The organism is Aliiruegeria haliotis, assembly GCF_003003255.1.
Classification (GTDB): Bacteria; Pseudomonadota; Alphaproteobacteria; order Rhodobacterales; family Rhodobacteraceae; genus Tropicimonas; species Tropicimonas haliotis.
The window spans coordinates 111084-223014 of the sequence record NZ_PVTD01000004.1; the positions used below are offsets into that span (position 1 = coordinate 111084).

At 63.8% G+C, this 111931-nt stretch carries 115 protein-coding genes (2 of these 115 only partly in view); 61 read left to right on the forward strand and 54 right to left on the reverse strand.

Features of this window, described 5'->3' with window-relative positions; all coding sequences use genetic code 11:
- The 7 genes from CLV78_RS11810 to CLV78_RS11840 all read left to right on the forward strand — a co-directional run.
- A protein-coding gene (locus CLV78_RS11810) for a coniferyl aldehyde dehydrogenase (RefSeq protein WP_106205023.1) crosses the window boundary here: on the forward strand, positions 1-688 show its final stretch. Its footprint begins 737 nt before the window's first position; the window shows 688 of its 1425 coding nt (coding positions 738-1425); its start codon lies beyond the left edge, outside the window; its stop codon occupies positions 686-688.
- A 96-nt stretch (positions 689-784) separates the two neighbouring features.
- On the forward strand, positions 785-1654 hold the full coding sequence (locus tag CLV78_RS11815; protein WP_106205024.1) for a TIGR01459 family HAD-type hydrolase: 870 nt from the start codon (positions 785-787) through the stop codon (positions 1652-1654).
- Positions 1655-1895: 241 nt separating this feature from the next.
- Positions 1896-2339, forward strand: coding sequence for a MaoC family dehydratase (locus CLV78_RS11820; RefSeq protein ID WP_170111667.1), 444 nt, complete (start codon positions 1896-1898; stop codon positions 2337-2339).
- A gap of 58 nt (positions 2340-2397) precedes the next feature.
- A complete protein-coding gene (locus tag CLV78_RS11825) occupies positions 2398-3396 on the forward strand; it encodes a bifunctional riboflavin kinase/FAD synthetase (RefSeq protein ID WP_106205026.1) in 999 nt (332 codons plus the stop codon).
- Positions 3386-3880: a YcgN family cysteine cluster protein gene (locus CLV78_RS11830; RefSeq protein ID WP_106205027.1), complete on the forward strand. Its 495-nt coding sequence runs from the start codon at positions 3386-3388 to the stop codon at positions 3878-3880. Before CLV78_RS11825 ends, CLV78_RS11830 begins: the two co-directional genes overlap by 11 nt.
- 168 nt (positions 3881-4048) lie before the next feature.
- Positions 4049-5854 (forward strand): AMP-dependent synthetase/ligase, encoded by a 1806-nt coding sequence (locus CLV78_RS11835; protein WP_106205028.1) that lies wholly within the window; start codon positions 4049-4051, stop codon positions 5852-5854.
- 112 nt (positions 5855-5966) lie between these two features.
- Positions 5967-7010, forward strand: a complete 1044-nt coding sequence (locus CLV78_RS11840) for a threonine aldolase family protein (RefSeq protein ID WP_106205029.1) — start codon at positions 5967-5969, stop codon at positions 7008-7010.
- Between the two features lie 47 nt (positions 7011-7057).
- On the opposite strand, the gene CLV78_RS11845 is transcribed toward CLV78_RS11840, so the two are convergent.
- The 4 genes from CLV78_RS11845 to CLV78_RS11860 all read right to left on the reverse strand — a co-directional run bounded on the left by CLV78_RS11845 (position 7058) and on the right by CLV78_RS11860 (position 12601).
- Entirely contained in the window at positions 7058-7996 is a 939-nt protein-coding gene (locus tag CLV78_RS11845; protein WP_106205030.1) for a dimethyl sulfoxide reductase anchor subunit family protein, read from the reverse strand.
- A 3-nt stretch (positions 7997-7999) separates the two neighbouring features.
- Positions 8000-8752: a 4Fe-4S dicluster domain-containing protein gene (locus CLV78_RS11850; RefSeq protein WP_106205031.1), complete on the reverse strand. Its 753-nt coding sequence runs from the start codon at positions 8750-8752 to the stop codon at positions 8000-8002.
- Positions 8749-11601 (reverse strand): molybdopterin oxidoreductase family protein, encoded by a 2853-nt coding sequence (locus CLV78_RS11855; protein WP_106205032.1) that lies wholly within the window; start codon positions 11599-11601, stop codon positions 8749-8751. The genes CLV78_RS11850 and CLV78_RS11855 overlap by 4 nt, the downstream gene beginning before the upstream one ends.
- A gap of 316 nt (positions 11602-11917) precedes the next feature.
- Positions 11918-12601 carry an HAD hydrolase-like protein gene (locus CLV78_RS11860; protein ID WP_106205033.1) on the reverse strand — a complete coding sequence of 228 codons (684 nt, stop codon included), beginning with the start codon at positions 12599-12601 and terminating at the stop codon, positions 11918-11920.
- Between the two features lie 259 nt (positions 12602-12860).
- Here CLV78_RS11860 and CLV78_RS24280 point away from each other — a divergent pair, with 259 nt between their 5' ends.
- Both CLV78_RS24280 and radC read left to right on the forward strand, forming a co-directional pair.
- Positions 12861-13091, forward strand: a complete 231-nt coding sequence (locus tag CLV78_RS24280; RefSeq protein WP_106205034.1) for a hypothetical protein — start codon at positions 12861-12863, stop codon at positions 13089-13091.
- Positions 13092-13570: 479 nt separating this feature from the next.
- On the forward strand, positions 13571-14395 hold the full coding sequence (radC, locus tag CLV78_RS11870; RefSeq protein ID WP_106205253.1) for a RadC family protein: 825 nt from the start codon (positions 13571-13573) through the stop codon (positions 14393-14395).
- A 41-nt stretch (positions 14396-14436) separates the two neighbouring features.
- Here radC and CLV78_RS11875 read toward each other — a convergent pair whose 3' ends face one another.
- Positions 14437-15174, reverse strand: a complete 738-nt coding sequence (locus CLV78_RS11875) for an alpha/beta fold hydrolase (protein ID WP_106205035.1) — start codon at positions 15172-15174, stop codon at positions 14437-14439.
- Between the two features lie 62 nt (positions 15175-15236).
- Positions 15237-15836: a 2-hydroxychromene-2-carboxylate isomerase gene (locus tag CLV78_RS11880; RefSeq protein ID WP_106205036.1), complete on the reverse strand. Its 600-nt coding sequence runs from the start codon at positions 15834-15836 to the stop codon at positions 15237-15239.
- A gap of 433 nt (positions 15837-16269) precedes the next feature.
- Between CLV78_RS11880 and CLV78_RS11885 the strand changes: the two genes are divergently transcribed.
- Positions 16270-17280, forward strand: coding sequence for a ribose-phosphate pyrophosphokinase (locus CLV78_RS11885; RefSeq protein WP_106205037.1), 1011 nt, complete (start codon positions 16270-16272; stop codon positions 17278-17280).
- Positions 17281-17344: 64 nt separating this feature from the next.
- Here CLV78_RS11885 and CLV78_RS11890 read toward each other — a convergent pair whose 3' ends face one another.
- The 8 genes from CLV78_RS11890 to CLV78_RS11925 all read right to left on the reverse strand — a co-directional run bounded on the left by CLV78_RS11890 (position 17345) and on the right by CLV78_RS11925 (position 25223).
- Positions 17345-17695 carry an H-type lectin domain-containing protein gene (locus tag CLV78_RS11890; protein ID WP_106205038.1) on the reverse strand — a complete coding sequence of 117 codons (351 nt, stop codon included), beginning with the start codon at positions 17693-17695 and terminating at the stop codon, positions 17345-17347.
- Positions 17696-17782: 87 nt separating this feature from the next.
- On the reverse strand, positions 17783-18949 hold the full coding sequence (locus CLV78_RS11895) for an alpha-hydroxy acid oxidase (protein WP_106205039.1): 1167 nt from the start codon (positions 18947-18949) through the stop codon (positions 17783-17785).
- Between the two features lie 243 nt (positions 18950-19192).
- Entirely contained in the window at positions 19193-19588 is a 396-nt protein-coding gene (locus CLV78_RS11900; protein ID WP_106205040.1) for a F0F1 ATP synthase subunit epsilon, read from the reverse strand.
- 9 nt (positions 19589-19597) lie between these two features.
- A complete protein-coding gene (gene atpD / locus CLV78_RS11905) occupies positions 19598-21019 on the reverse strand; it encodes a F0F1 ATP synthase subunit beta (RefSeq protein ID WP_106205041.1) in 1422 nt (473 codons plus the stop codon).
- Positions 21020-21040: 21 nt separating this feature from the next.
- Positions 21041-21919 (reverse strand): F0F1 ATP synthase subunit gamma, encoded by an 879-nt coding sequence (locus CLV78_RS11910; protein WP_106205042.1) that lies wholly within the window; start codon positions 21917-21919, stop codon positions 21041-21043.
- Between the two features lie 14 nt (positions 21920-21933).
- Entirely contained in the window at positions 21934-23472 is a 1539-nt protein-coding gene (atpA, locus tag CLV78_RS11915; RefSeq protein WP_106205043.1) for a F0F1 ATP synthase subunit alpha, read from the reverse strand.
- Complete coding sequence (locus CLV78_RS11920) at positions 23472-24032, reverse strand: F0F1 ATP synthase subunit delta (RefSeq protein WP_106205254.1); 561 nt, start codon at positions 24030-24032, stop codon at positions 23472-23474. Before CLV78_RS11920 ends, atpA begins: the two co-directional genes overlap by 1 nt.
- Positions 24033-24428: 396 nt before the next feature.
- Positions 24429-25223, reverse strand: coding sequence for a class I SAM-dependent methyltransferase (locus CLV78_RS11925; RefSeq protein WP_106205044.1), 795 nt, complete (start codon positions 25221-25223; stop codon positions 24429-24431).
- A 67-nt stretch (positions 25224-25290) separates the two neighbouring features.
- On the opposite strand from CLV78_RS11925, the gene gloB reads away from it, so the two are divergent.
- From gloB to CLV78_RS11940, 3 genes are all read left to right on the forward strand, one after another.
- Positions 25291-26052, forward strand: a complete 762-nt coding sequence (gene gloB, locus CLV78_RS11930; protein ID WP_106205045.1) for a hydroxyacylglutathione hydrolase — start codon at positions 25291-25293, stop codon at positions 26050-26052.
- A 342-nt stretch (positions 26053-26394) separates the two neighbouring features.
- Positions 26395-28731, forward strand: coding sequence for an ATP-dependent Clp protease ATP-binding subunit ClpA (clpA, locus tag CLV78_RS11935; protein WP_106205046.1), 2337 nt, complete (start codon positions 26395-26397; stop codon positions 28729-28731).
- Position 28732: 1 nt separating this feature from the next.
- Positions 28733-29722, forward strand: a complete 990-nt coding sequence (locus CLV78_RS11940) for a M23 family metallopeptidase (RefSeq protein WP_106205047.1) — start codon at positions 28733-28735, stop codon at positions 29720-29722.
- Between the two features lie 34 nt (positions 29723-29756).
- On the opposite strand, the gene CLV78_RS11945 is transcribed toward CLV78_RS11940, so the two are convergent.
- The 3 genes from CLV78_RS11945 to CLV78_RS11955 all read right to left on the reverse strand — a co-directional run bounded on the left by CLV78_RS11945 (position 29757) and on the right by CLV78_RS11955 (position 34025).
- Positions 29757-32123, reverse strand: coding sequence for a peptidoglycan -binding protein (locus CLV78_RS11945; protein ID WP_106205048.1), 2367 nt, complete (start codon positions 32121-32123; stop codon positions 29757-29759).
- 3 nt (positions 32124-32126) lie between these two features.
- Entirely contained in the window at positions 32127-33377 is a 1251-nt protein-coding gene (locus CLV78_RS11950) for a biopolymer transporter ExbB (RefSeq protein ID WP_106205049.1), read from the reverse strand.
- Between the two features lie 81 nt (positions 33378-33458).
- On the reverse strand, positions 33459-34025 hold the full coding sequence (locus CLV78_RS11955; RefSeq protein ID WP_106205050.1) for a gamma-glutamylcyclotransferase: 567 nt from the start codon (positions 34023-34025) through the stop codon (positions 33459-33461).
- Positions 34026-34087: 62 nt separating this feature from the next.
- On the opposite strand from CLV78_RS11955, the gene CLV78_RS11960 reads away from it, so the two are divergent.
- The gene (locus CLV78_RS11960) at positions 34088-35095 is read left to right on the forward strand and encodes a DUF2125 domain-containing protein (protein ID WP_106205051.1); all 1008 of its coding nucleotides are present in this window, start codon (positions 34088-34090) and stop codon (positions 35093-35095) included.
- A gap of 7 nt (positions 35096-35102) precedes the next feature.
- Here the strand turns inward: CLV78_RS11960 and CLV78_RS11965 are convergent, their stop codons facing one another.
- From CLV78_RS11965 to hisC, 3 genes are read right to left on the reverse strand one after another with little or no spacing between them, the layout of a single operon-like run.
- Positions 35103-36149 (reverse strand): extensin-like domain-containing protein, encoded by a 1047-nt coding sequence (locus CLV78_RS11965; RefSeq protein ID WP_245925010.1) that lies wholly within the window; start codon positions 36147-36149, stop codon positions 35103-35105.
- The gene (locus CLV78_RS11970) at positions 36146-37081 is read right to left on the reverse strand and encodes a prephenate/arogenate dehydrogenase family protein (protein ID WP_106205052.1); all 936 of its coding nucleotides are present in this window, start codon (positions 37079-37081) and stop codon (positions 36146-36148) included. The genes CLV78_RS11965 and CLV78_RS11970 overlap by 4 nt, the downstream gene beginning before the upstream one ends.
- The gene (hisC, locus tag CLV78_RS11975; protein ID WP_106205053.1) at positions 37078-38163 is read right to left on the reverse strand and encodes a histidinol-phosphate transaminase; all 1086 of its coding nucleotides are present in this window, start codon (positions 38161-38163) and stop codon (positions 37078-37080) included. The genes CLV78_RS11970 and hisC overlap by 4 nt, the downstream gene beginning before the upstream one ends.
- 183 nt (positions 38164-38346) lie before the next feature.
- Here hisC and CLV78_RS24785 point away from each other — a divergent pair, with 183 nt between their 5' ends.
- Positions 38347-39339 carry a calcium-binding protein gene (locus CLV78_RS24785; RefSeq protein WP_106205054.1) on the forward strand — a complete coding sequence of 331 codons (993 nt, stop codon included), beginning with the start codon at positions 38347-38349 and terminating at the stop codon, positions 39337-39339.
- 133 nt (positions 39340-39472) lie between these two features.
- Here the strand turns inward: CLV78_RS24785 and rpsD are convergent, their stop codons facing one another.
- From rpsD to CLV78_RS12005, 5 genes are all read right to left on the reverse strand, one after another.
- Positions 39473-40093: a 30S ribosomal protein S4 gene (gene rpsD / locus CLV78_RS11985; RefSeq protein WP_106205055.1), complete on the reverse strand. Its 621-nt coding sequence runs from the start codon at positions 40091-40093 to the stop codon at positions 39473-39475.
- Between the two features lie 179 nt (positions 40094-40272).
- Positions 40273-41343 carry a Hint domain-containing protein gene (locus tag CLV78_RS11990; RefSeq protein ID WP_245925016.1) on the reverse strand — a complete coding sequence of 357 codons (1071 nt, stop codon included), beginning with the start codon at positions 41341-41343 and terminating at the stop codon, positions 40273-40275.
- 80 nt (positions 41344-41423) lie between these two features.
- A complete protein-coding gene (locus CLV78_RS11995; RefSeq protein WP_106205056.1) occupies positions 41424-42299 on the reverse strand; it encodes an NAD-dependent epimerase/dehydratase family protein in 876 nt (291 codons plus the stop codon).
- Positions 42296-43153, reverse strand: coding sequence for a glycosyltransferase (locus CLV78_RS12000; protein WP_106205057.1), 858 nt, complete (start codon positions 43151-43153; stop codon positions 42296-42298). Before CLV78_RS12000 ends, CLV78_RS11995 begins: the two co-directional genes overlap by 4 nt.
- Positions 43153-44373 carry an NAD-dependent epimerase/dehydratase family protein gene (locus tag CLV78_RS12005; protein WP_106205058.1) on the reverse strand — a complete coding sequence of 407 codons (1221 nt, stop codon included), beginning with the start codon at positions 44371-44373 and terminating at the stop codon, positions 43153-43155. The genes CLV78_RS12000 and CLV78_RS12005 overlap by 1 nt, the downstream gene beginning before the upstream one ends.
- Positions 44374-44632: 259 nt before the next feature.
- Between CLV78_RS12005 and CLV78_RS12010 the strand changes: the two genes are divergently transcribed.
- Positions 44633-45145 carry a hypothetical protein gene (locus CLV78_RS12010; protein WP_106205059.1) on the forward strand — a complete coding sequence of 171 codons (513 nt, stop codon included), beginning with the start codon at positions 44633-44635 and terminating at the stop codon, positions 45143-45145.
- A gap of 2 nt (positions 45146-45147) precedes the next feature.
- Here CLV78_RS12010 and CLV78_RS12015 read toward each other — a convergent pair whose 3' ends face one another.
- Positions 45148-45522 carry a hypothetical protein gene (locus CLV78_RS12015; protein ID WP_106205060.1) on the reverse strand — a complete coding sequence of 125 codons (375 nt, stop codon included), beginning with the start codon at positions 45520-45522 and terminating at the stop codon, positions 45148-45150.
- Positions 45523-45608: 86 nt separating this feature from the next.
- Here CLV78_RS12015 and CLV78_RS12020 point away from each other — a divergent pair, with 86 nt between their 5' ends.
- Together CLV78_RS12020 and CLV78_RS12025 are read left to right on the forward strand one after the other, a co-directional pair.
- Complete coding sequence (locus tag CLV78_RS12020; protein ID WP_106205061.1) at positions 45609-46373, forward strand: alpha/beta fold hydrolase; 765 nt, start codon at positions 45609-45611, stop codon at positions 46371-46373.
- Positions 46374-46460: 87 nt separating this feature from the next.
- Positions 46461-46736: a hypothetical protein gene (locus CLV78_RS12025; protein ID WP_106205062.1), complete on the forward strand. Its 276-nt coding sequence runs from the start codon at positions 46461-46463 to the stop codon at positions 46734-46736.
- Between the two features lie 44 nt (positions 46737-46780).
- Here CLV78_RS12025 and CLV78_RS12030 read toward each other — a convergent pair whose 3' ends face one another.
- From CLV78_RS12030 to lepA, 4 genes are all read right to left on the reverse strand, one after another.
- On the reverse strand, positions 46781-46963 hold the full coding sequence (locus CLV78_RS12030; RefSeq protein ID WP_106205063.1) for a hypothetical protein: 183 nt from the start codon (positions 46961-46963) through the stop codon (positions 46781-46783).
- A gap of 498 nt (positions 46964-47461) precedes the next feature.
- Entirely contained in the window at positions 47462-48001 is a 540-nt protein-coding gene (locus CLV78_RS12035; RefSeq protein WP_106205064.1) for a tetratricopeptide repeat protein, read from the reverse strand.
- A 133-nt stretch (positions 48002-48134) separates the two neighbouring features.
- On the reverse strand, positions 48135-48599 hold the full coding sequence (locus CLV78_RS12040; protein WP_106205065.1) for a hypothetical protein: 465 nt from the start codon (positions 48597-48599) through the stop codon (positions 48135-48137).
- A 318-nt stretch (positions 48600-48917) separates the two neighbouring features.
- Positions 48918-50717, reverse strand: coding sequence for a translation elongation factor 4 (gene lepA / locus CLV78_RS12045; protein ID WP_425427945.1), 1800 nt, complete (start codon positions 50715-50717; stop codon positions 48918-48920).
- A 207-nt stretch (positions 50718-50924) separates the two neighbouring features.
- On the opposite strand from lepA, the gene CLV78_RS12050 reads away from it, so the two are divergent.
- Both CLV78_RS12050 and CLV78_RS12055 read left to right on the forward strand, forming a co-directional pair.
- The gene (locus CLV78_RS12050) at positions 50925-51959 is read left to right on the forward strand and encodes a calcium-binding protein (RefSeq protein ID WP_106205067.1); all 1035 of its coding nucleotides are present in this window, start codon (positions 50925-50927) and stop codon (positions 51957-51959) included.
- Positions 51960-52085: 126 nt separating this feature from the next.
- The gene (locus CLV78_RS12055; protein WP_106205068.1) at positions 52086-52676 is read left to right on the forward strand and encodes a VOC family protein; all 591 of its coding nucleotides are present in this window, start codon (positions 52086-52088) and stop codon (positions 52674-52676) included.
- 71 nt (positions 52677-52747) lie between these two features.
- Here CLV78_RS12055 and CLV78_RS12060 read toward each other — a convergent pair whose 3' ends face one another.
- Positions 52748-53338 (reverse strand): LysE family translocator, encoded by a 591-nt coding sequence (locus CLV78_RS12060; protein WP_106205257.1) that lies wholly within the window; start codon positions 53336-53338, stop codon positions 52748-52750.
- 73 nt (positions 53339-53411) lie between these two features.
- Between CLV78_RS12060 and CLV78_RS12065 the strand changes: the two genes are divergently transcribed.
- Together CLV78_RS12065 and CLV78_RS12070 are read left to right on the forward strand one after the other, a co-directional pair.
- Positions 53412-53864 carry an Lrp/AsnC family transcriptional regulator gene (locus CLV78_RS12065; protein WP_106205069.1) on the forward strand — a complete coding sequence of 151 codons (453 nt, stop codon included), beginning with the start codon at positions 53412-53414 and terminating at the stop codon, positions 53862-53864.
- Between the two features lie 151 nt (positions 53865-54015).
- Positions 54016-54339, forward strand: a complete 324-nt coding sequence (locus tag CLV78_RS12070; protein ID WP_106205070.1) for a hypothetical protein — start codon at positions 54016-54018, stop codon at positions 54337-54339.
- A 40-nt stretch (positions 54340-54379) separates the two neighbouring features.
- On the opposite strand, the gene CLV78_RS12075 is transcribed toward CLV78_RS12070, so the two are convergent.
- On the reverse strand, positions 54380-55021 hold the full coding sequence (locus CLV78_RS12075) for a low molecular weight protein-tyrosine-phosphatase (RefSeq protein ID WP_342751831.1): 642 nt from the start codon (positions 55019-55021) through the stop codon (positions 54380-54382).
- 63 nt (positions 55022-55084) lie between these two features.
- Between CLV78_RS12075 and meaB the strand changes: the two genes are divergently transcribed.
- Both meaB and CLV78_RS12085 read left to right on the forward strand, forming a co-directional pair.
- On the forward strand, positions 55085-56068 hold the full coding sequence (gene meaB, locus CLV78_RS12080; RefSeq protein ID WP_106205071.1) for a methylmalonyl Co-A mutase-associated GTPase MeaB: 984 nt from the start codon (positions 55085-55087) through the stop codon (positions 56066-56068).
- A 1-nt stretch (position 56069) separates the two neighbouring features.
- Positions 56070-56972, forward strand: a complete 903-nt coding sequence (locus CLV78_RS12085) for a DMT family transporter (protein ID WP_281261144.1) — start codon at positions 56070-56072, stop codon at positions 56970-56972.
- On the opposite strand, the gene CLV78_RS12090 is transcribed toward CLV78_RS12085, so the two are convergent.
- From CLV78_RS12090 to CLV78_RS12100, 3 genes are all read right to left on the reverse strand, one after another.
- Entirely contained in the window at positions 56964-57515 is a 552-nt protein-coding gene (locus tag CLV78_RS12090) for a peptidoglycan-binding domain-containing protein (RefSeq protein WP_106205259.1), read from the reverse strand. The genes CLV78_RS12085 and CLV78_RS12090 overlap by 9 nt on opposite strands.
- Before the next feature lie 390 nt (positions 57516-57905).
- Positions 57906-58664 (reverse strand): FG-GAP repeat domain-containing protein, encoded by a 759-nt coding sequence (locus CLV78_RS12095; RefSeq protein ID WP_106205073.1) that lies wholly within the window; start codon positions 58662-58664, stop codon positions 57906-57908.
- On the reverse strand, positions 58664-58987 hold the full coding sequence (locus CLV78_RS12100) for a 2Fe-2S iron-sulfur cluster-binding protein (protein ID WP_106205074.1): 324 nt from the start codon (positions 58985-58987) through the stop codon (positions 58664-58666). Before CLV78_RS12100 ends, CLV78_RS12095 begins: the two co-directional genes overlap by 1 nt.
- 127 nt (positions 58988-59114) lie before the next feature.
- Here CLV78_RS12100 and CLV78_RS12105 point away from each other — a divergent pair, with 127 nt between their 5' ends.
- The 21 genes from CLV78_RS12105 to CLV78_RS12200 all read left to right on the forward strand — a co-directional run bounded on the left by CLV78_RS12105 (position 59115) and on the right by CLV78_RS12200 (position 73523).
- Positions 59115-59510, forward strand: a complete 396-nt coding sequence (locus tag CLV78_RS12105) for an OB-fold nucleic acid binding domain-containing protein (protein WP_106205075.1) — start codon at positions 59115-59117, stop codon at positions 59508-59510.
- Between the two features lie 133 nt (positions 59511-59643).
- Positions 59644-59889, forward strand: a complete 246-nt coding sequence (locus CLV78_RS12110) for a hypothetical protein (protein ID WP_106205076.1) — start codon at positions 59644-59646, stop codon at positions 59887-59889.
- Between the two features lie 615 nt (positions 59890-60504).
- Entirely contained in the window at positions 60505-60969 is a 465-nt protein-coding gene (locus tag CLV78_RS12115; RefSeq protein ID WP_106205077.1) for a hypothetical protein, read from the forward strand.
- A 472-nt stretch (positions 60970-61441) separates the two neighbouring features.
- Positions 61442-62170: a Crp/Fnr family transcriptional regulator gene (locus CLV78_RS12120; protein WP_106205078.1), complete on the forward strand. Its 729-nt coding sequence runs from the start codon at positions 61442-61444 to the stop codon at positions 62168-62170.
- A gap of 160 nt (positions 62171-62330) precedes the next feature.
- The gene (locus tag CLV78_RS12125; protein WP_146136681.1) at positions 62331-62945 is read left to right on the forward strand and encodes a hypothetical protein; all 615 of its coding nucleotides are present in this window, start codon (positions 62331-62333) and stop codon (positions 62943-62945) included.
- Positions 62946-63349: 404 nt separating this feature from the next.
- Positions 63350-64858: a signal recognition particle protein gene (gene ffh / locus CLV78_RS12130; protein WP_106205080.1), complete on the forward strand. Its 1509-nt coding sequence runs from the start codon at positions 63350-63352 to the stop codon at positions 64856-64858.
- A gap of 4 nt (positions 64859-64862) precedes the next feature.
- Positions 64863-65390: a GNAT family N-acetyltransferase gene (locus CLV78_RS12135; RefSeq protein ID WP_106205081.1), complete on the forward strand. Its 528-nt coding sequence runs from the start codon at positions 64863-64865 to the stop codon at positions 65388-65390.
- A gap of 81 nt (positions 65391-65471) precedes the next feature.
- Positions 65472-66005, forward strand: coding sequence for a GNAT family N-acetyltransferase (locus CLV78_RS12140; protein WP_106205082.1), 534 nt, complete (start codon positions 65472-65474; stop codon positions 66003-66005).
- Complete coding sequence (locus tag CLV78_RS12145; RefSeq protein WP_106205083.1) at positions 66002-66529, forward strand: GNAT family N-acetyltransferase; 528 nt, start codon at positions 66002-66004, stop codon at positions 66527-66529. Before CLV78_RS12140 ends, CLV78_RS12145 begins: the two co-directional genes overlap by 4 nt.
- Positions 66526-67062, forward strand: a complete 537-nt coding sequence (locus tag CLV78_RS12150) for a GNAT family N-acetyltransferase (protein WP_106205084.1) — start codon at positions 66526-66528, stop codon at positions 67060-67062. The genes CLV78_RS12145 and CLV78_RS12150 overlap by 4 nt, the downstream gene beginning before the upstream one ends.
- The gene (locus CLV78_RS12155; protein ID WP_245925019.1) at positions 67059-67577 is read left to right on the forward strand and encodes a GNAT family N-acetyltransferase; all 519 of its coding nucleotides are present in this window, start codon (positions 67059-67061) and stop codon (positions 67575-67577) included. Before CLV78_RS12150 ends, CLV78_RS12155 begins: the two co-directional genes overlap by 4 nt.
- Complete coding sequence (locus CLV78_RS12160) at positions 67577-68182, forward strand: GNAT family N-acetyltransferase (RefSeq protein WP_106205086.1); 606 nt, start codon at positions 67577-67579, stop codon at positions 68180-68182. Before CLV78_RS12155 ends, CLV78_RS12160 begins: the two co-directional genes overlap by 1 nt.
- Positions 68175-68471, forward strand: coding sequence for a chorismate mutase (locus tag CLV78_RS12165; protein WP_106205087.1), 297 nt, complete (start codon positions 68175-68177; stop codon positions 68469-68471). The genes CLV78_RS12160 and CLV78_RS12165 overlap by 8 nt, the downstream gene beginning before the upstream one ends.
- A 47-nt stretch (positions 68472-68518) precedes the next feature.
- On the forward strand, positions 68519-68914 hold the full coding sequence (gene rpsP / locus CLV78_RS12170; protein ID WP_106205088.1) for a 30S ribosomal protein S16: 396 nt from the start codon (positions 68519-68521) through the stop codon (positions 68912-68914).
- 24 nt (positions 68915-68938) lie between these two features.
- Positions 68939-69091 carry a hypothetical protein gene (locus CLV78_RS23880; RefSeq protein ID WP_158263513.1) on the forward strand — a complete coding sequence of 51 codons (153 nt, stop codon included), beginning with the start codon at positions 68939-68941 and terminating at the stop codon, positions 69089-69091.
- Positions 69084-69587, forward strand: a complete 504-nt coding sequence (gene rimM / locus CLV78_RS12175) for a ribosome maturation factor RimM (protein ID WP_106205089.1) — start codon at positions 69084-69086, stop codon at positions 69585-69587. Before CLV78_RS23880 ends, rimM begins: the two co-directional genes overlap by 8 nt.
- Positions 69588-69600: 13 nt before the next feature.
- Positions 69601-70530, forward strand: coding sequence for a hypothetical protein (locus CLV78_RS12180; protein WP_106205090.1), 930 nt, complete (start codon positions 69601-69603; stop codon positions 70528-70530).
- Positions 70523-71326 carry a tRNA (guanosine(37)-N1)-methyltransferase TrmD gene (trmD, locus tag CLV78_RS12185; RefSeq protein WP_106205091.1) on the forward strand — a complete coding sequence of 268 codons (804 nt, stop codon included), beginning with the start codon at positions 70523-70525 and terminating at the stop codon, positions 71324-71326. The genes CLV78_RS12180 and trmD overlap by 8 nt, the downstream gene beginning before the upstream one ends.
- 352 nt (positions 71327-71678) lie before the next feature.
- A complete protein-coding gene (rplS, locus tag CLV78_RS12190) occupies positions 71679-72050 on the forward strand; it encodes a 50S ribosomal protein L19 (RefSeq protein ID WP_106205092.1) in 372 nt (123 codons plus the stop codon).
- An 11-nt stretch (positions 72051-72061) separates the two neighbouring features.
- Positions 72062-72283, forward strand: coding sequence for a 50S ribosomal protein L31 (rpmE, locus tag CLV78_RS12195; RefSeq protein WP_106205093.1), 222 nt, complete (start codon positions 72062-72064; stop codon positions 72281-72283).
- A 199-nt stretch (positions 72284-72482) separates the two neighbouring features.
- Positions 72483-73523 carry a M42 family metallopeptidase gene (locus CLV78_RS12200; protein WP_106205094.1) on the forward strand — a complete coding sequence of 347 codons (1041 nt, stop codon included), beginning with the start codon at positions 72483-72485 and terminating at the stop codon, positions 73521-73523.
- Between the two features lie 394 nt (positions 73524-73917).
- Here the strand turns inward: CLV78_RS12200 and CLV78_RS12205 are convergent, their stop codons facing one another.
- The gene (locus tag CLV78_RS12205) at positions 73918-74868 is read right to left on the reverse strand and encodes a GNAT family N-acetyltransferase (protein ID WP_158263514.1); all 951 of its coding nucleotides are present in this window, start codon (positions 74866-74868) and stop codon (positions 73918-73920) included.
- A 335-nt stretch (positions 74869-75203) separates the two neighbouring features.
- Here CLV78_RS12205 and CLV78_RS12210 point away from each other — a divergent pair, with 335 nt between their 5' ends.
- Positions 75204-76013 (forward strand): division plane positioning ATPase MipZ, encoded by an 810-nt coding sequence (locus CLV78_RS12210; protein WP_106205096.1) that lies wholly within the window; start codon positions 75204-75206, stop codon positions 76011-76013.
- Positions 76014-76029: 16 nt separating this feature from the next.
- Here the strand turns inward: CLV78_RS12210 and CLV78_RS12215 are convergent, their stop codons facing one another.
- Both CLV78_RS12215 and CLV78_RS12220 read right to left on the reverse strand, forming a co-directional pair.
- Positions 76030-76617: a hypothetical protein gene (locus CLV78_RS12215; RefSeq protein ID WP_106205097.1), complete on the reverse strand. Its 588-nt coding sequence runs from the start codon at positions 76615-76617 to the stop codon at positions 76030-76032.
- A gap of 132 nt (positions 76618-76749) precedes the next feature.
- Positions 76750-77766, reverse strand: coding sequence for a LacI family transcriptional regulator (locus CLV78_RS12220; protein ID WP_106205098.1), 1017 nt, complete (start codon positions 77764-77766; stop codon positions 76750-76752).
- A 183-nt stretch (positions 77767-77949) separates the two neighbouring features.
- Here CLV78_RS12220 and CLV78_RS12225 point away from each other — a divergent pair, with 183 nt between their 5' ends.
- The 7 genes from CLV78_RS12225 (at position 77950) to CLV78_RS12255 (ending at position 86500) form a co-directional block, all read left to right on the forward strand.
- Positions 77950-79179: an ABC transporter substrate-binding protein gene (locus CLV78_RS12225; protein WP_425427946.1), complete on the forward strand. Its 1230-nt coding sequence runs from the start codon at positions 77950-77952 to the stop codon at positions 79177-79179.
- A 77-nt stretch (positions 79180-79256) separates the two neighbouring features.
- Complete coding sequence (locus tag CLV78_RS12230) at positions 79257-80183, forward strand: carbohydrate ABC transporter permease (protein WP_106205100.1); 927 nt, start codon at positions 79257-79259, stop codon at positions 80181-80183.
- The gene (locus CLV78_RS12235) at positions 80176-81078 is read left to right on the forward strand and encodes a carbohydrate ABC transporter permease (RefSeq protein WP_106205101.1); all 903 of its coding nucleotides are present in this window, start codon (positions 80176-80178) and stop codon (positions 81076-81078) included. Before CLV78_RS12230 ends, CLV78_RS12235 begins: the two co-directional genes overlap by 8 nt.
- A gap of 4 nt (positions 81079-81082) precedes the next feature.
- The gene (locus CLV78_RS12240) at positions 81083-82153 is read left to right on the forward strand and encodes an ABC transporter ATP-binding protein (protein ID WP_106205102.1); all 1071 of its coding nucleotides are present in this window, start codon (positions 81083-81085) and stop codon (positions 82151-82153) included.
- A complete protein-coding gene (locus tag CLV78_RS12245) occupies positions 82150-84579 on the forward strand; it encodes a beta-mannosidase (protein WP_106205103.1) in 2430 nt (809 codons plus the stop codon). The genes CLV78_RS12240 and CLV78_RS12245 overlap by 4 nt, the downstream gene beginning before the upstream one ends.
- Before the next feature lie 22 nt (positions 84580-84601).
- Entirely contained in the window at positions 84602-85348 is a 747-nt protein-coding gene (locus CLV78_RS12250; protein WP_106205104.1) for a sugar phosphate isomerase/epimerase family protein, read from the forward strand.
- Positions 85349-85360: 12 nt separating this feature from the next.
- A complete protein-coding gene (locus tag CLV78_RS12255; protein ID WP_106205105.1) occupies positions 85361-86500 on the forward strand; it encodes a Gfo/Idh/MocA family protein in 1140 nt (379 codons plus the stop codon).
- A 43-nt stretch (positions 86501-86543) separates the two neighbouring features.
- Here CLV78_RS12255 and CLV78_RS12260 read toward each other — a convergent pair whose 3' ends face one another.
- The 11 genes from CLV78_RS12260 to rpiA all read right to left on the reverse strand — a co-directional run bounded on the left by CLV78_RS12260 (position 86544) and on the right by rpiA (position 97411).
- Positions 86544-87056, reverse strand: coding sequence for a DUF3299 domain-containing protein (locus CLV78_RS12260; protein ID WP_106205106.1), 513 nt, complete (start codon positions 87054-87056; stop codon positions 86544-86546).
- Positions 87057-87083: 27 nt separating this feature from the next.
- Positions 87084-88139 (reverse strand): hypothetical protein, encoded by a 1056-nt coding sequence (locus tag CLV78_RS12265; protein ID WP_146136682.1) that lies wholly within the window; start codon positions 88137-88139, stop codon positions 87084-87086.
- A 36-nt stretch (positions 88140-88175) separates the two neighbouring features.
- Complete coding sequence (locus CLV78_RS12270) at positions 88176-89429, reverse strand: ABC transporter permease (RefSeq protein WP_106205108.1); 1254 nt, start codon at positions 89427-89429, stop codon at positions 88176-88178.
- The gene (locus CLV78_RS12275) at positions 89426-90100 is read right to left on the reverse strand and encodes an ABC transporter ATP-binding protein (RefSeq protein WP_106205109.1); all 675 of its coding nucleotides are present in this window, start codon (positions 90098-90100) and stop codon (positions 89426-89428) included. The genes CLV78_RS12270 and CLV78_RS12275 overlap by 4 nt, the downstream gene beginning before the upstream one ends.
- Before the next feature lie 50 nt (positions 90101-90150).
- Positions 90151-90849, reverse strand: coding sequence for a zinc uptake protein ZrgA (zrgA, locus tag CLV78_RS12280; protein ID WP_106205110.1), 699 nt, complete (start codon positions 90847-90849; stop codon positions 90151-90153).
- A gap of 190 nt (positions 90850-91039) precedes the next feature.
- Entirely contained in the window at positions 91040-92521 is a 1482-nt protein-coding gene (locus CLV78_RS12285) for a Do family serine endopeptidase (protein WP_106205111.1), read from the reverse strand.
- Between the two features lie 219 nt (positions 92522-92740).
- Positions 92741-92935 carry a DUF2065 domain-containing protein gene (locus CLV78_RS12290; protein WP_106205112.1) on the reverse strand — a complete coding sequence of 65 codons (195 nt, stop codon included), beginning with the start codon at positions 92933-92935 and terminating at the stop codon, positions 92741-92743.
- A complete protein-coding gene (hflC, locus tag CLV78_RS12295) occupies positions 92935-93819 on the reverse strand; it encodes a protease modulator HflC (RefSeq protein WP_106205113.1) in 885 nt (294 codons plus the stop codon). The genes CLV78_RS12290 and hflC overlap by 1 nt, the downstream gene beginning before the upstream one ends.
- Before the next feature lies 1 nt (position 93820).
- Positions 93821-94978: an FtsH protease activity modulator HflK gene (gene hflK / locus CLV78_RS12300; RefSeq protein WP_106205114.1), complete on the reverse strand. Its 1158-nt coding sequence runs from the start codon at positions 94976-94978 to the stop codon at positions 93821-93823.
- 85 nt (positions 94979-95063) lie between these two features.
- A complete protein-coding gene (gene gor / locus CLV78_RS12305; protein WP_106205115.1) occupies positions 95064-96422 on the reverse strand; it encodes a glutathione-disulfide reductase in 1359 nt (452 codons plus the stop codon).
- 200 nt (positions 96423-96622) lie between these two features.
- Positions 96623-97411: a ribose-5-phosphate isomerase RpiA gene (gene rpiA, locus CLV78_RS12310; RefSeq protein ID WP_106205116.1), complete on the reverse strand. Its 789-nt coding sequence runs from the start codon at positions 97409-97411 to the stop codon at positions 96623-96625.
- Between the two features lie 233 nt (positions 97412-97644).
- Here rpiA and CLV78_RS12315 point away from each other — a divergent pair, with 233 nt between their 5' ends.
- Positions 97645-99018: an L-serine ammonia-lyase gene (locus CLV78_RS12315; RefSeq protein ID WP_106205117.1), complete on the forward strand. Its 1374-nt coding sequence runs from the start codon at positions 97645-97647 to the stop codon at positions 99016-99018.
- 59 nt (positions 99019-99077) lie between these two features.
- Here CLV78_RS12315 and CLV78_RS23885 read toward each other — a convergent pair whose 3' ends face one another.
- The 3 genes from CLV78_RS23885 to secG form a co-directional block, all read right to left on the reverse strand.
- Entirely contained in the window at positions 99078-99215 is a 138-nt protein-coding gene (locus CLV78_RS23885) for a hypothetical protein (RefSeq protein ID WP_158263515.1), read from the reverse strand.
- Positions 99216-99388: 173 nt separating this feature from the next.
- Complete coding sequence (locus CLV78_RS12325; protein WP_106205119.1) at positions 99389-101032, reverse strand: CTP synthase; 1644 nt, start codon at positions 101030-101032, stop codon at positions 99389-99391.
- Positions 101033-101224: 192 nt separating this feature from the next.
- Positions 101225-101590, reverse strand: a complete 366-nt coding sequence (gene secG, locus CLV78_RS12330) for a preprotein translocase subunit SecG (protein ID WP_106205120.1) — start codon at positions 101588-101590, stop codon at positions 101225-101227.
- 278 nt (positions 101591-101868) lie between these two features.
- Between secG and CLV78_RS12335 the strand changes: the two genes are divergently transcribed.
- Positions 101869-103161, forward strand: a complete 1293-nt coding sequence (locus tag CLV78_RS12335) for an adenylosuccinate synthase (protein ID WP_106205121.1) — start codon at positions 101869-101871, stop codon at positions 103159-103161.
- A gap of 1 nt (position 103162) precedes the next feature.
- Positions 103163-103432 carry a DUF2842 domain-containing protein gene (locus tag CLV78_RS12340; protein ID WP_106205122.1) on the forward strand — a complete coding sequence of 90 codons (270 nt, stop codon included), beginning with the start codon at positions 103163-103165 and terminating at the stop codon, positions 103430-103432.
- Between the two features lie 515 nt (positions 103433-103947).
- Here CLV78_RS12340 and CLV78_RS12345 read toward each other — a convergent pair.
- Positions 103948-107919, reverse strand: a complete 3972-nt coding sequence (locus CLV78_RS12345) for a hypothetical protein (protein ID WP_106205123.1) — start codon at positions 107917-107919, stop codon at positions 103948-103950.
- A gap of 139 nt (positions 107920-108058) precedes the next feature.
- Here CLV78_RS12345 and CLV78_RS12350 point away from each other — a divergent pair, with 139 nt between their 5' ends.
- Positions 108059-108751 carry a thiamine diphosphokinase gene (locus CLV78_RS12350; protein ID WP_106205124.1) on the forward strand — a complete coding sequence of 231 codons (693 nt, stop codon included), beginning with the start codon at positions 108059-108061 and terminating at the stop codon, positions 108749-108751.
- On the opposite strand, the gene CLV78_RS12355 is transcribed toward CLV78_RS12350, so the two are convergent.
- Positions 108678-109613 (reverse strand): DMT family transporter, encoded by a 936-nt coding sequence (locus tag CLV78_RS12355; protein WP_106205125.1) that lies wholly within the window; start codon positions 109611-109613, stop codon positions 108678-108680. The genes CLV78_RS12350 and CLV78_RS12355 overlap by 74 nt on opposite strands.
- A 319-nt stretch (positions 109614-109932) precedes the next feature.
- On the opposite strand from CLV78_RS12355, the gene CLV78_RS12360 reads away from it, so the two are divergent.
- From CLV78_RS12360 to CLV78_RS12375, 4 genes are all read left to right on the forward strand, one after another.
- Positions 109933-110856, forward strand: a complete 924-nt coding sequence (locus tag CLV78_RS12360) for a PhzF family phenazine biosynthesis protein (protein WP_106205126.1) — start codon at positions 109933-109935, stop codon at positions 110854-110856.
- Positions 110857-110944: 88 nt separating this feature from the next.
- Positions 110945-111238 (forward strand): DUF1330 domain-containing protein, encoded by a 294-nt coding sequence (locus tag CLV78_RS12365; protein WP_106205127.1) that lies wholly within the window; start codon positions 110945-110947, stop codon positions 111236-111238.
- A 39-nt stretch (positions 111239-111277) separates the two neighbouring features.
- Positions 111278-111775, forward strand: a complete 498-nt coding sequence (locus CLV78_RS12370; RefSeq protein ID WP_245925021.1) for a tellurite resistance TerB family protein — start codon at positions 111278-111280, stop codon at positions 111773-111775.
- A gap of 28 nt (positions 111776-111803) precedes the next feature.
- Positions 111804-111931: the beginning of a tellurite resistance TerB family protein gene (locus CLV78_RS12375; RefSeq protein ID WP_106205128.1), read on the forward strand. It continues 313 nt past the right edge of the window; 128 of the gene's 441 nt are visible here — the first part of the coding sequence; the start codon lies at positions 111804-111806; its stop codon lies off the right edge, out of view.

Consider the following 111931-nt stretch of genomic DNA (forward strand, 5'->3'; position numbering starts at 1 on the left):
CAAGACCGCCAACGCAGGGCAGACCTGCATCGCGCCGGACTACCTTCTGCTGCCAGAAAACCGCGTACCGGCCTTCATCGAGGCTTTCACCGCCGCCATCGAACGCAGTTTTCCCGGGGGGCTTGCAGACCCCGCGCTGACAACCATCGCCTCGGCCCGCCATCATGCGCGGCTGAACGCGTTGCTGGCGGATGCAGCCGCAAAGGGGGCCGAGATCCACCCCGTCCTCTCTGCCCACGAGGGCGCCCATCCTCGCGCGATGGCGCCGACGCTGGTTCTGAATGCCACGGACGACATGCTCATCATGCAGGAGGAGATCTTCGGCCCGCTGCTGCCCGTCCTTTCCATCGGCTCTATCGAGGCTGCCATCGAACGCGTGAACCGCGGGTCGCGGCCCCTCGCCCTCTATGTCTATGGCAAGGACAGGACTGCCATCGACCGCGTGCTTGCCGGGACCACCAGCGGCAATGTCACCGTCAACGGTACGCTCCTTCACTATGCCGTCGACACGTTGCCGTTCGGCGGTGTCGGCGACAGTGGGATCGGCGCCTATCACGGCGTGGAAGGATTCCGCCGCTTGAGCCACGCCAAGGGCGTCTTTCACCCCGGCAGGCGCCACGGCGCCCGGCTGTTGCGCCCGCCCTACGGATCGCTGGCCAAACTGGTGCGTCGACTGATGCTGCGCTGAGGCGCCACGCACGCACCCCCTACCGACGCGTGCCGGGCTGGGCTATAGCCCCGACAAGGGGTGCGGTTTGCGCCCGACACAGGCTCCGGAGACCCCATGACCCGCATCATCGAGACCTTCGCCGATATCTCCTCCATGTATGACGCTGCCTTCGTGGACCTCTGGGGCTGCATGCACAACGGCATCACGGCTTACGAGGAGGCCGTTGCCGCCTGCCGCGCCTTTCGCGCCGAGGGTGGCAAGGTGGTCCTGCTGACCAATGCGCCGCGCCCGCGCGCCTCCGTGGCCGAACAGCTAAAGCACTTCAACGTGCCCGAAGACGCCTATGACACGATCGCCACGTCCGGCGATTCCGCCCGCCTGGCACTGTTCTCCGGTGCGATAGGGAACAAGGTATACCACATTGGCGAGCAACGGGACCTGGCGTTCTACGAGCCTCTGCACATGATCGACAATCCTGTCGAGATCACCCGCGTACCCCTGCAGGAGGCCGAGGGGATCGTCTGCACCGGCCCCTTCGACGCCAAGGCGGACCCGGACGTGAACCGGCCGGACTTCCTCTATGCCAAGACCAGGGGATTGAAGCTGCTCTGCGCCAACCCCGATATTGTTGTCGACCGTGGCGACAGCCGGGAGTGGTGCGCCGGCGCCCTGGCGCGGCTCTATACCGAAATGGGTGGCGAGAGCCTCTATTTCGGCAAACCGCATCCCGCGATCTACGACCTCGCCCGCAGGCGCCTCGCCGAGGTTGCGGAGGTCCCCGATGATCGAATCGTTTGCATCGGCGACGGCATCGTCACCGACGTGAGAGGCGCCGTCGGCGAGGGACTTGACGTCCTTTTCATCACCGGCGGCCTTGCGGCAAAAGAGACGCGGACGAAACGTCAACCTGAGCCGAGGGCGCTGTCGGACTACCTGCGCGAGCATCAGGTTTCGGTCACCTACGCGATGGGATTCCTGCGCTGAACGGCCGGCCGGCTCTCAACAGTTCTGCATTGAAATCTGCCTGTTAGCGCCGCAATGCAGCGATGTTTGCGCTGCCACGCAGCGATTTGCAGATTCGCAGGTTCCACCCCGACTCATTCGCAAATCTGCGAAATTTTGTTGCGCGTTTCATGATTGCATATTGCCGATCGTTACTTTCTGCATTGCAGCAGAAATCGATTTCGGGTAGGAAATCCGTAGCATAGTGCAAAGGACCGACATGATGCTCGACAATGATATCCGCCACACGATCTTCCTTGAGGATCTGGAAATCGGGATGAAACGTGATCTGACCAAACTGATCACGGACGAGGACATCGAGAAGTTCGCCGAGGTCTCCACCGACCGCAATCCTGTCCATCTTGACGAGGAATACGCCAAGGAGACCATGTTCCAGGGCCGGATCGCCCACGGCATGCTGACTGCCGGTTTGATCTCCGCCGTCATCGGGGAGCAGCTTCCCGGGCATGGAACGGTCTACCTCGGGCAGACGCTGAAGTTCATGGCCCCCGTGCGTCCGGGCGATATTGTCCTCGTGGAAGTCGAGGTCGCAGAAATCGATCACAAGAAGCGTCGGGTGAAACTGTTCACAGAAGCGAAGATCGGTGATCAGGTCGTTCTGCGCGGAGAGGCCAACGTGCTCGCGCCCTCCCGCAAGCTCGACTGACACCAGCCCCGCGATCCGCCGCTTGCGCTCCACAGCCTGCGCGGCTAGGGGAAGCGCCATGAGGCGGATCACATCCCTTTCCCAGGTCACCGACGCGGACCGAGGCGCCTTTGCCGCGATCGGGAACTTCGACGGTGTGCACAAGGGCCACCAGGCGGTTCTGGCGCTCACGCGGCAAGCCGCGCAGGTCAAGGGCGCGCCACTGGCGGTGCTTACCTTCGAGCCGCATCCGAGGGAAGTGTTCCAGCCCGATGCGCCGCCATTTCGGCTGATGAACGCGGAGGCCAAGGCCCACCGGCTGGAGAAGCTGGGCGTCGACATCCTGTATCAGCTTCCATTCGACACGCCGCTGTATGCCCTGTCGGATACCGCCTTCTGCGAAACGGTCCTCACACGCGGGTTGGGCGTCGCGGGCGTGACCGTCGGCGCGGACTTCTGCTACGGCAAGGGTCGCACGGGCAATGTCGACACACTTCGGACAGCCGGGCAACTTAACGGATTCGACGTTCAGGTTGCCGCGTTGCTGGGGTTGGAGAACGGCGGTGAAAGGGTGTCGTCGACCGCGATCCGCGTGGCCTTGCGGGATGGGTTCCCGGACAAGGCCGCGGCGATGCTGGGGCACTGGCACCGCATCGATGGGCCGGTCATCCACGGAGAAAAGCGCGGGCGAACCCTTGGCTACCCGACGGCCAACATGGACATTTCCGGCCTGCACCAGCCGCGGCACGGCGTCTATGCGGTGTTGATCGAGGTTGTGACAGGCCCTCATGCTGGCAACTACCATGGTGTCGCCTCTCTCGGCACCCGGCCCATGTTTGGCGAGAACACACCGAATATCGAAACGTTCCTGTTCGATTTCGACGGGGACCTCTACGGCGACCACCTGTCGGTCGGTCTCGTGGAGTACCTACGACCGGAGCAACGGTTCGATGGCGTCGATGGGCTGGTTGCGCAGATGGGCGCGGACGAGTGCAGAGCGCGCGAAATCCTGTCTGCCCTGCCCGAAGGTGGCTTTCGGGGTTGGGCCTTTGGACGAAACGCGCACGATGTCACGTAGCAAGGCACGGCCACCCCAACGCAAGACCGCGCGCGCCAAGCTGCGGACCCGTTTCTGGGAGCGTGTACCGTTGTCAGAGATGACAAGCGCGGAATGGGAGGCGCTGTGTGACGGCTGCGGCAAGTGCTGCCTGAACAAACTTGAGGACGAAGACACGCAGGAGATTGCCTTCACCCGCGTCGCCTGCCGGCTGCTCGATGACGCGACCTGCCGGTGCTCGCACTATGAAATTCGCCACCAGTTCGTGCCTGATTGCGTGACGCTGTCGCCCGGAACAATCAACGAGGCCGCCTACTGGATGCCGAAGTCCTGCGCCTACCGGCTCCTGGCGGAGGGCAAGCCACTCTACAACTGGCACCCGTTGATCACGGGTGATCCGAACTCCGTGCACGAAGCCGGGGTATCGGTACAGGGGATGACCGTCTCGGAGTGGGACGTCTCGGATGAGGACTGGGAGGATTACCTCATCGAGGGCGACCTCTGACGGTCGTGCTGCCCCGCTGGGCACCGCCCTTTCCAACCGCGTTGATCCCGGTCATTGCCCGGCCAGACCACCTGTGATTGGATCGAAATCCAGACGCCGCGAACAGGTAGGTCACAGGCAGCTCGGCGGAGTTTCCTCCGACGTACTGGCAGATCCGGGAAGGGGAGCATGAAGCAGGACATCATATCGGCCGCCGAGGCGGTCACGCTCTACGGTCTGCTGAAGGAGCGTGCGCGCCGCTCTCCCAAAGCCACCGGATACCGTCAATTCAACAAGGCGTCGGGCTCATGGGAGGCCTACACCTGGCCACAGGCATTGGAACGGGCCGACGGTTTCGCCGCCGCCTTCGCGGCCGAGGGCATTTCGCCCGGCGACCGCGTCGCCCTGCTGCTGCCCAACTGCCTCGACTGGATCTGTTTCGACATGGGCGCGGCCAAGCTGGGCCTGCCGGTCGTGCCCCTCTATACCAACGACGCCGTCACCAACACCGCTTTCCTGATCGCCGACGCACGGCCCCGGATCGTTTTTGTTGACACGGTGGCGCGTTGGAAGGCGATCTCGGAGGCGTTGAGCGACACCTCCTTCATCGACAGGGTCTGGATCCAGGAGAGTGATGCCGACGCCGGCCGGAGCGGTCACGTCGAACGGCTCGACACCGTGCTGGCGCGCGCGGGACAGGCGCAGACCGGTGCCCATGATGACCCGAACGTACCTGCGACGTTGATCTACACGTCCGGCACGACCGGAAATCCAAAGGGCGCGATGCTGAACCACGCCGCGATCCTGAGCAATGCCGAAGGCGTCTACAAGGGTTTCCCCTCGCTGCCGTCGGACACCTTCCTGTCGATCCTGCCGCTCGCGCATGCCTTCGAGCGGACGATGGGCTACATCCTCGCGATGATGGGCGGATCCTGCACCGCCTATTGCCAGTCGGTCCTGCGACTTCGGCAGGATCTCACCACCATCCGGCCCACGGTCCTCATGGGCGTGCCGCGGCTCTACGAGTCGATCTACTCCGCCGCCCGGACCTCGGCCGCGGCCAGTCCGGTCCGATTGAAGATGTTCGACATGACGGCGCGCATCGGCTGGCAACGATTTGCGAAGAACCTGGGGATCCATCCCGGTCCAAGCTTCACCGACCGGCTGATCTGGCCTGTGCTGGAACGGCTTGTCGGCCGAAAGGTCCGCAATGCCTTCGGCGGCCGCCTCCGTGTGGCGGTGTCCGGTGGTGCGAACTTTCCCGCGGAAATCGGGCAGGCGCTGGTCGGCCTCGGGATCCCCATGGTCGAGGGCTACGGTCTGACCGAGGCGGGCCCGGTGGCGACCTATTCCACCTGTCCGCAATACATGCCGGGCTCGGTCGGGTTTCCTGTCGACGGGGTGGAGATCCGCAAAGGTGACAAAGGCGAGTTGCAGCTGCGCTCGCGGGGCCAGATGAGTGGCTACTGGCACCGGGAGGACGCGACGGCGGCGGTGCTGGACGCCGAGGGCTGGCTCTCCACGGGCGATCTTGTCGAGATTCGCGACGACGGGCGCATCGTCATCGCCGGGCGGCTGAAACATATCCTCGTGATGTCGAACGGGGAGAACGTGAACCCCGTCCCGATAGAGGATGTGCTGGAGGCAGATACGCTGTTCGATCAGGTCTGTACGGTCGGCGACGGACGTCCCTTCCTGTCGCTGCTGGTGGTGCTGAACAAGGATGCATGGGCCGCGCTGGCCGAAAAGGAGGGGCTCGATCCGGAGCGTCCCAACATTCCGGCGGCGGAGAAAGTGATCATGCCGCGCATCAAGGCACACATGAAACCCTTCGCCCCACACCAGCAGATCAAGGCCTATCACGCGGCACTGGAGGAATGGAGCATCGAACGTGGGCTTCTGACGCCCACGCTGAAGCTCAAGCGAGAGAAGGTTGTGGCCGAATACGAGGCTGAGATCCGGGAGATCTATGCCCGCGGCTCGCGCGGGGAGTGATGCATCTCCTTGCCGGTGTCGCGGACCTTCCCGCAAGACCGGCAAACACGGAATGGCTGACCTGCGGGTCGCGGGCCTTCACAAACGGCGCGTTCCGGGGCACATAGCGGCCATGTACTTCGCATCCGACAACACCGGCCCCGTTCACCCGAAAATCCTCGATGCGCTGACCCGCGCCAACGAGGGATATGCCCACGCCTATGGCGACGACGCGTTGACCGCCGCGGTCACCCGCCGCGTGCGCGAGGTTTTCGAGGCGCCCGAGGCGCAGGTTCACCTGGTGGCGACCGGCACCGCCGCCAATTCCCTGCTTCTGGCCACACATACCACGCCCTGGCAGACGATCTTCTGTTCCGACATCGCCCATATCCACATGGACGAGTTGAACGCGCCCGAGTTCTTTTCCGGCGGCGCGAAACTGTCTCTGGTGCCCTCCGAAGACGGGGTAATGCCGCCGGAGGCCCTGCGCGCCCGGATCGAGCAGGAGGAGACCCGCGACCTGCACGGCCCGTCACGAGGCCCCGTTTCGCTGACCCAGGTGACGGAGGTCGGCACGGTCTACCAGATGCCGGCGCTGCACGATGTCGTGGGCGTCGCGAAGGATTTCGGCCTGCCGGTACACATGGATGGCGCGCGGTTTGCCAATGCACTGGTGAAGCTCGGCTGCACCCCGGCGGAAATGACCTGGAAAGCCGGAGTGGACATGGTGAGCTTCGGCGGCACCAAGAACGGGCTGATGGGTGTTGAGGCAGCGATCATCTTTGAGCCGTCCAAGGGGCGGGAGTTCGAATACCGCCGCAAGCGGGGCGCGCATCTCTTTTCCAAGCATCGCTACCTCGCCGCGCAGATGCTTGCCTATCTCGAAGACGACCTCTGGTTGCAGATGGCGCGCGCGGCCAATGCCGCATGCCACCGGCTGGCCGAGGGCCTGCGGGCGGCACCCGGTGTAAACCTGATGTACCGGCCCCACGCGAATATCATCTTTGCCCGCCTGCCCCGCGGCACCCACCGCCGCCTGTTCGAGGCAGGTGCGGAGTACCACTTGTGGGACGGTGCGTTGGATGGCGGCCCGGAAGAAGAGCCGATCGCCGCCCGGTTTGTCTGCGACTGGTCGGCCACGGATGAAAACACCGACAGGTTTCTCGCCCTGCTTTGAGCGCCGAACGGTCTCGGATCAGAGCCCGTGCCTTGCGTTCCCCACTGTCAGGCGCGGGACCGGCCATAGTAGAGCTGAGAGACATGTTCAGCCTCGGCGAAGAAGAGCCAGCGCTCCAGAACGACGCCCGTCGCGGCAGAGATCGCGGCCAGCAGGTAGACCGGGACAGCCAGACCGGTCAGCACACCCAACAACAGCAATAGAGCGGGCGCGGCGAAGAGCGCGATCCAGGTCAAGCGCCGGAGCTTCTCTGCATGCTTCCGGGCGACGGTGAAGCCCATCTCCCGCATCACGAAATTCGGCATCGTGTGGGGCGCATCAAGCGGGCGCAATGTGTCGAGCCCCGGGATGCCGATTGCCATCTTTGCCGTGTAGGCCCCGGGATCGGCGTCAATCGCCGTCCAGTAGCGGTGCTTCAATCCCGCCGCCACGAGCAGACAGGCGAGGGTCAGCATCGGGATCGGGCGGCCAGCCACGCCCGCGAGCCCCCCCAGCAGCCCAAAGAGAATCCCTCCCGTCGCGGCCGCGAGCGCAAGGTAGATCCACGGCACATCCCGGCGGTTCCATTGGCGGATCGTCCGGAGCGACGCATAGATCATCCCGGTGCAATAGACCGTCGCGACTGCTCCGGCCGCCGTCAGCAGGGCCAGAGGCACGATCAGCCCCTCCGCCAACCCCAGCAGCCACAGCAGCCCCATCAACCCCGCCGGCACATAGGTCGCGACGGCCGCCACGCCTTCCCGGGAGAGCCAGGAACTGCGCCATTGGGAGAGCGCCCCGGGGGCACGTTCGGGATGCCCGAGGTGAAAGGTCGAGGCCAGAAGCCCCGCCGTGACAAAGACGAGCGCCACCGCGAGCATGGCTAGGGACGGCCAGCGTCCGAGCGCATCGGGGGCGATGGCCGTTGCCAGCGACAACCAGAACAGCAGGCCATAGCCCGCGCCGGAAGCGGTCGTGAAGAAGATGACGGAATAGGCCGGGTGCATGGGTCAGCTCCGCGCGGTGAGGGTACGGTCGACCCAGGCAAAGAGGGCCTCGAGTGCCGAGCCATCCGGTTCCGGTGTTGGCGTCGCCTCGGGGCTGGGCGCGGGCGGGTCGGGCTGCCGGTCGCGCGGCGGCAGGTAGCGGTTCACCGGCTTGTAGCCGAACTCTTCCAGAAGCCCGAAGCCACCGCGTGCGGCCACGCTGCGGGAGACTTCGCTGTCCGGATCACCAAGATCGCCGAACGCGCGCGCCCCGGTCGGACAGGCGCGCACGCAGGCGGGGCTGCGGTCTTCGGGCGCCAGCGTCTCGTTGTAGATCCGATCGACACAGAGCGTGCATTTCTTCATCACACCATCATCGTGATCGTATTCCCGCGCCCCATACGGGCAGGCCCAGGAACAGAGCTTGCAGCCGATGCAGGTATCGGGGTTCACCAGCACGATCCCGTCTTCCTCGCGCTTGTAGGACGCGCCGGTCGGGCAGACGGTCACGCAATCCGGCTCCTCGCAATGCAGGCAGGATCTGGGAAAGTGCAACGTACCGGAGGTGCCATCACGGGTGTACTCGTAGGAGTGGATCCGGTTGAGCCAGGCCCCCGACGGGTCAGCCCCATACGGGTCGTGGTCCGACAGCGGCGCGGAATAGCCGCCGGTGTTCCACTCCTTGCAGGAAGTCGCGCAGGCCTGGCACCCCACGCAGATATCGAGATCGATGACGAGACCGAGCTTCGTCCCGGTGTTTTCCGGCAGGGAGGTCATTCGCGTGCCTCCCGAAACTCGGCTCCAAAGGCCAGCTTGTCGGGCGATGGCGGTTGACCCGCCGTGCCAAGCGGTTCGAAGAAAGGCTCGGTCGTGCCGCTGTCCTCCGCCTTCTCCATCACGACACGCAGGTCGAACCACGCGGCCTGCCCGGTGATCGGGTCGGAGTTGGAATATCGATAGCCCCCCTCTGCCTCCGGCAACAACTCGGAGATCAGATGGTTCAGCAGGAAACCCCTGTTGCTCTCCGGCGCGTCCTCAGACAACCCCCAGGCGCCGCGCCGCTTGCCGATGGCGTTCCATGTCCAGACCGTGTCGGGGTTCACACCATCCATCAGCCGGACCTGACATTTGACCCGGCCAAGATGCGAGCGGAGCCAGACCCAGTCGTCATCCTGCACGCCGATCCGCTCCCCCACACTGGTATGGATGTAGAGCCTGTTCGCCGCCGTGATCTGCCGGAGCCAGGCGTTCTGGCTGCCCCAGGAATGGTACATGTGCATGGGTCGCTGGGTGATCGCATGGAGCGGGAATTCTTCCGCATCGACCTGTGTGCCTTCGAAGGGCGGATACCAGAATGGCAACGGATCGAAGTAGCGCTCCAGCCGGGCGCGCGCCCGCTCTGGCGGCTGCCGCTCGCCATGTCCGCGCGCGGCAAGGCGGAACTTCTGCAAGGGCTCGGAATAGAGTTGAAAGATCGTGGGTTCAGGCGAGAGACGGATTCCTTTCTCGATCCCCCAGTCAAGGTACCCGCGATTGGCATGTTTGAAATAGGCATGCGACGGGTCGAGCCGGTGCTCGAAGAAAGCACCGTTCTCGATATAGCGATCCAGCTGTTCGGGGTTTGGCGGGGCGGTGCCGAACTGTGTTCCGTCGCCACGGAAGCCAGAAAGTGGACCGATCCCCGGTTTGCGTTCGTGGTTGACGATGTAGTCGGCATAGCCGCCGGGATAGCGGGGGCTGCCGTCGTCCCTGACGAAAGCCGGCAATCCCAGCCGGGCGCCGAGATCGATCACCACCTCCTGGAAGCCGCGCACGTCGCGATCGGGTTTGACCACGGGATGGCGGATGGAATCGGCGAGGTAGTCAGGTTCCGAGATCGGCCTGTCGAGCAGTGAGATGCAATCGTAGCGCTCAAGATAGGTCGTGTCCGGAAGGATCAGGTCGGCAAAAGGCACCGTTTCGGAATAGTAGGCGTCCGAATAGATGATCTTCGGAATGACGTAGTTGCCCTCGTCGTCTGTCGCGGTCAGCGCATCGAGCGTGCCCGGCACGTTCATCGAAGAATTCCACGCCATGTTGGCCATATAGAGAAACAGCACATCGATCCCGTAGGGATCGCGCTTTGCCGCGTTATTGATGACCATATGCATCAGCCCGTGGGCCGACATGGGCGCATCCCACGAAAAGGCCTTGTCGAGCCGGCTTGGCCCGCCCTCCTCATCCAGCAGCAAATGCTCCGGCCCGTGCGGGAACCCCAGGTGTGGCCCTCCGAGCGGCATTTCCGGTTTGATGTCGCCCGCCGCGCCATGCGGCAGCAGGTTCGGCGGCGTCTGCTTGGGATAGGGCGGCTTGTAGCGGAACCCGCCGGGGCAATCGATCGTGCCCAGCAGGATCTGCAGGATATGGATCATACGGCAGGTCTGGAACCCGTTGGAATGAGCCGAAATCCCGCGCATGGCGTGCATGGAGACAGGCCGGCCGATCATCGTTTCATGTTTGCGACCGGCCCAGTCGGTCCATGGCCGGTCAAGCACGATCTCCTCTTCGAAGGCCACGTGCGCAAGTTCGGCGGCGATGCGCCTTGTCTCGCTGGCCGGCACGCCGGTCTCTGCCGCGACGGCCTCGGGGCTGTACGCCTCCGAAAGGAAGCGCTCGGCGAGCAGTTCGAAAACGGGTCGTCCCTGGCGCCCGTCCGGCAGGGTCCAGGCCCCGGACATCGCGGCCTGTGCATTCGGGTTCATTGCGCTGCAAAGAGCTTCGGTGACGGTGTCGTAGACCAGCGCCTTCCCATCTTCGCCGCGCGCGAACAGTCCGTCGTCGGCGGCCCCCGGATCCTGGATCACCAGCCAGCCGGCGTTGGTATATCGGCCAAGATAGTCGAGATCGACCGTGCGGTTCCGGAACATTTCGTGGATCAGCGCACCGACAAAGAGCCCGTCAGTGCCCGGCTTGATCCCGACCCACTCGTCGGAAACCGCGGCATAGCCGGTGCGCACGGGGTTGACCGAAACGACCTTGGCCCCACGCCCCTTCAGCTTGCCGATCCCGGCCTTGATCGGGTTCGAGGCATGGTCCTCGGCCACTCCGAACAGCATGAAATACTTCGTATGCTCCCAATCCGGGTCGCCGAACTCCCAGAAGGCGCCGCCAAAGGTGTAGAGCCCGCCGGCCGCCATGTTGACAGAGCAGAACCCGCCGTGAGCGGCAAAGTTGGGTGTGCCGTATTGCATCGCCCAGAGCCCGGTGAGTGACTGGCTCTGGTCGCGCCCGGTAAAGAACGCCAGCTTCCGGGGATCGCGCCTGCGCACCTCTCCGAGCCACTCGGTCGCAATATCGAGCGCCTCATCCCAGGTGATTTCCTCGAACCGGCCCGAGCCGCGCGGCCCGACACGTTTCATCGGCGCGCGGAGGCGTGCCGGTGAATAGTGTTGCATGATCCCGGCCGACCCCTTGCCACAGAGCACACCCTTGTTGACCGGATGGTCGCGATTTCCCTCGATATAGCGGACCTTGTCGCCACGCAGATGCACGTTGATGCCACAGCGACAGGCACACATGTAGCAGGTGGTTTGCTCCATGCGATCCCCAACCGGCGCGTTGAGGTCGATCTGCGGCTTGGTGCTCATGCTGGATATGTCCTTGCGAGAGTGCCGAAACGACGACCGCCAAAGTGGGCCGCCCGCTGACCATGCGACGGCGGATCCCAATTCGGCAATCCGGAAATCTCGCTGCAATGCAACATAAGCGCGGCACGCGGCGCACGCGGTCGAGCACCACTAGTGCAGCAATCGCACTCGGTTGCATCAGGTCCTGCGAGTGAATGGCACTTCAGAGGACCGTCTTGACGGTGCAGACGGAATTCGAGTTGGGCAATGTCGGCCTTGCTTCGCAATCAGGTGAAGCAAGACCGGGAGAAGAATGGGCGCCTGACGGTCCGGAGGATCAATCTCCCGATATCTGACCCAGCGCCCTATGGACGCAATCCGGCAGGTCACCGACCCGCTCGCAGAGAACGGTGGCGCCATTTTCCTGCAACTCACTGCGGCCGCCGTATCCCCAAGTGACACCGATGGAGGCCATACCGTTTTGACGCGCGGCGAGGACATCGAACGCCCTGTCGCCGACCATGCATCCGTCTTCCCGCCTCAGGTTCCGGGTAGAGAGGATGTGGGAGACGAGCGTGCCCTTGTCGTCAAACCTTGCGTCGAGTTCGGCACCGAACAGGTCCTCGAAGCACCCAGAAAAGCCGAAATGGTGGATAACCTGTCGCGCGAACAGCAGCGGTTTCGAGGTGCACAAGAACAACCTGTATCCGCAGCGCCGAAGGCTTGCCAGGGCATCGCGGATACCGTCGTAGGGCGCCGCATCGAACAGGCCACTGGCGGAGTAGGCCTCGCGATAGAGATCGACCGCTCGCTCCACAAACGTGTCACTTCCAAGCAGTTTCTCGAAACTGTGGCGTAGCGGTGGTCCGATAACCCAATGAAGGTCCTGATACGCAGGAGCTTCCTGTTCAAGCTTTGCCAAAGCATGCTGAACTGACGCGACGATTCCGGGTGCGGGGTCGACCAGGGTCCCATCCAGATCGAACAGAATGAAAGGCCTTGACGCTGAACTGTTGGTCATGCGTCGTCAGCTACTTGGCCCGCTCATCCCTGTCCAGTGGGGCAGCAAACCGGCATGCCTGGGCGAACCCTTCCTGCCTTGCAATACTGTCCTTCAATCGCTGGCGAATTCCCCGCGACAGACCGCATGCGGGGCGTGCAACCCCTTGGGCGATGGTGGCAATGCGGAATGGCGGGGATCAGTCACGCAGCCACGTGACTTTGTGGAACCCACGGTGATTCCCATCTGCAGGAAAAGCACCAAACCCGAAGAGGTCCCCATGAGCAGTCACCACCCCAGATCCCGCGTCGTTCCCGCTGCAACGTCCCGGCGCCAACCCACAAAGGCCGTGGTGCAAAGCCCAACCCCGGGTGCCTTGGCGGCATTTGCCGATGCTGCGGCGCAAAACCAGTTTGACTGGCGCCGTCCGGGACTGGCCGCCGATCCGGTGCGTTTTGCCCGCGATCGCTTTGCCGCCGCTTTCGGCATCGGCCACCGCAGCGTGGCCTGAGGCGGGCAGTTCCGGCGATTCCCGCTCCCCGGCCCCTAACGGATCAACCATTCGTTAACCATTCTGGGGCTTCCTTCACCCCACGCGGGCTATCGGACCGATGTGGGTGGTCGCGAGGCGCTGGAGCGTTGCGACGGATGAAGAACTTCTGGACGAGGGTGACCGGCCGCGCCGAACGGAATGCGGTGTCCGCGCCCAAATTCCCTCCGGCCCCGGCAGACGCGGGGACTGCGATCTTTCCTCCGATCCCGGCTGACGCTTCGACGACACAGCCCGCCGGATTCGCCGAGACAGGCATCGCGCCGCTGGCGCGCCCTGATGGGCCTGACACGCGGCACCGCGCGATTTCGCCCCCCGAACCGGCCGCCGGAGGACCGCTCATCCCCCCTCATCCGCAAGGCTTCGCGGAAGAAGCCACGGCACGGCAAACCGTGCTCGACCTCGGACAGGTCCGCCCGGCAACCCTTTCACCGGACGCCATGTCCGGCCTCGCGGATCTTGACGCCCGGTTGCCTCCCATCGGAACCGAGACGCGCCCGGCCACGGAGCCCCGCTACCAGCACAACGATCGCCTGAACCGGGATGTCGCCGCCGGTGGCGGGCTGGTTGCCGGGGACGATGGCGCGCTGCGGCCACACTACTGGGGCCACCGGGAACGCCTGCGGCAACGTTTTCTGAGCGGCGGGCACGAGGCAATGCCCGAATACGAACTGCTGGAAATGCTGCTGTTCGACGCGATCCCGCGCATCGACGTGAAGCCGCTGGCCAAGCGGCTGCTGGCAACCTTCGGAGACCTGAACGGCGTGATCGCGGCTCCCGAAGCCCGGCTGATGCGGGTGGAGGGCGTCGTGCCCAAGGTCTTCTACCAGTTGCGGCTGGCACAGGCCTTCGCCCACCGGATGGCGCGTGCGAAGGTGCTGCAACGGCCGGTGCTGTCGTCATGGGACACGTTGATGGAGTATTGCAAGACTGTGATGGCGCACCGCGAAACGGAGCAGTTCCGCGTGCTCTACCTCGATCGAAAGAACACGCTTGTCGCGGATGAGGCGCAGGCGGAGGGCACGGTGGACCACGTCCCGGTCTATCCGCGAGAAATCGTGAAACGCGCCCTTGAACTGAATGCAAGCGCGGTGATCCTTGTGCACAATCACCCCTCCGGCGACCCGACACCGTCAAACGAGGACATCGTGATGACCGACCGGATCAGCGATTCGTGCCGGGCTGTGGGGATCACGATCCACGACCACGTGGTGATCGGAAAGGAGGAAGACGCCTCCTTCCGGCAGATGGGATACCTGGCCTAGGCGGAGAGGCGATTCCGCCAACCGAACCGCTGGGCCGTCACCTAGGCGCCACTTTCCAGGCGTGGCGCGGACGCCAAGTGGGGTCGCATCAGCGAAGCAGTTTCGGAGGCATGGGTGATGGGCACCATGTGACCCGCGGTGGGGACCATCTCACATCTGGACCTTGGAAGGCGCCTGGCGAGCGTCGACAGGATCACGGAAATGGCGCCAGGACTTCTGCCGCCGCCGATCAGCAGGACCGGCAGTTCGAGGGCCTCCAGACGTCCCGGCGCGAGCAGGCCTGCGCAATCACCGTAAAGACCCGGCCATTGGTCCGGAACGGCGTGAATTCGATCAAGGATATAGGCTCGCTGATCCTCCCGGAAGCTGTCCCAAGGCGCGCCTGTCCCCCAGGTCTCGGTGAAGTACCGTGCAGCGGCGACGCGATTGCCCGCCCGCAACCAGAAATCGAGGCGGTCAACTTCCGCCCTCTGATCCGCCGCCTGCGGGTGCTCTCCGAGGGCAGCAAAAAGAACCGGCTCGATCAGCGTCAGGCTACGCACAAGCTCGGGTCGCTCCATCGCGAGGCGCAGGGCGACGACAGCGCCGAAGGAGTGACCAAGCAGGTGCTGACGTGCGTCAAGGCACGGGCGGCAAGCCCGGCTTGCGGCCTCGAAGAGGTTGCCGCCGCCGGGCCAGGGATCGGCCGCCCCATGACCGGGCATATCGGGGGCATACATGGTGATGCTGTCGCCAAGGTGCTCCGCGAGCGGCTGCCAGGCGCGGGAATTTCCCAGCATGCAGTGCAGGGCGAGGGCCGGTTCCGGCCCCTGCCCCAGCGATCGAAAAGGGAGCTTCCCGCTCAGAGCTTGCCCCCCAGATGTGCGTCAAGATCCGCAAGGCGGTCGTGACCCCAGAACCGCTCATCGGTGTCGGTGATGTAGAAGGGCGCACCGAACACTCCCCGGTTTACTGCTTCTTCCAGGTTCGCCGCATAGGTCTCGGCGCCCGAGAGCAGTCCGCTGTCAGCCAGTGTCGGGTCGAATCCCGCGCTCTCGAGACAGGCGCGCACGACGCTATCCTCGGCGATGTCCTTTTCCTCGGCCCAGCAGGCACGCAGGAAAGCCCGCACCAACGCTCCGAGATCTCCGCCTCCGGCCGCCTGTGCGGCGATGATCGCGTAGGACGACGGCGCGGCATTGGTCGGCCAATGGGCCGGCTTGAAGTTGATCTCCAATCCCGTCTTCACCTTTGCGCGCTTTAGTTCCTGCATCCGGTACTCCAGCCGCGACGGATGGCGATCCTTTGGCGATACGCCGCCGGTGCGCGGGAACAAGGCGATAATGTCCAGTGGCTTGTAGGTGATCGTGGCACCGTGACGGGCGGCAATCTTCTCCAGGCCATCGTCGGCAAGGTAGGTGAAGGGCGACAAGGTAGAGAAGTAGTAGTCGATATGCGGCATTGCATGCTCCCTGTTTTGCCACGGACCCTAGCGATGACCACCGGCTTTGCAACGGGTTGCAGAACATGCGGATCCCGAAAATGGGGCGCCCTTCGGTTCGGGGCATGGCAGATCCCGTGATGCCCGCAGCCCGAGCCTTATCCTGCCTCCCGAACCATTTGCAGTACCGGCTGCGGAGCGCAGCCCCCCCGCTGCGGCCACGAACAGTAAACCACCCGCTCCAGTCGCCACCACCCACGGCCCAATTGCCGCGAACCGGACGCAATTCTGTGCGTTTCGCGCCTGCATCACAGGGCCAGGGCGGAAATCGGCGCAACACAAGGGCGCACACCGGCAAACACTTGCAGGAGAAGGTTCCCAAGGCTGTCCCCATGCGCTAGGGCGAAAGCGTCACCTTTTCGTTACGATTCCGCCACTCGGAGCCGCTGCCCCAATGCAACACCAGAGCCAGCCGAAGCTGATCGCCGGCAACGCAAACCTTCCCCTCGCACAGGGGATATCCCGCCGGGTCTCGATGAGCCGAGGCATGACCGTCGGCCTTGTCGATGCCCGCGTCGAGCGATTCAACGACCAGGAGATCTTTGTCGAGGTCTTCGAAAATGTCCGCGGCGAGGACATGTACGTGATCCAGCCGACCTCCAACCCGGCCAATGACAACCTGATGGAACTGCTGATCATGGCCGACGCGCTGCGCCGCTCCTCGGCCCAGCGGATCACCGCCGTGATCCCCTACTTCGGTTACGCCAGACAGGATCGCCGCGCCAAGGCCCGCACGCCGATCTCGGCCAAGCTTGTGGCCAACATGATCGCAGCCTCCGGCGTTGACCGGGTGCTGACAATGGATCTTCATGCCACCCAGATCCAGGGTTTCTTCGACATCCCGGTGGACAACCTCTATGCGTCGCCGATCTTCTCGCTCGATATCAAGCACAAGTTCAAGAAGAGGATGGACAAGGTCACCGTGATCTCGCCGGACGTCGGCGGCGTGGGCCGGGCCCGCGAGCTGGCACAGCGGATCGGCTGTGCGCTGGCCATCGTCGACAAGCGTCGCGAGAAGGCCGGCGAAGTGGCGGAAATGACCGTCATCGGCGATGTGAAAGGACAGACCTGTGTGATCGTGGACGACATCTGCGACACGGCCGGCACGCTCTGCAAAGCCGCCGATGTGCTGATCGAGGCCGGCGCCAAGGAGGTGCACTCCTATATCACCCACGGCGTCCTGAGCGGCCCGGCGGTGGAACGGATCACAAACTCCTCGATGAAAAGCCTGGTGATCACCGATTCCATCGAACCGACAGAGTCGGTGAAGCAGGCAGAGAACATCCGCATCGTGCCGACAGCGCCGATGTTTGCGCAGGCGATCATGAACATCTGGAACGGTACGTCGGTGTCGTCGCTGTTCGACCACGAGTCGCTGGCGGCGATCTACGAGGGGACCTACTGACACCACGTCCAGTCGGGACACGCGCGGGCGCCCAATGCGGCGCCCGTTAGCGTTTCTCCGGGCGTCAATCGAGTTGCCAGTCGTCGTCGTGTGCGACCTCGCCGATTGCCAGCCAGTTGGCGCGGACGCGGCCTACCTTGGTATCGCCCCAGGTCCGAAACACCAGTTCGAACCCTTCGGCCGTGACTTGTGCCGTGGAGATATCGGCCCGCTGGTTGGTCTGGCCCTGGATGTCCCACATCGCCAGGCCGACCTGCACGGCGGGCGTGCTGCGAAATGGCCGTTCGAATGTCACGCGTCGACGCGCGGTGCGCGTGCCCTCCCCGGTCCACATGGGCCCATCGTGTTCGAAGTCTGAAAAGACCAGGGTTTCGCCCTGCTCTACCCCGACCATGTGGTTGCGCAATCTGATCATCGTACCCCCGTCGTGCCACACTTTGGCGAATTCCGGGAGCGGAGCAAGGGGGGGTCTGCACCCCGGGTGGGACCGATTTGGCGGCGCCTAGTCTTCGGGGATGAGAGGTTGAGCCTTCGGGTGCCACGACGGACGTAGCTGGTCGATCGTCGTGGCACCGAGTTGCACCATGTTGATGGTGATGTCCTCGCGCAGGATGCTGTAGAGGTGCTCCGGCCCGCCTTCGCCAAGTGCGGCCGTCGCATAGAGAAAGCCGCGCCCCAGCAAGCAGAAATCCGCCCCACGCGAAAAAGCCCGGAGCATGTCGAGCCCCCCTTCGATGCCACTGTCAAAGAGAACCGCAGCACGTCCGTTCACTTCTCGGGCGACACCTTCGAGTGCATCGATCGAGGCGGGGGCCGCATCGAACTGACGACCGCCATGGTTGGAGACAAGGATACCATCCGCGCCGATCTCGATCGCGCGGCGCGCATCTTCGGGATCCAGGATCCCCTTCAGGACGAAGGCACCGGGCCAGATGTCCCGCATCTGCCGCAGCATGTCCCAGTCCGGGCGCCCGTCGATCACCCGACCGACATGGCGCGCCGCACCTGCGAAGGTCTTGGTCGGGAAATAGGTTTCAAGTGTCTTGAACCGGGGCAGCCCACGGGCAAGGGTCGCCAGCGACCAATGGGGGCGGATCGCCGCACGGTATATCGATTGCGGTGTGAACTGCGGGGGCACGGAAACGCCCGCCGCAAGTTGCCGTTCGCGACGGCTGTTCACTGGAACGTCAAGGGTGATCATCACCGTCCCGAAACCGCTCTCCCACGCCCGGCGCAGCACATCTGCTCGGATTTCCTCATCGATCGGGGTGTAAAGTTGAAACCAGCCGTTTCCGTCGCAAAGGGGGCCGATGGTTTCCGGCGCCTCGTTGGCAACCGTGGAGAGCGTGTACGGCATGCCCGTCCGGGCCGCAGCGCGGGCGAGGAAAGGTTCCGCATCCGGCCACATGAGACCGGACAGGCCAACCGGTGCCGCACCGAAGGGAACCGACCACGACCGGTCGAACAACTCCGTCTGCAGTTCGGGTGTGAAGCGGCCGCGCGCCATGCGCGGCATCAGTTCAACCGCGTCCAATGCCTGCCGGTTGCGGTCGAGCAGGCGCTCCGCCCCGGTGCCGCTCTCAAGGTATTCCCAGGCGAAGAACGGCATTCGCTTTCTGGCCTTGGCCTTCAGATAGGCCAGCGACGGGTAACGGGTTTCGATAGACATGGGCGTGCTCGATATGTGAGTTCGCCCCCTGCTACTGTCGTGCCGCGGGAATTCCAATGCGACATCGGAACGGACGGCGCGCCCGGTCCGACGATCCGGCGGGTTGGAATCGACGAGGGCAGACGCCAACCGGCGAGGCACGATTCCATCGCCACAACGCAAGCGCGCCTCGTCGCCCGCACGGCAAAAAAAAGAACCCCGGGCGAAAGCCCGGGGTTCTCCAAACTCCTAATGACGCGGAGACTAATCCATCGCGTCCAGAAGGCTCACCAGATCGGCAACGAGCTTCTCCGCCACGTCCTTGGCATCGCCGCTGGCCTCTGCCGCGCGGGCACGGGCATCCGCAAGGAACCCCTCCAGCGCTTCCTTGCCCTCGGCGCCCTGTGAGGCGTGTTCGGCCAGGACCGACATCGCATCGGCGTTGATCTCGGCGAATCCGCCGGTCACCGCGAAGGATGTCTCGGTGCCGTCGGCGCCGGTGACGGTGACGAGACCCGGGCGCAGGGTCGTAATGACCGGTGCGTGGTCGGGCATCGCCGTCATGTCGCCTTCGGCGGCCGGGATCTGAACCTGGGTGGCCTCAAGCGACGCGAGCCGCTTTTCCGGGCTGACCAGATCGAACTGCATCGTGTTGGCCATGGGCCCTCCTTATGCGGCGTCCGCCGCCATCTTCTCGGCCTTGGCAACCGCTTCCTCGATGTCGCCAACCATGTAGAAGGCGCCTTCGGGCAGGTGGTCGTACTCGCCGGCAACAACCGCCTTGAAGGAGGCGATCGTCTTCTCCAGCGGCACCTGCACGCCGGGGAAGCCGGTGAACACCTGGGCCACGTCGAACGGCTGGCTGAGGAAGCGCTGGATCTTCCGGGCACGGGCCACGACCAGCTTGTCCTCTTCCGACAGTTCGTCCATGCCGAGAATGGCGATGATGTCCTGCAGCGACTTGTAGCGCTGAAGGATTTCCTGGACGTCGGAAGCGACCTTGTAGTGCTCCTCACCCACAACCGCCGGGTCCATCAGACGCGACGTGGAGTCGAGCGGGTCCACCGCCGGGTAGATGCCCAGCTCCGAGATGGCACGCGACAGAACGGTCGTGGCGTCGAGGTGGGCGAAGGACGTGGCCGGCGCGGGGTCGGTCAGGTCGTCCGCAGGCACGTAGATCGCCTGCACCGAGGTGATCGAGCCGGCCTTGGTCGAGGTGATCCGCTCCTGCAGGGCGCCCATGTCGGTTGCCAGCGTCGGCTGGTAGCCCACCGCCGAAGGAATACGGCCAAGAAGGGCCGACACCTCGGAGCCCGCCTGGGTGAAGCGGAAGATGTTGTCGACGAAGAACAGAACGTCGGTCCCGGACTGGTCGCGGAACTGCTCGGCCAGCGTCAGGCCGGAGAGCGCAACCCGCATACGGGCTCCCGGAGGCTCGTTCATCTGGCCGTAGACCAGGGCCACCTGAGATTCTTCCAGGTTGTCCGGGTTGATGACGTTGGATTCGATCATCTCGTGGTAGAGGTCGTTGCCCTCGCGGGTCCGCTCGCCAACACCGGCGAACACGGAGTAGCCCGAGTGCACCTTTGCGATGTTGTTGATCAGTTCCATGATGAGAACGGTCTTGCCGACGCCGGCACCACCGAAGAGGCCGATCTTGCCGCCCTTGGCGTAGGGGGCCAGCAGGTCAACGACCTTGATGCCGGTGACGAGGACCTCGGACTCCGTCGACTGCTCGGCAAACTCGGGGGCGGGCTGGTGGATGCCGCGGAACTCGGTGGCCTCGACCGGGCCGCCTTCGTCAACGGGCTCGCCCACGACGTTGAGGATACGACCGAGGGTCGCGTTGCCCACCGGAACCGTGATCGGGCCTTCAAGGTCCTTCACTTCGGCACCGCGGACGAGACCTTCGGTCGCGTCCATGGCGATGGTGCGGACGGTGTGCTCGCCCAGATGCTGCGCAACCTCGAGGACGAGGCGCTTGCCATTGTTGTCTGTTTCCAGGGCGTTCAGGATCTCGGGCAGCTCGCCGTCGAAGTGGACGTCGACGACGGCGCCGATGACCTGGGTCACTTTGCCAATGTTAGCCATGTGCTATGTGTCTCCAGTTTCTCAGAGCGCCTCGGCGCCCGAAATGATTTCGATAAGCTCGTTGGTGATCACGGCCTGACGGGAGCGGTTGAACTCGATCGTCAGCTTGTCGATCATCTCGCCGGCGTTGCGGGTGGCGTTGTCCATCGCGGACATGCGTGCACCTTCCTCCGACGCGCCGTTTTCCAGCAGGGCGGTGAAGATCTGAGTCGACACGCCGCGGGGCAGCAGGTCGGCAAGGACACCTTCTTCGCTCGGCTCGTAGTCGTACAGCGCACCGGCTTCGTCGCCCTCTTCGGGGGCGTCGAACGTTGCCGGAATGATCTGCTTGACCGTCGGCTCCTGCGAGATCACCGAGATGAACTTGTTGTAGAAGATCGTGCAGACGTCGAACTCGCCGGCGTCGTAGCGGGCCATGAGGTCCTGGGCGATGCCCGAGGCGTTTTCATAGCCGACCTTCTTCACTTCGCTCATGTCGACGTGATCGACAAAGAGATCCGAGTAGTCGCGCTTGAGCTGCTCGCGGCCCTTCTTGCCGACAGTGATGATCTTCACCGTCTTCCCGGCAGCCCGAAGCTCTTCGATCTTCAGGCGCGCGGCCTTCACGATCGAGGAGTTGAAGCCACCGCAGAGCCCGCGCTCCGAGGTCATCACGACCAGCATCTGAACCTGGTCGCTGCCCGTCCCGGCAATGAGCCGGGGCGCGCTGTCACTGCCGCCAACGGAGGCGGCGAGGCCGCTCATCACGACCTCCATGCGCTCGGCATAGGGCCGCGCGCTCTCGGCCGCATCCTGGGCCCGCCGCAGTTTCGCGGCGGCCACCATCTGCATGGCCTTCGTGATCTTTCGCGTCGACTTGACGCTATCGATCCGGTTTTTGAGATCCTTTAGGCTGGGCATCTACCGCTCCTCGCTTACGCGAAGCCCTTGGCGTACTCTTCCACCACGGCCTTGATGCGGTCCGACGCTTCGCCCTTCACCTTCGGATCCTCGTTGGTGATCCACTCCAGAAGGTCGGCGTGCTTTCCACGGACGAAGTTCAGCAGACCTTCCTCGAAACGACCGACGTCTTTGACGTTGATCTTGTCGAGGTAGCCGTTCACGCCGGCATAGATGACGACGACGATCTCGGCATTGGTCAGCGGCGAGTACTGCTGCTGCTTCATCAGTTCGGTCAGGCGCGCACCGCGGTTCAGCAGCTGCTGGGTGGCGGCGTCGAGGTCCGAGCCGAACTGTGCGAAGGCCGCCATCTCGCGGTACTGGGCAAGTTCCAGCTTGACCGGACCGGCGACGGATTTCATCGCGTTGGTCTGGGCCGAGGAGCCAACCCGCGACACCGACAGACCGGTGTTCACGGCCGGGCGGATGCCCTGGTAGAACAGTTCGGTCTCAAGGAAGATCTGACCGTCGGTGATCGAGATCACGTTGGTCGGAATAAAGGCCGACACGTCGCCGCCCTGGGTTTCGATGATCGGCAGCGCGGTCAGCGAGCCGGCACCGTTTTCCTCGTTCAGCTTCGCGGAACGCTCCAGAAGCCGGGAGTGCAGGTAGAAAACGTCGCCCGGGTAGGCTTCACGTCCCGGCGGACGGCGCAGAAGCAGCGACATCTGACGGTAGGACACGGCCTGCTTGGACAGGTCATCATAGATGATGAGCGCGTGGCGGCCATTGTCACGGTAGTACTCGGCCATGGCGGTGGCGGAATACGGAGCCAGGAACTGCATCGGCGCCGGGTCCGAAGCGGTGGCGGCAACGACGGTGGTGTATTCGATGGCGCCGGTTTCTTCGAGCTTCTTCACCAGCTGCGCAACGGTGGAGCGCTTCTGGCCGACGGCCACGTAGATGCAGTAGAGCTTCTTGCTCTCGTCATCGCCAGCGGCGTCATTGTAGGATTTCTGGTTCAGGATCGTGTCGAGCGCCACGGCGGTCTTGCCGGTCTGACGGTCGCCAATGATCAGTTCCCGCTGGCCACGGCCAATCGGGATCATGGCGTCAACGGACTTCAGGCCGGTGGCCATCGGCTCGTGCACGGATTTACGCGGGATGATGCCGGGGGCCTTCTGGTCGGCGATGCGGCGCTCGGCAGCTTCGATCGGACCTTTGCCGTCCAGCGGATTGCCCAGGCCATCGACAACGCGGCCCAGCATGTTGTCACCAACCGGCACGTCCACGATGGCATTGGTCCGCTTGACCGTGTCGCCTTCCTTAATGTCGCGGTCGGAGCCGAAGATCACGACACCGACGTTGTCGATCTCGAGGTTCAGCGCCATGCCCCGGATGCCACCGGGGAATTCGACCATCTCACCGGCCTGGATGTTGTCCAGGCCGTGCACGCGGGCAATACCGTCACCGACGGAGAGCACCTGGCCCACCTCGGCAACTTCGGCTTCCTGGCCGAAATTCTTGATCTGGTCCTTGAGGATTGCGGAGATTTCCGCAGCTTGCAATGCCATTACCCGACCTCTTTCATAGCGTTCTGGAGATTGGCGAGCTTCGCACGGACGGACGTATCGACCATCTTGGAGCCCACCTTGACGATGAGACCGCCGATGAGGCTTTCGTCGACGGTCGTGTTCAGTTTGATGTCCTTGCCGAAGCGGGATTTCAGCATCTCGGCAATCGAGCCCGCCTGAGCATCGCTCAGTGCCGTGGCGGAGGTGACATCCGCGGTCACTTCGCCCTTTTCTTCGGCGATCTTCTCGGCCAGCGCTTTGAGCACATAGGACAGCGTGAAGAGGCGGCGGTTCGAGGCCATGAGCCCCAGGCCGTTCTTCATGACCTCGCCGAGGTTCATCTTGTCGGCCAGAGCCATGATGGCACTGGTCTGATCGGCACGGCTGTACACCGGCGAGTTGATCATGTTCTGAAGGTCAGCCGAGGCATCAAGCGCAGCCGACAGGGCGTCGGTATCAGCTTCGAGGGCATCAAGCTTGCCCTCGTCCTTGGCCAGTTCGAACAATGCCTGCGCGTAGCGCCCGGCAATGCTGGAGGAAATCGAAGCCGTTTCGGACACGTCCACCCCTTTGCGTTGCGTGCGTCCAAAGCCCGGCAGCCTGGATGCACCTTGTTCCGGGCGGTAACCGCAGTTCCCCCCTCAAATCGAAGAGCGATGTAACAGACCCGTTTGCACCCCGCAACACTCTTGGGAGGCGCAAATTCGTTTCAAAATACCCCTGCAAAAATGTGCTTTTCGATCGAATCCAAGGCGCGGAGGGATTTGAAGCTGTCGTTAGCGCCCAAACCCGCTGCTTTCAGTGTGCAATGGCATACAATACATGCCGCATCGCAGCATGACCCCTAGCGGCCTTCCGTTGCGGCAGATTGTCCCGAGAATCGCGCTGCAACCCACGGGCGCAGGCTTTTCGAAAGGATTGGAACCGTTGCGAAACCTCCCGCGCAGACGCGGGAATCACCGGGAGCGGATTCGGAGCAGGCTCGGTGCCGGCGATCGGACCGGTTTTGCGCCAGCGGGTGCATTCACTGCATCGAGTACGCGAAGCGGATCGCGAACCATGTCTTTCACGGCCGATCCCCCGGGGGTTTGCAGCATCTTTGATGCCTCCGCCAGGAAGACGCCACCGGCAAGCGACGTGAACACCTGGCGTCCGAACTTCTCCCACATTCCGGAAGACCGCAGCCAGAACCGTTTCTCCGACGGCGGACCGAAGAGCGCGGCAACGTGGCGCTCGGGCGTAAATCCGTGCCGCAGCAGTTGCGCTTCGAGCTGTCCCGAGGAATAGGGCCGACCATAGCCGAAAGGTGTCACGTCGCGCCGCGCCCACAGGCCGGAGCGGTTCGGCACCACGAAGGTGACCTTGCCGCCCGGGCCGAGCACACGGTGGCATTCCTCCAGCACTTCGGCGGGATGATCGGACGTGTCCAGCCCATGCAGCAACACGAGGCGGTCGACGCTTCCCGTCTCCAGCGGCCAAAGCGTTTCCTCGCAGAGAACAGACAGGTTGGGCAAGCCCTGCGGCCAAGGCATCACGCCCTGCTGCCCCGGCATCAGCGCGATCACCCGGCGTGCCTGTCCGAGATAGGGCCGCAACAATGGCACTGCAAAGCCGAACCCGGCCACGGTCTGGCCACGGGACTCTTCGGCCGGCCAGAAATCAACCAGCTGATCCCGGATCGCGCGTTGCGCCACCCGCCCCAGCTTGGTCCTGTAGTAGAAGTTTCTCAGGTCCAGCACATCAAGATGCATTGCGCCCGGCCTGCTCCTTGCCCATCTTGGTCATGACTTTAACCGCTCCTCCGAAAAAGGAAACGCCATGGCACCGGAAATCGTCACCATCCCATGTCGCAGCGACAATTATGCCTTCCTCCTTCACGACAAGGCGAGCGGCGCCACGGCGGTGATCGACGTACCGGAGGCCGCTCCGATCCGCGCGGCCCTGGCTGACCGTGGCTGGACCCTAACGGACATCCTGATCACGCATCACCATGACGATCATATCGACGGTGTCGAGACGCTGAAGGCCGAAACCGGCGCCCGCGTGGTCGGCGCATCCGCCGATTCCCACCGGCTGCCGCCACTCGACCTTGCCGTGGCAGAGGGCGACACCATCGCCGTCGGCGGGCTCAACGGAGATATCCTGGACGTCTCGGGACACACCATCGGCCACATCGCCTTCCATTTCCCCGGTGTCGTCTTCACCGCCGACAGCTTGATGGCGCTTGGCTGCGGCCGACTCTTCGAGGGGGATGCGCCCATGATGTGGGCCTCGCTCTCCAAGCTTGCGGCGCTGCCCGAAGACACAATCGTGTGCTCGGGCCACGAATACACCTCCGCCAATGCCGCCTTTGCGGCCACGATCGACCCCGACAACGCCGCGCTCAAGGCGCGGACGGAGGACATCGCCCGCAAACGCGCCTCAGGTGCCCCCACGGTGCCGTCGATCCTGTCGGAAGAACTCGCGACCAACCCTTTCTACAGGGCGAAAGCCCCGGAGGTGAAAGCGCGCCTGGGAATGGCGGGCGCGCCGGACGTAGATGTCTTTGCAGAGATTCGCCGCCGGAAGGACGCGTTCTGAAGCACCGTCACGGCCCCGATGCGCCGCCGCCGCACCGGCGGAGCGATTCTGCCCGGTCTGGTCCTGTTCCATCGGGCGCATCGGCGGCCACGCCGTCAGATCACAGGCGGGGCCCGGGAAAATCGGCCTTCCGGGCGCAATACCGCAAGAAAACATGGCGTATCGCTTCCGCTGGCGACCTTTCACCCGCGATCACTTTTTGTGCAATTGCCGGCTTGAAGGGCCGTCAGCATGAAAAAAGACTTGAAGCCGCTGCTCCGCCCACCAAACTTTAAAACAATGGGACCAGTGTAAAGGCGGGCGACCGCCGCGGGTCCAGCCGCAATAAAAGGAGCACGAGACGTGCCGTCATTTTCGAACACACTCGAGCAGGCCATCCACGCTGCCCTGGGCTTTGCCAATGCCCGGCGTCACGAGCTGGCCACCCTTGAGCATCTGCTCCTGGCCCTGATCGACGAGCCGGACGCAGCGAAGGTCATGCAGGCCTGCGACGTCGATCTGGAAGAACTGCGCCGTACCCTTGTCGAGTTCATCGAGGAGGATCTCGCCACCCTGGTGACGGAGGTCGAGGGGTCGGAAGCGGTGCCGACCGCCGCCTTCCAGCGCGTCATCCAGCGGGCCGCAATCCATGTGCAATCCTCGGGCCGCACCGAAGTGACCGGCGCGAACGTGTTGGTCGCGATCTTCGCCGAGCGGGAATCCAATGCCGCCTTCTTCCTGCAGGAGCAGGAGATGACACGGTATGACGCCGTGAATTTCATTGCGCATGGAGTGGCGAAGAACCCCAGCTTCGGGGAAGCGCGCCCGATCACCGGGGCGGACATGGAAGAGGAAGCCTCCCAACCCGGCGTCGAGGGGGAGGCGCAACCCGGCGAACAGAAGGAATCGGCACTCGCAAAATACTGCGTCGATCTGAACGCCAAGGCGCGGCAGGGCGACGTCGATCCGTTGATCGGCCGAAGCGCGGAGGTGGAGCGTTGCGTGCAGGTTCTCTGCCGTCGCCGCAAGAACAACCCGCTGCTGGTCGGTGATCCGGGCGTTGGCAAGACCGCTATCGCCGAAGGTCTGGCGCGCAAGATCACTGCCGGAGAAACGCCGGAAGTGCTGTCCGGTGCCACGATCTTCTCGCTCGACATGGGCGCGTTGCTGGCCGGAACGCGATATCGCGGCGATTTCGAGGAACGACTGAAAGCGGTCGTGACCGAATTGGAGGACCATCCGGACGCGGTGCTCTTCATTGACGAAATCCACACCGTGATCGGCGCTGGCGCGACGAGTGGCGGGGCGATGGATGCCTCCAACCTTCTCAAGCCCGCGCTGCAGGGCGGCAAGCTGCGCTGCATGGGTTCGACAACCTACAAGGAGTTCCGCCAGCACTTCGAGAAGGACAGGGCGTTGTCGCGCCGGTTCCAGAAGATCGACGTGAACGAGCCTTCGGTTGAGGACAGCGTCAAGATCCTGAAAGGCCTGAAGCCCTATTTCGAGGAGCATCACGACATCAAGTACACCGCCGATGCGATCAAGACCGCGGTGGAGCTCTCTGCGCGCTACATGAACGACCGGAAGCTGCCGGACAAGGCGATCGACGTGATCGATGAAGCCGGCGCGGCGCAGCACCTTGTTCCCGAAAGCCGACGGCGCAAGACCATCGGCACCAAGGAGATCGAGGCGGTGATCGCCAAGATTGCCCGAATCCCGCCGAAGAACGTCTCCAAGGACGACGCGGAGGTGCTTCGCGATCTGGATGCAAGCCTCAAGCGTGTGGTGTTCGGGCAGGATCGCGCTATCGAGGCACTTTCCTCCGCGATCAAGCTCGCCCGCGCCGGATTGCGCGAACCGGAAAAGCCCATCGGCAACTACCTCTTCGCGGGCCCCACGGGCGTCGGCAAGACCGAGGTCGCCAAGCAACTCGCGGACACGCTGGGTGTCGAGATGCTGCGCTTCGACATGTCGGAATACATGGAGAAACACGCGGTCTCTCGCCTGATTGGTGCACCTCCGGGCTATGTGGGCTTCGATCAGGGCGGGCTTCTGACCGATGGCGTGGACCAGCACCCGCATTGCGTGCTGCTCCTCGACGAAATCGAGAAAGCCCATCCAGACGTGTTCAACATTCTGTTGCAGGTCATGGATCACGGCACGCTCACCGACCACAATGGCCGGTCCGTGGACTTCCGAAACGTGATCCTGATCATGACCTCCAACGCCGGCGCGTCGGACATGGCCAAGGCCGCGATCGGCTTCGGCCGCGACAAGCGGGAAGGCGAGGATACCGCCGCCATCGAGCGGACGTTCACGCCGGAGTTCCGCAACCGCCTCGATGCGGTGGTCAGCTTCGCACCGCTTGGCAAGGAGGTCATCCTCCAGGTTGTCGAGAAGTTCGTTCTGCAGCTTGAGGCTCAGTTGATGGACCGTAACGTCACCATCGAGCTGACCAAGCCCGCGGCGGAATGGCTGGCCGAGAAGGGCTATGACGACAAGATGGGCGCACGCCCGCTTGGTCGGGTGATCCAGGAACACATCAAGAAGCCGCTGGCGGAGGAGCTGCTCTTTGGCAAGCTCACAAAGGGCGGCATCGTGAAGGTCGGCCTGAAGGACGGCGAGTTGGAACTGCGGATAGAAGAGCCGGGCAAACCGCAGCTCTCCTCCCGCAAGCCACCGCTGCTGACGGCTGACTGAGATGACCGGGTATCAAGAGTTGGGGCGCCACACGGCGCCCCTTCTTGTGTTTGGCATCCTCTCGCTTCCGGTTGCGGCAGAGGCGCCGACTTTGGGCTTGCCGCTTGAATGCACGCTCGGTGTCGATTGCCACATTCAGCAATATGTCGACCGCGACCCCGGCCCGGGCGTTCAGGATTTCGCCTGTGGCAACCTGGCCAATGACGGGCACAAGGGCACGGATTTCGCCATTTCGACCCTGGCGGATATGGGGCGAGGTGTCCCCGTCGTCGCAGCCGCCCCGGGGATCGTGCGCGGCGTGCGGGACGGCATGCCCGACATCGACGCGACCGATCCGGGCGCGCCTGACCTGACCAACCGGGAATGCGGCAACGGCGTCGCGATCAGCCACGGGGATGATTGGGAAACCCAGTATTGCCACCTCCGCAATGCCTCGGTCCGGGTGCAACAGGGCCAGAAGGTGGAGGCGGGCGAGCCACTTGGGCTGGTGGGGATGAGCGGGCTGGCGACCTTCCCACACGTCCATTTCTCCGTACGCAAGGGACGCGCGGTGATCGATCCGTTCCAGCCTGACATGTCCGCAACTTGCGGGCTGGAAACGATCCCCGACCTCTGGCAGGAGGCCGCAACCTATCGCCCCGGCGGCCTGCTCCAGATCGGTGTTCTCGACCGGGTCCCGGACTATAGCGAGGTCAAGGACGGGCTACCGGGCGTCGACCTTCCCAATACGGCGCCCTCCGCACTGGTCGTCTGGGGATTCGTCTTTGGCGGCGACGTCGACGACGAGATCGAGCTGTCCCTGGCAGGCCCCGGTGGTGCGCTTGGCAGCAATGTGGACACGCTGGAAAAACGGCAACCATTTCTCTACCGCGCCTGGGGCAAGAAGGCGCCGAAAGCCGGATTCCCACCGGGCGCCTACCGCGCGGAGGTCGTTCACCGGCGTGGCGGAGAGGTCCTCGACCACCGTATGGTCGAGTTCGAGCTGAATTGATTTCGGCAACGGCGCATTTAGCCCGCTGAGGCCATCAGCGCTCGGTCAGTTTCAACTCGATCCTGCGGTTCTGCGCACGGCCCTCTGGCGTATCCTCCAGCGAAATCGGTTGGAACTCGCCAAATCCATTGGCAGCAAGCCGATCGGGCGGGAAGCCGAGCTCCTCCGTCATGAAGCGGACCACGGACAGGGCACGCGCCTGGCTGAGCTCCCAGTTGTCGGCATAGAGGCCGAATCCGGAAAGCGGCTGGTTGTCCGTATGACCATCGACCCGGATCACCCAATCGATTTCGGTGGGGATTTCGTCGGAAATGTCGGACAGGATATCAACGACCTGCGTGATCTGCTCCTGGCCTTCCGGCGCAAGCTGGGCGGAGGCGGGTTCGAACAGGACTTCCGAGGAGAAGACGAAACGGTCCCCCGCGATGCGCACACCTTCGCGGCCGCCAAGGATGGACCGCAGCTTGCCGAAGAATTCCGAACGGTAGTTCGCGAGATCTCTTGCCTCCGCTTCCAGCCGCCGTTTCTCCTCTTCCAGACGCAGGCGCTCAGCCTCTTCCAGCCGCGCGCGTGCGCGCTCCTCTGCGGCAACCTGGGCCAGCGCGGTGTTGAGCCGGGACCCCAGAGATTCAATCTGAACCTGGGCCTCTGCATCCCGCGCTTCGGCTGCATCCAGCAGGCCTTGCAACGAACCGAGCTGGCTTCGCAGCGCCGCGATCTGCTCGTTCATCACTGCCATGCGGCGCTGGCTTTCAGCCGAACGAGCCTCCTCCTGCTCCAGTTGCTTGTTGGCGGCGGCAAGCAAGGCATTGCGCTGCTCCGCTTCCGACATCTGGATGCGTCCTGCCTCCTCCAGCGCCAGCTTTGCCGCAAGCGCCGCCGCAAGTTGCCGACGGATATCGTCCCGGTCGCCCGTTGCCGCACGCAGGCTTTCGTTTTCCGCCGTCAGCCGCGCAGCCTCACTGCGAAGCTCCGCAAGATCGCGGGAGAGCGTTTCGACTGTCCGTTCCGCAGCTGCAAGGGCCGCTGCGGAGCCTGAGCCCGCCTCGACCGCTTCGGCCAGTTCGCTGCTCAGCCGCGCGGTGGCGGCGCGCTCGCTGTCCAGTGTATCGGACAGTTCCGCCACCCGCGCCTCGGCATCGGCGAGCGCCCGTGCGCTCTCGGCGTCGGTGGCCTGTGCTGCGGAAAGCTGCGCGGTCAGCGCGGCCGTGCGCGAGCGCATGGTTCCCATTTCGATCTGCAACTCGGCCAGATCATCCTGCGCCGCCGACAAGGCGGCAGCAGAGCTGTCCTGTCCGCTGCGCGCATCTTCCAGCGCAGCGGTCAGCCGGGCACGTTCGGCCTCTGCCGTTGCAAGGGCCTGAGTCAATCGTTCGGCCTCCGCCCGGGCATCGGCGAGGGCAGCGGACGTGCTCTCCCCGCGCGCCGTCTGGCTGGCAAGCTGCTCTTCAAGGCTGAGGCGGGTCAGCAATGCAGCGGCGAGTTTCTCGTCCAACTGGGCTTCGGCGGATTCTGCCGCCGCAAGCATGGTCAGGGTTTCCTCTGCTTTCTGGCGCTGTTCCTCAAGCGCCAGCGTCATCGCCGTCAACTCGTCTTCGGCTCCTTTCAAACGTTCGCGAAGCGCCTGCGCTGCGGCCGCTTCGGCAAGCCGCGCGGCTTCTTCTTCGCTCAGCCGGGCTTGGAGATCCTCCGCCTCGGCCGACCAGCTCGCCAGAGCCTCATCCGCCTGCGCATTCTTCCGTTCCAGATCGGCAACCAGAGCGTCCAGCGCCTCCCGCCGAGCAGCGGCCAGCCGGGCTGCCTCGACCTGGGCGTCAATCTCTCCGCGCGCCGTGGCAAGCGCGGTTTCCAGCGCGTCGCGTTCGCCATCCAGCTGATCGCGCTCTGCCGTCAACGCATCGCGTTCCGCCTCCAGCGCGGCGTTGTCCTGCGCCAGTTGATCTCCGGTGGTACGGGCCTGATCCCGCTGAACGAGGAGCATCGCGACCTGCGCTTCGAAATCGGATATCTGCGAGGCCTGCTGGTTGAGCTGCGCGTCAGCCTCGGCGAGTGCATCCTGCTGTTCCGCCATCTGCGAGCTCAGTGCAGCGATCAGGGCGGATTTCTCGTCGCGGTCGGCGATCGTCGCCGACAGCCGGGTATCCAATGTACCGACCTGTGCCTCCAGATCGGAGCTCTTCTGCCGCTCCAGCCCAAGGGCATCGGCCAATTGGGAGATCTCGGCGGAAAGCAGGTCAAGCTCGCTTTCCTGGCCGGTGATCGTCTCCCGCAGCATGAACTGTACGATCATGAAGATCGAAAGGACGAACATCAGCACCAGCAACAGCGCCGTCATCGCGTCCACGAAACCGGGCCAGATCGAGCCCGAGAATCGGTCACTGCGCCGCCGGGAGAGCGCCATGGGTTACTCCCCCGAGCCCGGATCGATGATGGTATTCCGCCCGGCCTGCCGTTGTGCAGCATTGCGGGTCTTGCGGATCTCCCGTGCAAGGGTTGCGAGATCGGCACGCAACTCCGCCACGGTTTCCTGCCGGCCGGCTGCGAGTTCTTCCAGGATGCGCAGGAGTTGCACGTCGATGGAACGCAGCCGCATACGGCTTTCGGCGTCGCCCGATCCACTGTCGATCAGGTCGCCCTCCTGATGGGAGCGCCCGGTCGCGACGTGCTGGATCATGCGCGTCTGACCCTCCGCCATACGCTCCTGCCCCTCGGCAATCCGCTCCAGGATGTCGGTGCTGCGGTCACCGTGCTGCATGGTGCGCGTCAGTGCCGTGACCGCGACCGCAACCTCGGACAGCTTGTCATCCACCATGGCGCGCGAAATGTCGGATTGGTTGAACATCTCCCGCATCGCTTCCATCTGCTCGGCCATGTGGTCAAGCACGCCGACCAGGGCGCCGGCCTCGCCAGTGATCTCTCCCTCGCCGCCGGCGAAACCCAGGCGCGTGATGGAGGAAAGCCATTCTTCCAGTTCACGGTAGAAACGGTTCTGTCCGCGCGAGGCAAAGAGCTCCAGCAGCCCCACGACCAGCGACCCCGCAAGGCCCAGAAGCGATGAGCCAAACGCCGTCCCCATGCCACTGAGCTGTGCCTCCAACCCGCCCATGAGCTTTTCGAAAACCTGAATACCGGTTTCGCCTTCCTTGGGTGCGAGCGACCGGATGGTTTCCACCACGGCGGGAACCGTTGTGGCCAGCCCGTAGAACGTCCCCAAAAGTCCGAGGAAGATCAGAAGGTTGACGAGATATCGGGTAATGTCCCGGCCTTCCTCTATGCGGGTGGCCACCGAGTCGAGGATCGAACTGGCCGAGGTCGAGGAGATCTGCCGGTTCACGCCACGCGATCGCAGCAGCGCGGCCAATGGCGCCAACAGGCGCGGCGCGGGGCCATCGGCGGCGGCGCGATGATCGCGCACGAATGCCTCGATCCAGCGCACGGAGGACGACAGCTGCGCAACTTGCAGGAAACAGGCCAGCACGCCGACGATGAACACGAAGGCGATGAAACCGTTCAGGTAGGGGTTCGCCCAGAAAACCGGCTTGACCGCCGGGAAAATGGCCCACCCTCCGGCGCCGACGAGGCCGCATACGGCCAGCATCTGGACGATCTGGCGCACCGGTTGCGAGAACTGGGTCGTAGTAGGGCGGTCGCTCATGATACCGGCACGTCTCGACGCTTGTTTTCCTTGGTGGCCACGTTAGTTGCCGCTCTGCAGAATGCCAATGTGCAACATGCCTCAGCGCCCATCCGATGCCGTGAGAGCACGCACACGCGCAGCCAGCCAGTCCAGATCCTCGTCCGCAAGGCCAAGTTCGGTCAGGTGATCGGCGGTATTGAACAGGTATTCGGTGTTCGGACCCCGTCCCCCCACCGCATGGGCGATGATTTGCGCCTGCTCCTCCAGTGGAAGGCCGCCGCAATACTGCACATGGTCGGGATCAATGACATAGGCCAGCGCCTGGATCGCCCGCCCATCGCGACACCTCAATGTGACGATCTCTTCGAGGTAGGCGGAGGACACCAGTTCGCGTTCACGCAGAGCCGCGAGCGTCTCCGGTTCATGGCCCGGCATCACGCGAAAGGCGAGCCCGTCGCAATGGGCAACTTCCGACTGGTCCAGTGCAAGGACGAGACCCGGATTGGCCTCCGTGCCCCGGTGATGGATCGAACTCATGCAAAAGGCGCGGTGGTATCCCGTCAGGCGCGCGACCGCCTGCTCCTCCACCGGGAAGCCCGGGTGCCAGATAAGGCTTCCGTAGCCGAAGACCCACAAGGGTTGGGTGGTGTCGATATCCTGCAGCATCTCTGGCCTCCAACGTGCTCAGAGGTGTAAACCGCAATTCGGAGCATCGCGAAAGGGGCGACATGAAACCGATCCGTCTGTTGTGGCTGGCCATTGTTCTTGCGCTGGCATGGAGCGCTTGGTGGGGCTGGGGCGCCTGGCATGCCAGGGCCGGGCTGACCGGCTGGATGGAAGAACGCCGCGCCGCCGGCTGGCAGGCGGAGTGGTCGGATATCTCGGTGCAGGGTTTTCCCACCCGCATCGATCGCACCATCACGGACCTGACGCTGGCCAACACGGAATACGGCTGGGTGTGGTCAGCGCCCTTCTTCCAGATCCTCGGGCTGAACTACGAGAAGGATCACGTGATCCTTGTCTGGCCGGATACAATGACGGTCCAGACCACGGACGAGAAAATCGCGATCTCCGGCGATGACTTGCAGGGCTCGGTAACATTCGTCCCGGGATCGGATCGGCAACTGGAGACGGCAACGTTGGTTTTCGAGGGGTTGAAGCTCCGCTCGGACGCCGGGTGGACGAGTTCGCTTGAGCAGGCCCGCATCGCGACCCGTCCGGACGATGGGAGAGAAGGCGCCCGGGATATCGGCGTGGAGATTACCGGGCTCAAGCCGCGCGCGCCGATGCTGGAAAAGCTGGCGCAGGCGGGGTTGGTCCCGGCGGAGGTCGAGCGCCTGACGGCCGATCTGTCGGTGCAATTCGACCGCCCCTGGGACAAGGCCGCGCTGGAAGGCGTGCGACCACAGCCGCAGCAGGTCGATATTCGCAACCTCGGGGCGACCTGGGGTGCGCTGGAAGTGCGGATCGCCGGCGACGTGTCGGTCTCGCCTTCAGGCCAGGTCAGCGGCGAGGTGATGGTGAAGGCAACGAACTGGCGCGATATCCTTGAGGTCGCGCGCCAGAGTGGCGCCCTGCCCGACAGCATCGCCGATCCGATCGAATCCGCGTTGCTGCTGCTCAGCGGCCTTGCCGGCCGGTCCGAGACGCTGGACATTCCGCTGACCTTCTCGAACGGGCGCACGAAGCTCGGGCCGGTGCCGATCGGGCCGGCGCCGACGATCCGCATTCCCTGAGGTCCAGTTACTTGCAGTAGGCGCCGCTGCGATAGCGGGCGGTATCGAAATGGAAATGGTCCTGGTGGTAGCGGTCGGCATTGGGTCCGAGCACCGTGCCATAAGGACCGCAAGCCGCCTTGTGCATCCGCTTCAGGATCTTGCCATCTTTCCGTGTGCGCCATCCCTTGAGCACGCTGATCTGGCTGCCGTCTTTCAGCACGAAACCAGAGATATCGATGGCATGCCCCTTGGCATGCTCTGACAGTTTGCCGCCCGGGCGGTTGTTGCGTGTGCGGCATGCGTAATGCGCAGCGACCTTGATCTGCGCCACGCCCCCGCCACGCTTGCCCACGGCCGGCTTCATTCCCTTTTCGATCCAGCTGTAGGTCGCCTTGGCGGTCGTGCAGTCCATCGTGGACGGCATCGACAGGCGCACACCGGCGATTTCCGTCACACGCACGGGGCTGGCGATACCACACCCACTCCCCGGCCGACCGACGGGCTTGATCGCCGTTCCCTTGATTGCGTTCACACCGCAAACCGATCCGGCAGAGCCATAGCTGTTGCGGCTTCGGCGTTTGAAGAGTTTCTCGAACCCCGCGGGACGCACCTTGGGATGTGGAGAGTCAGGAGTGGCCGCACGCGAACTGGCAGCGGCGAGCAGCACCATTTCCTTGGCCAGCGGGTGCGGTGGTCGCGCCGACGGCCGAAACTCCGGGTTGAACCCAACGCGCACCACCTGTCGGGTGACTTCGACCATGCCGTATCCCGCATCGTCCGCGCCGATTTCCTTTTGCAGAAAGACGCCGGAACGTGGTCTGGGCCGAATCCCGGCGTCGAACCGCACCGGCGGCAGTGCGGTGTCGTCCTGACCTTCGGCGCCAGGTGCCGTTGGCGTCAGCGTCGCCATCGTGGCTGCGGCCAGAACTGCAACCTCCGCCGGTGCAGCAGCCGGCACCGCGGGCTCGGGCGCCGAGCGAGCCACCGGACGAAGGCTTGTGTTCGGGGCTTCTGCGGCTGCCACGCCGGCCGTAAACCCGGCAGCGACAAGCATCGACAGGGTGCGGATCATCCCGATGGTCCCTCCGTCTGTCCGCCACCGCGTCCGAAATCCGGGGCGGCGGTGTCCTGACCTGCCTCGATGATGCCGCGACGGATCGCCCGCGTTCGAGTGAAATAGCTGTGCAATTGATCGCCATCGCCGGTTCGGATCGCCCGCTGAAGCGACATCAACTCTTCGATGAACCGACCGAGGATTTCCATCGTCGCGTCCTTGTTGTTGAGAAACACGTCGCGCCACATGGTCGGATCGGAGGCTGCAATCCGGGTAAAGTCGCGGAAGCCGGCGGCGGAGTACTTGATCACCTCGCTATCGGTCACCCGACCAAGATCATCGGCCACGCCCACCATCGTGTAGGCGATCAGGTGCGGCGCATGAGAGGTCACCATGAGCACCAGATCGTGGTGATCGGGATCCATGAACTCGACATTTGCCCCCATCCCTTTCCAGAAGGCCTCCAGCCGGGCGACGGCCTCCTTGTCCGTCGCCGCGTCGGGTACGACCAGAGTGTAGCGATTGTCGAAGAGCTCGGCAAAGCCCGAGCGTGGCCCGGAATGCTCGGTGCCGGCCAGCGGGTGTGCTGGAACGAAATGGACCCCCTCGGGCAGGTGAGGCTGCACCGCCGCGATCACCGCGCGCTTCACCGACCCGACATCGGTCACGGTGCAGCCCGGTTTCAGGCAAGGTCCTATTTCGGCGGCAACTTTTTCCATTGCTCCGACCGGGACGCAGAGCACCACGAGGTCGGCATCCTTCACCGCTTCGGCGGCGGTGTCCGTGACGATGTCGCACAACCCATCCTCCCGCGCGATGGCGCGGGTTTCCGCCGATCGGGCGGTGCCCACGATCTCGCGCTGAAGCCCGGCGCGCCGCCCGGCGTGAATCATCGAACTCGCAATCAGGCCGAGGCCGATATAGGCGACGCGATCGTAGATCTGGCTCATGCGTTCTCTTCCCGGAATGTGCGAATACCCTCGACGACCCGCCGACAGCCGACCGTGTCGCCCACGGTGATCCGCAAGCAGTTTGGCAAGCCATAACCGCCGACCCGCCTCACGATCACGCCGAGGGTTTTCAGGTGCAGGTCTGCAGCCTCTGCCTCGGCAGGGTCTGCAAACCGTGCGAGTATGAAATTCGTCAGGCTCACGTCCGACGGCACCCCGAGCGCGGCCAGTTCCTCTCCCAGCCAGACCCGCAACCGCGCGTTCTCCGCCTTGCACCGCGTGGCCCAGTCCTGGTCCCGAACGGCGGCGATGGCAGCGGCCATCTGAAACTCGGACAGATTGAAGGGCCCCCTGATGCGGTTCAGCACGTCGATGATCGGTTTCGGGCCATAGCCCCAACCGATCCGAAGCCCTCCAAGGCCATAGAGCTTGGAAAACGTGCGGGTCATGACGACATTGTCCCGCTGGTCGACCAGCGACACCCCGCCATCGAACCCATCCACGAACTCCGCATAGGCCCCGTCAAGTACCAGCAGAGCGCCGTCGGGCAGGCCGTCGGCAAGCCGCGCAACCTCGTTGCCGCCGATCATAGTGCCGGTGGGGTTGTTCGGATTGGCGATGAAGACGAGCTTCGTCCGCTCCGTGCAGGCCGACAGCAGCGCGTCCACATCGGTGACCCGCTCCCGTTCCGCAGCCACGACCGGCGTAGCCCCTGCCGCCAGCGCCGAGATCCGGTACATGGCAAAACCATGCTCGGTGTGCAGGACCTCGTCTCCCGGCCCGGCATAGGCCTGACAGAGGAAATTGATGATCTCGTCCGAGCCCACTCCGCAAATGATCCGCTCCGGGTCAAGGCCGTGAACCTCACCGATGGCTTCCCGCAGCGGGGCGTGGTCCGTGTTCGGGTAGCGATGCAACCGTGTCAGGCACCCGGACAGCGCCTCCGACACTTTCGGGCTGAACCCGAAGGGGTTTTCATTGGACGACAGCTTGAGGACATCCGCCACACCCTCGACATGGCTCTGCCCACCCTCGTAGAGGGCGATGTCCATGATACCGGGCTGCGGGATGATGGTGCTCATGTCAGTCTCCTTGCAAGCTCCTCTTAGCGACAGCACCCGACCGGTTCCAGTAGCGGCTTTGCCTATTGGCAAAACAGGGTTTCCGCAAAAGCGATCAATGAACTACCGCATCCGCGCCCAATTTCAACCAGCATTGGCGCAGACAGGTTTCCTGGACGTCATTTGCATGTGGGAAAAGGCGCGATGGCAAGACTCGAAACCGTTCACCAATTCAATGTGAAAAACCTGGATCTTCATCGGATCACCAAAGGGTTCATGGAAGAACTCTTCATCGAGGATGACGGGCGCGAGTTTGCGGGCATTGATGTGGGCAATGCACATGCTGTCATGTGGAACGTGGGAAACGGCAACAACATCACCGTTTTTGCCGGTCAAAAGCTCTACTATCATGAGCGGACGGGGTCGTATTCCGGAAATGTAGAGGTTCTTCTGGAGTACTATGATGTGAGATACGGCTCAGACCTTGACCATCCTTCCTGGGGAATCATGGGCGCCGAGGTCGAAGCATCGAAGGTTTTCGCAGCATCACAGACGATCTCCACGCGAGATGACCAAGCTGTTCTGAAACAGGCGCTTTCAGGAAACGACCATATGAAGTTCAGTGCCGCAGCAGACGTCGGATTTGGCTACAAGGGCGACGACAGGATGTATGGCCGAGGGGGCAATGACCAGCTTGATGGCGGAGCCGGAAACGATCTGTTGCGAGGTCAAGGCGGCAACGACTCGCTGAAAGGTCTAGCCGGACGCGACAAGCTCTTTGGCGGTACCGGCAATGATGTCCTGTTGGGCGGGAAGAACAACGACAAGCTGTTTGGTGAAGCGGACGATGATAGCTTGTTCGGACACGCGGGGTCTGATGACCTGCGAGGCGGTCGCGGAGCCGATCGGCTCCATGGCGGCAACGGCGACGACCTGCTTTCCGGGGGACAAGGCCAGGACAGGTTCATTTTCAGAAAAGGAAACGGGCAGGATGTGGTGAAGGACTTTCGTGACGATGTCGACACATTGGTACTGGACAAAGACCTGTGGGGTGGCGGGATGAGTAGGCATCAGATCCTGAACATTTTCGCTTCTTCAAACGATGGGAACACGGTTCTCGAGTTCAGCAACGGGACCATCACCTTGCTAAATATCGACAACACGAACGCGCTGATCGACGATTTGATCTTGGTGTAGGTCTCTTCACAGGTTGCTCTCCCTGACTTTTCGACCATGCTTTCTCGCGTAAGTCCATGAGGGAACCCGAAGTACAAAAAAAGGGCCGCCCCGGTTTCCCGGCGCGGCCTCTGATGTGGAATGCTCGAAGAACCTAGTTCTGAGCGTAGTATTCGATGACGAGGTTCGGTTCCATCTGCACCGCGTAGGGCACATCGCCGAGACCCGGGGTCCGGACAAAGGTCGCGGCCATCTTGGAGTGGTCGGCGTCGATGTAATCCGGCACGTCACGCTCGGGCAGCTGGGCAGCCTCCAGGACGATGGCGAGCTGCTTGGAGCGATCACGGACCTCGATCACATCGCCTTCCTTGACGCGATAGGAGGGGATGTTCACGCGCTTTCCGTTCACCTTGACGTGGCCGTGGTTCACGAACTGGCGGGCCGCGAAAATGGTCGGCACGAACTTGGCACGATAGACGACAGCGTCCAGACGACGCTCGAGCAGGCCGATCAGGTTCTCACCGGTGTCACCGCGCACACGCTCGGCTTCGGAGAAGATGCGGCGGAACTGCTTTTCGGTCAGGTCACCGTAGTAGCCCTTCAGCTTCTGCTTGGCGCGCAGCTGGAGGCCGAAGTCGGACATCTTGCCCTTGCGGCGCTGTCCGTGCTGGCCCGGGCCGTACTCACGGCGGTTGACGGGGGATTTGGGGCGGCCCCAAATGTTCTCGCCCATGCGGCGATCGATCTTGTACTTGGCAGACGTGCGTTTGGTCACGGCTGATCTCCTTCGTTAGCGCGGCGCCCGAAGGCGCCTGTGAAGGGCGTTGTCCTTTCCCTTGCGGGAGACAGGCATCCCCTTGCGGGGGCCACCAACACCAATGAATACCCCGAGCCTCGCGGCCGGGATGGCGCTTCCTAATGTCAGGCCATGGGGGAGTCAACCGCCCTTCACGCTCAGGCGGCAAGGCTCCGCGACACGAGGATTGCGGCATCCGCGGACGTGAGGCGGCGGCGCGCGGGTGCTCCGTACATCCAAGGATCCGTCGCCAGCGACGGGTCGAGGTCGAGCAGGTCTTCCCGGTCCAGCGGGTCGAGTTCATCGAGATCCGCTTCGTCCGGGTGAAAGCTCTCGCTCGGCACGCCATTCACGGTCAGAATCTGGTGATGTTCCAGCATCAGGTGGACATAGGTTACGGAGGCGACGGAAACGTCGCGCACGATCCCCGGACGGTCGCACAGGTCCTCCGCCCGCACCAGCACCTCCGGTTCCCCGAAAAGGTCGAACGCCGCGCGATCCTGCAACAGAATACGGTGGCCCGGCGATACCAACAGGTCGCTGTCGGGGCGGTTGGAAGCGAGCGCCGAGGCACGCAAGCGGATCGGCCGCAGCTGGGGCGAGGTGTGCAGCCGCGCGCCCGACATCCGGCGTCGTCCGGTCCAGAGCACGGGTTGCGGACCGTCGTCGCGTGTCAGCACCAGATCGCCCTCCAACAGGTTTTCCACCGGACGCGGGCCCTTCGGCGTCGCGATCGCAGCCCCTGCCGCAAAACAGATGACGCTGCGCTGCCCAGCCTGACGGGCCCGTTTCTCGGCACGCGTCGACGTGATCTTGCGCACGACCCAGAGCTCTACGCCCTGCGGCGGCAACTCGCCGAGGAACATTGCGAGCTCCTGCGGGCCGGCTTCGATCCGGCTGGCAACATAGGCGCGGCGCCCATCGGTCAGGACGAAACACCGGTCCAGCAACTGGTCGTCCGCGATTTCGAGCGGCGCCGGCGCCGGGGCACCGATCTGTCCCACGATCTGTCGCGCCTTTCGGGCCGCGCGCGCGTGAAGATCCGCCGATCCGATGGCGCCCCCAAGAAGGCCAATCTCGCCCGGGCCGTCCACCCGGGTCGCCTGTCCCGTCCAAACCCATGTCACGCCCGCGCGCATCTCCGACGCAGGGGCTGCGGGGATGCCATCGGTGATTGTCTGTGACCAGGGAATGACGAACGTGCCTTCGAAGCCCGTTCCCATTTCCATTTGGCTGCTCTTTTTTTCTTGTCTGAGCGAAAGGTTACCACGAAAGTCGGCATCGGGAAAGAGCCCCGCGGGCAAGGCCGTCAGCTCGCCTGGTCGAGCAGGCCGGGCAAGCTGCGCCGCAACAGGTCGACCCCGCCCGGCCGCCAACCGAGACCTGCCAGCGCGTCGACCGGCATGACGCTCACCTGCCCGGCATCCGCCCGTTGCGGCAACGGCGTCGTGCAGCCGGTCAATCGCGCCACTTCGCGCAACAGGTAGCGCCGATCCAGCAGCAGGTCGGAGACATTGAGCACCGGTGGCACCTTCCCTGTCAGGGCAAGCCGAACAGCCGCCGCGAGGTCACGTCCATGGACCTCCGTGGCGACGCGTGGGGCAATGTCTTCGCCGGCGCGGAAATCCCGAAACAGATTGGTCCACTTGTGCGGCATCCCCGAGACGGCGCAGCCATAGACTCCCGTGGCGCGCAGGCTCACCGTGCGCAGCCCCGGCCGTATCATCGCGGCCAGCGCCTGCTCGACCTCGAACTTCGCCCGGCCATAGAGCGTGTCGGGGCGCGGCGGCAGTGTCTCGGGCAGAGGCGTGCCCGGTGAATAGTCGCCATAGACGGCGCGCGACGACAGAAAGACGATGCGCCGGATCCCGGCCGATCGTGCCGCCTCGAAGACCCGCAAGCTGCCGTCGACATTGGCGCGCAGGAAACCCTTCGGATCTTCTCCCTCCCCACCTCGATACCGACCGGGAACATGGGAAAACGCCGCGTGGACCAAGGCATCGCACCCATCGAGCGCAGGTGCGGGGCCACTCAGGTCGTGGGTCTGGAATGCCACCGGCCGGGAAAACCCCTTCAGCCCTGGCTCTGTCCGACCCAGCACCTGGACCGCATCGCCCTGCCGCAGGGCCTCCTCCACGATGAACCGACCAACGGCACCCGTCCCGCCGGTCACAGCGAGTTTCACACCGCCACCCTCGCCTGATCCGGTCCGGGAAGGGTGGCAACGACCGGCACGGGTCCATCACCAGCAAATGCCTTCCAGAGTTCTATGAGCGGCGCCAGCTTCGCCGCCTTCGGATGCGGGTCCTGCCAGGGCTTCTCGTACTGGAAATGCAGCACGTGGATGGAGGACCAGTTCCACAACTCCGGCATGTTGAACCAGACGTATTGCAGCATGTTGTCAAAAATCGGCAACCCGTGCCAGTCAGGGAAGAAATGCTGCAGGAACGTCTGGTCCGTCCGCCGCCAGAACGCACCCGGCGTGTCGAGTTCCGCCAGCATTGCCTCGAAGGTCATCGCGCTTGGCCGGGCCGTGAAGACGCCAGAGTTCAGCCTGTGAAAATCCGCGAGGCTCTCGTAGACATTGGGCGCGGCCGAAAACTCCGGATAGTCGAACAGCCGATCACAATTCTTCAGCACCAGCGCATCTGCGTCGATGAAGACCACGGCCTGGTACTCCTCCATCTGCCACAGGCGCAGCTTCGCGAAATTGTCGAGCGGCGTGTGGAACGGTGGCTTCTGACCCTTGGTGAAAGGCGCAACCCCATGCAGGCGCTCGCGCGCATGGGAGTCGTTGAAGGCATCCGACGTGGGCAACAGCTCGGTCTTCACCAGCCGCGCCCCGAGGTCGCTCAGCGGCGCGAGCTGGCTGCGGGACACCGCGCCAGTGTGAAGAACGACGCAATCCGCCTCCGTCCGGGTCAGCCTGATCGAGCGCACAAGCGCCCGCGCGCCCCGCACGTAGTCGGCATTCGTGACCAGGGTGACATAGGCGAGGTGCGATTCCGGCGGGCGGTTCGCAAGGAGGCCTTCGGCCATCAGGACACGGACTTCAGATGCACCGCTTCGGGATCATGCACGACGCGCTTGGCAATATCCTTGGTCCACGCCGAGACGCAGGGGACGTGCTTGCGGTCGATCCGATGCGCATATTTCTCCGCCACGTGGACGATCTCATCGAGCAACCCTGTCTCCAGCTTGATCGGATCGAGGCCGAGCGCCATGAACCCGTCATTTTTGACGATCAACTCGTTTTCGGCGGCTTCCTTGCGCGGGTTGGGCAGGAAGGCAATTTCGCAACCGGCCATCCTTGCGATCATCTCCGCCAGGTCGCGCACGCGGTGCGTCTCGGTCATCTGGTTGAAGATCTTCACCCGGTCGCCCGCCTCCGGCGCATCCCCGAGAGCCAGTTCGATGCAGCGCACCGTGTCCTGAATATGGATGAAGGCACGGGTCTGCCCGCCGGTGCCATGAACGGTCAGCGGATACTTGATCGCGGCCTGGATCAGGAAGCGGTTCAGGACCGTGCCGTAGTCGCCATCGTAGTCGAACCGGTTGATCAACTGCTCATGCCGGGCAGTCTGATCGGTGTTGGTTCCCCAGACGATCCCCTGATGCAGGTCGGTGACCCGCAACCCGTCATTCTGCGCGTAGAACTGGAACAGAATCTGATCGAGCGACTTGGTCATGTGATAGACCGAGCCGGGTTTTGTCGGGTAGAGGATGTCGAGCCCCTTCTTCTCCCCTTCCAGGTTGGTGATCTCGACGTCGAGATATCCCTCCGGGATGGCCGCTCCGACCGACGAATACCCGTAGACACCCATCGTACCGAGGTGGACCAGATGGGCATCGATCTCCGTTTCGACCAGTGCCGTCAGCAGGTTGTGCGTGGCGTTGACGTTGTTGTCGACGGTGTAGACCTTGTGGCGGTCTGATTTCATGGAATAGGGCGCTGCCCGCTGTTCGGCAAAGTGAATGATCGCGTCAGGGCGCATCTCCGCAAGCCACTGCTTCAGCCGCTGGTATTCCTTTGCCAGGTCCAGCAAGTGAAACTCGATCTCGTTGCCCGAAACCTGCCGCCAGATCCGGCAGCGCTCCTGGATGGAATCCATGGGCGTCAGGGACTGAACGCCAAGTTCGGTATCGATCCAGCGTCGCGACAGGTTGTCGACGATGTGCACGTCATGTCCGAGATTGGACAGATGCAGTGACGTCGGCCACCCGCAGAAACCATCCCCGCCAAGAACTGCAATACGCATGAAATCCACCCTCCTGGCTGCTCGCCGCTGTCTGCCTTGCCAATTGATCTGTGGCCTTACCCAAGCGCCGTCCGGTTGTCGAATGAAACAAATACGACAACCGACTCTCCGCAGACGCACATTTAAGCCGCCATTGCGCCATGGGACTAGCTATGCGCACAGAAACCCGGCAAGTCCACTGCAACCACTTCGGAAGATTGCAACTTGCGGCAACGAGCCGCGCGACTAGGGTAACGGCGCAAGTCAAAGAGGCCAGACCATGTCCGAAACCTCCTCCCGCCTGGTGCGCGTGCTGCGCGACCTTCTGCTGGCGATGCTGAATGCCACCCTGATCCTGATCGCAATCTGCCTGTTTCTCGGCCTGCGGCTCGCCCACACGGTCGACGGCCTGACGGAGACCTTCGCGGACAACCTGATTTCTGCGGAACCGCTGCGGGACGATGTGCAAGGGATGACCGGCGAAATCGCTGCGCTGCGGGCCGATCTCGACGCAATCCGGGCGCAATCCGGTCAGTTGACCAGCGAGACCGCGCAGCGTCTGGAGGACCGCCTGCAGGCCTTCGACGCCCGCATCGCGGAGATCGGCACACGCGCGGCGGATGTTCACGCCCGGATCGACGCGGTGGCGATGGATCCCTCGGCGCTCGTGGAACAGGCAGCGGATCACCTTGTGGCGAGTGTCGCGGCCAGGTTCGGCACCCTCGGCACATGTGAGCCGCCCGGCCCCACGACGCCCTCCCGAGAGGCCGTGCCCTCCCCCGCTGGCGAGTGAGGTCAGACCCGTCCGGTCCAGACCAGCCAGCAGACGAAGGCCGCGAAGATCAGCAGGATGTTGAGCATCAACGGCGCCAGGATACCGATGAAGCGCCCCATGAGGCGATCCTTCGGGTCGATCTTTTCCAGGAAGGCCCGGAGATTCGCCTGCGCGCGCTCGACCCGTGTGTAGTCGATCTGGCGTCGCAGCTTCGGATGATCCCAGAGTTTTTGCATCTGGATCAGGTACCGGACGTCACGCTTTACCGACCTCGGCAGCAGCCCGGGCACCCTGCGCAGCTTGCTCTCGAGCGTATCCGCCCCACCCGCGCCGAGTTTCGCGCGCATGAGCTCCGCAAGTGCGGCATTCGACTCCGGAAGCGTCTGTTCAGTCATGGGCGCCGCTATAGCGCGACCATTGGGCAAGGAAAACGACAAATCGGATGCTGGCCGCGCCGGGTTCGATTGGGTAACAGACCCACATGCTGACCTTCCATCGTCTCGGCCCCGACACGGGCACGCCTCTCCTGATCGTCCACGGCCTCTTTGGCTCCGCCCGCAACTGGGGCGTGATCGCGAAGCGGATCAGCGCCACACGCCCCGTCGTGACCGTCGATATGCGCAACCATGGCGAAAGTCCGCGCTTCGACACCAACTCCTACCCTGAAATGGCCGCCGATCTCGCTGAAGTCATCATGGCGCAGGGGGGGAAGGCAGACGTGGTCGGCCATTCCATGGGTGGAAAGGCAGCGATGGTCCTGGCGCTGGAACACGCCGAGATGATCAACCGATTGGTCGTCGCCGACATTGCGCCGACGGCCTACGGACATACGCAGATGCCCCTGATCCATGCGATGCAGAGGCTCGACTTGTCCGACGTGAAAAAGCGCAGCGACGCCGATGCGCTTCTCGCGGCGGAGGTCGGGGATGCAGGGATTCGTGCCTTCCTCCTTCAATCCCTAGATCTTAAAACCGATCCACCAGGCTGGCGGCTCAACCTTGACGTGCTGGGCAAGGAAATGGACCTTATTCTCGGTTGGCCACGCTCCGCTACGGGCCAGTTTGACGGCCCCACATTGTTCCTGTCAGGCGGCGCTTCGGACTATGTCCTTCCGGAGCATCGCGCTGATATAAAGTCTCTTTTCCCCTCTGCGCGGTTCGCCAAAATTCCCGGCGCCGGCCATTGGCTTCACGCCGAAAAACCCAGAGAGTTCGAAGCCGCGGTCCTGGCCTTCCTGAACGCCTGAACTTTTTTTGTTGATCCCGGTCAATGACTCGGCCTGCGGGGCCATGCTAACGTAACGTCAGCCGATCAGCCGAAACGGGAGGATAGGATGATCACGCTGGACGATATCGAGGACATGAACTGCCTCGACCGGGATCAGATCGCAGCTATTGCCGAACATGAGCACATCGGAGAGATGCAGGCCGCGCTGCTGGCCGAATACCTGATGCATATGCCGAAGGGACCTCAGAAGGTGCAGCAGATGATCTGCGATGATATGCGGGTGGCAATGCACCGCGACGATGTCATGCATGCGAAGGACCTGTTCCGCACGTTGCAGCATTTCATGAAAGAACACCCCGAAGCCGCACGCGGAAGCATGTAATGCACGGAATCAAGTTGTTTTCGAACGACTTTCCGGGCGCTAGTTCAGCGCTCGTAGAGTTCCTTCGCAATCAGCCAGGCCACCGGGATGCCAAGAACAAGCCCGGCAACGATGGCACCGATGATTGCGGCCGCGGAAACCCAGCCCGCCACGAGCACCACGACGATGCCGATGCCCATGATCACGGTCGAGGCCAGCGCATGGACTATCAGGGCTAATCTGGTCATGACACGCTTCCGTATTTTCCGGTTCCCCGGGCGGTTGGACTGATTCCTGGCACGTCAGGAGCGCACACCGGGTTACCCTTGCGTTGCCCTAGAGGACGACCGGAGTGGCCGCTTTGCTGGCCTCTTTCCCTTCGGCGCCACTCTGGACCTCTATCGCCAGAAAACCCAAACGCCGACACGGTGCGTGCCTCCGAACTCCGCACCAATATCGCCCGGCTCTCGGGCAAGGTCGAGTGCAAACGCCGTCGCTCCTCCGCTGCACGGCACACCCTTCGGACCCGACAACCGCTGCGCGATGGAACAAGCCACTCAACGGCTGCGGGCATGTCGACGACTGATATTTGCGCGTGTCACATCAATACCGGTTCCGTCTTCCCTGATAGCACCGTGGTGGGTCACTTCGAGCCTGCCTGCGGCGGAAGCACCAACGAGAAAGGGCGGCCTGTAGCCGCCCTCCCAGATCAATCACGGTATCGGCGGGGAAAACCGCCGCAATGATCAGTAGCTGTAACCACGCCCACTCTCGATGGCGTTGCGCAGAGCGTATTCCGGCCATGTGCTGCGACCACCACGGGCCCGGATCTCCGTGAGTTGCACCCGGGCCGCCTCGACTTCCCCCTGCTCGACAAGGGCCTGCCCCATGTAGGAGCGCACTAGCAGATTGTCGGGGTTCAACTCGATAGCCTCACGATAGAAGGCCATTCCGGCGTCAATATCACCGAGCTTCCGGGTCGCAAAACCGCGGTAGGTCAGGACGCGATCACTCTGCTGCTCCGACATCGCGTCCAGCGTGTCGAGTGCGTGACGGTACTGGCCGGCATACGCGAACTCGCGAACCGCACCATACAACGTGTCATCGTCGAGACTGCCGCTCTGCGGGGCAGCGCATTTTTTCGTGTTCGGGTTCCAGACCAGCCCGTTCTTGCATTGGCTTGTGGTCTCGGTCGGCGTCGGCGGGGAGTCGCTCCCGGAACCGGCGGCATGGAGGGCCATTGGAAGGGCCAGAGAGAGGGTGGCAGCGGCGATAGTGCGGATCATGGGGTGAGTCTCCTGTGGCGAGATTGTGCAATGGTAGCGCAGGAGGCCGCGAAGTCCGTGTCAGAGTTGTTCACGGGCACGTGATCCCCGACCACTCGGGTGGGCGGGCGCAGATTTCGCCGGGCCCAAACCGCTATTCGATGGTGATCGCCCCCTCGATCGTGTTGACAAACTTGCCGGTACTCGCGTCGGTGAGCGAGGAAAAGGTCCCGCCACCGGACGCCCCCGTCCATTTGCCAGTGCCACCGGAAACGGTCCACTCACCGGTCAGCGCACCGTCTTCGCCCATTCCGCCGGCATGCCATTGCATGACCGCCTTGTCTCCGGTCGCCGTGTCGAAAACGCAGACGCCTCCGCCGGACACATCGGCCCCCATGACTTCGACCGAGCCGAAGCAGGGACCGCTTGCCCCTTTCAGGGGGTGCCCGTCGGACACTTCGAACATTTCGTAGCTGCCAGCCGTCTTCAGCACCACATGGCTGTCCGAAATTGGCATGGCTTCGTTAGCGCTGGTGCCAAGCCCCTTGGCAGTTTCCTCGAAGGTTTCAGAGATCGCGGGGGTCGCCGCCAGAGCGACGGCAAGGATCAGATTGCGCATGGTGATATCCTCCCAGGTTCATGTGTCCGGGCCGAAAGCCGCGGAAATGAAAGTGGGATAGTACCATACACGGTTCGATTTACGTAGGGGGATGCGGGTACGGGGTGCCTCTGGCCCAGTCCCGGCGGACCGTATCGATGGATGCAACGGTGCAGGGTGACATCCTCCCAACACAGACCCAATCCGGTTCCGAGCCGACAAAAACGAGAGGTTAGATAGCATACCAGTGTGGTCGCCCGCGCCTTTGACAGCGCGTGGCGCTGGTGTCCGCCATTCAAATGAATGGCACTCGACCCCGACCGGGTCAGAGGCTGCGGGTCATTCCATCTTCAGGGCGTTGATGAACGCCTCTTGCGGGATCTCGACCCTGCCGAACTGGCGCATCTTCTTCTTGCCCGCCTTCTGCTTTTCCAGAAGCTTCTTCTTCCGGGTGGCGTCGCCGCCATAGCACTTGGCGGTCACGTCCTTGCGCATGGCCGAGAGGGTTTCCCGTGCGATCACCCGGCCGCCAATGGCCGCCTGAATCGGGATCTTGAACATATGCCGCGGAATCAGCTCCTTGAGCTTTTCGCACATCGCCCGGCCCCGCATTTCTGCCCGGTCGCGGTGGACCATCATGGAGAGCGCGTCGACCGGTTCCTCGTTCACCAGCACCGACATCTTGACCAGATTGTCGGTTCGATAGCCGGAAAGCTGGTAGTCGAAGGAGGCGTAGCCCTTGGTCACCGATTTCAGCCGGTCGTAGAAATCGAACACGACCTCGTTCAGCGGCAGGTCATAGACCGCCATCGCGCGGGAGCCGGCATAGGTCAGGTCTTCCTGAATGCCGCGACGGTCCTGGCACAGCTTGAGCACGTCACCGAGGTACTCGTCCGGCACCATGATCGTGGCCTTGATGCGCGGCTCGTCGATATGGTCGATATCGGCTGGGTCCGGCATGTCGGCGGGATTGTGCAGCTCGATCTCTGTGCCGTCACGCATATGGATCTGGTAGATCACCGAGGGCGCAGTCGTGATCAACTCGATATCGTACTCCCGCTCGATCCGGTCGCGGATCACTTCGAGATGCAACAAGCCAAGGAAACCGCAACGGAAACCAAAGCCAAGCGCGGCGGAGGTCTCCATCTCGTAGGTGAAAGAGGCGTCGTTCAGCGCCAGCTTCTCGATGGCGGTGCGAAGATCCTCGAACTCCGCATTGTCGACCGGGAAGAGACCGCAGAAGACCACCGGTTGCGACGGCTTGAAGCCCGGCAAGGGCGTGTCGCAGGGCTTCTTCTGGTGCGTGATGGTGTCGCCGACACGGGTATCCCGCACCTGCTTGATCGAGGCGGTCAGGATGCCGATCTCGCCGGGGCCAAGCTCCGCGATATCCTGCATCTTGGGGCGCAGCACGGCGAGCTTGTCGACGCCGTATTTCGCGCCTGTCTGCATCATCAGGATCTGGTCACCCTTGCGGATAACACCATCCATGACACGGATCATGACGACAACGCCAAGGTAGGGGTCGTACCACGAATCCACCAGCATCGCCTTGAGCGGCGCATCGCGGTCACCGGTGGGCGCTGGCAGGCGTGTGACGATGGCCTCCAGCACGTCGGGAATGCCGACGCCGGTCTTGGCCGAAATCAGGCAGGCATCGGTGGCATCAATGCCGATCACGTCTTCGATCTGCTCGGCGATCCGCTCCGGCTCCGAGGCAGGCAGGTCGATCTTGTTCAGCACCGGTACGATCTCGTGATCCGCCTCGATCGCGGTATAGACGTTCGCCAGCGTCTGCGCCTCCACCCCCTGGGTTGCATCGACGACAAGAAGCGAGCCTTCAACCGCACGCATCGAACGGGAGACTTCGTAGGCGAAGTCCACGTGGCCGGGCGTGTCGATCAGGTTCAGGATATAGGTCTCGCCATCCTTCGCCGGGTATTCGATACGGACCGAGTTGGCCTTGATCGTGATGCCGCGTTCCCGCTCGATATCCATCGAGTCGAGAAGCTGCTCCTGCATGTCGCGCTCTGCAACAGTCCCGGTCATCTGGATGAGCCGGTCGGCAAGCGTCGACTTGCCGTGGTCGATATGGGCGACGATGGAGAAGTTGCGAATATGGCTGAGATCGGTGGTCATGGGCGGCATATGAGGGGAAGTGGCGGGTTGGTCAAGGACAAGCGCGTGCATTCAAGCTGTGCAAGCGCCATCAAGACCGCGGAACCGCCCGCAAAACCGTCGACGCGTGACACACCCCAGCGTCGAACCTGCGATAACTGATCCATGTCATTTTTCCCCCATGGGATTGCCGATAACTGCCTATAGAATCAAAAAAAGGAGTTTCTCATGGCCCTTGTCCGAGCAGCCGGTGCATTTCGCCAGGATCAATTCGACCTTGGCGCAACATACAACGTCCGCGACCATATATTCCGGTACGACGACGATCCCTGGACAACATGGGGACGGACCTACAACGACGATTGGGGCATCGCATTCTCGGCCCCGGATGGCGCCTACGTGCTCTCCTTCGTCGGGCAGAACCTCCAAATGACCGACACGGCGCTGAAGGGCGGAGAGGTCACCGGCGTCATCTACCAATACAACGGCGGTTCGGGATGGGGGGACATGTGGGCCATCCAGAACATTTCGAGCCCGGGGAACAAGATTTTCGCCGCCATGCGGACTCAGAAGCTCGGCGATGACATCGCATTGGCGAAGGATATGTTCTCCGGAAACGATCGTTTCGAGCTGGGACGGCACGACGATTTTGCGCTCGGCTACGACGGCGCCGACAGGATAAAGGGCAATCGGGGCGACGACGAGTTGAGCGGTGGCAATGGCGCTGACAGGCTTCAGGGGGATCATGGCAACGACATCTTGCGTGGAGGGAAAGGGACCGACACGCTCCTCGGTGGCAGTGGGAAGGACAAAGCCCGCGGCGGGGCTGGCAATGACCAGCTCGAAGGTGGCAGAGGGGGTGATGCGCTCTTTGGCGAGGCTGGCAGCGACAAGCTATTGGGCCAGAACGGAAATGACCTGCTTGAGGGTGGCGGCGGCGCCGACATCCTGAAGGGCGGTGGGGGCCGTGACCTCCTGCACGGCGGGCGAGGCATGGACGTGTTGACCGGCGGCAGCCATGCCGACAGCTTTCTGTTTGGAAAGAGCTCCGGGCGCGACCGGATCACTGACTTCCGCGACAACGTCGACACGATCCGTCTGGCCGCCGATCTGTGGCAAGGCAATCTGACCGTGCGCGAGGTTGTGGACACGTTCGGAGCCGTAAAGGGCGATGCGGTTGTGCTGGACTTTGGCAAGCAGGAACTCACCATCGACGGCTACGACGAGTTGGCATTCCTCATGAACGATATCCAGATCGCCTGACGCTCCGGGCGCCGGGTTCGGCCCTTTGCCCGCCCCTGCACACATTGTCTGCGCGCCCAGCCACAGCCCCCGGCGTGGCCGCGCGGGCCGCCTGCGGCTAGTGTGGCGGTCAAGGAGGAGCGCAACATGCAGAAGATACAGGTACAGGGCGTCCATCACATCACGCTGACCGGAGCCGACCGCCAGACATCGATAGATTTCTGGGAGGGGCTGCTGGGAATGCCGTTCGTTTTCGACCAGCCAAACCTCGATGATCCCGACGAAGGTCATCTCTATTTCGATCCCGGCGATGGCCGGCTGATCACGATCTTCACGGACGAGGGAAGGTCCCCCGACCCTCGGCCAGCGCCGCAGGAACCGGGCATGGTGCATCACCTGGCCTTCAACCTCAGCCGGGCGGTGTTCTCGCAGGTCGTGAAACGACTGGACGCACGGGGCATTTCCCACTCGGGCGTGAAGGACCGTGGCTTCATGGATTCCATCTACTTCCGGGACCCGATGGGATTGCTGGTCGAGCTGGCGTGCTACAGGTTCGAGCCGCCAGTTGGCTGCACCCACGCCGATGTCATGATCGAGGCACACCGGATGCGCGTCGCGCGCGGCGACTACAACATCCAGGAAATCCACCTGGCCGATGCCATCGAAACACTGGTCGGTCGTCGCCAGCAGAGCCTGTCGAAGGACCGCAGCCCGGGGGATCCCTACCGCACGCGCTAGACCGCCAAGCGGGGGGCACGGCCGGAGTACGAGGGAGCATTTCTCGATGCCGACCGGCGGTGGTGTTCTGATCAGGCGAGGACCGGCCAGAGACTCGCCACCAGGAGCGAGGCCATCAGCCCGTTGAAGACCCTCAGTCGGGCGTGGCTGGTGAGCAAACGGGCCACCTGCTGGCCCAGTACGATCCAGCCAGAACAACTGGGCAGGTTGATGGCACCGAAGATGGCCGCGGTCAGCAGCACCGCGGCAAAGGAATGGCCCGGCGTGTAGACGGTCACCGCCGTCAGTGCCATGGTCCATGCCTTCGGGTTGACCCATTGGAACACGGCCGCCTGAAGGAATGTGAGCGGGCGCCCTTCGTGTGCCCCCTGCCCGGGCGGCATTGCCGTCGCGATCTCCCACGCAAGCCAGAGCAGGTAGATCACGGAGACACCGCGCAACACATCCCGGGCGGCAGGGATCAGGTCAAAGACCCGCGCCAGACCTGTTCCGACCAGAACCACCATCACGGTGAAGCCGATCGAGATCCCCAGAAGATGGGGCAACGTGCGACGCAGGCCGAAGTTTGCGCCCGAGGTCATCAGCATTAGGTTGTTCGGCCCCGGGGTGATCGAGGAGACGAAGCAGAAGGCGGCCAGGGCTGTGAGCAAATCAGGTGTCATTGCACAATGATGCACCGATACCAGCGACATATGATTGCTTTCTCGATCGAGTACTGCCAAAAAACTGCAACAAATGACGAAGATAGATTCGATAAATGAGCGAATCTTGCAGATCCTGCAAAGGGACGGGCGGATCAGCAATGCCGAGCTGGCCGATCGGGTGGGCCTGTCCGCCTCTGCGTGCCTTCGGCGGGTGCAGGAACTGGAACGATCCGGCGTGATAGCCGGCTACCGCGCGGTGCTGAACCCGGCGCGGTTGGGTCAGGGTTTCATGGCCTATGTCGCTGTCGGGCTCTCGCAACACACCAAGTCAGCTCAGCAGGCATTCGAGCGTGCGATGGGGATCGCCCCGGAGGTTCGTGAATGCCACAACGTGACCGGCGGGGTGGAGTACCTGCTTCGCGTCGAGGTGGCGGATCTGGAGAGCTACAAGGCCTTTCACACCGACCGTCTTGGCGCCGTGCCCGAAGTGGCCACGATCACCACCTACGTTGTCATGGCCTCCCCCAAGGACGACCGGGCCTGAGCCTCAGATGACTGGCGCGACCAATCCCGTAACAGGTTGCGAAATGCCGTGCCCGGATTGTTGAAAGAATCACTGTTTTCTGTCAGGCTGGCGCAACATCGGGGAAGATCCGCGCAAAGACGGCATTCCCCAGCAACCGAGGCAGAGCATCATGAAACTCATTCCGACCACGTTGTTGATTCTTGCGCTCGCGGCACCGCTGAGCGTTGTGACCGCGCCCTCTGCGGAGGCCGGCTCCACCATCGAACGTGCCTGCATCAAGTCGAACCGCCGTGCCGCCTCGCGGCCGCTGTGCGACTGTATCCAGCGCGTTGCCGACCAGATGTTGACCCGCAAGGAGCAGCGAATGGCGGCGAAGTTCTTCAAGGACCCGCACATGGCGCAGGAGATACGGCAATCTGATCGCGCCAACCACGAAACGTTCTGGAAACGCTACAAGGCTTTCGGAACGACCGCAGGCAACGTCTGCAACTGACGGCGCCGCGCAACGGGCAAGCTGCGCAGAGCCTCACCACTCACGATGGGTCCAGGTGCTGGCCGCGTTCAAGCGCGGTCAGCAATCTTTCCGACGTCTCCTCGATGAGCGCGAGCACGTCGTCGAAATTGTCCTCGTAGTAGGGGTCTGGCACATCGGACATCGCACCTGTACCATAGTCGAGGAAAAGGCGCGCCGGGGTCTCGTTTCCAACGGGACGTTGGCGTTCCATATCGCGAAGGTTCTGTGCATCCATGGCAAGAAGCAGGTCAAACCGGTCGAAATCGGCCGGCTGGAACTGGCGTGCCCGCAGGTCGGAGAGGTCGTAGCCAGCAGCGCGGGCGCTGGCCTGCATGCGGCGATCGGGCGGGTTTCCCACGTGCCACGCACCGGTTCCCGCACTGTCCACCTGAACCTGCACCCCTCTCTGACGGGCCATTGCTCGGAACACGCCATCAGCGGTCGGCGAACGACAGATATTGCCAAGACAGACGAACAGGATGCGTTGGGCGGAGGTCGGGTTGGTCATGAAACCTGCCTGCGCCCGCGCGCGCGGCAGGTCAACCCCGTTGGCCGGCAGGGCGTTACATTCCGGGCCGTTCCCATCTGCCGTGCCGCGCGGGTCCTGCAGCCCGGCTCTGAGTGCATGGCCGCCTGCCGTGGCACTCCAACCGCTGGACATTCCCGCGTTCCGGAGGGAAAGACGGACGGTGGAACATTCGAGCGACAACGAGGAAGCCGAGCCGTGGATATCGAGGATCTTGCACGCCGGGTGATTGCCGGCGAAAGGCGCGCCCTGGCCCGCGCCATCACCCTTGTCGAAAGCCAGCGGGACGATCACCGCGACATGGCGATTGCCTTGGGCAAGGCCGTCGCGGGCACCGGACGCCAGGCACTTCGACTGGGCCTGTCGGGCACGCCCGGCGTGGGCAAATCCACCTTCATCGAGAGTTTCGGCAAGATGCTGACCGCACAGGGCCTGCGTGTGGCGGTCCTGGCGGTCGATCCGTCCTCGTCGCGCTCCGGGGGATCGATCCTGGGCGACAAGACCCGGATGGAGGAACTGTCGCGCGACCCCAGGGCCTTCATCCGCCCCTCGCCCAGCCAGTCGCAGCTGGGCGGCGTGGCGCGGCGCACGCGCGAGGTCGTGGCACTCTGCGAGGCGGCGGGCTTCGACGTGGTGCTGATCGAAACGGTGGGCGTCGGCCAGTCGGAGACGATGGTGGCGGAGATGTCGGACCTGTTCCTTCTGCTGCTGGCGCCGGCCGGAGGCGACGAGTTGCAGGGTGTGAAACGCGGGATCATGGAGATCGCCGACATGATCCTGATCAACAAGGCCGACGGCGAGTTGAAGCCGGTCGCCAACCGCACCTGCGCCGATTATGCGGGAGCGTTGCGGCTTCTGCGAAAGCGGCCCGAGGACCCGAAGGATTTCCCGAAAGCGATGACCGTTTCCGCCGTCGCGGGCGACGGGCTGGAGACAGCCTGGGAGGAGATGACAACGCTCGCCGACTGGCGGCGTGAGCACGGCCACTGGGACCTGCGCCGGGCGGAGCAATCCCGCCACTGGTTCGAGGAAGAAGTCAGGTTGGGCCTGCTTGCTCGACTGAGCAACTCAGCGGAGATGCGTGAGCGGATGCAGGCCCTCGGCAATTCGGTTGCCGGCGGGCAACTTGCCCCTGCGGCCGCTGCCGAAGAGATGTTGACCATTCTCGACGCGCGCGGCTGACGTGGGCAGCGCCTCGGAGAACCTGCGCGGGGCGTTATTCATGGTCGCCGCGATGGCGGCCTTCGCGCTGGAGGACATGTTCCTGAAATCCGCCGCGTGGGAAGTGCCCGTGGGGCAGATCCTGATGCTGTTCGGCACGGGCGGGACGTTGGGGTTCCTGATACTGGCGCGGATCAGAGGAGAGCGGGTCTTTACCCGCGCCCTCTTGAGTCGTGGCATCGCACTTCGTGCCGCGCTCGAGTCGACGGCCCGGCTGTGCTACACGCTGGCAATAGCGCTGACGCCACTGTCGAGCGCCTCCGCGATCCTGCAGGCCACACCTCTTGTTGTCGTTGCCGGTGCGGCGCTGCTGCTGGGCGAACGCGTCGCGTGGTCCCGGTGGCTGGCCATCCTCGCGGGTTTCGGAGGGGTTCTGATGATCCTTCGACCCGGGCCGGGAAGCTTCGAGGCGGCCTCTCTCTTCGCCGTATTCGGAATGCTCGGTTTTGCCGGGCGCGACCTGACCACCCGCGTCATGCCTCGTGGCCTGAGCAATGCGACGCTAGGGTTCTGCGGCTTCGTGGTCCTGATCCCGACCGGCGCGCTTTTCCTGGCCGCGACCGGTGGCGCGGTCTGGCCCAGCGCAAGCAGTTGGGCCGCGCTGGCCGCAGGCACACTCTTCGGTATCGTCGCCTATGCCGCGCTGACGGCCGCGATGCGCACAGGTGAGGTCTCCGTGGTGACGCCGTTCCGCTACAGCCGGCTACTGTTCGGCGTGACGCTGGGAGTGCTGGTCTTTGGTGAAAGGCCTGACACGGCCACCCTTCTGGGCAGCGCGGTGATCCTCGGTTCAGGTTTGTTCATCATGCTCGGCAGGCGGAAAACCGCCCCCGTCCAGCGCGCAAGTGGTGGCCGCTCAGCCTGACGCGGTGTCGTCCGGGCGCGACAGATCGATGGCAACCAGGCCCAACTGGCGGGCCGCCTTCAGGGAGAGAATGGCCGAGTTCAGCCCCTGCGGCTGCTGGAAGCGCCGGATCGCGCTGCGGGTCTCTGCGGTCAACTCCCCGGTGACCTCGCCACCATAGTATCCACGCACGCGGAGCGCCCGTTGCAACGATGCGATCACATCCGGCGTCAGGCGGTCGGGACAGGGCGTCTCGAACCAGACCTCGGAGCGTTCCTCCACGATGCGCTGCCGGGTCTCCTCGCTGTAGACTGCTTCGGCCTCGACCGTGCCATCGGCCGCACGTCTTTCGGGAGATACGAGAACACGTTCGGTCACGGTTTCAAGGGTTGCCGGGGTCTCGTCCCGGCCCCAGCACGTGCCGGGGGCGGCATCGGGCGGTCCCGACGCATCCCGCGCAGCGATCGGTTCCGCCTCAAGAATACGGGCCACCGCCGGTGCATTGTCGGAGGTACCGCAGGCTGCCAACGCCAGGCAGACGGCAAGGAAGGCAATCCGTTTCACGCGGTCGGGTCCCGTATTGATCGTCAAATCGCTCCGCGCGACGCTAGCGTGGTGACCAGACAACGGGAAGGTGTACGTGGCCTGCTGCCAGGCGGTGTGGCGTGCGGGTCTCAGAGAACGCGGGCGGCGATCCGGTCAAGCGACCTGTCGGATGCCTGCGCATTGCCCGCAGGATGGACGTGCCATGGCGTGTTCGAATGTCCCGGGCGACGTGGGCTTCCATTTGCGTACCACGCCGGACGATGGTGGCGAAAGCCCACCCCTGCGGCAGCGTTTGTGGGTGCGAGCCGGATACGGCACCAGACCCCGGAGACGTTTGCGGAGTTTGCGACTGAATGGCGCCCCCGGTCGGAAGGCTGCCGGTTTCACCTTGCGATCGTCCAGCTCGCCTCAGCGACAGGCCATCGCTGCCCTGAACGCGCGCTCGCCGGTGTTCGGCCCGATGTCGCGCGCGCGCAGACGGCCCGCCTCCAGTCTCGTCGAGACAAGCCGGGTCCAGTCACCTGAAGCGGTCACCATCTCCGTGCCCGAGCCGCAATCCCGAAGCCCCCCGGAAATCTCGCGGTCGCCAATGCGGTGGTTGCTCAGCCCGCCGAGGCTTGCGACCTGGCTCAGCGCACCGGCGTCGTAGCGCCAGACACGCAGGGTCTTTGCCAGGTGGGGCCGGTCGACATAGGCGAGCTCCACCTTGCCGTCGCCATCGAGATCGCCCACCCCGACGGGGGCCAGCCAGCGAAACCGGGTACCGATATGCGGGGTTGCAACCAGACGTGTGAAAGTGCCCGCATCAATACCCCAGATCGCCAGTCGAGCGCCGAGGTTCTGGTGGCTTTCAACCACCACGATCTCCGGCGCACCGTCGCCGGTGACGTCGACCAGCCGCGGCGCCACGTCCTCGAACACCAAGGCCTCCGGCAGTTTCACTTGCAAGCGCGCACCGCCCGGACAAGTGCCCGCGCCGGAAAGCCGGACCTCAAGCCCGCCCCATTCCGAGTCATCGCCAAGGGCGCCGTGCGGGTAGCGGATTGTCGGCTCGACATAGCGTGCACTGGAGATCTGCTCGCAGGAGATGGGCACATCCTGCGCCGCACCGGGCCCCGGAACGGCGATGGCAAGGGCCACCAGCATGCAGGCGGCCCGAAACATCATCAGATCTGCTTCTCCGGCAGCTTGACGACCAACCCGTCCATGTCGTCGGTCACCTTGATCTGGCAGGTGAGCCGCGACAGGCCCGGCTGGGTCTCGTAGGCGAAATCGAGCATGTCCTCTTCCATGTCCTCGATTGCCGGAAGCTTCTCGACCCAGTCCGGGTCGACATAGGCGTGGCAGGTCGAGCATGCGCAGGCGCCGCCGCAATCGGCCTCGATGCCTGGCACGCCATTGTCGCGCGCCCCTTCCATGACCGTCAGCCCGCTGGCGACGTCGACCACGTGCTCCTTACCGGAAAATTCGACATAGGTGATCTTTGGCACGGGTGAATTCCTTTTCGCTACTGCCCGAGTCTTCGCTGTTCCATCCGCTGACATAGGGCAATTGCCCCGGCAATGCCAGACGCGACGCCCCTTGGCTTCAAACCACGCACGTTCTATATTTGTTCTCATGGAGATCAAGGATCACATGGTTCCCAGCCCGCCGCCGGACAGTTGGCCCCGCCCGCCCAGCTGCATTCCGGCGGAATTGCTGTTCCTGCCGCCGCAGGGCGCGCGGATCTGCGTGGCCGGGCTGGTGCTGGTACGCCAGCGTCCAGGCACAGCCAAGGGAGTGATCTTCCTGACACTGGAGGACGAGACCGGGACCTGCAACGTGGTGGTCTGGGCCAAAACCTACGAGCGCTTTCGCCGGGCGGTGATCTCGGGGCGGCTGCTGCGGGTAACGGGACGGATGCAACGGGAGCAGAACGTGGTGCACGTGATCGCCGAGCAGATCGAGGACATCTCGCCCATGCTGGACGCGCTGCTGGATCCGGCGTTCGATCCGAACGCGACTCACGGCTGAGACCCGACCGCAGGTGGTCGGCCATGCCCGGACACCTGCACGGCGCTCGCTGCAACCATTCTCTGTGATTTCGGCCCCGGGTGTGTTACGCAGGGTCAACCAGAGTCGCCACATTTGATACTGGAAAACTGCCATGCTCCTCACACTCGTCGACAAAGACTCCTTCGACTATTCAGAAGCGAACCATGACGTGATCCTGGAAAAGCAAAGCTCCTGTGTTCCGCTCATCGGCGATCTGATCAAGGATGGCCACGGCCTGAGTGCGTTCAATGTCTATCGCGTCGAGGGCCGAGTGTTCCGGTCCAAGCCGGTCCGGAATGGTGAAGACACGGATTTCTCTAGCGTCTACCTGTTGGTTTCGACCGTGTCCCAGAACTGACACAACCGCCCCCTCGGACCTTCGAGAGCAATCACCGCTTCTTGGTGGAGTTCGGACTGACACTGGCGCAGAGCGAACGGCAACAGCGCCGCCGGGTACGCCGCCCGACTCGCTGGTACGCCAAAGACCCACGCCTCACGAATGCCCGTTGGTGCGTCCTTCGATGCTGAGCCCACCCGATCCTGACGGAGGCCTCTGCGGTGGCTTTACTCCCTTGCCATTGACGGACACCCTGCATCACGACCGCCTTCCCGCATCAAGCGCGACGGATCTGCTCGGCCTTTCGGGCCCGCGTCGCACCAACGATCCGAGAGAAAAGCAGAAATTCAGCGTCGCGTTTGCGTGAGCTCCTGTGCGCGACGCCCCGGAAGCCTGCCCGACTTTCGTTACATCCCTCACGGTGGCGGGAGAATGTGCTCGCGTTTCGCGAGTTCAACCCGTCCGTAGAAACCAAGCCACCGTTTCAAGCCCCCCTCGCCGCTGCGTGATGTGCCCGGCTGCACACAGACCCCTGTTCTGGCGCGGGTTCTGTTCGCCGGGCCAATCCCCATCTTGGCTTCATCGACGGCACCCAAGCCGCAGTGAAACAGATCAGTTGAACCGAAAGGACAGACCATGAAAACCATCGCACTTGCAACCGCCCTGACCGTCGCCGTCTCTGCCCCGGCTTTCGCGAACGAGCAACTTGCCAATGGCCTCGGCATCGATGCCAGCCAGTACACGACCGCGCAGATCGCAGCGCTGCGTGCCGCCACTGCCGATGACGAGCGGGCCGCCGCCAACTACATCCGAAAGAACGGTGGCGCGTCCGGTGCGACGGTCTCCACCAAGAGCTTCGGCAGCAATGACCGCGCGACCGAAATCGCCATCCAAAGCGCACTGGCCTCCGACGAGCGCGCTTCGGCCCGGTCGCTTCAAAAATCGGCTTCTGGCGTGACGGTTTCCACCAAGAGTGTCGGAACCTCCGCCGGACAGCGCCAGCTCGCCGCCTCGCTTGGTGTCGACCCGGCCGACTACACTCTGGCTGAGCTGGTCCATCTGAAGGGCGTCCAGTCGAGCGACAATGGCCGCGGCGAATAACGTAAACGGCCCCTCTGTTTCTTTGCGGCCTCACGCTCCGGCGTGGGGCCGCACATCGTTTCAAGACAGGCGAACTCGGGTACCTCCGCCCCAAAGTCACGCCATCCGCCCGGGTCTCGGGCTCTGCGGCACGCGACGCCGATCGACGGTGCACAAACAGTCCCGGAACGCGCAAGTCGCGCACTGGTCTTCAGAATCATCCTTCAGCACCGCTCGACTTGTCTGCGCCGCGCTGACGACGCGCGATTGGCTGCGCTTCGGTCCTGGACGCACCCCACGCACCCAAATGCGACGCGTGATTGCGGCGTCATGAACCACCCTGACTTTCAGCGAACGAGCGCCGGGTGCCGCGAGATTAGGCGGATGTACTGACTTGCCGGACAAATCCGCCCATTTGCTTCGAGAATTGCCTTGAGGACCTTCACGGATGGGACGACAAACGTGATTGCATGATCATATTCATATAACCGTCATGAACAGCACCGACACGATGCCCGTCGGGCGGACCGCCCGCAACCGCGCCTCCAGGTTCCTGAGCCGAACCGGATGGTTGTCGACCCTCACCAACCGGTGCCGGACACTTGTCCTTTCCAGATGTCGACCGGTTTGCTTTGCAGCTGGCCAGACGATCTACACCCAAGGCGACACTCCGGACGGCCTCTTCGGTTTCGTCGACGGTGGCATCAAGGTGTTGCGGGCTGGAGAGGACGGCGCGTTGGTGCAACTGCACCTGACCGAAGCCGGTTTCTGGACCGGGGAAACCGCGCTCTTCCATGGACAGACCCGTTTTTTCACTCTGGTTGCGACGCAACCGACGCTCGGGCTGCACCTGTCGCAGGACGATTTGACGGACTTGCTGCACTGCAACCCGGACCGAGTGCCGGAGATCTACTCGTTGTCGCACCGGAACCAGGCGACGACCCTGCGGCTCATGGCGCATCTCATGACGCCGAACTACGAACGCCGGATTGCCCTGCGGCTACTGCATTACGACGACATGTCCCAGGATCCGGATCGCTGGATCAAGCTGGGTCAGGAAGACCTCGCCCGCCTCCTCTCAGTTTCCATGCCGACGTTGCACAGGACCCTGCGCAGTTTCAAACGGACGGGATTGGTCGAACTTGGCTACGGGCGGCTGCGCGTTCGTGATCGGAGTGCACTCCTTGCAACCTGCGCGAAGGATCGTGATCCCGCCGCGTAGCGATGCCAGGCACCGCGCCGTGCTATCCAAAACACCCTCACCGGTGGTTTTTTTGATCTCACTTGCGTGACCCGTCGTGCGCCCGGCCCCTTCGGCAGGCACGTCGACAGGATACGACCGCAGCCGCACGGAGTACCGCCTCTCCCTGACCCTTTCAAAGATGCACTACGAGGAATTCAACCCCGCTCCGCCGCGCGTGATGTGCATTATCGCACAACTGCCCCGAAATTCTTCAGACTTCTGCAAAAAGATGTCGGTGCCTATCTCCCTTTCATCGAAGGCGCCCACAGCGGTGCCGCCCGAAACCGGAAAAGACACACACACGACACAAAGGACTTTATCGATGCTTCGCTTTGCTTTGACCACCGCACTGACGCTTTCCCTCGCAGCGCCCGCCTTTGCCAGCAGCCAACTTGCAAATGGTCTGGGTATCGACGCCAGCGACTACACCACCGCCGAGATCGCGGCTCTGCGCTCCGCCGTTGCCGATGATGAAACCGCGGCGGCCAACTTCTATCGCAAAAACAACGGCGCATCTTCGGCCGACACCACCGAGCAGGCAATTGCATCGGCGCTGGCCGATGACGACCGCGCCTCGGCCCGCTCGATCAAGGCGTCCGCTTCCGGCGAGACCCTCTCCACCAAGAGCGTGGGCATTTCCGCCGGTCACCAGCAACTGGCCGACAACCTCGGTGTTGACGCCAACGAATACTCGCTGGCCGAACTCGTGCACCTGAAAGGTGTACGGTCGAGCGACAACGGCCGGGGCGAGTAAAACTCCGTTGCTGTCCCGGTCCCCTCCCAGCCGGGTCGGCATGCCGACGTGATCGCAGCCCCCTTGGCTGCGATCACCCGCATCAGAACGACCATCGAAATCCCGACACCCCGCCGGACCGCCACCGGCGGGGTTTTCCGTTCCAGGGGCATCGCACGGCATGCCCGGATTCTCCCTGCCTCCTCCCCCCCACGCTCTGACAATGCGCATCGCCCGTGGCCTTGACTCGCCCGCAGGAGCCGCGTAGACCGCGCGCAACACCCGGAAGTGTAGGCTTCCGGTCCTTCCCTCGTGGAGGATCGCCACCAGTCAGCGCGTTGCGCCCACTGGTGCGTTTGTGGTTTGCGAACCGGCTTCCTACATGGAAGCCACGTGCAGTCAAAGGGCCGAAGGAGGGCCGGGGCATGTTTGAAAATCTGTCAGAACGCCTCGGTGGAGTCTTCGACCGGCTGACCAAGCAGGGCGCTTTGTCCGAAGACGACGTGAAGACCGCCCTGCGGGAGGTTCGCGTCGCGCTTCTGGAGGCCGACGTCTCCCTGCCCGTCGCCCGTGAGTTCATCAAGGCGGTGCAGGGCAAGGCCACCGGTGCCGCGGTCACCAAGTCGGTCACGCCCGGCCAGCAGGTGGTCAAGATCGTCCATGACGAACTGGTGCATTTCCTCGCCGGGAGCAACGAGACACCCGGCGAACTGAAAGTCGACAGCCCCCCCGCGCCGATCCTCATGGTCGGCCTGCAGGGCTCGGGCAAGACGACCACCACCGCCAAGCTTGCCAGGCGCCTGACGGAGAGGAACGGCAAGCGGGTGCTGATGGCATCGCTCGACGTCAACCGCCCCGCCGCCATGGAGCAACTGGCGATCCTCGGCACCCAGGTCGGTGTCGATACCCTGCCGATCATCAAGGGCCAGACGCCGGTGGACATCGCCAGGAGGGCCAAGCAGCAGGCGACGCTGGGTGGTTACGATGTCTACATGCTCGACACCGCCGGCCGGTTGTCGATCGACGACCAGTTGATGGCGGAGGTCGAGGCTGTTCGCGATGTCACCACCCCGCGAGAGACGTTGCTGGTGGTCGATGGCCTGACAGGCCAGGACGCCGTCCACACCGCGGAGAATTTTGACGCGCGCATCGGCATTTCCGGCGTGGTGCTGACCCGGATGGACGGCGACGGCCGTGGCGGTGCGGCGCTCTCGATGCGCTATGTCACCGGCCAGCCGATCAAGTTCGTCGGCCTGGGCGAAAAGATGGACGCGCTGGAGGAGTTCCACCCTGAGCGGATCGCCGGACGCATCCTTGGCATGGGCGACATCGTCTCCCTCGTCGAAAAGGCGCAGGAAACGCTGGAGATCGAGCAGGCCGAGCGCATGATGAAGCGCTTCCAGAAGGGTCAGTTCAACATGAACGATCTGCGCTCGCAGCTTGAGCAGATGCTCAAGATGGGCGGCATGGAGGGCGTCATGGGCATGATGCCCGGCATGGGCAAGATGAAGAACCAGGTCGCCGACGCCGGGTTCGACGACAGCGTCCTGCGCCGCCAGATCGCGCTCATCAACTCGATGACCAAGAAGGAGCGCGCCGCACCGCAGATCCTTCAGGCCAGCCGCAAGAAGCGGATCGCCAAGGGTGCGGGGTTGGAAGTCAGCGAGTTGAACAAGCTGCTGAAGATGCACCGCCAGATGTCGGACATGATGAAGAAGATGGGCAAGAAAGGTCTGCTGAAGCAGGCCATGGCCGGGATGTTCGGCAAGGGTGGCGACATGCCCAAGGAACTCGCCGGTGCCAATCCCGCGGATCTTGAGAAGGCCGCGAAGGCGCTCGGCAAGATGCCCGGTGGTGTCCCTGGTGGCCTGCCCGGTCTTGGCGGCGGCATGGGTCTGCCGCCGGGTCTCTCCGGCTTTGGAAAGAAGAAATAGATCCATGCGCACCCCGGTCCTTGAAACCTCACGCCTGTTCCTGCGTCGCCCCAACCGTGCCGATGTCGGCTCCGTCCTTGCGCGCCTGAAACGCGGCGAGACGCATATCGCCAGCGCCCCGTTGTCCGGCGAGGCCGCGCTGGGCCAGGTCGTTCCGATCGTCTGCCATTGGGATCTTTGCGGTCTGGGCCTGTTTGCGGTGGTGCCGAAAGGCTGCGACGACCCGATCGGGTTGGCCGGCCCCTGGCACGCCACCGGTTGGCCGGAGCCGGAACTCGGCTTCCTGTTCTTCGATACTGCCGATGCCGACACGCTTGGCCCCGAAGCCCTGCGCGCAGCGCGCGATTTTGCGGAACGCGGCGTCGGCTGGAAGGATATCATCTCATACATCGATGCGGAGGATCGCCGCGGCGCCGCCCTGCTCCGCACGACGCAGGCAATCGCCGATCCGTTCTGCGATACGCCCGAGGCCGCACTGACCTTCCGCCACCCCGTCCGCCGCAAGACAAACGGCTGGAAGCGCGCGGCGTGATCCGGACCAGCGGACATATCGCTCCCTCGCTTTCGAGGGCGAAGCGGACGGGCGTGCCCCGGGCCGCATCGGAGGTGTGTCATGACTGACGCTCCGACATTGAATACCGCACGCCTGATCCTCCGCGCCCAGCGTGTCGATGACTTCGAGCCCTTCGCGGCGATGCTTGCCACCGACCGATCCAGGTGGATGGGCGGTCCCTGCACCCGCCGGGACAGTTGGTTGTGGTTCGCGTCCGACTCCGGCGCGTGGAGCCTGATGGGCACCGGCGGCTGGACCATCGAGCGACGCGAGGACGGCGCGGTCCTGGGCCAGATCGGCTGCAACAAGCCGGACTTCTTCCCGGAAACCGAGCTGGGCTGGATGCTCTACGAGGGGTTCGAGGGGCGTGGCTATGCCTTCGAGGCCGCCGCCGCCGCCCGCGACTGGGCCTTCGGCACGCGTGGGTTGCCTACTCTGGTCAGCTACATCAGCCCGGACAACCTCGGCTCGATCAGGCTGGCCGAACGGTTGGGCGCAATCCGCGACGATGCAGCCGACCGCCCGGAGCCGGACGACCTCGTCTACCGCCACCCTCACCCTTCGGGCGACGGCGGGATGGAGGCCTACGCATGACAACGTTCAACATCCCAACGCTCCAGACCGATCGTTTCACGCTGCGCGCCCCGTGCCTGTCGGATTTCGAGGCCTATGCCGCTTTCGGCTCATCGGAGCGCAGTGCGCCCGTTGGCGGCCCCTTTGACCGTACCACCGCATTCCGGAATCTGTGCGCCCTTGGCGGGCAATGGCAGTTGCGCGGCTATGGTCGCTGGATCGTCGCGGGCAAGGAGACAGACGCCCCGCTCGGCATCGTCGGCATCTACCACCCCGACGACTGGCCGGAACCAGAGATTGGCTGGACCCTGTTCGAAGAGGCCGAAGGCCGTAGCGTTGCCTTTGAGGCCGCACAGGCGACCCGCGCCTTTGCCTATGAGACCCTGGGGTGGACGACGCTCGTCAGCCACGTCGCCCCGGACAACACGCGTTCCGCCGCGCTCGCTCGCCGCATGGGCGCCGAGAAGGAGGGCGTGTTCCAGCACCCAAGTTATGGCCAGTTCGACATCTGGCGGCACCTCTCTCCTGACGAGGTGGCGGCATGACGACGATCACGATCCCCACGCTCGAGACCGAGCGCCTGATCCTTCGCGCCCCGCGCATCGAGGATTTCGACACCTGCCGCACCTTCATCACCTCCGAACGTTCGCATTTTGTGGGCGGTCCGGTGGACGATGACAGGCAAGCCTGGCGCGCCTTCGCCCATATCTCCTCGATGTGGCTCCTGCGTGGCGCCGGGATCTTCGTGCTGGAACGTCGCGACACCGGCACCATCGTCGGCGGCGCCGGTCCCTGGGAGCCGGTGAGCTGGCCCGAGCCCGAACTCAGCTGGGCCGTCTGGAACCCGTCGGAAGAGGGCAAGGGCTTCATCACCGAAGCGATGAAGCGCATCCTGCCGTGGGTCTGGGACGACCTCGGATGGGAGACCTGCGTTTCCTATGTTGACCCCGATAACCACCGCTCCGCCGCCGTCGCACGACGGCTGGGCGCGGTGATCGATCCCGATGCCGCCGTACCCGCGGGCGAAGAAGACGAGCCACTGCACGTCTGGCGTCACCGAAAGGGGACCCGGGCATGAGTATGAATGTGGTCATCCCGACTGTGGAGACAGAACGCCTGACGCTGCGCGCCTTTCGCATCGAGGATTTCGAGACCTATGCCGCCTTCTTTGCCTCGGATCGGGCCTGCCACGTCGGTGGGCCGAAGGACCGGCGCGGCGCGTGGGGCGACTTCACCAGCGACACGGCCGCTTGGCAGCTTCGCGGAGCCGGAATGTGGGCGGTGGACCACAAGGAGACCGGTGCGCTTGCCGGTTGGGTGGGGATTGTCGAGACCGTTTTCTACGAGGAGCCGGAACTGGGCTGGATGCTGACCGAAGCCTTCGAGGGCCAGGGACTCGCCCGGGAAGCGGCGCTGGCTGCTCGCGACTACGCTCGCGAAAAGCTGGGCCTCGACGGTCTTGTGAGCTTCATCGAGGCCGGCAACACCCGGTCGATCCGACTGGCGGAACGCCTTGGCGCGACGCGCGAGGAGACCCGCGACAACGGTCGTGGCCCGTTCCACGTCTATCGTCATCCGAAAGGAGCCGCCTGATGGGACACCGCGATATCCCCGTGCTGGAAAGCGAGCGCCTGATCCTCCGTGGGCCCGAGCCCGACGACTACCCGAACTTCCGTTCGACCTTCTCTTCCTACCGCTCGCGTTTCATGGGCGGGCCGCTCAACGCCTACGAGATCTGGATGCTCTATGCCGCCGAGATCGGCCATTGGGAGATCCGCGGTTTCGGCATGTGGATGATCCATCTGCGGGATACCGACGAGACACTCGGCATGGCTGGCGGCTGGTTCCCCCCCAAGTGGCCGGAACGGGAGATCGCCTGGTTCATCTGGCCAGAGGTCGGCGGGCATGGCTACGCGCTGGAGGCCACGCACCTGGCACGCAAGTACTTCTACGAGCAGGACGGCTGGGACACCGCCGTTTCCTACCTCGACCCCAAGGACCTTGACTCCATCCGGCTCGCCGAACGCCTTGGCGCGACGAAGGACAAGGAGGCGACGTCGGTCGACGGCAACGACGTGATCTACCGCCACCCGACACCGGAGCAATTGCGTGACGGCCAGTTGCGCGACGGGATCGAACTGGAGATCCGCTCCTACTACGACCCGCTCTTCAAGCCGAAAGGATACGCAATTGACTGACGCCGTCCACAAGGCCGCCGAGGTGCTCAAGGGGCACCGGGAGAGCATAGACAGGCTTGATGCGATCCTCGTCTACACGCTGGGCGAGCGGTTCAAGCACACCCAGGCCGTGGGGAAACTCAAGGCCGAACACGACCTTCCCCCGTCCGATCCCACGCGCGAAGCCGCGCAGATCGAACGGCTCGAAGACCTGGCGAGACGGGCCGACCTGGACCCCGATTTCGCCAAGGCTTTCCTGAACTTCATCATCCAGGAAGTCATCCGACACCACAAGAAACACCAGGAATGACGGTCGCCTAGCCGACCCCATCAACGCCATTCAAAGGAGAAACACCAATGGCCATGAAAATCCGTCTCGCCCGTGGCGGCTCCAAGAAGCGCCCCTTCTACTCCATCGTTGCAGCCGACAGCCGCATGCCGCGCGATGGCCGCTTCATCGAGAAGCTGGGGACCTACAACCCGCTGCTTCCCAAGGATTCCGAAGACCGCGTGAAAATGGACCTGGAGCGCGTGCAGTACTGGCTCGACCAAGGTGCCCAGCCGACCGACCGGATCGTCCGCATGCTGGAAGCTGCCGGCGTCCGCGAGAAAGCAGAGCGCAACAACCCCGAGAAGGCCCAGCCCGGCAAGAAAGCCGTCGAGCGCGCCGAGGAAAAGGCAGCAAAGGCCGCCGAAGCTGCAGAGGCCGCCGAAGCCCCCGCCGAGGAAGCCGAAGAGGCCGCAGCCGAGTAATCGGCACGGGTCGGTCGCGGGGATATGCTGCGTCTTGTCATCTGGGGTGGGCTCTTTGCAGCCGGCCTCTGGACCGGCGTCGAGGCACATCGGATCGTCCTTGACGACCGTTGCCTCGACGCTGGCGGACGGATTGGCATGCGTGGCGTCTGCGAAGGAGTGACGAGCGATGGTTGATCGCGTGGTCGTCGGCGCAATCGCCGGCAGTTTCGGCGTCAAGGGAGAGGTGCGGCTCAAGAGCTTCTGCGCCATGCCGGAGGATATCGCGTCCTACGGCACCCTGTATTCCGAAGACGGCGCACGCAGCTTCACCGTCACACTGACCCGCCCCGTGAAGAACGGCTTTGCGGCGCGTCTGACCGACGTGGCGACGAAAGAGCAGGCGGACGCCCTGAAGGGTGTCCGCCTGATGGCTGACCGGCATCGCATGCCAGATCTGCCTGACGACGAGTTTTACCACGCCGATCTGATTGGCCTGGAGGTCCGCGACACCGGCGGCACCCTGCTGGGCACCGTGCGAGCGGTGCAGGAATATGGGGCCGGCGACATGCTGGAGATCCACGGCCCCGGTCTCAAGACCACCGTCCTTCTCCCCTTCACGCGGGAGGCTGTGCCGACGGTGGATCTCGCGGCTGGCCGGATCGTTGCCGACCCGCCCGAGGGGCTGTTCTGATGGGACAGGTCTGATGCGCTACTGGGCCCTCGGCCTGGCCGGCGGCCTGTTCTATGCCGCGCCGATCGGGGCGGGGCTCACCGGCGCTAGCTACTTCGCCATCGTGCCCTTCACTGGGCTCTTTTTCCTCTGGCTTCTGGTGATGCGGCACACACCGTTCGAGGGCGGTGCCGCGGCGATACTTCCGACGCTCATGCTGCACGGTGCACTGGCTTCCATGTGCCTTGGAGCCGGACACATGCTGCGCGCCGTTCTGGGCGTGGAGGCAAAGGCGCCGCTGCTGGCATGGCTTGTGATGGGGCTTGGCGGGATCGCCCTTGGCCGCATCATCTGGCGCCCCCGGAAGGAGGCGGAGGTGGAAGCCCTCCTCGAAAAGGCCTTGAGATCACTCGATACCTTCGCTGGCGAAGCGGAGCAGATCCTGGATGAGGAGCCGGACCTGCCACTCCGTCACCCAACCGGCGCCGAGGCTGCTGCGCTAGCTGTTGCCTATGGTGCGCTCGACGCCTTGCCCGCCGATGGCGCCCGTGAGGATACCTTGCACGATATCGTCACGCCGCTCGAACAGGAGGTGCGCAGCCATGTCCTGCTGGAAGCTCTCGCCAACCGTGCAGAGCGCACCGGCACCCGCCGCGATCGCCACGCGGCCCTGCTGCTGGCCGCCGACGGCAGCCTTGCCTGGCGCGAGTTGGGCGAAGGGCGGATGGCAACGGTCTTCGAACAGATCGTGGACTCCGCCGACACCGTCACACTTGCCCATTTCCTGCGCCACGCCAATGCACTTCTGGAGGGGTTCCCGACAACGGCCCGCGACCTGCCAGGCCCTGCGCGCCTGCGCGAAATCGCCGGCCAGATCGTCAGCCCACATCCGGAACTGGCCACGGGACTGACGCAACTCGCCCACCGGCTCGAAGACCTCCAACCGGAGATGCCCGATGACTGACACTCCCAAATCCCACGGACGGCTGTCCATCAGCGCCAGCCTGAAACCACGCGACCTGATGGGCGGAAACCCAAGACTGAAGGGCGCCTGGACCGCGAAGATTGTCACCCTCTTCCCGGAGGCTTTCCCCGGTGTGCTGGAGCATTCGCTGACCGGCAAGGCCTTGCAGGACGGGCTTTGGGCGTTGGAGACGATCGACCTGCGTCGCTTCGGCGAAGGGCGGCACCGCAACGTCGATGATACGCCGGCCGGCGGGGGCGCGGGCATGGTGCTGCGGGCCGATGTCGTGGGCCGGGCGCTCGATGAGGCGGCGGAAGGGACACGAGGTGTCTGGCCGGTGATCTACCTGTCGCCGCGCGGCAGGCCCTTCGACCAGTCCATGGCCCGGCAGTTGAGTGCAACCGACGGGGTGACGCTGCTGTGCGGGCGGTTCGAAGGGGTCGACGAACGGGTCATCGAACACTTCGGCATCCAGGAAGTGTCGCTTGGCGATTTCGTGATGACAGGCGGGGAGATTGCCGCGCAGGCCATGATCGATGCCACGGTGCGGCTCTTGCCCGGTGTGCTTGGAAACCAGGCATCAACCGAGGAAGAGAGTTTTTCCAATGGCTTGCTGGAGCACCCGCAATACACGCGTCCGGCCATCTGGAAAGGGCGCGCCATCCCCGAGGTTCTGATGTCCGGTCACCACGGTCGCATCGCCGAATGGAGACGGGAGATGTCCGAGGCACTCACGCGCGAACGTCGTCCCGACCTTTGGAAATGCCACTCGGAAGACGGATCCGACGAGCGATAGCATGCAGAACCGCCGCGGCTCGTCCCGGCGGTGCAGTGGCCCGCGCAAAGCGCTCGCGGACCGTCGCGACACGAGCCGTTGCGGCCATGATGCCGGGCTTGCGCTGTGCCGTTTCATGCAGTAGGAACCGCCCATCCCGAGCGGGCAACCGACTCGGGTGGTTTCGTTATTCGACCGGATCTTCAGGCAGGCCTTCTTCGGCCTCTTCCTGCCGGTACGGAGGACGCAACCAACCAAGGAAAGATGACCTGACCTCCGGCGGGCGCGATCGCGGACCCGATAGAAGACCAGGAGCTCCGGGGCGCGAGAGAAACTTTGCGGGCAAACCGCAAGCAGATAGAGGAGCGTTCAGATGAACCTGATCGCAGAACTGGAGGCCGAACAGGTTGCCTCCCTCGGGAAGGAAATTCCCGATTTCAAGGCCGGCGACACCGTTCGCGTCGGCTACAAGGTTACCGAAGGCTCGCGGAGCCGGGTGCAGAACTACGAAGGTGTCTGCATCGCGCGCAAGAACGGCGAAGGCATCGCCGGTTCCTTCACCGTCCGCAAGATCTCGTTTGGTGAGGGCGTGGAGCGTGTCTTCCCGCTGCACTCGACCAACATCGAAAGCATCACCGTGGTTCGCCGCGGCAGGGTTCGCCGCGCGAAGCTCTACTACCTGCGCTCGCGCCGCGGCAAGTCGGCACGTATCGCCGAAGACAACACCTACAAGCCCAAGTCGTAAGGAGAGGCGAGATGAAAAAGGATATCCATCCCGACTACCACCTGATCGACGTCAAGATGACCGACGGCACCGTGGTTCAGATGAAATCGACCTGGGGCAAGGAAGGCGACCAGTTGGCGCTGGACATCGATCCCTCCGTGCACCCTGCCTGGACCGGCGGCTCGACCAAGCTCATGGACGCCGGCGGCCGCGTGTCGAAGTTCAAGAAGAAATACGAAGGCCTCGGCTTCTGAGCCAGAGCGCTATTGGACAGTGCGAACGCCGCTCCTTCGGGGGCGGCGTTTTTCGTTGCACAGAGCGCTCGGCACCATCCGCGAGGGCCCCCTCTCCCACCGGTGCAAATCACGGGCAGAATCCGCGTGTTCGGGACTTCATCCCCCGCCTGTGCGGCGATAGGAGTGGGTCGAACCCGGAAAACCACTGGAGCACCCCATGAACATCGATCTTCTCAAACGTCTTTGCGAAACCCCCGGTGTGCCGGGCCACGAAGACCGGGTACGGGAGCTGATCCTGTCCGAGGTCGAAGGCCTGTTCGACGCCATCGAGGTCGACGCAATGGGCTCGCTGCTGTGCCGTCGCGATGCCCGGGGCGGCGCGAAAACGCCGAGCAAGGTCATGTTGCTCTGCCACATGGACGAGATCGGCTTTCTCGTCAGCCACGTCTCCAAGGAAGGGTTCGTGTACTTGCAGCCGGTTGGCGGGTTCGACCCGCGCAACCTGTTCTCCCGTCGGGTGATGATCTGCACCGAGGGCGGTGACCTGAAAGGGGTCATGAATCCCGGCGGACGCCCCGTGCACATCGCCTCGGCCGAGGACCGCAAGAAGATCCCCGAAGTGCACGAATTCTTCGTCGACACTGGGCTGGGCGAGGCAACGAAGGACCATGTGAAGGTTGGCGACATGGTCGTCATGGATGAACCCTTCCTGGAGATGGGCGACAAGCTTGTTTCGAAGGCGCTCGACAACCGGGTCGCCTGCTGGCTGGGGATCGAGGCGATCCGGAGCCTGGGAGATGCCGCACATTCGGCCGAGATCCACGTGGCGTTCACCACCCAGGAAGAAGTCGGTCTGCGAGGCGCCCGCACGGCGGCCTACCGCGTACAGCCGGATATCGGGCTGGGCATCGACACGACCCTGGCCTGCGACACGCCCGGAGTGCCCGAGCAGGATCGCACGACAGAACAGGGCAAGGGGTTCGGCCTGCATGTGCGTGACAGCTCCTTCATCGCCGACAAGGCGCTGGTTGCGGAGTTTGACGCGCTGGCGACCGAAGCGGACATCCCATTCCAGCGCACGATGCTGCGTGCTGGCGGGCAGGATGGTGCTGCGGCACAGCAAGCCGCCGCCGGGGCTCGGGCGGTCGGGATCGTGGTGGGAACCCGCTACATCCATACCGTCACCGAGATGGTCGACCGTCGCGACTTGCAGGCCGCGTGCGATATTCTCGGCGCGTATCTCTCTCGGGAAACATGATCGGCTGACGGCCGAGGTCGGGAGCGCTTGTGGGGCAGCCCCGCCTGCCCTCCCGACTGTCACTCCAATGGCCCACCCCTCCGGGTACCCACGTTGTTTCCGTCTCTCCACGGCGTCGCAAGATGCACTGTGCCCCCAACTGGGAGGCGCAGGGGCGCTGCATACACCCAGATCGGCCCATATTCGCAAAGTTTCCCCAGTGGGCCTTGCGGTCCGCCAGAGGGTTGCAGCCAATTCGGGCCGACCGGGTACAATGTCGGAACCCGCGTATCGTCAGAACCGCCGACCCTGAGCGCGAGGCCTCCTGCGCTGACGTTGGCGCCACACGTCACTCGGGCATGAGCCGCACATCAGCAGTCATTTCCCAGGAAACACCGGATCGCGTGATCGTCGCTCAGGCCGCCAACCGGGATGCAAACAGTCGCGTGCCGGGTGCCGAGAGCCGCGTTGCGCCGAGACGCAGGACATTCGCTCCAGCGCCAAGTTTGAAGCGAGCCAGTCCGGGTTTGGTCTCCGTATCGATCACATCAAGTTCCAGGCTTTGGATCCCCCGCACATGCATCCAGACCATCGCGCGCCACAGCAACAGGTTGTGCGCATCGACCCGGCGCCCTTCCGCGCCGTTCCAGCCGATATGATAGCTTGCCGCTGTGCCGTGCAGCAGGAACAGCATCGCCGCCAACGGGCGTCCGTCCCGTTCGGCCGTGAAAAGGCGGGTGGATCGCGGCCCGCCAGCGCGGGCCCATGCCAACGCGAAGGCCGGCGGGAGGGACTTGTAGCCTCGGTCCCGCGCCTGTGCCACCTCCCTGCGAAACAACCAGTGATCCGGATCGTCCGGCATTGCAGCATGTCGAACCGTCAGACCCGCCCGTTCCGCCCGACACAGGCGGTTGCGCCACTTCTGTTGCATCCGGCGGCGCATGGCCTCTGGCATTGGCGTGAGGTCAATCCGCGCCACGGAGAGTGGCGTTACCGCCGACATCCATCCAGCCGCTTCCAACGGATCCCCCTCATCGTCGAGGTCCGGTGTGACGGTCACGGCCCCGAATTCCCCCCGCAACTGCCCAAGCAGTGACCGCAATCCGTTGCGGCGCACGTCCACCGGAACCTCCGGCGCCCAAACCGGCCCCCGGGTCAGAACCGCGGAGGCGCCGAGCAGCGGCCAACGCCGCTCGAGGATCATGGCGCTGACCTTTCCGCGCCACGCCCTGTCAATGGGAGTGAAGCTGCGTGCACGCACGCCCTGTGCGGCCATCGCCCGGGCGTAGATCGGGTGTTGCTGCAATGGCGTCGCCGCATGTCGCGGCAACACAGGCACGTCGGTTTCGGTCCAGGGAATCGTCATGACGTCATTAACGGGACCGCAACCTAAGGCGTGGTTAATCGCGGTATGAAACATACTCCTCCCCCCGTTCTCGGCCAGGTTGCGCCGCCTCCTCGCCCAACGCTGCAAGGGGCGCTGTGGCTCGCCTGCTTCCTCTCGGTTCCGGTGTTCCTGCTCCTGACTGCGGCAGAGTGGACATGCCGCTGGATCTTCTGACGCCGCATCCCATTTCCGCTCTTTTCCTCGGCCCGATCCGGCAGTAGAGCCACCGGGCTGGGCTGTCGCCCGGGGCCTTCACGGATGCAATCCAGATCCGCAAGCCCCGCGCGTGGGCAATCGGGAAAGAGGACATCAGCGTGGCGCATATCATCATCGTCGGCAACGAGAAGGGCGGCTCCGGGAAATCCACCACCTCCATGCATGTCGCAACGGCACTGTCGCGGATGGGTCATCGCGTGGGGACGCTCGACCTCGACCTGCGTCAGCAAAGCCTCGGACGCTATCTGGAAAACCGCCGGGCCTATTGCTCTGCCAACGGCCTGACCCTCGCAACCCCGCATTTCATGCAGTTGCCTGAGATCGCAGAGCAGGACGTGCCGCAAGGGGTCAACCCACAGGATCATCGCCTGTCCATTGCAGTCGAGATGTTGGAGGCAGACCACGACTTCGTGTTGATCGACTGTCCCGGTTCACACACGCGCCTGAGCAAGCTCGCCCACTCCATGGCCGACACGCTCATCACGCCACTCAACGACAGTTTCGTCGATTTCGACCTGTTGGCGCGGACCCGTCCGGAGGATGGTGCCATTCTCGGACCGTCTGTCTACTCGGAGATGGTCTGGAGTGCACGGCAATCCCGCGCGGAGGCCGGGCTGCCGCCGATCGACTGGATCGTCACCCGAAACCGCCTTGGCTCGCAGCAGATGCACAACAAACGCAAGGTCGGCGAGGCGCTGGGAAAGCTGTCGAAACGGATCGGCTTTCGCGTGTCACACGGGTTCAGCGAGCGGGTCGTGTTCCGGGAGCTGTTCCCGCGTGGCCTGACATTGCTGGACCTGCGGGATATCGGGGCGGACCGGCTGAACCTGTCGAACATTGCTGCCCGCCAGGAGCTCCGCGACCTGATCACGGTTCTGAACCTGCCGGACGTGCAGGTGAAATTCTAGTAACCGGCGCCTTGCCTCAGGCGAGGCGTGCGAGACGTTGCACGAAGGGATCGGCGGCCAGGCGTGCCTCGGCGCGGCGGGACAGCTTGAGGTCCCGGGACCATTCACCACCAAGCTTCAGCGCGGAACACAGGGCGGCGCGCCCGGACGACATCCGGCGGCGGGTTTCGGGGTCTCCGACCACATGCAGACGTGCCTTGGGCGCCGCCTGCAACCGGATCCGGCGAATGGCGTCTGCCGCCTGACGGCTCGGCCGCTGGGTTGTCGCGCCAGCGGACTCGACCCGCGACGGCTTGACCGGGGCCAGTGCGGCCAGAAGCGCGGACGTGCCATCGGACCCATCTGTCATCTCGGGCACATAGGGTGCGATGCGGATGCAGGCGCCCTGCTGGCGTCGGGCATCCCGGGCCTGTGCCGATTGGCTGTGGAACAGCAGAAGCACGCCCAACAGGGCGGATCCCGATCCCAGAAGACCGGGCAACGCCGCGAACTCCGGCAGGTTGTTCTGAACGTATTCCATCGAGCCGCAAAGGATGGCGCCAAACCCGATCAACGGGATCGCGGCCACACGGCTCAGGCGGGTCTTTCCACTGGCTATGGTCACGTCGGATCTCCCTTGTTCCTAGCTTGACGCTAGGCAGAGATCGCGGCTGGTTTGTGGCACGTGTCGGGAGCTTTCTGGCCACTTTTGGGACCTGACCCGAACCCGCCGCGACCATCGCACAGGCGGCGAGCCTCAGAAGAGCGATTCGGCGGGCCGGGATTCCCGGGCCACTTCCAGGGCCTGCATCGGAGCAAGGTCCGGTCGCTCGATGGCGCGGATCCCGGCCTTGGCGAGAAACTCGCCGGCGGAGATCACATCCTCGTGGACCGTCATCACCTCGCGCCGGAAAAAGCACAGCAAGGGCGCCGATTCCTTGGCGAAGACATCAATCTCCTTGCCGAGGGTCAGCCCGACATGTTCCAGCGCAGCCACCGCCGCAATCGCGGAGATCGTCGACGGGGCGACAATCGCATCGACCGGCGGGCCCGAAACCAGCCGCTCCGCAAGGCCTGCACGCATCAGAGCGTTCGGGGCGTGGCTGTCCACCCCTTTCAGGATTTCGAGCTCCAACCCCTTCGCCGACAGCGCAGCCTTGGCCCCGTCGATCATGTGCAGGCTGTAGCTCTGGTCGCGTGGTGGTGCAATCAACAGGAAGGCCCGGCGCCCGTTGCGCAGCAGCCGGTTGGCGGCAATTTCACCGAAGGCCCGGTTGTCGAAATCGAAATAGGCATGTTCGCGACACCACCGGGTCCGGCCATAGGTCACGAAGGGGAAATTCCGCTCCATCAGGTAGGAGATCCGCGGGTCCTCATGTTCGATCTGGTTCATGATGATCGCGTCGGCGGATCGGGTCTCCACGATATAGCGGACCGGGTCCAGCCGATCCTCGTTCTTCGTGTAAGGCGTAACGATCATGTGGTAGGGGGTCGTGCGCAGCGTTTGCGCGATGGAGGCGATCAGCCGCCCGGTGTGATCGTCAATCGAATCGACCTCGGTCGACAACACGATGGAGATCACGTTGGTCTTGCCGGTCCGCAGGCGGACACCCGCCCGGTTCGGAACATACCCGACCTCCGCCGCGATGCGCCGGACCGTCTGCTTGGTCTTTTCACCGATATCCGGCGCGTCCTTGAGCGCCCGCGAAACCGTGGGCACGGCAAAGCCGCTCAGCTCTGAAATTGTCTTCAACGTAGGGCGTTTGGCAGTCATCTTTGGCTGTCGTTTTCTTTCACTGGGGGCGCAGGAACAATCGTGTTCGCCCCAAATATCGCCGCTCTCACGTATCGAGACAGTTACCCCAATCAGGACCGAATTGCGTGGGATTCCCGCTTGATTTTGAAATCTACATCGTTTTAGGCTCCGGCTACAACGATTTAGTTTGGGAGGACAATCGTGAAAACCATTGCCGGAATCCTGGCAGCCACCGCGCTGACCAGTGTGAGCGCACATGCCGCTGACCTTGAAGTCACCCACTGGTGGACCTCAGGCGGCGAGGCCGCAGCCGTTGCCGAGTTTGCAAAGGCCTTCAACGAGGGTACGGAGCACAATTGGGTCGATGGCGCCATCGCCGGATCCGGCGGCACCGCACGTCCAATCATCGTCAGCCGAATCCTCGGCGGCGACCCGATGGGTGCCACCCAGCTCAACCACGGCCGGCAGGCCGAGGAGCTTGTCGAGGCGGGCCTCATGATGGACCTGACCGAGATCGCCGAGGCCGAAGGCTGGAAGGACGTCGTCAACCCGCCATCGCTGCTCGATGCCTGTACGCTCGACGGGAGGATCTACTGCGCGCCGATCAACATCCATTCCTGGCAATGGATGTGGCTGAGCCACAAGGCCTACGAAGATGCCGGTCTCGACGTGCCGCAGAACTGGGACGAGTTCGTCGCCTCCGCGCCGCAACTTGCCGAAGCCGGGAAGATCCCGTTGGCCGTGGGCGGCCAGGCCTGGCAGTCCAACGGCGCATTCGGCGTGATGTCGATCGCTATCGCTGGTATCGACGCCTGGACCGACGTCTTCGTCAACAAGAACGAAGAGACTGTCATGGGGCCGGAGTACACCAAGGTCTTCGAGGCCGCAGCCGTTGCCCGCGAGCTTTCGAAGGACACGAAGGTGCAGGATTGGAACCAGGCAACGAACCTGGTGATCACCGGTCAGGCCGGTGCGCAGATCATGGGCGACTGGGCGCAGGGCGAATTTGCCGTGGCCGGTCAGGTCGCTGGCGAGGACTACACCTGTCTGCCTGGCCTCGGTGCAAACGAGGTGATCGATACCGGCGGTGACGCCTTTTACTTCCCCGTCAACGACGACCCGGAAATCACTGCCGCCCAGAAGGAACTCGCCTCGATCCTGATGTCCAAGGAAGCGCAAGTCGCCTTCAACCTCAAGAAGGGCTCGTTGCCGGTGCGTGGTGATGTCGACCTTTCGGCCGCCAATGACTGCATGAAGAAGGGCCTGAAGATCCTGGCCGATGGCGGCACCGTGCCGTCGGGCGACATGGCCCTTTCGCGCGACATCCTCGACGAGTTGGAAGACCTGTTGACCGAGTTCTGGTCGGATCATTCCTACAGTCCGGAAGACGCCCAGAAGGCCTATGCCGAGATCATCTCGCGCGCCGAATGATCGTCTGAGCGACTACGGGCCCGGTCATTGATCGGGCTCGCACCCACCAGGGCCGTCGCGACCGGCCGGAGGTTTCCATGCGCACCACCGACACACCCCCCGCCCTGCGGGAGGACAGCAGCCGTCCACCCAACCCGCTGTTCCGCAACCTCACCGCCAAGCTCGCGTCCCTACCGATGGTGCTGACCGCCCTGGTGGTTTTCGTCGGCTGCACCGGCTGGACAATCGTCCATTCCTTTACCGGCTCGAAGCTTCTGCCCAAGCTCAAGTGGGTCGGCTTCGACCAATACGAGAAACTCTGGAACACACGCCGTTGGCTGGTTTCGATCGAAAACCTCGCACTCTACGGTATCTTCTCGCTCTGCTTCACGCTCGTGATCGGCTTCACGCTCGCCGCCCTTCTGGATCGCAAGATCCGCTTCGAGGCGGCATTCCGCACCATCTTCCTCTATCCCTTCGCGCTCAGCTTCATCGTCACCGGCCTGGTGTGGCAATGGATCCTGAACCCGGACCTCGGCATACAGAGTGTCGTGCGGTCGATGGGTTTCACGAGCTTCGAGTTCGACCCGCTCTACAACGCTTCCATCGTCATCTACGGCCTGCTGATCGCCGGGCTCTGGCAGGGCACGGGCTTCGTGATGGTCATCATGCTCGCCGGGTTGCGTGGCATTGACGAAGATGTCTGGAAGGCCGCGCGGGTCGACGGCATCCCGGTCTGGAAGACCTACGTTCGCGTCATCATCCCGATGATGCGCCCGGTCTTCATCACCGCGCTGGTCGTGATCACCTCCGGCATCATCAAGGTCTATGACCTGGTGGTGGCCATGACCGCTGGCGGTCCCGGCATCGCCTCCGAAGTGCCTGCGAAATACGTCTATGACCGCATGTTCTCCAGTCAGAATCTCGGGCAGGGCTTCGCGGCCTCCACCATGATGCTGCTGGCCGTGGTCGTCGTTCTGATCCCCTGGGCCTATCTCGAATTCGGAGGCAAGAAGCATGACTGACGCCGCCCGCCTCCTCGATGGGCCACGCGGCCCCAAGCCGACCCGACGCCTGTCGCGCCGCAATATCATCCTCTACGGAACGCTGAGCGTCATGGCGCTCTACTACGCGCTGCCACTCTACGTGATGGTCGTCACCTCGCTGAAGGGGATGCCCGAGATCCGGATGGGCAACATCTTTGCCCCACCTGTGGAGATCACGTTCGAGCCTTGGGTCAAGGCGTGGTCGGAAGCCTGCACCGGCATCAATTGTGACGGCCTCTCGCGCGGCTTCTGGAACTCGGTGCAGATCCTGGTCCCGTCGGTGATCCTCTCGATCGCCGTGGCTTCCGTGAACGGATACGCACTCTCGAAATGGCGTTTCCCTGGCTCCGAGGTCTTCTTCACCATCCTGATGATCGGTGTCTTCATCCCCTACCAGGTAATGATCTACCCGATCGTGATCCTGCTGCGAGAACTCGGTCTCTATGGTTCGCTCTGGGGGCTGGTTCTGGTGCACACGATCTTCGGCATGCCGCTGCTCACACTGCTGTTCCGCAACTACTTCACCTCCGTTCCGGACGAGCTTTTCAAGGCCGCCCGGGTCGATGGCGCCGGTTTCTGGGGCATCTACTTCCGCATCATGCTACCGATGGCGCTGCCGATCCTTGTGGTGGCGATGATCCTTCAGGTCACGGGCATCTGGAACGATTTCCTCTTCGGCGTGATCTACACCAAGCCGGAAATCTACCCGATGACCGTGCAACTCAACAACATCGTCAACTCGGTTCAGGGCGTGAAGGAATACAACGTCAACATGGCGGCGACGTTGCTGACCGGCCTCGTGCCGCTCACCATCTACTTCATCTCCGGAAAACTGTTCGTGCGCGGCATCGCTGCCGGCGCCGTGAAGGGGTAACGCAATGCACTCCGTCTCCATTCGCTCGCTCGACCTTCACTTCGGTGCGGTGAAGGTCCTGCAAAACCTCGACCTTGATATCCACGACGGGGAGTTTCTCGTGCTGCTGGGCTCGTCGGGGTGCGGGAAATCCACGCTGCTCAACTGCATCGCCGGCCTGCTCGACGTGACCGACGGGCAGATCTTTATCAAGGACCGGAACGTGACATGGATGGAGCCCTCCGAACGTGGCATCGGCATGGTCTTCCAATCCTACGCGCTCTATCCGCAGATGACGGTCGAAGGGAACCTGTCCTTCGGCCTGAAGAACGCCCGTATGCCGCGCGCAGAGATCGACGAGCGGGTGGCCCGGGCAGCCAGGATCCTTCAGATCGAGCCATTGCTGAAACGCAAACCCGGTGCGCTCTCCGGCGGACAGCGCCAGCGCGTGGCGATAGGTCGGGCGCTTGTGCGCGACGTGGACGTGTTCCTGTTCGACGAGCCGCTCTCGAACCTTGACGCCAAGCTTCGGGCCGACCTTCGGGTCGAGATCAAGCGCCTGCATCAGAAGCTCTCCAACACGATGATCTACGTCACCCATGACCAGGTCGAGGCGATGACGCTCGCAGACCGGATCGCAATCATGAAGGGGGGCCAGATCATGCAGCTGGCGACCCCGGCAGAGATCTACAACAGGCCCGGCAACAAGTATGTCGCCGACTTCATCGGCAGCCCGTCGATGAACTTTCTGGAGGGCGACCTTTCCGACGGGCACTTCACCACCGGTGGCGAGAACCTCGATATCACCGGCTATCCCTTCGAGGGCCCGGCGACCGGTGCGGCGACCCTGGGCGTGCGTCCCGAACATGTTGCCACCGGGCACGACCTTCAGGGGCTTCCGATTCAAGCCGAGGTTGCCGTCGAACTGGTCGAGCCCATGGGCTCCGACACCCTGGTCTGGACGACCTTCGCCGGGCAGAGCTTCCGCTTCCGGATGGATGGGCAGGCAGAGGTGCGCGAGCGCGACACGATCCGTATTGGGATCGACCCCGCAAAGGCTTCCTTTTTCGACAAGGCTTCGGAACTCCGACTATGACCCACTCAACACACACCCGCGCGCTCGACCTTTCCGGCAATTGGACGGTCACCGATGCGCAAGGGGACTACAGCTTCGAAATGGCCCTCCCCGGCGACATAATCACGGGGTTGCACGCCGCCGGGCTGATCCCGGAGCCCTATTGGGGGCGCAACGAATATGACCTGCGTTGGATCTGCGAGCGCGGCTGGCGCCTGAGCCGGGAGATCGAGCTGGATCGCACGGATCTGGTGCTCGCAATCTCCGAGGTCGACACCGTGGCCAGCATCCTCGTCAATGGAACGGCGGTGTTGGAAACCCAGAACGCGCACCGGAGCTATCGCGCGGACATTTCCGGGGCGTTGGTACTCGGAACCAACCGGATCGAGATCCTGCTGCCCGCGGTGACGGCAGAATGCGACGCCCGTCAGAAGAAACAGCCCTTCCGGCTGCCGGTTCAACGCACGAACTCGCCCATCGACAACGGCAACATGCTGCGAAAGCCGCAATGCGATTTCGGGTGGGACTGGAACATCGCGCTGGCGCCCTCGGGTGTCTACGGGATGCTTGCGCTGGAACCACTCGAAACGCTTCGCATCGACAGGCTCGCGATCCGTCAGGACCATTCGGGGGACGGCGTGGCAGTGACGGTCGACGCCCATGTCGACGGCACGGCCACTCAGGATACAATGGTCACATTTGCCTTCGGCGGCACCGAAAGACGTCTGCCTGTACCGGCGAACGTGGCCAACCCAGTCGTCACGGCCGAGTTCGCGCTGTCTAATCCCGAACTCTGGTGGCCAGCCGGACAAGGGATGCAACCTCTCTATGACCTCATGGTACAGCTTGGCGACCAGGTCGAGGAGAGGCGGATTGGCCTGCGGGAGATCGAACTGATCAGCGAACCCGATGCCGTTGGCCGCTCCTTCCTGTTGAAGGTCAACGGGCGGCCGGTCTTTTGCAAAGGCGCCAACTGGATCCCCGCCGATGCTCTTGCTGGCCGGATCGACCGGGACGCGGTCGAGGATCAGCTTCAGTCCGCCGTGGACGCCAACATGAACATGATCCGGATCTGGGGCGGCGGCCGCTACGAGCCGACCTGGTTCCACGACCTTTGTGACGAGCTTGGATTGCTCGTTTGGCAGGATTTCATGTTCGCCTGCAACCTCTACCCCTCGACGCCGGAATTCCTGGCCGAGATCGACGCCGAGGTCCGCGACGTTGTCGCCCGCCTGCACCACCACGCCTCCACTGCGCTCTGGTGCGGCGACAACGAACTGGTCGGTGCGCTGGGATGGTTCGAGGAGAGCCGAAACGACCGCGACCGCTACCTTGTGAACTACGACCGGATGAACCGGGCGCTGGAAACGGCATTGATGGAGACCGACCCGACGGCGACATGGTGGCCATCTTCTCCAACACCCGGGCCGTTGTCGTTCGGCGATGCCTGGCACGACGACAGTTCGGGCGACATGCACTTCTGGTCAGTCTGGCACGAGGGGCGCGATTTCGAGCACTACAGGGATGTATCGCCCCGGTTCTGCTCCGAATTCGGCTTCCAGTCCTACCCGTCGATGAACGTGATCCGCACTTTCGCCGAGCCGAAGGATTTCAACATCTCGGCCCCGGTCTTCGAAAGTCACCAGAAGAACGCCGGCGGCAATGCCCGCATCGCCGAAACCATGTTCCGCTACTTCCGGTTTCCGACGAGTTTCGAGAACTTCGTCTACGTGAGCCAGATCCAGCAGGCGCTTGCGATCCACACGGCGGTGACCCATTGGCGCAGCCTGAAACCGCATTGCATGGGCACGCTGATCTGGCAGCTCAACGACACCTGGCCGGTCTGTTCCTGGGCCTCTCTCGACTATGGCGGCGGCTGGAAGCTGTTGCATCACATGGCGCAGAAGTTTTTCGCGCCGGTTCATGTCGCTGCCGTTCCCGATGGCGATGGAGTGTTGTTGCGGGCCACCAGCGACGAAGCGTCGGCGGTCGACCTGGCAGTCGAGGCCAGCGCCATGAAGATGGATGGCACCACCCGGCGGCTTGGCAGCGCCAATGTCAGCGTTGGCCCTGACAGGTCGGTCGAGGCGTGCCGGGTAGACGGGTTAACCGAGGACGAGGTCCTGACCTTTTCGTGGTCGCTGCCCGACGGTCGCTCCGGGCGCGATCACTTCGCTCCGAAGCCCTACAAGAGCTACGCACTTGAAGACCCTGGCCTTGTCTCGGATATTCGTCAGACCGGGTCCGGCCTGAGCATTGCGCTCACTGCCGAGAAACCTGCCTTCTTCGTCGCGCTGGAGGCCGATGTGCCGGGCCGTTTCTCCGACAACGGGTTCCTGCTGCTGCCCGGCGCGCCGGTCACCGTCACGTTTACCCCAAAGGTTCCCGGTGCGGATGCCGCCGTGACCCTGCGCAATCTCCATTCGGCCACCTGTGTCGCAGGCTGACCCATTCCCGAAAGGAAAACCCATGCGTACTTTCTCCTACCAGCTCTACAGCTCCCGCAACTTCGGGCCGCTGCCGGACACGCTCAGAATGCTGGCCGATCTCGGCTATGCGCAGGTCGAGGGCTTCGGCGGTCTCTACGACAGCGACGACAAGATCGCCGCGCTTAAATCCGCGCTCAACGAAACCGGTCTGGCCATGCCGAGCGCACATTTCGACTGGACCATGGTTTCGCAGGACCCGGGCCGGGCGATGGGCATCGCCCGCAGTCTTGGCGTCGACACGATCATCGTGCCCTATCTCGCCCCGGAAGACCGCCCGACCGACTGGGTCGCCTTTGGCCGTGCGCTGGCCGAGGCCGGAAAGCCGATCCGCGATGCAGGCTTTGCCTATGGCTGGCACAACCACGATTTCGAGTTCGCACCGACCGGCGACGGCAGCTTGCCGCTCGATCAAATCCTGGCGGGTGGCGAGGAGATCGGGTTGGAGATCGACATCGCCTGGGTTCAGGTCGCCGGACAGTCTCCCAGGGCCTTCGTGGAGAAATACGCCGACAGGCTGGTCGCCGTACACTTGAAGGACCGCGCGCCGGAGGGCGAATGCGAGGATGAGGGTGGCTGGGCCGACCTCGGCCATGGTGTCATCGACTGGCGGGAGGTCATCCCCGCAGTCGAGGCCTCCACGGCAAAGTACCTTGTCATGGAGCATGACAACCCATCCGACGATGCACGGTTCGCACGCCGCGCCATCGCAACCGCGAATGCCTTCTGAGGAGATCGAAACATGACCACCCATGGTGTCGGCATCATTGGTGCCGGCAATATCTCCACGAGCTATCTCGAACTGGCGCCCCTCTTCAAAGGGCTGGATGTGCGGGCGATTTCGGATCTGAAGCCGGAGATCGCCGAGGCCCAGGCGAAGAAGCACGGCGTCCGGGCCTGCACGACAGACGAGCTTCTCGCCGCCGATGACATCGACGTCATCATCAACCTCACAATCCCGGACGCCCATTTCGACGTGACCTCCGCGATCCTGAAGGCCGGCAAGCATGCCTATTCGGAGAAACCCTATGTTCTGACGCTGGCACAGGGGGAAGCCTTGCGCGCTCTTGCGGCGGAGAAAGGACTGCGGGTCGGGTCGGCCCCGGACACTTTCCTCGGTGGGACGCACCAACAGGCCCGCGCGATGATCGACCAGGGTGCGATTGGTACCGTGACCTCCGGCACCGCGCATATCATGAGCCGGGGTATGGAGCATTGGCATCCCAATCCTGACTTCTTCTTCCAACCCGGCGGCGGACCCGTACTCGACATGGGCCCGTATTACATCACCAACCTGGTGCAGCTCCTCGGCCCGGTGAAACGGGTCGCGGCGCTTGCCAGCATGGGATCGGCCACACGCACCATCGGAACCGGCCCACGCAGGGGAGAGACGGTGCCGGTGGACACGCCGACCAATATCCACGCGCTGCTTGAGTTCGCGTCAGGTGCGACAATCAACTTCTCCGCCAGTTGGGACGTGAAGGCGCATCACCACCGCGAGATGGAGCTTTACGGCTCCGATGGCTGCCTGTTCCTGCCCGACCCCAACTTCTTTGGTGGCGGGCTGGAGATGGCCGATGCGGATGGCAAAGTCACGGCGGTGGACGTCTGGGATCACCCGCTGGGACGTGCCAACCAGGATCATGGGGGTACGGCACAGGCGAACTACCGCGCCATCGGGCTCGCCGACATGATGGCAGCCATTGCTGAGGACCGGCCACATCGCTGCTCGCTGGAACTGGCGACCCATGTGGTCGACGTGATGACGTCCCTGCTGCGATCAGGAGAGACCGGAAGCTTCGTCGACCTGTCTACCACATGCGAGCGCCCCGCGCCGCTCGATCCCGGCGCGGCCGGTGCCTTGATGCGCAACGCCGGCTAGGTCGATGGTCCAGTGCCCGGTGCGTTCAGGCGGACCGGGCCGCCTATCCGTAGGGTTCGATCCTGTCCGCCGAGATGGCATAGCCAATGTCGGCAAGTTCGGTCGCGACTGCAGAGGCTCCAAACATGCCTGTCACCCAGACCGACTCGAAGAGGCCCTCTGACTCGTATGGCTCCTCTGTCGTCACCATGATCAACTGGTTCGCAGGCGGCGGCGGGACGTGGATACAGGCACCCACGTAGGGCACGAGAAGGAAGCTGGTCACACCCTGGCCGGAATAGTCGAGCGGCACGATATAGCCCGGAATCCGCACGGTCTTGCCGTCGAATTCATGTGTGACGTTGGCACCCTGCTCCTGATCGAAGGGCGTGCTCAGCTGGCCATGCTCGACAATTCCGAGCGACCGGAGTTGCTCCATCGTCGAGCCAGCCCCATCGTTGGGCACAAGGTCGCTCCATTCCAATTGGACAAGGTCATCCGCTGCACGTGCCGGCAGCGCAGAGACGGCAGCCATCGCCAGCGCTGCACGGCCAATCTGTCGACGGGTGAGTTCCATTTATCTACTCCGCAATCTCGCGCCGGCTCAATTGCCGTCCGGCATCGGCGCCGCCCCGGCATTTGATGCCATGGCGAGGTATTGGCTGACAGCCAGGATGTCGGGCGCGGCCCGGATTTTTCCGCTGCGCAACAGGTCGTTGAGGGTCGCAAACTGGCTCCACTCTGCGCGAAAGCCGAATTGGCGCGCCACGGCCGGGGCCAGGTCCGGTGCCGCCTCCAACGCCGCGCTGACAGCCTCCGATATCTCCGGCTGTAGTGTCGGATCGCCAGCGATGCCGTGGATGGCCAGCGCCTCGGCGATGCTCTCGCGGACGTCGAGCGGGATGGTCGTGTCCGCCAGGTAGGTCTGCGCAAGCAGCGACACGGCCTCCGTCCCGTTCAACTCGATCAGTGCGGTGGAATACGCCCCCAGCAGCGGCCCGCCGGACTTGAGAGTGAGCGCGAAACCACGCCTGAGCAGGGTGTCTGCAACCTCTCCTTCGGCCATTCCAAGCAGCAGGATACGAATCGCAAGCAACCCGGCCCCTTCAGGCCGGTACATTTGCGCACCGATGGCTTCTGCATCCGGTTTCAGATCGAGCCTGCGAAAAACATAGTAATCGGCCGTATCGAGTTCCCGCAGGGCAATTCCCTGCAGCGCCGGATCCTCGCTGCCGATGAGGTCGGCAAAGATCTGGAATCGCTCTTCATCCCCCCCCATCTGCCAATCGTCCAGGCGGGGGGCGATCCGCTCGATCACCGGTGCCAGCTCCGGCCCGACATATGTCAGGCGCTGCCACGGACCATAATCCCCGTCCCGGGCAAAGAGCACGGTAGCATCGGGGTTCAGGTCAAATCGACGGCGAGTCGCGGAATCGACAAGGTGCGGAAGTTCAACATGGTCGAGGCTTCCCTCGATCGCGCGCACGGCCTTGTAGGCGAACGGGTTCTGAGGGTCGTTCCGCGCCAGCACGATGTGGTCGCTCACAAGCAGACGCTCGACAAGCGACGGCTGGGGCGAATAGCCATGGAACCCGCAGGCAAGGCTGGCCGAGGCGGCCAGCGACAGCGCGACAGGCAGGGCGGAGCGAATCGGTATCATGACGGGAATCTGCCTGAGTGGCGTCCACATTGAAACTCACATCCGGATCATCATGCCATCTGCCAGCGACATGCGGTAGGCCCTGATGGCGGGTACGGCGCTCACAATCGCGGCAGCGACGACCACGGCGGCGAGGACGGCAAGGTCCCGGGCGCTCAGACCTTCAACAGGCAGATACAGCCCGTAGGCGGCGTCGAGCCACGGCCGCGCCACTGCCAGACCCGCGTAGAGCAGCGCGACGCCGATCGCGGCTCCCATCGCCGCCATGATGACGGCCTCGGCCATCAGCAACGACATGATGGTTCGTGGCGGGGCTCCCATGGCCCGCAGAATAGCCATCTCCCGACGGCGCTCATTCAGTCCGGACAGGATCAGTGCCATCATTCCCAGCAATGCCGTGGCGACGACAAGCGCCGAGACGCCAACCAGCGCTGTCTCGGCCACGCCGACGATGCCCCAAAGCTCTTGCAACGCCACGCCGGGAAGAACCGCAAGGAGCGGCTCCTCGGGGTATTCGTTCACGAACCGCTGCAGGGCAAAGATCTTCAGCTTCGATTTGACGCCCAGCATCACCGCAGTGATTGCCTCTGGCTGGAGGTCCATCTGCCGGATCGCCTCGACCGGGGTGGCGGCGCCGGTACGCCGAGCACCGCTTTGCCAGTCGACATGGATGGCCTCGATGGCCTCTAGGCTGACGATCACCGTTCGATCAACAGGGGTGCCGGTCTTCTCCAGAATACCGGCCACGCGAAACGGCATGTCATCGTGTTCGGTGAAAGAGGCCAGCCCGTGGGCCACGACAATCGGGTCCCCCACCGAGTAGCCTAGCTGCGCCGCGACGTCGGCGCCGATCACCGCATCGAACAGATCGCCCAGCAACCCGCCATCCGCTGCCTGAAGGCTGCGCCCGCCACGATACTGGTAGCGTTCGAAATAGGCGGGCGTGGTGCCCATGACCCGGAACTGCCGGTGGCTGTCGCCAAGCGAAATCGGCACGGCCCAGTCGACTTCCGGTCGCGCGGCAATGTCCTGGTAACTCTCCCAACTGACGTTGTTCGTCGCGTTGCCAATTCGAAAAACCGAATACAGCAGCAGCTGGACGCTACCGGAGCGCGCGCCCACGAGGAGATCGGTGTTGGAGATTGTGTCGGCGAAGCTTGCACGGGCGCCGGTGCGGATTTTCTCCACCCCGAGAACGAGGGCCACCGACAATGCGATCGAAAAGACCGCGAGTCCCACCGTGAGGCCACGGCTTCGGAGGGAGGACAGTGCCAGTTGGAAAAGGCTCATGGAGCGGCCCTCCGAACCCGGGCGATATCCTTCAGCGGCACAACCCGGTCGAAGCGGCCGGCAAGTCTGTCATCGTGGCTGACCATGATCAGGGTCGCCCCGGCGGAACCGACCTGTTCGAACAGCAAATTCAGGAAATCCTCCTGTGCAGAAGCGTCCAGCGCCGAGGTTGGCTCGTCTGCCACAATGATCGGCGGTCGACCGATCATGGCGCGGGCAACGGCAACCCGCTGTTGCTGCCCCACGGACAGGGTTGCGGCCGGACCGCCGGAGACAAGCTCTGCCGGCACACCAAGAGCTTCGGACAGGCGCAGCGCCTCGGTCCTCGCATCGCCGCAGCGCCTGCGCCGCCCCGGCGCGAAACGGAGCGGCAGGATGATATTGTCGAGCCCACTGGCATAGGGCAGCAAGTTGAACATCTGGAAGATGATCCCGATGGACTCAGCACGCAGCCGGTCCCGCGATGCGCCGCTTTCCGCGGCCAGATCTCGCCCCGCGATCAACACCTTGCCCCGCTGGGGCGTGACGATGCCGCAGATCAGGCTCAGAAGCGTGGACTTGCCCGATCCGCTCGCCCCCAGCAGAAACAGTTTCTCGCCCTGTTCGACGTGAAACTGGTCGATCGCGAGTCCGAACGCACCCCCGGGCCAAGTGAAATCAACGTCGTGCATGGCGACGCTGAGCTCTGCCCCCGTGCGGGGTGGGATCGGGTCGGTGGACGTCAGAACATGCCTCGCAAATCGAGGACCGGCGCGTCCCGTTCGATCTCCATGCTGGTCGCACCTTTCGCGGATACGATCTGGCCGCCCAGTTCCTCGGCGTTCGGGAAAAGGTCGAAATAGGGGAAACGGATTTCGGTCAGGGCATCAGGCGCTGCACAGGTGAAGGTGTATTCGGCGTGGAACTCCGAATGGGCCTCACCGTCATGGTCGGCATGGTCGGCATGGTCGTCGTGGTCCTCGTCATGACCTTCGGTGTGCTCGCCGTCCTTGTCGTGATCGTCGTGATCTTCAGCGTGCTCACCATCCTTGTCATGGTCGTCATGATCCTCGGCGTGCTCACCATCCTTGTCATGAACGTCGTGATCTTCGGCGTGCTCACCATGCTCCGGCCCGCCTTCGACATGAGCCATGTCCAACGCGCAGTTCGCGGCCTCCGGGAAGGAGAACATCTCCTGCGGGTGGGCAAGCTGATCAAGCGCCGCTTCGACGGCGGCCTTGTCCTCGTCAGTTTCTGCCGCATGCTCGAAGCCGACGATGTCGGCGCCCGGTGCGATCAACTCCATCGCGACCTTGCCGCCCTCCAGGGCGATATTGAGTGTGCCATGACCATGAACGTGGGCATCCATTTCGCGTGTGCTTTCGGCCATGGCGGGCGTCGTAACGCCGATGACGAGGGGAATCAGAATCGTGTGGCGCATCGCATTTCTCCGTCGTGAGACTTTTCCGAAGCGACAACGCCATGCAAGACCCGAGTCGCCCGGAGGGGATGAACCACTCATGTAACAGTATAACATCACATTCGGAAGTCTCGAATTCGGTCAAGGAACGGGCCGCAGCGCGAAGCATGCGGCCCGATCTCTTTCGTCTTCGAGGCGATGCCCGAGGTCCCTACTCCAGGCCAAGCGCCACGAACCGTGGCTCACCCCCACGGCGGATCAGCAGGAGGATGGACTTGCGCCCCGCGTCTCGCGCTTCCTCGATACGCGCCTCAAGGTCCTGGATCGATGCCACCTCGACCTGGCCGGCCTGGGTGATCACGTCACCGGCGCGCAACCCTTTCTCGAAAGCCTCGGAGGCATCATCGACGTCCTTGACCACAAGCCCGGCAGCATCATCGCCAAGGTTCATGTCCTCGGCCAGTTGATCGGTCACCGCGGTGACGGTCAGGCCGAGGATCTCCGCGTCCTGCGGCTCTTCGCTGCCTTCCTCCGGCGCCGAGGCAGCCGGGACAGCGCCCTCCGCAGTTTCACGGCGGCCAAGCGTCACCAGAAGCGTCTCTGTCTCGCCATCGCGGAACACCTTCACGCGGACAGCCTTGCCGATCTCGGTATTGCCGACCTGCTGCACCAGCCCTCTCGTGTCGTCCACGTCGACGCCATCGAAGGTCATGATCACATCACCGGCGAGCATGCCGGCTTCCAGCGCCGGACCCTCGGGCACATCGGTGACCAACGCGCCCCTGGCCTCCTGGAGGCCGATAGCGTCGGCCACGTCGTCGGTTACATCCTGGATGCGGACACCAAGCCAGCCGCGACGCGTCTCGCCGAACTCCTGCAACTGGTGGATCACGTTTGTCGCAACGCGGGAGGACATTGCAAATCCGATCCCGATGGACCCACCGTTGGGCGACAGGATCGCAGTGTTCACGCCAATGACTTCACCGTCCATGTTGAACAGCGGGCCACCGGAGTTGCCACGGTTGATGGCGGCGTCAGTCTGGATGTAGTCGTCGTAGCTGCCGGAGAGCGCCCGGCCCCGTGCCGAGACGATACCGGCCGACACGGAGAACCCCTGCCCCAGCGGATTGCCCATTGCCATGACCCAGTCACCGACACGCGCATCGTCGGAATTGCCCCACGGCACGAAATCCAGCGGTTCGTCGGTCTCGACCTTGAGCAGGGCAAGGTCGGTGTTCGGATCGGTGCCAATCACGGTCGCCGGTAGTTCGCCACCCTCGAAGAACTCGATCAGGATCTCGTCAGCCTCGGCAATGACGTGGTTGTTCGTGACGATGAACCCGTCCTCGGAAATCACGAAGCCAGATCCCAGCGCGGAGGATTGGCGTGGGCGTCGGGGCTGATCCCCGGGGCCGTTGCGCTCCATGAAATCGCGGAAGAAGTCTTCGAAGGGCGAGCCTTCGGGGACGATCGGCCCGGGGCCGCTGCCAGCGGCATTCGCGACACTGGTGGAAGTCGTGATGTTCACAACCGCCGGGCTGACCTGCTCGGCCAGATCGGCAAAGCTCTCGGGTGTGCCGCGCGCCTGGGCGCCAAGAGTCTGGGCTATGACCAGCGCAAGGCCAACCACGAGGGCCGGGAAGAATCGCGTGAAGGCGACCTGTCTGTGAATGGAAATGGAATGGGTACTCACTCGATTTTCCTTCTATTGGTCTCGAGGCCCGCTGGACGGGCGGGCGGATCATCCGTGCTGCGCATCCCCGCACAGCCTTTGTGCGGCCACTCTTTTTCATCGCCGCCGGAGGAGCAACTCAAAGTGCCGTCGCGCCGCGTCACGAGCGTGTGACGGTCATGTGAGAAACGGCAAACGACAGCCGGGCGAAAACTAGGCTTCGATGTCAGTTAGAGTGTCTCAAGCAGAAAGCCAGTTCGCAACCCAAAGAAACAGTGCGCCTGAGGTTATCGCCAGAAGGCCGACGAGCCGGCGGGTCTCCACCGGCATCTGGCGCAGCATCTCGAGGATCTCGTCGATACGCGAAGGGGCCAGTGCAAGCACCAGCCCCTCGACAATAAATACAAGGCCAAGGGCCAAGAGGATGGTTCCCATCACTCCGGGGTCGTCCCCATGGAGCCGCCGAAGTACTCGAAGAACTCGCTGTCGGGCGCGATGACCATGGAGGAATTGCTACCCTTTAGAGATTCTTCGTAGGCCGAGAGCGACCGGTAGAACTCGAAGAAGTCCCGGTCGGCGGCGTAGGCGCCGGCGTAGATCGCGTTGCGTTCGGCGTCTGCCTCACCTCGAACGATCTCGGCTTCCTTGTTCGCCTGCGAGACAAGCTCCACCACGGTCCGATCGGCCTGCGCGCGAACACGCTGCGCCGCCTCGTTACCGCGCGCAATCTCGTCTGCGGCTTCCCGCTCCCGCTCTGCACGCATACGCTCGAATGTGGCATTCAGGTTCTGATCCGGCAGGTTGGTTTGCTTCAGACGCACGTCGACCACATTGAGGCCAAGCGCACGCGCCTCGCTCTGAGCCTGGTCACGGATACGGTTCATGAGCCCCCGGCGATCCTCAGACAGAATCGTATCGGACGTCACCTGGTCGGCACCGAGCACTTCCCGGATCTGGGCGTTCAGGATCGAGCTCAGGCGGGTTTCGGCGGCGGGCAGTCCGCCAACGCCGACGGCCTGCCGGAACCGAACCACGTCCTCGATCCGGTAGCGCGCGAAGGCGTCCACGACGAGACGGCGATCATCCGAAGGCGTGACCTCGATCGTATCCGTGTCCAGCGCCAGGATCCTGTCATCATAGTAGACGACGTCCTGGATCAGCGGGATCTTGAACGCCAAGCCCGGGTCTTCCTTGACCCGCTTGATCTGGCCGAACTGAAGGACCAGCGCCTTCTCACGCTCGTCCACGATGAAGATCGAGGCCAGCAGCGCGGCCACGACGACAATGCCAATTGGCAGAAGATAGGTTGCGCGCTTCATCTCAGTTGCTCTCCTCGGTGGTCTTGCGGAGTTCGTTCAGCGGCAGATACGGCACGACGCCCTGCCCCGAGCCCTCGCCGCCGGTCTCGCCAAGGATCACCTTGTCGACATCGCCGAGCACCTTCTCCATCGTTTCGAGGTAGAGACGCTTGCGGGTTACCTCCGGCGCCTTCTTGTACTCTTCCAGAACGGCGGTGAAGCGGCTCGCATCACCCTCCGCCTCGTTCACGACCTGGGCACGATACCCTTCGGCCACTTCAAGGACCTGTGCCGCCTCACCCCGGGCGCCTGCAAGCACGCGGTTGGCGTAAGCGTCGGCCTGACGTTCCAGCCGGTCACGTTCCTGCTCCGCGGCCTGCACTTCGCGGAACGCGTCGATCACGTCGCGCGGCGGGTCGGCCTTGTCGAGGTTCACACGAACGATGTTGATGCCCGAGTCGTAGGTATCCAACGTGCCCTGGATGGAGGTCTTCGCGGTTTCGGCGATCAGGCCACGATCCCGGTTCAGGATCGGCGCCAGTTCGGAGGCCGCGATGATCTCCCGCATGGCCGATTCGGACACCGCACGCACCGTGTCGCGCCCATCCCGCAGGTTGAACAGGAACTTGGCCGGGTCGATGATGTTCCAGACCACCTGGAAATCGATATCGACGATGTTCGCGTCGGTCGTCAGCATCAAGCCGGAATCCCCGCGCGATGAAAAATCTTCGCCGATGTCTTCCGTCCGTTCCGAGGTCACGTTGACCACTTCGGCCGTGACGAACGGCCATGGGGCGAAGTTCAGACCGGGCTGACCGGTTGATGAAAACTCACCAAGGAACAACTCGACCGACTGTTCTTCCGGTTTCACGGTGTAGAAGGACGCCAGTCCCCAGAGCACGACCGCTGCGCCCAGGCCGAGCAGCACGGTGCCGCGCGTCAGGTGAAAGCCGTCGCCACCGCCGCCGCCACTTCCGTTGGAAGGCCCGCGTGTACCGCCGCCCCGGCCACCCATCAGAACGCGAAGCTGCTCCTGACCCTTCTTCACGATCTCGTCGATCTCGGGGATCTGCTTGCCGTCATCGCCGGGGCGTTTGCCGCCACCGTTGTTGCCGCGGTTCCCGCCATTTTGGCCGCCGCCGGAGCCGCCGCCCCAGGGTCCGCCACCATGTCCTGCCATGAAATCTCTTCCCTCTCGATTCTCGCCGGATGCTACCACCCCAAATGGTTGCCCGCGCGCCTTTTTCAAGCGCAGGCCGCCCCATCTAGGCAGTGCGCACCGGTGTCTTCAATGTCACCAGCTCTTCCGACATGGTCGGGTGAACGGCAACGGTTCTGTCGAAATCTTCCTTCGTGGCGCCCATCTTGACCGCCACGCCGGCCAACTGGATCATCTCTCCGGCGTGATCGGCAACGATATGCACGCCCAGCACCTTGCGAGTGTCGGCGCAGACGATCAGCTTCATCAGCACCCGGTCTTCACGGTCGATGAAACTCTTGTGCATTGGCCGGAAAGCCGTCGAATAGACCTCGATCGGGCCAGCGTCGCGGGCCTCCTCCTCGGTCATGCCGACCGTGCCATACTCGGGCTGTGTGAACACGGCCGAGGGGATCAACTCGTGATCCACCGGCGTCGGGTTGCCCTTGAACACGGTCTCAACGAAGGCCATTCCCTCCCGGATCGCCACCGGGGTGAGTTGCACACGGTTGGTCACGTCGCCAATGGCATAGATCGAGGGCACGGATGTCTGGCTGTAGTCGTTCACCATGACCTCGCCACGGCGCCCGATGTCAACACCGGCCTCTTCCAGGCCAAGGCCGGACGTGTTGGGCGTGCGCCCGACCGCAAAGAGCACCTGGTCGACGACATGCGTGTCGCCGGTCGTGGCCGTGACCTCTATCCCGTCGGGGACCTTGCGCATTCTCTGGATGTTCGTGCCACAGTGGATCTCCACCCCGTGGCGGATCATGTGCTCCGCGATATGCCCGCGTGCCTCGTCGTCGAAGCCCCGCAGGATCTGGGCGCCGCGATAGAACTGCGTCACCTTCGTCCCGAGGCCATTGAAGATGCAGGCCATCTCGCAGGCAATGTACCCACCGCCGATGACAAGGAGGCGCTTGGGCAGCTCATCGAGGTGAAACACCTCGTTGGAACTGATACCCAGATCCTCGTTCTCGACGCCGGGCATGGAAGGCCAGCCACCGGTTGCGATGAGGATGTGTTTCGCGGTTCGGGTTGTGCCATCAGCAAGCCGAACGGTATGGGGATCGGCCAGCGTGGCCCGCTGCGGGAAGACCTCGACGCCAGAGTTTTCCAGCAGCCGGTTGTAGCTTCCCTCCAGCCGGTCCAGCTCTCCTTCCAACCGGGTGCGGAACTTCGGCCAGTCGAAACCGCCGATCGTCACGTCCCAACCGTAGTCGATGGCCTCATGCATGCCCTCGGCGTATTCGGATGCAAAAACCATCAACTTCTTGGGCACACAGCCCCGGATCACGCAGGTGCCGCCCATGCGGCTCTCCTCGGCCAGTCCGACCTTCGCGCCTGTCTCTCCGGCTGCCACACGGGCCGCCCGAACGCCGCCGGAGCCGCCGCCGATGACAAAGAGGTCGAAATCGAAATCCATGGAGCATCCCCCGTTTGGTATTGCCCGTTTGGTATTGAATGTGTCCTAGCGCGCCTCGCAGCGCGCCGCCAGTCCCAGATAGGTGGCACAGGCACAGGATGGGAGGTCGTGGCCTGCCGCGTTCGCGTGAGCGGCCCTCGATGCCGGTTCGGCGACCGCCACGCCTGCGATCGGCCAACGCCCCGCTTGCGAACGCCCCGTCAGGCCTCGGGTCCGGCGAAGATATTGTCCCCGTCGAGGATGTCGATCTGTTCGTCGGCCACTGTACCGGCGTTGATGTCGCGCAATTCTACCGCCCCGTCGCTGTGGCCAACGATGACTACGTCACAGATATCGATGAACAGCCCGTTCTCGACCACGCCTGGGATCTGGTTCAACACCAGGCTGAGCTGGCGCGGGTTGCCGATACGGTTGAGGTGCAGATCGAGGACATAGTTGCCCTCGTCGGTGATGAAGGGCACGTCGTCATTCATCCGAAGCGTGGACTCGCGGCCCATCACATCCATGTTGACCAGCGTTTCCTCGATCAGCGCCTGAGTGGTCTGCCAGCCGAAGGGGACGGTTTCCACGGGAAGCGGGAAGGCCCCAAGCGCCCTCACTTCCTTGGCCGCGTCGGCAATCACCACCATCCGGTCGGAGGCGGTGGCCACGATTTTCTCCTGCAAGGCGGCACCACCGCCACCCTTGATCAGGTTCAGGTTCGAGTCGAACTCGTCGGCCCCGTCAATGGTGACATCCAGCCACTTCACTTCGTCGAGGGACGCCACGCGAATACCCAGTTGGCGGGCGAGATCCGCAGTCCGCGACGATGTCGGGACACCGATGATATCCAGCCCCTCGGCCTGGACCCGTTCGCCGAGGCAACGCACCATCCAGGCGGCCGTAGAGCCGGTTCCGAGCCCCACGCGCATGCCGCTTTCGACGTAATCGCAGGAACGACGTGCGGCCACGAACTTGGCGCGGTCGATCGGGGAGAGTTCGGTGGTCATTCTGGGGTCTCCGGCTGGTTTGTGGACTTATAGGAAGAAATCCCGGGCGCTGCGAGCGGTTTTCGGAGCCGGGACCAAAGCCAACACGACCTGCCCGCGCGCTGTGCGATTTGCGGGTCTCACGGTCGCCGCGGAGGCGTAGAGCAAGCGCCTTTGGCACCGAAAAGGTCGCAATCGGGCTGTCCGCCAGACAGCGCAACCGCTATCGGGAAGGGGTCAGCCATGGAGTGGGCATGTTTCTGAGCGTCTTCGACATCTTCAAGGTGGGCATCGGACCATCGTCCTCGCATACCGTGGGGCCGATGGTGGCGGCGGCACGGTTCCTTGACCTGTTGCGGCAATCGCCCTTCCACGCCCACGGGCTCCGGGCATCGCTGCATGGCTCCCTCGCTTTCACCGGCGTCGGGCACGCCACGGATCGTGCCGTTATCCTGGGCCTGGCGGGGTTCACACCGGACCGCTACGTCGCAGAAGAAGCGGATGCCGCGCTGGCAACGATTACCCGGGACCGGCTCGTCGCGCCGGAGGGCCTGGGCGAGATGCGTTTCGACCCGGAGGCGGACCTGCTGTTCGACTACGGCCCTGCGCTTGCCGGCCATGCAAACGGGCTGATCCTGATGGCGACCGATGCGCAGGGGGACGTGATCCTGCGAGAGACCTATTACTCCATCGGCGGTGGTTTCGTCGTCACCGAGGCGGAACTCGGTCACGACACCCCACCGGAGGAAGCTCGGGCCGTCCCCTACCCTTTCAAGAGTGCCGCGCAGATGCTGGAGATGGCGAAGGCCTCCGGCAAGAGCATCGCGGAAATGAAACGCGCCAACGAAATCGCCTACCACGGCCACGACGGGCTGGACGCCGGCATCGCGCGGCTGTGGCAGGTGATGTCGGAGTGCATTGACCGGGGGTTGACGGGCGAGGGCATTCTGCCCGGCGGCCTGAACGTGCGCCGCAGAGCCCCGGCGATCCATGCCGCACTGATTGACGAACGCGGACTGAACCTCGGTGCGCCTCATTCGATCAACGACTGGATGAGCGCCTATGCGATGGCGGTGAACGAGGAGAATGCCGCAGGTGGCCAGGTGGTCACTGCACCGACCAATGGCGCGGCGGGTGTGACGCCGGCGGTGATCAAGTACTGGCTGACCCATGTGCCAAGCGCCACGATCACGCGACTGCCGGATTTCATGCTGACAGCGGCGGCGATTGGCGGGTTGATCAAGGTGAATGCGTCGATCTCCGGCGCCGAAGCCGGGTGCCAGGCTGAGGTCGGCAGCGCGTCCGCCATGGCAGCTGCGGGGCTTGCGGCGGTGCTGGGCGGCACTCCGGAACAGGTGGAAAACGCCGCGGAGATCGCGCTCGAACACCACCTCGGCATGACCTGCGACCCGGTGAAGGGCTTGGTGCAAGTTCCCTGCATCGAACGCAACGGGCTCGGTGCGATCAAGGCCGTGAGTGCCGCCTCGCTGGCGTTGCGCGGCGATGGCCACCATTTTGTGCCTCTGGATGCCTGTATCGAGACGATGCGGCAGACCGGGCAGGACATGTCCGACAAGTACAAGGAAACTGCCCTCGGCGGGCTGGCCGTAAACGTCCCCAACTGCTGAAGCGCCACACCCGGGAGGCGCCCCTGGGGCGCCGACCGAGCCGGCCCGATCCCTCAGCCCTATTTGCTCAACTCGATGCCGGCAAAACCATCTGCGGCGACCAGACCACTTTCGGCCATGTCCCGGACGATGTCACGCGTCAAGGACATGGAGAAGCCGTGTCTGGGCAGAAGCACGTCGGCTTCAGCCATGGTCATCTTGCAACCGTTCTCCCGGATCAGTTGCAACAGCAGATTCGCGTTCGGCTCCGCCATTGCAACACTGGGCAAACGAGGGAAGGTCGCGAGGGGCGTACGAAGGGAAACCACACAATGTCTCCTGTAGCCATGGCGCACAGGAGTGTCCGAATTCCCCTTTGATATCAATCCAGTCAGACCAGCCGGCTGTTCTCCTTGGCCGCGCGGATGAAATCACGGAACAGCGGATGCGGCTCGAACGGCTTGGATTTCAGCTCCGGGTGGAACTGGACACCGATGAACCACGGGTGATCGGCGACTTCGACGATCTCCGGCAGGCGTCCATCCGGGGACATGCCCGAGAAGGTCAGCCCCTTCTCCTCCAGCTTGTCCCGGTACTTGATGTCGACCTCGTAGCGGTGCCGGTGGCGCTCGTCGATGGCGGTGGTTCCATAAATCCCGGCGACCTTGCTGCCCTCCTTGAGCACCGCATCGTAGGCTCCGAGCCGCATGGTGCCGCCCTTGTCGTCATCCACCTTCCGTTCGACCTTGGCGTTGCCCTGCACCCATTCCTTCAGGTGGTAGACCACCGGGGTGAAGCGCTTCTTTCCAGCCTCGTGATCGAATTCCTCGGAGCCAGCATCCTGAAGGTCGGTCAGGTGCCGCGCGGCTTCGATCACCGCCATCTGCATTCCGAGACAGATGCCGAGATAGGGCACATTTCGCGTCCGTGCGAACTCTGCCGCCTTGATCTTGCCCTCCGTGCCGCGTTCGCCGAAACCGCCGGGAACGATGATCGCGTGGAACCGCTCCAGATGCGGCGCCGCGTCTTCATTCTCGAAGATCTCCGCGTCGATCCACTCCGCCTTCACCTTCACCCGATTGGCCATGCCGCCATGGGTCAGGGCCTCTGCGATGGATTTGTAGGCGTCCTCCAGTTGCGTGTACTTGCCGACGATCGCCACGCGAACGAGTCCGTCGGAATTGTGCACGCGGTCCGACACATCCTCCCACCGCGCCAGGTTCGGGCGCGGCGCCGGCGAGATCCCGAAGGCATCCAGAACCGCCTGGTCGAGCCCCTCGCGATGATAGGCCAACGGTGCATCGTAGATGGAGCTGAGGTCCTGCGCGGCGATCACCGCCTCCTTGCGGACGTTGCAGAAAAGCGCCAGCTTGTCGCGCTCCTTCTGCGGGATCGGCCCCTCCGAGCGGCAGACCAGCAGGTCGGGCGCCAGACCAATCGACCGCAATTCCTTCACGGAGTGTTGGGTCGGCTTCGTCTTCAGCTCGCCGGAGGCCTTGATGTAGGGCAGAAGCGTCAGATGCATGAAAATGCACTGGCCGCGTGCCTTGTCCTGCGAAAACTGGCGGATTGCCTCGAAGAACGGCAGACCTTCGATATCGCCGACCGTTCCACCAATCTCGCACAGCATGAAATCGACCTCGTCCTCGCCGATGGAGATGAAGTCCTTGATCTCGTTGGTGACGTGCGGGATCACCTGGATCGTCTTGCCAAGGTAGTCGCCACGGCGTTCCTTCTCCAGCACATTGGAGTAGATCCGGCCGCTGGACACGGAATCCGTCTTGCGCGCCGCGACCCCGGTAAAGCGCTCGTAATGCCCGAGATCGAGGTCGGTTTCCGCACCATCATCGGTGACAAAGACCTCTCCGTGCTCGAACGGGCTCATGGTGCCCGGATCGACGTTCAGGTAGGGGTCGAGCTTGCGCAGGCGCACACTGAAACCGCGCGCTTGCAACAGCGCTCCGAGGGCGGCCGAAGCAAGCCCCTTGCCCAAGGACGACACGACGCCGCCCGTGATGAAGATGAACCGTGCCATAGGTGGCCGACCCCCGTGATATTGGCAATTTCCGAACGCGCGGAATCACCGATTGAAGCAGCTGACAGGTGCGTAAATTTCACACCATCACGGGACTCATAGCTTAGAGCATTCGCCGCGATGGGGCAACAGCACCGCTAGATGATGTTGCCGAATTCTCGGGATAGGCAACGCCTTGTGGCGCCGCACCCATCAATCCGCGGCTTGCGGCACCAACGGCTCGCTGCCAACCGGCGCGGGCGGCAGAAGCTCGTTGCTGTCCGGTGTCACCGGCGCAGGAGCCTCGACCGGGTCAGGCGTGTCCGCGATGCGGTCTACGACCGACCCGTCGGAGGAGTTCGCCGCCGCCAGGATCGTCAGCGTGATCGACGTGCAGATGAAGCCGATGGCAAACAGCCATGTCAGCTTGCCCAGAGCGGTTGCGGCCGCGCGGCCCGACATCACGCCGCCTGCGGCCGAGCCCATGCCAAGGCCGCCGCCCTCGTTGCGTTGCAACAGGACGATGCCTATCAGGCACAGGGCCAGAATCAGGTGGATAATCAGGATGACGTTTTCCATGCGGGGCGCCTCGAATTCGGATGGGCGGTATCTAATGGGAAGCCCCGCGCCCCGCAACCCCGAACCTGCGCCAGCGTGCGGCACCTCCTGATCGGCTGAAACAACTGCCCGGAAAAGGGTGCGACTGGCGCTCATGTCACGGTCCCGGCTCCGCGCGCGCGCATCGCGGGCAACACCCGCTGTCCAATTTGCCGCATACGGCGACGAATTGCGTGTTTCCCCGTCTCGACAAGGCCGCTATACGGTGCCGGGTTTCCCGGTCAGCCAAGGAGATGGAAATGGCCAATGTTGTCGTTGTCGGCGCCCAGTGGGGTGACGAAGGAAAAGGCAAGATCGTCGATTGGCTCTCCGAGCGCGCCGATATCATCGCGCGCTTCCAGGGCGGTCACAACGCCGGCCATACACTTGTTATCGACGGCGAGGTCTTCAAATTGTCGCTCCTGCCCTCCGGCATCGTGCGCAAGGGCAAGATCTCGGTGATCGGCAACGGCGTGGTGCTGGACCCCTGGGCGCTCGTGAGCGAGATCGAGAAACTTGCGAAACAGGGCGTTGAGATCACCCCCGACAACCTGATGATCGCGGAGAACACCCCACTCATCCTGCCGCTGCACGGTGAGCTTGACCGTGGACGCGAGTCACAGAACTCGGTCGCCAAGATCGGCACCACCGGCCGTGGCATCGGCCCGGCCTACGAAGACAAGGTGGGGCGCCGGGTGATCCGTGTCGCCGACCTTGCCGACGAAGCAACGCTTCAAACCCGCGTCGGGCGCCTGCTGGTCCACCACGATGCCCTTCGCCGCGGGCTCGGCCTGCCTCCGGTCGACGCCGACAAACTGCTGGCCGATCTGCGCGAGATCGCCCCGAAGGTTCTTCCCTTCGCAAAACCGGTCTGGCGTGAGATGAACACCGCCCGCAAGGCTGGAAAGCGGATCTTGTTCGAAGGCGCACAGGGCTCCCTGCTGGACGTCGATTTCGGCACCTATCCCTTCGTGACCTCCTCCACGACAATCTCTGGCTCGGCCGCATCAGGCACGGGCATGGGGCCGGGCTCGATCGATTTCGTGCTTGGCATTGTGAAGGCCTACACCACCCGGGTTGGCGAAGGCCCCTTTGCCTGTGAGCTTTTCGACGAGGTTGGCGAGCATCTCGCGACCGTCGGCCACGAGAAGGGCACCGTCACCGGCCGCTCGCGCCGCTGCGGCTGGTTCGATGCAGTTCTGGTGCGGCAGACCTGCGCGCTTTCGGGTGTCAACGGCATCGCCTTGACCAAGATGGATGTGCTGGACGGCCTCAAGGAACTCAAGATCTGCGTCGGCTACGAACTGGACGGAGAGACGCTGGACTACCTGCCTACCGCAGCCGACCAGCAGGCCCGGGTGACCCCCATCTACGAGACCATGGAAGGCTGGAGCGAGAGCACGGCCGGCGCCCGGTCGTGGGCCGAACTGCCCGGCGCGGCGGTCAAGTATGTCCGGCGGATCGAAGAGTTGATCGACTGCCCGGTCGCACTACTCTCCACCTCTCCCGAAAGAGAGGACACCATCCTTGTCACCGACCCATTCGCGGACTGATATGGCCCTGAGTTACAAGGCCCGGCGGCGCTGGTCGCTTTTTATCCTCGTGATCGGCATGCCGGCCTACATCGTGCTTGCCGTCACCGTTGTGAACTGGCTTGAACGCCCGCCGATCCTGGTGGAACTGCTTGTCTACGTGGTGCTCGGCATCGCCTGGATTCTGCCGTTCCGTTTCATCTTCCTCGGGATCGGCAAGCCGGATCCCGAGGAAGACGCGCCAGAGGATGGGGGCGCAGACGAGTCGGACGGCGAACCGCGCGACCGCTAGTTTGAAAACCGGGCTGGCGGCACCTACCCGCAGGATTCCGCTGCCCTTCCGATCCGCCACAGAATACCTCTATTGTGCCTGTGGTGTAGCCGGTTCGGAACGATCTACCGCCGCCCGAGCCATTACAGTGGGTGTGCTGCGGAATCTGGGCCTGCCAAGCAGAATCCGGAGCCTGTATCGGGTCTCGGAAAGAAAGCTCTCCCCCTGCGAACCGACAAACCGGACAACTCCCCCATGTCAGCTCCGGAGTAGCTTTCCAATCCCGCAGGCCAGCATCTATTGCCAGCCACGACACGGCAACAAGGTCCGGCGCGCGTCCGTCGCCAGCCCGTTCATCGCATGAAACGTGTTCGCGCCGGAAGCGCCTGCCGCACTGCGACAATTGGATTGCGAGCAGAGTGGCGCCGCTCGTGGGTCAGTCCAAGCGCACCGGGATTCACCCAAAAAATAACTGGGCAGGGCGCCTTTCGACGACCCTGCCCGGTACTCGTTACGACCGGTGTGGCAGCGGCGCTCTATCGCGCGGCGCTGCGCGTCTCCGGCGTATAACGGGAGTTTTGAGAAAGCGTGAATTGCCCCCGATCCAGTTTCTGGATCTTGCCCTGGCGCAGCAACTGGCCGAAGGTCCTCAGGCTGTCTTCCCGCCGCAGTTCGCCTTGACCGTCGAGCCTGCGCACGACGTCCATGATCTGCGGATGCGAGAAATGCGGCCGGCCTTCCACGTAGGACGTATATGCGGCGGCGCATTCCAGCAACTCCTCGAGCCCGTTTGCGCCCATACGCTCGGTGAACTCGTCAAATGTGGTGCTGTCGGCGAAGATCCCGGCAGCTTCAGCGTCGTCGGACACCATCTTCCGCGGGGCTTCCTCCTCCTGAACCGGGACGTCCAGTGCAGGAGCCGGGACGGCACTCGGGGTGGCGCTCTCGGCGCTGTCCTGGGCAAGGCGGCCGGTGGTGACACGGCGCGGACGCACGGGGCTGGCCGGCCTTGCAGGCTTGACCTCTTCCGCGACCTCAGGCGCCTCTTCCTCGCCGTCCACGCGCTGCTCTGACACGAGCATCAGCGGCGCCACACGGGGGCGGGCCGGAGTTGCGCTCGGGCGTTGGGACCGTGGGCGACCACCACTGGCAACGGGACGACGCGGGCGAACAGGCGTTTCGACGTCGGCCTGGGCCACTTCTTCCTGCGTGGTCGCCTCACCGGCGGGAACACTCGGTTCCTCCGTGGCGCGCAACGGCGTCGGGCTGGCGGCGTCTTCGACAACGGTATCCTCGACCGATGCCTCCTCCGACGCCTGCTCGTCCTCCGCAGCTTTGCCTTGGAGTTGATGCGGGCGAACAACCTTGGCGAGGTCATCCCGGTAGGGATCCTGTTCGTCGGCATCCGCATCGAGCGATTTCGGACCCTCGGCCTTTGTCGCGGCGACAGCAGCCTTCAGGTGCTCGATCGCAGAGCGACGGCGACGCTGCTCGGGGCCGTCCATCTTGGAATTGGCCTCGTCCATCAGGCGAGCGACCTGCGTATCCTCGGCGTCGGTCTGTTCCAGCACACGGGCACGACGTTCAGCCGCCGCTTCCACCCGCGCCTGCTCCGCGGAGGCTTCGGCAAGGCGCGCGACCGCATCGGCCACCTCAGCATCGACACTGCTGTCGCTCTCCTCCTCGGCGGGCAGATCCACGGCACCCTCCGCCACATCACCTTCATCGGCGAAAAGGCGAGCCACGGCAACGTCGGCGTCCGCGTCCAAGGCCGGTTCGGCGTCCACTTCGATGCTGTTCTCAAGAACGAGGACATCTTCACGTGGGGCTTCAAGCTCCTCCGCCGACGCTTCTGTTTCAACCTCCGAAAGCGTGTCGGTCACTGCTCCGTGGGCCGCGAAGTCCAGGCGGGACAGTTCCGCCTCGATCTCGTCGATCGCGTCTTCTTCCGAGGTGTCTGCTTCGGCAACCGTATTGGAGACTTCCATGTCATCGGAAGAGAGATCGTTGGCGAGGTCGCCTGCGATTGCCTCCCAGGCCGCTTCTGCCTGATCCAGCGCATGGGCGGCTGCATCCCGTGCGTCATCTGCCGGCTCCGGATCGTTCTCCAGCGCGTCGGCGTCCGACATTGCCGCGGCAAGCTCTGCATCAAGCTGGGCCTCCGGGGTGGTGTGGGCCGGAACCTCTTCGACACCCTTCTCGTCGGCCTCAGCTGTGGTGGCGAGCGCATCGGCCAGCGCGGCTTCTGCTTCGTCATCTTCCGAACGGGAAGCGGCAACGGCGGAGGTGTCGACCGCGTCGGTGGCCATTTCACGCTCGACCGCGGCAAGCTCTGCCATGAGGTCGGCTTCCGCCTCCGCAGAAAGGCCGGTTTCCTCTGCGTCCTGGACGTCCGCATCGGCAACGACGTCCGCCGTGATCTCTTCGATCTCTTCGGGAGCGTCCTCGGCAACCGGTTCTGCGGGGGTGGCTTCAACCACACCTTCGGCAGCCGGTTCAGTTATGTCCGATCCGAGGTCTTCGGCCGTTTCGACCGGAGCTTCTTCGTGGACCTCCGCGACGTCCTCGGGCTCTTCCTTCGCGCTGGAACCGCCACCGAGGGCCGCGCGCAGCGACGCCATCAGCGAGGTCTTCCGAACCCGGATGATCCGCGCCTTGGGGGCCTTTTCCTCTTCGTCAGAATCGGCGCGGGGTGTCTCCTCGACCTCGGCATCGACGTCCTCGGCCTCCGCTTCAACCTCCGCCGCAACCTCGATCGGTGCATCTTCGGTCTCAGCCGTATCGTCCTGATCCGAAGCCGCTTCGGTGGCCGGATCCTCATCGGACGTATCGTCCTGCGCCATGGCGCCAACGACCCCGGCAACTGCAGCGACGGTCGCGGCGGTGGCCATCGCGTCGGCGGCAGTACCATCGTCTTCGTCGGCCTGTCCTGCGTCGCTCTCCGGTTCCGAAACCTCTTCGGCAAAGGCCGGTGTCGGCTCCTCCCGGGCGGTTTCCAGCGTGGTCAGCACATCTTCCATGGACACGCTGCCATATGCACCATCGTTCGCGACATCCGGCTCCTGGATCGGCGCGTCAGATCCGGTGGCCTCCGTCACGTCGGCAAGCGCCGGAGCGGATTCCAGGGTTGCCGCGACCTCGTCGATCTCGCCAAAGGGTGTGGCGAACGTGTCGGCAACCGGTTCTTCCATTTCGGCGACCGGTTCTTCCGTGTCGGCAACCGGTTCTTCCATTTCGGCGACCGCGTCCGGCATCGATTGCTCGAGCGGCGCGAAATCGTCCTCGGCAAGTACCGGTTCCAGCTCTGCGGCAGGCAAGTCTGTCTCAGGTGTGATTTCGGAGAAGGAGGCCGGCGTATCCAAGAACGGTTCTTCAGCCGGTTCTTCAACTGGCGCGGAATCTTCTTCGAACGAAGTGACCGCAGCTTCGGCCGCCGGCATCTCCGGGTCCGGCACAAACTCGTCCAGAGGGGCAGGCGCGTCGGCCATCGACTCGTCGGCCGAGGCGAATTCATCTTCGTACGGCGCGTCGGAAAGCTCCGCAGCCGGGGCCTCGGGCGTCGGCACGAAGTCGTCAAGCGGAGCCGGTGCGTCCTGCACTGCATCGGCGGCCGCGACGAAATCGTCCTCGAAAGGCTCGTCGGCAAATTCAGCAGCCAACGCGTCTTGCTCCGGCGCGATGTCCGTCGGGGCGGGGGCGTCCTGCATCGAGGCAGGCTCGTCCTCGCCGGAGTCCGTGGTCGCTGTGGCAACCGGGGCTTCGGGGTCTATTGCGTTTTCGGCGAAAGGCGCCGGCGCGACAGGGGCGATTTCTTCTGCCGGCGTATCGATTGCATCCGGCTCGGCCTGAGCGGATTGGGAGACCACGGCACGAATGCGGGCGAGCTTGGCCGCAATGCTCTCGCTCGGCGCTTCATGGGAGCGTGCGGTGCGGATGCCGTCCGGTGTCGACTCGGACTCGGCAGCTTCAGGCGTTTCGGCAACTGCGGGCGTTTCGACGACTTCGGGCATTTCGTCGGCAGCGGGGCTGGCATCCGCCTGCGAGTCGATGTCCTGTGCCGGGATCGGAGCCGGATCCGAAACGGTGACGGGCGCGGTCTCGGTGCTGGGGGCCGGAGACTCGAAGGGCGCGTCAACAAGCTCCGGTTCTGCTGCGAACTCGGGCTCGGCTTCGGGTGTGGCGGCGTCCACGCTGGCCGGCACCTCGGTGGGCACGGATGCGGCCTCGGGCGCACCAGTATCCGGGGCGATCGCGTCGGCTGCCTTCAGGGTGATCCCCTGCTCGCTGACCCGCGCCTCTACCCGGCGGTGGATTTCCTTTTCGACGATTCGCTGAAGCATCTCTGCGTCGGGCGTCGGCGGCTCAGCTCCGAAATAGCGGTCGTCTGCAGCCAGATCACGGAAATACTCAGCGATCGCCTTCATCGTGCCGAAGGAATCGTCGAACCCCTCGAGTGTGCACGAGAATGTCCCGTAGGAGACGGTAAGAATCTTGTTCGAGCCAACCATAACTTGCTCACCTATTCCTTTCCCAGCGTCACCCGGTTTACCACGCATTGGTTCCGGAATGAGAACGACTAGAAGAAATTAAGGGTATCATTTCCGGGCAAGAATGTGGTCATCCTGTGGAAAACGGAACAGTGGCCGGATGGAAGATATCATTGTCCGCCGATCGAGCGGAATAACGTTGCTGGGCGGAGGCAAGGTCCGGCCCGATGAACTCACCGAATCCCTGAAGCATTGCCCTTTCCTCGTTGCGGCGGACGGCGGGGCGACGTTCGCGGTGAGTATGGGGCACATCCCGGAGGCCGTCGTCGGCGACATGGATTCCCTGCCCGACGAGGTCGCCGCGGCAATACCCGCAGACAGGATTCACGCAATCGCCGAGCAGGACAGCACCGATTTCGACAAGGCTCTGCGCTCCATCTCGGCGCCGCTCGTGCTCGGGGTCGGCTTCCTTGGAGGCAGGGTGGATCACCAGTTGGCGAACCTGAATGTTCTGGTGCGCCGAGCGGAGACGGCGTGCATCCTGCTCGGGCGCCGCGACGTGATCTTCGCCGCACCCCGGCGGCTGCGCCTGGATCTGCAGGGCGGCTCCCGTGTGTCGCTGTTTCCGATGTCACCGGTGCAGGGGCGTTCAAAAGGCCTGCAATGGCCCATCGACGGGCTGGAGATGGCACCGGGCGCGCGTATCGGGACCTCGAACAGGGTCTGCGAAGGACATTCCGGCCCGGTCGACATGAAGTTCGACGGCCCCGGAATGCTGGTCATCCTGCCGAGGGCGGCACTCCGGCAGGCGATTTCGGCACTGGTACCGCTCTCTGGCGACGTTCACGGTTGATGATGTAGAGGCCCGCCGCCATCACGACCACGATTCCGATGAAAGCCATGCCGTCGGGAAACTCGGAGAAGATCAGCCAGCCGAAGAGAGCCGCGAAGGGGATCTCAAGGTATTGCATCGGCGCGAGAGTGGACGCCGGAGCGAACCGCAAGGACCACGTCATCAGCAGATGCGCCAGCGTGCCCAGCAGGCCAAGCGCCACCAGCAACCCGATCTCCGCCATGCCGGGCTCGACCGGGTCGAACTCCGCCAGCCCGCTGCCCTCGGCCAGAGCCACGAGCGGGAACAACAGCACCGTGCCCATTACCCCGTTGATGGCCTGCATGGCGACCGGGTCGATCTCTCGCGCGATCTGGCGCGTCACCAGCATGAAAAGGGCGAAGATCACGGCCACGCCAAGCGGCAGGGTGGCCGCCCAGCCGACAGCAAGAAAAGAGGGCTGCATCACCATCATCGTTCCCGTGAACCCGACAAGGCACGCCGCCAGACGCCGGGCACCCACCGCCTCGTGCAGGACGAAACGGCCAAGGAGCAGCATGATGAACGGCATGACATAGGCAATGGCGATCGCGTCGGCCAACGGCAGGTGACGCAGCGCCAGGATCATCACCCAGATACCGGAAATGTGCAGGAGGGTTCGCCAGAGCAGCAGCCAGAACTGGCGGCGCGTCAAGCGGATCGGTTGCCCAGAGCGCCGCACCAGGGGCCACAGCAGGATGGCCTGGAACGCGAACCGGATCAGGACGATCTGACCAAGCGGTATCGTTCCCGAGAGGATCTTTGCAATTGCGTCGCCGAGCGGCGCGAGCGCGCAAAAGCCCAGCATGAGGGCGACACCAAGGAGGGGACGATCATCTGACATGGTTCGGACACGTGAGGGCAAGGAACCGGGCAAAGTGGCGCGGCGATGCAACCTTTGATCATTGCACAGCCCCTTTGTCGACCCGTGCCGGGGGCCGGGCGCCTCGGCGTGGCGGCATTCGCGATGCAAGTTGACGGCTTTCGCGCCCACCGGGTTGTGGCGGACGGCATGTTTCGCACCAGTTTCGGCCTCCACCTGCAACGCGAGCGTCTAGCCTCGTGCCACGGACAGCGATGGCGACCCGCGCATAGCCCGCGATTGATCCCGGCGGCTGCACCGGTCAGACTGAGCCGGACGCCCCCTTGCCGGACAGACACCAATGATCACTCCCCTGCGGTTTCACACGCTCGACGTTTTCACCGACACGCCCTACGCCGGAAATCCGCTCGCGGTGGTCCTCGATGCAGAGGACCTCGACACCACGCAGATGCAGACCATTGCGCGTGAGTTCAATCTTTCCGAGACGATCTTCGTGATGCCGCCACAAGATCCGGCCAACACCGCCCGCGTGCGTATCTTCTTTCCCACTGCCGAGATACCCTTCGCAGGGCATCCGACCCTCGGGTGTGCGGCGTTGCTGGCGGGGCTGCGCAACGGGGCGGGTGACTTCGAGGACCGGATCGTGCTGGAAGAGGAAGCCGGCCTCGTCCCGGTCTCCGTCCGCCGCGAGGGAACGACCCTTCGCGGAGAGTTCGTGGCCCCGGTTATTCCCTTTTCCCACGACCGTGAGATCGAGGCGGACCTGTTGGCGAAGGCGCTTGATCTTCCCGAGGATGCCCTCGGGTTCGGCGCCCATAGCGCTGGCGTGTTCGAAGGCGGTCCGGCGTTCCTCTACGCCCCTGTTCGCGACCTGGATGCGCTGGGACGGTCGCGCCCGGTCGAACCGCACTGGTCGGCCCTGATGGCGGCAAGCGGAGTGGATTCGGCCTACCTCTACACATCCGACGGAGATGTCGGATACCGGGCGCGAATGTACTCCCCCACTGCGGGCATCCCGGAGGACCCGGCAACCGGCTCCGCCTCCGCAATCCTCGCCGCTCAACTTCTTGCCGCCGGCGCGCTCGGCGAGGGCGAGAATGCGGTTGCGTTGACCCAGGGCGTCGAAATGGGCCGGGAGAGTCACATCACCCTGACGGCCTGCGTCCGCGATGGCTCCTTGCGAGAAGTCCGGATCGGCGGCAGTGCCTTGCGCATGAACGAGGGCGAACTGACGCCGCCCCCGCGACCGAAGGTATCTCCATGAGACAGAATCGCCGCTAACCCACATGCGCGAAAGGGCGTAGTCTGACATTGCCAGAACCATCTGGCGGAGACTGCCAGGGAGGTATGCGATGCAGAAGGGCTATTGGATCGCGCATGTCGATGTTCACGATCCGGAGGTCTTCGAGGCCTACAAGAAGGCGAATGCAAGACCATTCGCCCGTTATGGTGCCCGGTTCCTTGTCCGTGGAGGCCAGTACGACGTGCGCGAGGGGGAACTGCATCCGCGCACCGTCGTGGTCGAATTTCCCACATTCGCCGATGCCCTCGCCTGCTACGACGACCCGGAGTACCAGGCGGCCAAGGCCATCCGCGACCCCATTGCGCGGGGCGATCTGGTCATCGTCGAGGGCTATGGCAACTAGGGCGTCCTGGGCAATCCTGCAACGCCGCCGCGACAGCGGGTGTCGGGGCTTGATGTGCGCTGCCCCACCATTCATACCCGGATCATGTTCACTGACTTGCTCAACCGCCTCTTCGGATCCGATCCGACACCGCTGCCGGAACTGGACGGCCGGCACGCGCTGGCCGGACTTCTGGTACGCACTGCCAAGACCGACGGGTTCTACCAGGTAGAGGAAATCCGCCGGATCGACCGGATCCTGGCCGCGACCTACGGCCTGAACCCGGTGGAGGCCGCAAAGCTGCGCGCCGAAAGCGAAAGACTTGAGGCACAGGCCCCCGAGGACGGTCGTTTTGCCAGTGCCGTATGCGAGCGGCTGGATCGGGAGCACCGCGAGGCCGTCCTCACGGCAATGTGGCGCGTTGCTCTGGCCGACGGGGTGGAGAAGCTCGAAGAAGAAGCCTATCTGAACCGGGCCGGCGAGCGACTGGGCCTCGACGAAGACGCCACGCTGCGTGCCCGCAAAGCCGCCGAGACAGCGGACCCGTTGAACTACTGACCCCGCCGCAATCGCCAGAAGGTGCCTGATGTTTGCCGACCTCCTCAAACGCCTGACCCAATCCGAGCCGGAGCAATTGCCGGATCCCGACGCCCGCCTTGCCCTGACCGCCTTGCTGGTGCGGATCGCCCGGTCCGATGAGAACTACTCACCCGA

Excerpts from the sequence above, each read along its gene's own strand:
- secG (WP_106205120.1), bottom strand. The coding sequence starts at position 101,590 with ATGGAAAACGTCATCCTGATTATCCACCTGATTCTGGCCCTGTGCCTG.
- CLV78_RS12255 (WP_106205105.1), top strand. The coding sequence starts at position 85,361 with ATGACCACCCATGGTGTCGGCATCATTGGTGCCGGCAATATCTCCACG.
- radC (WP_106205253.1), top strand. The coding sequence starts at position 13,571 with ATGTCCGGCCTCGCGGATCTTGACGCCCGGTTGCCTCCCATCGGAACC.
- CLV78_RS24280 (WP_106205034.1), top strand. The coding sequence starts at position 12,861 with ATGAGCAGTCACCACCCCAGATCCCGCGTCGTTCCCGCTGCAACGTCC.
- CLV78_RS12360 (WP_106205126.1), top strand. The coding sequence starts at position 109,933 with ATGATCACTCCCCTGCGGTTTCACACGCTCGACGTTTTCACCGACACG.
- CLV78_RS12325 (WP_106205119.1), bottom strand. The coding sequence starts at position 101,032 with ATGGCACGGTTCATCTTCATCACGGGCGGCGTCGTGTCGTCCTTGGGC.
- CLV78_RS12265 (WP_146136682.1), bottom strand. The coding sequence starts at position 88,139 with ATGATACCGATTCGCTCCGCCCTGCCTGTCGCGCTGTCGCTGGCCGCC.
- CLV78_RS23885 (WP_158263515.1), bottom strand. The coding sequence starts at position 99,215 with ATGACCATGGCTGAAGCCGACGTGCTTCTGCCCAGACACGGCTTCTCC.
- CLV78_RS11990 (WP_245925016.1), bottom strand. The coding sequence starts at position 41,343 with ATGGAAATGGGAACGGGCTTCGAAGGCACGTTCGTCATTCCCTGGTCA.
- atpA (WP_106205043.1), bottom strand. The coding sequence starts at position 23,472 with ATGGCATTGCAAGCTGCGGAAATCTCCGCAATCCTCAAGGACCAGATC.
- CLV78_RS12040 (WP_106205065.1), bottom strand. The coding sequence starts at position 48,599 with ATGCGCAATCTGATCCTTGCCGTCGCTCTGGCGGCGACCCCCGCGATC.
- CLV78_RS12340 (WP_106205122.1), top strand. The coding sequence starts at position 103,163 with ATGGCCCTGAGTTACAAGGCCCGGCGGCGCTGGTCGCTTTTTATCCTC.
- CLV78_RS11960 (WP_106205051.1), top strand. The coding sequence starts at position 34,088 with ATGAAACCGATCCGTCTGTTGTGGCTGGCCATTGTTCTTGCGCTGGCA.
- CLV78_RS12230 (WP_106205100.1), top strand. The coding sequence starts at position 79,257 with ATGCGCACCACCGACACACCCCCCGCCCTGCGGGAGGACAGCAGCCGT.
- lepA (WP_425427945.1), bottom strand. The coding sequence starts at position 50,717 with ATGACCACCGATCTCAGCCATATTCGCAACTTCTCCATCGTCGCCCAT.
- CLV78_RS12010 (WP_106205059.1), top strand. The coding sequence starts at position 44,633 with ATGTCCGAAACCTCCTCCCGCCTGGTGCGCGTGCTGCGCGACCTTCTG.
- CLV78_RS12065 (WP_106205069.1), top strand. The coding sequence starts at position 53,412 with ATGACGAAGATAGATTCGATAAATGAGCGAATCTTGCAGATCCTGCAA.
- CLV78_RS11845 (WP_106205030.1), bottom strand. The coding sequence starts at position 7,996 with ATGCACCCGGCCTATTCCGTCATCTTCTTCACGACCGCTTCCGGCGCG.
- CLV78_RS11835 (WP_106205028.1), top strand. The coding sequence starts at position 4,049 with ATGAAGCAGGACATCATATCGGCCGCCGAGGCGGTCACGCTCTACGGT.
- CLV78_RS12315 (WP_106205117.1), top strand. The coding sequence starts at position 97,645 with ATGTTTCTGAGCGTCTTCGACATCTTCAAGGTGGGCATCGGACCATCG.
- CLV78_RS11895 (WP_106205039.1), bottom strand. The coding sequence starts at position 18,949 with ATGTCTATCGAAACCCGTTACCCGTCGCTGGCCTATCTGAAGGCCAAG.
- CLV78_RS12125 (WP_146136681.1), top strand. The coding sequence starts at position 62,331 with ATGCACTACGAGGAATTCAACCCCGCTCCGCCGCGCGTGATGTGCATT.
- CLV78_RS12110 (WP_106205076.1), top strand. The coding sequence starts at position 59,644 with ATGCTCCTCACACTCGTCGACAAAGACTCCTTCGACTATTCAGAAGCG.
- CLV78_RS12240 (WP_106205102.1), top strand. The coding sequence starts at position 81,083 with ATGCACTCCGTCTCCATTCGCTCGCTCGACCTTCACTTCGGTGCGGTG.
- CLV78_RS11940 (WP_106205047.1), top strand. The coding sequence starts at position 28,733 with ATGACCGGGTATCAAGAGTTGGGGCGCCACACGGCGCCCCTTCTTGTG.
- CLV78_RS12105 (WP_106205075.1), top strand. The coding sequence starts at position 59,115 with ATGGAGATCAAGGATCACATGGTTCCCAGCCCGCCGCCGGACAGTTGG.
- CLV78_RS11880 (WP_106205036.1), bottom strand. The coding sequence starts at position 15,836 with ATGCCGCATATCGACTACTACTTCTCTACCTTGTCGCCCTTCACCTAC.
- CLV78_RS12150 (WP_106205084.1), top strand. The coding sequence starts at position 66,526 with ATGACGACGATCACGATCCCCACGCTCGAGACCGAGCGCCTGATCCTT.
- CLV78_RS11885 (WP_106205037.1), top strand. The coding sequence starts at position 16,270 with ATGCAACACCAGAGCCAGCCGAAGCTGATCGCCGGCAACGCAAACCTT.
- CLV78_RS24785 (WP_106205054.1), top strand. The coding sequence starts at position 38,347 with ATGGCAAGACTCGAAACCGTTCACCAATTCAATGTGAAAAACCTGGAT.
- CLV78_RS12220 (WP_106205098.1), bottom strand. The coding sequence starts at position 77,766 with ATGACTGCCAAACGCCCTACGTTGAAGACAATTTCAGAGCTGAGCGGC.
- rpiA (WP_106205116.1), bottom strand. The coding sequence starts at position 97,411 with ATGACCACCGAACTCTCCCCGATCGACCGCGCCAAGTTCGTGGCCGCA.
- CLV78_RS12115 (WP_106205077.1), top strand. The coding sequence starts at position 60,505 with ATGAAAACCATCGCACTTGCAACCGCCCTGACCGTCGCCGTCTCTGCC.
- CLV78_RS11820 (WP_170111667.1), top strand. The coding sequence starts at position 1,896 with ATGCTCGACAATGATATCCGCCACACGATCTTCCTTGAGGATCTGGAA.
- CLV78_RS12025 (WP_106205062.1), top strand. The coding sequence starts at position 46,461 with ATGATCACGCTGGACGATATCGAGGACATGAACTGCCTCGACCGGGAT.
- CLV78_RS11965 (WP_245925010.1), bottom strand. The coding sequence starts at position 36,149 with ATGATCCGCACCCTGTCGATGCTTGTCGCTGCCGGGTTTACGGCCGGC.
- hflK (WP_106205114.1), bottom strand. The coding sequence starts at position 94,978 with ATGGCAGGACATGGTGGCGGACCCTGGGGCGGCGGCTCCGGCGGCGGC.
- CLV78_RS12365 (WP_106205127.1), top strand. The coding sequence starts at position 110,945 with ATGCAGAAGGGCTATTGGATCGCGCATGTCGATGTTCACGATCCGGAG.
- CLV78_RS12015 (WP_106205060.1), bottom strand. The coding sequence starts at position 45,522 with ATGACTGAACAGACGCTTCCGGAGTCGAATGCCGCACTTGCGGAGCTC.
- CLV78_RS12035 (WP_106205064.1), bottom strand. The coding sequence starts at position 48,001 with ATGATCCGCACTATCGCCGCTGCCACCCTCTCTCTGGCCCTTCCAATG.
- ffh (WP_106205080.1), top strand. The coding sequence starts at position 63,350 with ATGTTTGAAAATCTGTCAGAACGCCTCGGTGGAGTCTTCGACCGGCTG.
- CLV78_RS11925 (WP_106205044.1), bottom strand. The coding sequence starts at position 25,223 with ATGCATCTTGATGTGCTGGACCTGAGAAACTTCTACTACAGGACCAAG.
- atpD (WP_106205041.1), bottom strand. The coding sequence starts at position 21,019 with ATGGCTAACATTGGCAAAGTGACCCAGGTCATCGGCGCCGTCGTCGAC.
- CLV78_RS12260 (WP_106205106.1), bottom strand. The coding sequence starts at position 87,056 with ATGGAACTCACCCGTCGACAGATTGGCCGTGCAGCGCTGGCGATGGCT.
- CLV78_RS12050 (WP_106205067.1), top strand. The coding sequence starts at position 50,925 with ATGGCCCTTGTCCGAGCAGCCGGTGCATTTCGCCAGGATCAATTCGAC.
- CLV78_RS11945 (WP_106205048.1), bottom strand. The coding sequence starts at position 32,123 with ATGGCGCTCTCCCGGCGGCGCAGTGACCGATTCTCGGGCTCGATCTGG.
- CLV78_RS11875 (WP_106205035.1), bottom strand. The coding sequence starts at position 15,174 with ATGCTGGGAAATTCCCGCGCCTGGCAGCCGCTCGCGGAGCACCTTGGC.
- CLV78_RS12000 (WP_106205057.1), bottom strand. The coding sequence starts at position 43,153 with ATGGCCGAAGGCCTCCTTGCGAACCGCCCGCCGGAATCGCACCTCGCC.
- hisC (WP_106205053.1), bottom strand. The coding sequence starts at position 38,163 with ATGAGCACCATCATCCCGCAGCCCGGTATCATGGACATCGCCCTCTAC.
- CLV78_RS11840 (WP_106205029.1), top strand. The coding sequence starts at position 5,967 with ATGTACTTCGCATCCGACAACACCGGCCCCGTTCACCCGAAAATCCTC.
- CLV78_RS12180 (WP_106205090.1), top strand. The coding sequence starts at position 69,601 with ATGCGCTACTGGGCCCTCGGCCTGGCCGGCGGCCTGTTCTATGCCGCG.
- CLV78_RS12250 (WP_106205104.1), top strand. The coding sequence starts at position 84,602 with ATGCGTACTTTCTCCTACCAGCTCTACAGCTCCCGCAACTTCGGGCCG.
- CLV78_RS12155 (WP_245925019.1), top strand. The coding sequence starts at position 67,059 with ATGAGTATGAATGTGGTCATCCCGACTGTGGAGACAGAACGCCTGACG.
- CLV78_RS12070 (WP_106205070.1), top strand. The coding sequence starts at position 54,016 with ATGAAACTCATTCCGACCACGTTGTTGATTCTTGCGCTCGCGGCACCG.
- CLV78_RS12020 (WP_106205061.1), top strand. The coding sequence starts at position 45,609 with ATGCTGACCTTCCATCGTCTCGGCCCCGACACGGGCACGCCTCTCCTG.
- CLV78_RS11950 (WP_106205049.1), bottom strand. The coding sequence starts at position 33,377 with ATGAGCGACCGCCCTACTACGACCCAGTTCTCGCAACCGGTGCGCCAG.
- CLV78_RS12120 (WP_106205078.1), top strand. The coding sequence starts at position 61,442 with ATGAACAGCACCGACACGATGCCCGTCGGGCGGACCGCCCGCAACCGC.
- hflC (WP_106205113.1), bottom strand. The coding sequence starts at position 93,819 with ATGAAGCGCGCAACCTATCTTCTGCCAATTGGCATTGTCGTCGTGGCC.
- CLV78_RS12005 (WP_106205058.1), bottom strand. The coding sequence starts at position 44,373 with ATGCGTATTGCAGTTCTTGGCGGGGATGGTTTCTGCGGGTGGCCGACG.
- rimM (WP_106205089.1), top strand. The coding sequence starts at position 69,084 with ATGGTTGATCGCGTGGTCGTCGGCGCAATCGCCGGCAGTTTCGGCGTC.
- CLV78_RS12355 (WP_106205125.1), bottom strand. The coding sequence starts at position 109,613 with ATGTCAGATGATCGTCCCCTCCTTGGTGTCGCCCTCATGCTGGGCTTT.
- CLV78_RS11955 (WP_106205050.1), bottom strand. The coding sequence starts at position 34,025 with ATGCTGCAGGATATCGACACCACCCAACCCTTGTGGGTCTTCGGCTAC.
- CLV78_RS12055 (WP_106205068.1), top strand. The coding sequence starts at position 52,086 with ATGCAGAAGATACAGGTACAGGGCGTCCATCACATCACGCTGACCGGA.
- CLV78_RS11860 (WP_106205033.1), bottom strand. The coding sequence starts at position 12,601 with ATGACCAACAGTTCAGCGTCAAGGCCTTTCATTCTGTTCGATCTGGAT.
- CLV78_RS11900 (WP_106205040.1), bottom strand. The coding sequence starts at position 19,588 with ATGGCCAACACGATGCAGTTCGATCTGGTCAGCCCGGAAAAGCGGCTC.
- CLV78_RS11825 (WP_106205026.1), top strand. The coding sequence starts at position 2,398 with ATGAGGCGGATCACATCCCTTTCCCAGGTCACCGACGCGGACCGAGGC.
- rplS (WP_106205092.1), top strand. The coding sequence starts at position 71,679 with ATGAACCTGATCGCAGAACTGGAGGCCGAACAGGTTGCCTCCCTCGGG.
- CLV78_RS12235 (WP_106205101.1), top strand. The coding sequence starts at position 80,176 with ATGACTGACGCCGCCCGCCTCCTCGATGGGCCACGCGGCCCCAAGCCG.
- CLV78_RS12290 (WP_106205112.1), bottom strand. The coding sequence starts at position 92,935 with ATGGGAACCATCCTCTTGGCCCTTGGCCTTGTATTTATTGTCGAGGGG.
- gloB (WP_106205045.1), top strand. The coding sequence starts at position 25,291 with ATGGCACCGGAAATCGTCACCATCCCATGTCGCAGCGACAATTATGCC.
- CLV78_RS12060 (WP_106205257.1), bottom strand. The coding sequence starts at position 53,338 with ATGACACCTGATTTGCTCACAGCCCTGGCCGCCTTCTGCTTCGTCTCC.
- CLV78_RS11890 (WP_106205038.1), bottom strand. The coding sequence starts at position 17,695 with ATGATCAGATTGCGCAACCACATGGTCGGGGTAGAGCAGGGCGAAACC.
- CLV78_RS12335 (WP_106205121.1), top strand. The coding sequence starts at position 101,869 with ATGGCCAATGTTGTCGTTGTCGGCGCCCAGTGGGGTGACGAAGGAAAA.
- CLV78_RS12275 (WP_106205109.1), bottom strand. The coding sequence starts at position 90,100 with ATGCACGACGTTGATTTCACTTGGCCCGGGGGTGCGTTCGGACTCGCG.
- CLV78_RS12135 (WP_106205081.1), top strand. The coding sequence starts at position 64,863 with ATGCGCACCCCGGTCCTTGAAACCTCACGCCTGTTCCTGCGTCGCCCC.
- CLV78_RS12345 (WP_106205123.1), bottom strand. The coding sequence starts at position 107,919 with ATGGTTGGCTCGAACAAGATTCTTACCGTCTCCTACGGGACATTCTCG.
- CLV78_RS12145 (WP_106205083.1), top strand. The coding sequence starts at position 66,002 with ATGACAACGTTCAACATCCCAACGCTCCAGACCGATCGTTTCACGCTG.
- CLV78_RS12205 (WP_158263514.1), bottom strand. The coding sequence starts at position 74,868 with ATGACGATTCCCTGGACCGAAACCGACGTGCCTGTGTTGCCGCGACAT.
- CLV78_RS11815 (WP_106205024.1), top strand. The coding sequence starts at position 785 with ATGACCCGCATCATCGAGACCTTCGCCGATATCTCCTCCATGTATGAC.
- CLV78_RS12350 (WP_106205124.1), top strand. The coding sequence starts at position 108,059 with ATGGAAGATATCATTGTCCGCCGATCGAGCGGAATAACGTTGCTGGGC.
- rpsP (WP_106205088.1), top strand. The coding sequence starts at position 68,519 with ATGGCCATGAAAATCCGTCTCGCCCGTGGCGGCTCCAAGAAGCGCCCC.
- CLV78_RS12030 (WP_106205063.1), bottom strand. The coding sequence starts at position 46,963 with ATGACCAGATTAGCCCTGATAGTCCATGCGCTGGCCTCGACCGTGATC.
- CLV78_RS12245 (WP_106205103.1), top strand. The coding sequence starts at position 82,150 with ATGACCCACTCAACACACACCCGCGCGCTCGACCTTTCCGGCAATTGG.
- CLV78_RS12160 (WP_106205086.1), top strand. The coding sequence starts at position 67,577 with ATGGGACACCGCGATATCCCCGTGCTGGAAAGCGAGCGCCTGATCCTC.
- gor (WP_106205115.1), bottom strand. The coding sequence starts at position 96,422 with ATGGATTTCGATTTCGACCTCTTTGTCATCGGCGGCGGCTCCGGCGGC.
- CLV78_RS23880 (WP_158263513.1), top strand. The coding sequence starts at position 68,939 with ATGCTGCGTCTTGTCATCTGGGGTGGGCTCTTTGCAGCCGGCCTCTGG.
- CLV78_RS12270 (WP_106205108.1), bottom strand. The coding sequence starts at position 89,429 with ATGAGCCTTTTCCAACTGGCACTGTCCTCCCTCCGAAGCCGTGGCCTC.
- CLV78_RS11830 (WP_106205027.1), top strand. The coding sequence starts at position 3,386 with ATGTCACGTAGCAAGGCACGGCCACCCCAACGCAAGACCGCGCGCGCC.
- zrgA (WP_106205110.1), bottom strand. The coding sequence starts at position 90,849 with ATGCGCCACACGATTCTGATTCCCCTCGTCATCGGCGTTACGACGCCC.
- CLV78_RS11910 (WP_106205042.1), bottom strand. The coding sequence starts at position 21,919 with ATGCCCAGCCTAAAGGATCTCAAAAACCGGATCGATAGCGTCAAGTCG.
- CLV78_RS12200 (WP_106205094.1), top strand. The coding sequence starts at position 72,483 with ATGAACATCGATCTTCTCAAACGTCTTTGCGAAACCCCCGGTGTGCCG.
- rpmE (WP_106205093.1), top strand. The coding sequence starts at position 72,062 with ATGAAAAAGGATATCCATCCCGACTACCACCTGATCGACGTCAAGATG.
- CLV78_RS12095 (WP_106205073.1), bottom strand. The coding sequence starts at position 58,664 with ATGATGTTTCGGGCCGCCTGCATGCTGGTGGCCCTTGCCATCGCCGTT.
- CLV78_RS11970 (WP_106205052.1), bottom strand. The coding sequence starts at position 37,081 with ATGAGCCAGATCTACGATCGCGTCGCCTATATCGGCCTCGGCCTGATT.
- trmD (WP_106205091.1), top strand. The coding sequence starts at position 70,523 with ATGACTGACACTCCCAAATCCCACGGACGGCTGTCCATCAGCGCCAGC.
- CLV78_RS11855 (WP_106205032.1), bottom strand. The coding sequence starts at position 11,601 with ATGAGCACCAAGCCGCAGATCGACCTCAACGCGCCGGTTGGGGATCGC.
- CLV78_RS11850 (WP_106205031.1), bottom strand. The coding sequence starts at position 8,752 with ATGACCTCCCTGCCGGAAAACACCGGGACGAAGCTCGGTCTCGTCATC.
- CLV78_RS12140 (WP_106205082.1), top strand. The coding sequence starts at position 65,472 with ATGACTGACGCTCCGACATTGAATACCGCACGCCTGATCCTCCGCGCC.
- CLV78_RS12075 (WP_342751831.1), bottom strand. The coding sequence starts at position 55,021 with ATGTCCAGCGGTTGGAGTGCCACGGCAGGCGGCCATGCACTCAGAGCC.